The organism is Paludibaculum fermentans, assembly GCF_015277775.1.
GTDB classification, from domain to species: Bacteria; Acidobacteriota; Terriglobia; order Bryobacterales; family Bryobacteraceae; genus Paludibaculum; species Paludibaculum fermentans.
On sequence record NZ_CP063849.1, the window covers coordinates 7,286,097 to 7,401,439 of the forward strand.

The following is a 115,343-nucleotide window of genomic DNA, read 5'->3' on the forward strand; positions in this document are numbered from 1 at the left end:
TCCTTGTAGAGCTCCACCCCGCCAAACTCGCGGCGCGCCCGCAGCATCGCCTCGGCCGGACTCAAGCCCTGGCGTTCGAACCCTTCGGCGAGCGCCTCCAGGTGATACCGCACCTCGCGCTCGAGCTCCGATTCTTTTCTGTTCCAGGGCAGTTGCATGATGTTATGCCTCGAGGACCCACCGGATCGACTGTGCGTAGAGTTTCCATTGGTCGAGCTCCGCTTCCAGCTGCGTTCGCCCCAGCTTGGTCAGCGTGTAGAACTTGGCCATCCGGCCGTTCTCTGATTCGCGCCACTCGGCCTCCACCAGCCGCTTCCGCTCCAGCCGGTGCAGGGCCGGATAGAGCGACCCCTGCTGCACGTCCAGCGTCTCGCGCGAAGCCACCAGGATCCTCTGTGCGATGGCGTATCCGTGCAGCGGCCCGGAAGCGAGTGTCTTGAGAACAAGCAGGTCGAGCGTGCCCTGCAACAGGTCCGATTTCTTTGGTTCCATGCCTAGAATGTCTACATGCATAGAATCACGACATATGCAGAGTGTCAAGGTATGAATTGCGGTAAGGTGAGGAGACCCCTCCCCGTTGCAGTTTCGCTTCTAGGTCGCGATCGGCACTGAATGCCATAGTCAGCATAAAATGCCTATCTTGCCACAGAGGGCAAGTCGTGATAGCTTCGCTGTAGCTCCATGAGTCTTCAGCATTTGAACGAGGTGATCCCCGACGCGCCGGATGCGCTGCCCACCCTGCAGCTCCGCAAGCAGCAGTTTGTGCGGGATGCGATCTGGGATGCCGCCATCGACCTCTTTGCGGAAAAGGGTTTCGACGAGACCACTGTGGACGACATTGCACGGGCGGCGGGCGTCTCCCGGCGCTCCTTCTTCCGCTACTTTGCCTCGAAGAACGACCTGATGGCCCACGCCATGTTGAGCTACGGAACCATCCTCACAGCGGCCATCGATTCCTGCCCTCCTGGTTTCACGCTGCGGGAGGTCCTTCAGGCTACGGTGCTTGAGGTCGTAAAAGCCTCCGCGGCGCATCCTCGCACGCCGAAGATCATGGCCATCCTGGCGGAGCATCCCGGCGCCCAGGCGGCCGAGATGTCGAGGCTGCCGGAAGTGCAGCACCAGGTCGGCGAGGCTTTCGCCCGCCGCTGCCGTCTGTGCGGTGAGGACGGCCTGGCAGCGAGCCTCCTGGCCGGCCTGACGTTGCAGGTTGCCGGCGTCGCCGTCCGCTGCTGGTACGAGCAGGGCCAGGGCGATATCCCCCAGACAGTCGATCTGGTGTTGGGCAAGCTCAACCATCTACTCTGTACCGAGCCGGACAGCGGAACCCGGCGTCCCGCCAAATCGGGCGCGCCTGCTCGTACCCGGAAATGAGACTCGGGATGCAGGCCGCCGTCCGAAACGATCGTCATCTCTCACTCTCCGTCGATCCTTGACTCCCATGAAGTACTCCAGCGTTTTCCTTCCTCTGCTCTTCCTCGCCGCTGCGAACATCGAAGCGCAAACGGCGCCCTTGCCCCAGATCCGCCAGAACGGAGCCGTCCGGCAGTTCTTTGTCGACAACAAGCCCTACATCATGCTCGCGGGCGAGCTCCACAATTCCAGCGCCTCCAGTGCTACGTTCATGAAGCCCATCTGGGACAAGGTGGCCGCCATGCACCTCAACACGGTGATCGGCACCGCCAGTTGGGAACTGGTCGAGCCTGTCGAAGGCCAGTTCGACTTCACCCTGGTCGATGCCCAGCTCAAAGAGGCCCGGCAGCGCAATATGCGGCTCATCCTCATCTGGTTCGCCACTTGGAAGAACGCGGGTTCCAGCTATGTGCCTCATTGGGTCAAGGCCGATCGCAAGCGCTTCCCGCAGATGGTGCTGAACATCCGCCCGAACTCGGGGCTCTCCTCCTTTCTCGCCGCCGACATGGAGCAGAAGGGCACCGGACCGCTCAGCCCGCTGGGCGAAGAGACGCTCAAAGCGGACGCGAAAGCCTTCCGCGCCCTGATGCGCCACCTTCGTGAGGTCGACCCGCAGCACACCGTCATCATGATGCAGGTGGAGAATGAAGCCGGCTCGCTGGGTGACAGCCGCGACCGTTCGCCCCTCGCCGAAGCCGCCTGGGCCCGGCCCGTGCCCGCCGCGCTGATGGGCTACTTCACGAAGAACAAGGCAACCCTGTTGCCCGAGATGCTGGAAGTCTGGAAGCGCCAAGGCTACAGGACGAGCGGCTCCTGGGCCGAGGTCTTCGGCACGGATGAGTGGGCGGATGAAGTCTTCATGGCCTATCACGTGGGCCGCTACATCGGGGAAGTCGCCAAAGCCGGCAAGGCGGAGCTGAACATCCCCATGTACGCAAACGCCTGGCTGGGGCCCCAGCCCAAGCAGGACCTGCCCGGCCAATACCCCAGTGGCGGACCCGTAGCGCGCGTGATGGACGTCTACCGGGCCGCCGCCTCATCGCTCGACCTCCTCGCGCCCGACATCTACGTGCCCGACTTTAAAGGGACCTGCGCACTCTACGCCAGATCCGGCAACCCGCTCTTCATTCCCGAGGCGCGCGACCAGGTGGGCAACCTCTTCTGGGCCATGGGCCACCATGCCGCCTGGGCGTGGGCGCCGTTCGGTGTCGAGGATCTCAACCCGGACGGACAGGCTGCGCAAGCTTACAAGTTACTCTTTGAAATGCTGCCTCAACTCGCCGCCTGGCAGGCCGCGGGCAAAGTGAGGGCCATCCTGGTGGCCGAAGGCGAAAAGCCGGAGCCGGTTTCCCTGGGCGGGTACAAGATCAGCCTGCGCGGCGGTGGGCGCGCAGTGGCCTGGGACGGAACGCCCACGGGCGAACTCCCCGGAGCCGTCTCCACCTCCTCACGCGCCATGACGAACGACACCCGGCCCTTCGCCATCGTCGTCAACACGGCTGCCGACGAGTTCCTCTTCATCGGAGCCAACGCTGACCCCAGTTTTGCGGTCGACTCTCCTGGTCCCGCCCGGGTCGGCATGTCCTCCAAGGACGAAGGCCACTACGAGAAAGGCCAATGGGTGCCGGGCCGCCGCATCAATGGCGACGAGATCTACACACCCGCGCTGCCCGGCCCGAAGATCGGCATGCTGAAAGTGCGGCTGGTTCGCTTCGACTGACCCGTCTGCTTGCCAACGAGTATGCTGTCATCAGGCTCGCCGCCTTTTCAGGTGGCGGGCAATTCCGAGTCTTGCGCCGCGCGGAAGTAGCGCGCGGAGGAGGATCAGCCGATGCCCGATGAAGCAATGCGCCGCCGCAGGTTCCTGGGAGGAGTCGCCGCGGCGCCCCTGGCGTCAGCCGCCCAGCCGCGGCCCACTGAATCAAAGATGCCCCTGGCTATCGGCTGCGACCATGCCGGCTTCCCTTTGAAGGGGCCGGTGATCGCGCTCCTGAAGTCCTGGGGACACACGGTCAGGGATTGCGGCACCTTCAGCGAGGATCCTGTCGACTTCCCGGACATCGCGAAGAAAGTCTGCGACGAGGTGCTGGCCGGGCGGGCGCAACGCGGCATCCTCGTCTGTGGAACAGGCGTCGGAGCCTGCATCGCAGGCAACAAGGTTCGAGGCATCCGGGCCGCGCTATGCCATGACACCTATTCCGCCCATCAATGCGTGGAGCACGACGACGTGAACCTGCTCTGCATGGGCGCCTGGATCATCGGCCCCAAAGTGGCCGAAGAGGTGCTCAGCGCCTATCTGAATGCGAGGTTCAGCACCAGTGAGGAGTTCCGCCGCCGCGTCCGCAAATTGGGCGAGATGGAAAAGCAGTAGCCGCCTGTTCTGCCTGGACAACCGACTCAGCCCGGCACCCAACTCGAAACCCATCCCGAGACCCCGGCACCCAACCCGAGATCGAATCCGGCACACGACCCCGCAGGACGGCGGACCCCCTGGTCCGCAGCCAACCCCCTGGTTGGCTCTGCCTCCTGTTGCCCTATGTGATACCCTGCAAACCAATCGAGGGCGCCAATGCCGGGAAAACTTCGCATCTTCATCTCCAGCACCATGGAGGACCTCGAGAACGAGCGCGCCTCCATCGTCGAGCAGCTCCGGTCCATGAACTTCGAGCCCGTCAACGCGGAAGGCATCCTCCCGAACGGCGCCACCTCGTGGGATCGCATCTCCGAAGAGATCGAAACCTGCCACGCCATGATCCTGCTCGGCGGTATCCGTTATGGCTGGATCCCCACCTCCGGTCCGCTCGCACAGCAGAACGTCTCAGTCACGCACGGCGAGTACCTGGCCGCGCGCGCCCACGGCCTGGCCGTCCTGCCCTTCTTCAAAAACCTGAGCTACAAAGCCGACCGTACCAGCGAGGACGCCAAACGCCGCGACAGCTTCCGCTCCGAAATCGAGGAATGGGAAGGCGGGCAGTTCCGCAGCACCTTCACGAATGTGGTCGATCTCTCCGAGAAGGTACCCGCGGCCGTGGTCACGATGCTCTCTGACCACTATCAGCGCGACCTCATCGCGAAGCGCCGTACCCAGGTGGAAAGCGCACCCCCGCCGCCTCCTCCTCCGCCCGGGCAGGTCGAACCTCCGGTCCACCTTGCCCGTTCCGTCGCTGAGGGCAAGGCCATCCTCTGGGTCGGCTCCGGCATCTCACTGCGAGCCGGCATGCCTTCCACCGACGTCCTGACCTCGGAGCTCGTCCGGTCCATTCGCGAGAAGGCCGCCGGCTACATGCCGCCGCCCGTCGGCAGCGGCATCGCCTCAGTCACCAGCGACTTCGAGCTGCTGCATAGTCGCGACCAGTTGCTCGTGAAGCTGCGCGAACTCCTCGACCTGCCCGGCGGCGTCACCCCGGGCGAAGCTCATTGCCACGCAGTCCGCCTCTTCCCCCGTATCATCACCACAAACTACGACCATCTCCTTGAGGCGGCCGCCGCGAAAGAAACAACCGGACACACTCTGGTCGTCGGCCCCCACCTTCCCTCGCCGCCACCGGAGAAATACATCTGGAAGATCCACGGCGCGGTGGACTTCCCCGAAGCCTTGGTCATGAGCGAAAAGGACCTGGCCCGCTTCGGTGCGCCGGATACCGGTTTGGAGGCTGCCCTGACGGATCTCCTCAAAGACGCGCCGCTCCTGGTTGCCGGAACCTCTTTGCGCGACCCCAGCATATTGCGTCTCTTCCGGGCGCTGCGGCCCGTCCTGGATGGCTACTGGACCATCATCCCGGGCGACGTCCTGGGCAAGGCCCGAGCCGCCGACCTGCGGCTCCAGCCCGTGGAAGGTACGCTGGAAAGCCTGCTGGCCGCTCTGGCGCAGCCGCGGCCGTAGCCAGTCGCGCGCCAGGCCTCTGCCTGCGGGTGTCAGGCTCAACAGGACTCCGCCCACGGCAAAGGTCACGACAATCGGCGAATCAAACACGGGAGACTTCCCGAGGACCTGCCCGTACCACGCTTCGGCCGCCGGCAAATCAGGAACGCGATAGACAATTGGACGCAGGCTGGAAGGCATTTCCCTCCTCCGGAGAACCCCTTCCGCACATCAGCATATTGCCGCCCTCCCTCAGCGCGTAAGTTGGCCAAGGAACCAGCCCCGTCTCTCCGGCCCGCCAAACGGAGATGCGAACGTGAGTGAGCGGATAGCCACCGCAAGTCTCCACTCAATTCAGCAGCGCTACCCCTTGCCTGAGCATCTTCAACCGAGCAGGCCCACCCGTCGCGAACCGCGACTGGAAAGGAACGGGCCATGAATCCGCGCTAATCTACAGTCCAAGAGGATTCAAGATGCAGGACTCCGATTTTCTCCGCCACAACCTCGGAGCAGGGAACTGGCCCGTCTTCCGCTTGGGCCTGTCGGCCTCCTACCGCCCCGGAGAACGCACCGTCCGCTGCGCGCTCGACCACGGCATGAACTACCTGTTCGCCTACGCCATCGACACAAACATGACCGGCGTTGTGCGCGGAATGAACGCGGACCAGCGTGAAAAAGTCATCCTCGCAACGGGGAGCTACAACTGGATCATCGGCCACACCTCGCTCCGGAAGTCCCTCGAAAACGCACTGCGCAGGTACAAGACCGACTACATCGACGTGTTTCACTTCCTCGGCGTTCTGAAGCCGAAGGAGTTTCCGCCCCGGATCCAGGAGGAACTCGCCGCCCTGCGCGCGGATGGCAAGGTGAGGGCCACCGCGATCTCCTGCCACCATCGGAAGTTCGCCGGAGAACTGGCTGCACGCGGCACCGTGGACGCCCTGATGGTCCGCTACAACGCGGCGCATCCCGGCGCCGAGACGGAGGTCTTCCCCCACATCGCGGCGCACAAAACCGGAGTGATCAGCTACACGGCCACCCGCTGGCGCCGGTTATTGGCCAGGCCTCAAGGTTGGCCCGCAAACGAGCCTGTCGCCACAGCCGGCCAGTGCTACCGGTTCGTGCTCTCAAACCCCAACGTGGACGTGGCGCTCACCGCGCCCAGCAACGAACGTCAACTCTTGGAGAACCTTCGCGAAGTCGAGCGCGGCCCGCTCCCGGAAGACGAAATGGCCTATCTACGGCGCTTCGGAGCCTATGTGCACGATCACGCCGGCTGGTTCATGGGGCAGTGACCGGGCCTGGGCTCCGTCGTGCCCTCAATTCCAAGTCTGGCTGCTCTTCCGCTAGATCAAGTGGTGAGACGGGCGTCACCTCTTCTCCGGCCTCCCCCCGCACACATCCAGCACAAGACCCCGCATCCACCGGTGCGCCGGATCCGCCTCCATCCGCGGATGCCACATCAGGGAAATCATCACCTCCGGCGCCTCAAACGGCAGCGGAAAAGTGTACAGCCCGGATCGCAGTACCCCGGTCTGCCTCTCCGGTACGCTGGCAATCAAATCCGACGCCCGCACCAGCGCCAGCGCGCTCGCAAACGCCCCGACAATCGCCACGGTCTGTCTCTCCAGCCCGCTCGCGTGTAACGCGTCGTCGATCGGACCCTGCTCCCGGCCGCGCCTCGACACGCCGACGTGCTGCCCCGCCGCATACCGCGCGGCCGTGATCTTTCCCTTGCTCAGCACGTGCCCCTTCCGCACGACACCCACAAACCGGTCCCGGAACAACGCCTGAACGCGAATCTCCGGACCCGTCACCGTCCCCACCACGCCCGTCTCCAGATCCACGCTTCCGTCCCGCAGCCCCGTACTCTCCTTGTCCGGCTTCTGCACGAAGCACAGCCTCACCCCCGCAGCCTCCTTGCCCGCGCGGGCAACCAGCTTCGCTCCGAAGTTCTCCACAAAACCTTCGCGCGCCCGGATCGTAAACGTCCTCACCAGCCGCTTGAGGTCTAACTGTTCCGCCGGCCGCAGCACCGACTCCACTTCCTGCACCAACTGGCCCACCCGCTCTCGCAGTTCCAGCGCCCGCGGCGTCGGCACCAGCCCGCGACCCGCTCTCACCAGCAGCGGATCCCCGGTCGTCTCCCGCAGTCGCGCCAGCGCCCGGCTCATGGCCGAAGGGCTCAGCCGCAGCCGCCGCGCGGCGCGTGCCACACTGCCCTCCGCCAGCACGGCGTCGAGCGTAATCAGCAAATTGAAATCCGGGGGAGACGTTCCTTGATCGTAGCGCAGTCTGTTTCCGGCATGGCGTCTCGTGCACGCATACAGTGCAAACGGTGCGTCTTCCGCCATGTCACACGGAAAGGTATGGTTGGGACAGATCACCAGGAAAGAGCTGACAAAAGACGGAAACCGCCATGATGCCCATCACCGCGCAACAAGAGACCAGGGCGGCCGGAACCGCGCGCCGCGGTCCCTCTCTCCACTGGATCCAGGCCAGCCTCTCCCTGTCGATGCTGATGCCGTCGCTCGACACCAGCATCGCGAACGCAGGCTTGCCGGCCCTGGCCCAGGCGTTCGGAGCTTCGTTCCAGGCCGTACAGTGGATCGTCCTCGCTTACCTGCTCGCCATCACGACCCTCATCGTCAGCGCCGGCCGCTTCGGCGACCTCCTCGGCCGCCGCCGGTTCCTGCTGGCCGGCATCTCGCTGTTCACCGTGGCTTCAGTACTCTGCGGCGCCGCGCCCACCCTCTGGTTCCTGCTCGCCGCCCGCGCCGCCCAGGGGCTCGGAGCCGCCATCATGCTGGCCCTCACCCTCGCCTCCGTTGGTGAAACCATCCCCAAGGAGAAGACCGGCAGCACCATGGGCCTGCTGGGGACCATGTCCGCCATCGGCACCACTCTGGGCCCCTCGCTCGGCGGCCTGTTCATCGCCGGACCCGGCTGGCGCTGGATCTTCCTCATCAACCTGCCGCTGGGGCTCGTCAACCTCTACCTTGCGCAACGCTACCTGCCCGCCGGCCATCCGTGCACGGTTTGTTCCGTGGAGGACCGCCAGGAAGCGAAAGCGCGCTGGTCCGCCTTCGATGCCAAGGGCACCTTCCTGTTGGCGTTGACGCTCGCTGCCTATGCGCTGTCCATGACTCTGGGACACGGCCACTTCGGAATCCTCAACATGGCTCTGCTGGCGGCCGCCGCCGCCGGAACCGCGCTGTTCGTCCAAGTCGAAGCCCGCGCCGCCTCTCCGCTGATCCAGTTGGGGCTGTTCCGCAATCCCAAGCTCAGTGCGGGCCTGGCTATGAGCGCACTCGTCTCCACCGTGCTCATGGCGACTCTCGTGGTCGGCCCCTTCTACCTCGCCCGGGCGCTCGGCCTCAACGCCGCGCTGGTCGGACTCGTCCTGTCGGTAGGACCCCTGGTGGCCGCGGTTGCCGGAGTCCCGGCCGGCCGCATCGTCGACCGTCTGGGCGCGCAGCGCATGACCCTCGCTGGGCTCATAGGAATCGCTGCCGGCTGCGTGGTTCTCGGCCTGCTGCCCGCGACCCTCGGCATCGCCGGTTACTTGGCGCCCATCGTCTGCATCACCGCCAGCTATGCCCTGTTCCAGGCCGCCAACAATACGGCCGTCATCACCGGAATCCAACCGGACCAGCGCGGCCTCATCTCCGGTCTGCTCAGCCTGTCCCGCAATCTCGGCCTCATCACTGGGGCCTCCGCGATGGGTGCGATCTTTGCGCTGGCCTCCTCAACGGCCAGCATCACAACCGCGAGCCCCGCAGCCATCGCCGCCGGAATGAGAACCACCTTCGGCGTAGCGGCCCTGCTGATTGTCGCCGCCATCGCCATTGGTACCCACCGGCGGCCCAGGTAGCGGGCCTCAGGCGAATCTCGAATTGCCCAACGTCCTAACCGCGCCGTTTGGAAAAATCCGTACCGCTGATGATGAAGCCAGTCGCTGCGTAATTTGGATTGCCAGGCGAAGGGGTAGTCCCGTATTTGCGCTGTACGGGCTGTTGGGGCAGGGTGATTGCCACTTCGGCGTAGTCCGTCGACGCCGGATCACTCACGGCGAAGACAGGAAACTGGCTCCGGTTGCCGCATCGCCTATACGCAATCGTGATCTCATTAGCGGCATCGTCCCCCAGGATGGCCCTATAGTTGTCCCTGGCGTGGTTTCTGCATTCCGTGGGCGATTGGCCTTCCACTGTATTGTTCTTCGTCCCTCGCACGTACTTGACGCTGTCCTTCCCGGTCCGGGCGGAGGTGACGACAACATACTGCGTGCCCATGTCGAGGCTCGACGCCAATTGTGGTCTCGTAAATTCACTCGCCATGACGACGACTGCGTTCTGGAAGCTCGGACAGCCCCCGCCCTTGGATAGATCGCGGAGTTGATAGAACAACCGGACATCCTCCGGGAAGGGCAGCGGCATCAGAACGATCAGCACCGATTCCACATACTTCTTGAGGACGTATTTTGCCGGATTGAGCAGCGAAGCACTCAAGGCGTGCAGGCCCAATCGAAACTTGCTGGATTGAGGCGCTTCCGCCGTCCGCAGAAAATTCGTCGGGTCCATGCGCCGGACTATACCGGCACCCCCGGCATCCAGCCGCACCTGTGTCCTTCGTCCGCCGCCCAGCACCCAGACATTGTCCTCATTCCTGACAGCCGTGTTGGTAATCGGCTTCTGATGGCTGTCGTTGTTGATAATGCCCAGCATTTTCTCGCGTGCCGGGTCTTTCGTGGGGTTCTCTTTTGCGTAGTTATACTTCTTCTCGGGATGGCTCATCTGCCGGAACGTCAGCCGGCCATCCGCAAACGCATCTTCGAGACTGTCCAGATCCTGCCAGACCTTAATCTGCTGGTGCCAATACGTGATTCGGCGGCTGGCGTCCTCAGACATAATCATTTTTTCGGAAATGATCTCTGTAATCGCGGTTCGAGCATTCAGTAGCTCTTGTGTCGGCGGCGGCATCGGGCAGTCCTCCTGGAGAGTAGAAAGCGAACACAGTGTTTACCCTCGCCGCCAGCCGGCGAAAAAGCGCCGCGCAACGGTGCGGATGGCCTGGGTCTTCTCGGTGGCAGGCTTCTTCAAGCCGGGAGTAGCCCAGATTTTCTTTTGTATCCCAGTTTGCGGCTAGCGTAGCACATACCCAAAGGTCAGGTATTCATCCGCCCGTGTCCTCCCAGTACAGGCGGGAGGACGCGCTCGACAACAGGGAACTCCACCTGAACCCTGACGAGACGTAAAACGCCAGGGCCATCCCTGTGAAGGCCGAACACCCCCTCCCAGCCCGCCGCCACACAAGCAGGTCTGGCACAGGTTATGCTGCGAAGGAGGCGTCCAGCCTCAGGATACGCAGATGGAAATACCGGATATATTGCAAGCGATGGAAAGGTCCAGCGGCCCTTACGCGCGAGCCGCCGTCCAAGCCGCAGTGGAGCGCCGCGAAGAGATCACGCCGCAGTTGCTCCGAATCCTCGAAGAGACCACTGACCACGCGGTGGAACGCGATGCCGAAGGCGGCTACATGGCCCACCTCTACGCCATGTTCCTGTTGGCGCAGTTCCGCGAGCCGCGCGCCTATCCCCTCCTGGTGCGCTTCGCCTCCCTTCCCGGCGAACTGCTCGATTCCCTCTGTGGTGACTTCATCACGGAGAACCTCGGAAACGTGCTGGCTTCGGTCTGTGACGGTGACTTGCAGGGCATCCAGTCCCTGATCGAGAACGAAGACGCCGCCGAGTATGCGCGCGGCGCGGCTTTGTGTAGTCTTTTGACCCTGGTGGCCAGCGGGCAGAAGAGCCGGGATGAGATCGTAGCCTATTTCGCTGAGCTGTTTCGAGGCCGCTTGCAACGAACGGCGTCCCATGTGTGGGACCAGTTGGTCTCCTGCGCCTGCGACCTGTATCCTGCGGAACTCCTCGACGAAATCCAGCGCGCATTTGAAAACGAACTCGTCGACCCCGGCTACATTGGCCTCGATAGTATCAGCAGCGACCTGGCACTGGGCCGGCAGCGGGTTCTTGCGCGGCTCGCTGACGATCCCCACCACCGCTTGGTCGATGGCTCCATCGCGGCAATGGAGCGTTGGACCTGCCTGGAGGATGACGGCGCGGCCGCTATCTGGCCGCCGCCCGGTGCCGGTGCATTCACCCCAGCTACTCAGATCATCCGCGAAGGTCCCAAGACCGGCAGGAACGATCCGTGTCCCTGCGGGAGTGGCCGGAAATACAAAAAATGCTGCGGAGGCTAAGCCGCCGCGCCGGGCAGGCCCCTGCTGTTCTGAGGATTCCCGCCGAGGCACTCGGCCCGCTTCTCAGGACTCGTCAAGTCCCGTCCGTGTCCACCTCCGCACCCCATCCCAACGGCGCGGAAGAGGCCTCGCCACCCGCTCTCACCACGACAGCGTCGGCAGCGAAGCCTGCCGCGGCATCTTTGTGTGCTGGCCGAACGTGTGTTCGGCAATGTCTTCTCCGTCGCGAGTAGCCGTGCCGATCGTCGCCTGCGTGGTCGCCGGACTCGGGTAGCACGTCACCACCACCAGGTCGTTCAACAGCGAACACGCCAAAACCACCACGACGTGGTCGATGGCCTGCGTCGACTTGGTGAAGGTCCCCGTCAACTGCCGCCGGTTTAAGGGATTCGTATCGGACTTCCGGTCCAGCGTTTGGGCAGCGTCATACGCCACGTTTTTCTGGTTCGCGACATTCTGGAAATGCCGCGCTACCGCCAGCACGGCCGTCTTCGAGAAAATCCCGACGGTGGTGCCGCCGTTGTGCCCCCGCTCCTTCAAAGTCTTCAGCACGGCGAGCCCCGCCTCCGACAGCAAGGCAGCCGTCAGGTGCATCACCATCGACTCGGAATCTTCAAACATCGTGTGCGTCGATTTGGCCGGAACCATGGGCACCGCCGCCGTGAGCTGTGCGCCCCGCCCCTGGAAGATCTTAATCACGCCATGCTCACACACATAGTCCGCCGCATTCAGTGCCCCAATCGCCCCGGGACCGGCGATGTCCACATCGAGAGGCTTCCCTTTTCCACCCGGCGGGAACTTCTTGATGTAGTACCGGACGCCAAACGTAGGGTCGATCCCCGGCAGAATGCCCAACCCGGTCCGTTCGTTGTACTGGTTCGAGAGCGGCAGGCGGCTCGCATCCTGCATCACCTGACTCTTCCGCGTGTTGAGGTCGAGACCGTGATACGCCCCCGGCTGGTACCTCGTCAGTGCGTTGCCCGCCCCCGGAAAAAGGTGCGAGTCGTACGCCCACTCCCGTTCCTTCTGTTGCCGCAACTGATCCACGGGCAGCCCCAACACATTCACCGTGATCTTCGCAGGATCCAGTCGAAAGCCGTCGCAAGTATGCAGGTGCGCGTGCGACGTCTCAGCGGACGTGGGCTGTTCCATCAGCATGTCCAGCACCTGCGAACACTTGAGCGTCTTGCTCAGTACCTTCTGGTAGAAATAACTGACTTTGGTGGCCGCCATGCCCCTCCTTGAGAGTGCGCCCAGTATAACCTGCAGGTACTTTGGCGTACAGAATATCTTGCAGCGCCCGGCCCGCCGGAATCCGCACCCGGCCGGCCCGCCGGCAGAGCGTTGATCCCCATCACATGGACACATCGCTACCCCAAATCGCTACCATGGAAACACGGCTGCCCCTCGCCGTAGGACGGCGCCGGTTTCCGGCCGATTCGCCGGCTCAAGGGCAACGAATCTCGCGCCCGAACGTAGCTGTTTTAACACCGCGCGGGTCTTGGTTAGAGAGTGACTGCGCATAGCAGCCCGGCCCTGCCGGACGCGGACTGCGCCTGGCGCGTTGTCAGCCAGGGACCCTCCAGGGCGGTGCCAAGTCCCAGCGGAGAATTCCTCGTTCAACTGCGCTGAAGACCGGGCCAGTCCTCAGTCGGCTGCCGGCTGAATACGGGAATTGTGTGCGCATGATTGGATCTGGCGAAATGCTGGGCCATTCCGGTGGGTTGGTTCGGTTTATGACATCGTTTCTGCGGCGAAATTCGGTGACTCTGCTGGCTCTGCTGGCTGCTGCGTACTCAGTCCTGTGGATCTGGGGCGGCAGCCGGGAGGGCTTCACCCATGACGACCTGATGAATCTCAACTGGGCGATCGCCCAGCCCTGGCGCAAACTGCTGCTCGATTGTGTTCTCATCTGGCAGCCCGCCCAGCCCGTCCGCCCGTTGGGTGAGGCGGCCTACCGGCTACTCTGGGAGCTGTTTCACTTCGACCCCTTTCCCTTCCGCTGTGTGCCTTGCCCTCATCGCCATCAACACCGCGCTGTGCTTCCTGCTGGCCCGCTTCCTCATTGGGAACACCCTGTGGGCCTTGGCTGTGGCTTGGTTTCTGGCCTATCACGGCTCCTTTTGGGGGATGTACTGCAACACGGGCGTCATCTTCGACATCCTGGCGGTGACCTGCTACTCTCTCGCCCTGCTGACGGCCTCGTGGAAGCCCCGGACTCTCCCCGCAAACTGCGGCCGTCTGCTGCTGATCCTCCTGCTGGCCGCCGCCGCCCTCAACTCGAAAGAGATTGCCGTCAGCCTCCCCGCCGCGCTGGGCGTGCTGCTGCTGCTGGAGCACCGGTCAGCCGCGCCGGGCGTCGACCCCGGTTCCCGTCGCCTGTGGTGGAATCTCGCCAGCCTGTTGCTCGTGGCCGGCGTAACCGCCTTGTTCGTGTTTGGCCGGGTCCTTGCCCAAGGCGGCATTGAAGGCGTGCCCGGCTACCATCTGGCGCTCAGCGCCACCCAGTTCGGAGCGAATTGGAGCGGGTTCCTCTCCGCACTCTTCTACGACAAGGTGGCCTGGACCCCTCCGGCCGCGGTCGGAGTGTTCGTGGCCGCCCTCGCCGTGCTCGCCGCTCTGCGCTGGTTCCGCGAACTCCTGTTCCTCCTTCTCTCCGTGGTCAGCTTCCTGCCCATGGCGTTCATCCTCCCCCGCGGACTGGACGCATCGTTCCTATCCGTCTTCTGGCTGATGGTGGCCATCGGCTGCGCGTTCAACCGGACGCCTCATTCCCCCTCCTGGCTCAAGCCGCTGCCCTTCGCGCTCATTCTGGCCGTGACCGCCTCGCAGGCGACCCTCGGACGAATCAGCTTCCCGCAGTTCCAGCAAGAGTCCCGCGCCATTCAGCTTGCCTACAGCGGGATCAGAGCGGCGACGGGAGAAGTGCGCGATCGCAGCGCTCTCGCATTTGTGGAGGATCCCTTTGCGCCCCGCTTCCCCTGGGCCACCACCTTCATGGTCCTGCTGGCCACCCAGAAAGACGGTCTCAGCATCGTCCGGCCGGAAGACATCGCAGCCCGGCGGTCGGACGTTCCGCCCGGTCAGGCCTACGACCTCGTCCTGCTGGTGACCAAATCCTACGACGTGCTGCGCTGTACCGGGCTGGAAGGGCGTCCCCTCACCATGGAGGATCTTTCCGCGAAGAGCTACGTCTGCCCGGCGGCCGCCCCCTCCTCGAAGCGGGCATTTTAGAGTTCGACGGGCAGGGTTCGTTGGCCCAGTCCTGGGGCCGTCTAGACCCGCCGCTTGCAGCCCCTCCCCGCGACTTCTCGCCCATTTTTCCCTCCCCGCCGAAAGCAGTTCCGCCGTTCGAAAAATATCCTTCCTTTCGAATCAATCAGTTGCGGAAAAAGGCCCCAAAATCTTTGGGACTGTCTTGTATAACCTTGCCCCAGGAGAACAAGTATGCAGATTTTCAGTCAGACTACGGAAGACTTTGTACCGTCGCGCCGCTTGGCGAAGACGGCCGGCGCCGGCCCTCTCGCGGGCGACGCCTCGGACAACCTCATCACGTGCATCGAGGATCCGTCGCTCTATTCCTCACTGCGCGACGACGTCCACCAGCACTTCAACCCGACAACCCGCTTTGAGCAGCATTTGGCCGACGCCATCGCCGAGGAGCTCTGGCGCAAAGCCCGCTATTCCCTCGTCGAAACCACCGCTCTCACCGTGGCCATCGAGCGCGATTGGGAGACCGTCCAACAGTCCTGCCCCGACGCCGACCCCTCTTACCGCACCTACGTCGCCTTCCGGAACCTGGACGCCCGCGACACCGCCTGTGTCCGCGCCAGCCAGGACTCCGAGACCCGCGCCTGGCGCCGCAGCCGTGCCGATGTTGCCACCCTCCAGGCCCTCAGGAGCAAACCCCGCTGACCCCAGCCACCGGGAACCACCGCCATGACTAGACCCCCATGCCCCGCGCTCCGCCGCTGCCCGAGCCCCGCGGCCACCCCGCAAACCCTCCAGGCCAATGGAGTACTCCCATGGCGCTCATGAGATGGAATGACAAAACCGCCCGGCTGTTTCGCCTCTTGCCGCTCGGCAGCCAGGCCCCCGCCCCGTCCCGGGCGGCCGCGCCCCCTCTGCCCTCGCAATGGGTCCGCGACACCTTTCACTTCACGCCGGACCCCGCCCAAACCGCGGTCCTCGATACCCCCGCCCGCCGCGTCCTCCTCTGCTGCACGCGCCAGTGGGGCAAATCCACCGTCACGGTCCTCATGGCCCTCTATCACGCCTTCAACGCGCCGGAATCCCTCACGCTCTGCGTGAGCCCGGCTCTCCGCCAAAGCCGGATCTTCCTCCAGAAGGCCGCCCGCTTCCTTCGCCGCGCCGGTGTCCCTTACACCCGCGACCCTCGCGATCCGCTCTCGCTCCTCCTCCCCAACGGCTCCGCCCTCATCGGCCTTCCGGCCCGCGAAGGCAACATCCGCGGCTTCGACAACGTCTCGTTCCTCATCCTCGACGAGGCGGCCAAAATCCCGGACGAGGTCTATACCGCCGTCCGCCCCACGCGCGCCGTCTCCGACGGCCGCCTCTGGCTCCTCTCCACGCCCGCTGGCCAGTCCGGCTTCTTCTTCCGCGAATGGCACGACCCCGCCGCCGGCTGGGCCCGCTTCACCGTCAAGGCCACCGCCTGCCCGCGCATCCATCCGGACTTCCTCGCCGCCGAACGCCGCGCCCTCGGCGAACACGACTTCGCCCAGGAGTACCTCTGCGAATTCCGACCCTCCCAGCATCAGCTCATCCCGCGCGACCTCATCGATCACGCCGTCGTCCCGGGCGAGACCTGCTTCGACGAACACGACGGAGCCCTGCTGTCCGGCCCGGACCCCGATGCCGGTTCGGCCGCCTCGGAATGGGAGGAGCCCGCCGCCTGAAGCCCTCCCTTCAGGCACTCACCAGGGAATCCCTATGCGCAAACCAATCCCCCACTCCACCTATCATCTCGGGCTCGACCTCGGCTTCAGCCGCAACCCCTCCGCCCTGGCCTGTCTGGAAGACCTCACCCGGCCCACGGGCGAGTTCGATCACATCTACCGCGTGCAGAAGACGGAGACGGTGCTGGTCCTCCGCGCCATCTTCCGGCTGCCGCTGCGCACGCCCTATGCGGACATCCCGGCCTTCCTTGCGAACTACCTGGAGCGCCTGGACGCCCGCACGCCTCACTACCGGCCCGTGAAACATCTGGCCGTCGACGCCACGGGCGTGGGCATGCCCGTGGTGGAGCACCTCCAGCGCGCCGGCCTCCCCGTCCGCCTGGAGCCCATCGTGATCACCAGTGGCGAATCCGTGGGCCAACTCGCGCATGCGGTCTCGGTGCCCCGCAGCGCGCTGCTCCACAACCTGCGAGTCCAGTTGGAAACGCAGGCCCTGCGCATCCCGGCCGGCCTCCCCAACCTCCCGGACCTCTACACCGAACTGGGCGGCCTGGGCGATCCCAAAGCCGCAACCCCGGACGACATGGCCTTCGCCCTGGCCTTAGCCGCCTGGAGCGCCCGGCCACACCCCTACGTCGGAGAGAGGGACCACGCCCTGCCTGTCCACCTGGGAGGCCCCAAACCGAGGCTCTTTTGAAAAAGCCGCAGTACCCAAACTGCACGGGTGGATGGGGCCGGCTCCATCCGCATGTGGGGTGGGCTTCAGCCTTCAGCCCATTCCTTACTGCCCCTGCCCGGCAGCCGGGTAAGGCACGATCTCATCTTTCGCTTCTGGAGGGTCAAAGATGCGCTGATCCCGCACCACCACACTGGTCCGAAAGACCAGCGCTTTGCCCCCGGTCGCGCGGCTCCGGGCCGGGTCGAGGGTTTTGTAGAACCGCGCCCACGGGAAGCCCGAATTCACACTGTCATATCGGGTATCGACCCGGACCATGAGCCGCAGCGCCGGGCCGCTGAGGTCATAGACCCACAGGCTGCCCTCCGAAACCGCATTCGCGCCACCGGAGGCATCCACCAGCAACTCCGGTTGCCCATCGCCGGTGACGTCGACAAAGGTGCCCCGGTCGATCGTCAGGTTGGAGCCTTCCAGGTAAGCCACCGCCGCCTTCCATTGCCCGCGCTCCTGGGTCAACAGGGCGACTTTCCCCATGAATCCGCATTGATTGCAGTGGTCGATATCCGGAAAGGTATAGGTCAAAAGCAGGACGTATTGGGGACCGCCCGCCGGCCGGGCCCGCGTCACGGTTTCCACTTGCACGAACCGCCGGGAGCCGGGCGGTCCCTCGTCCAGCACCGAGGTGGCCACCGTCAACTCCTCGGCGACTGGCGGCGCGATGACCTGAAAACACGGCAGCAGCGGCCGGCTGGCACCGCCGCGGCTCGCTTCCACCGGCCGCGGTTCGCAGCGGCTCTCGGGCATGCTCCGGACACTCGCCCTGGGAAAACTCGCCTGGACCAGTTCCTCCAGCAGGTTGGGATTTAACTCATCCCCCGCCATCGCCGGCATCGCTAGAATTGCCGCGAGCCCGGCCGTCACCCATTTCAGTCGCATTGCTACAAATATCATCCGCCTTTGATTGCGGATAGTCGAGCAGGCGCATCCCTCATTTCACGGCCCGAATCTCCTCAGTCTGTCGGATGCCGCCACTATCCGCCGCGGGAGTTCCATCCGTTGCAGCGCCTCCCTGGGGGGAATGCCGCCTGCGCCGAGGCTGGTCCGCGATGATCCTCCTCCCTCGGCTCTCCGCCCTCGCGGGGCCTCTGGCTGTCGATGGTGATCGTGACATGCGTCGGGTCCGTCGATGCAGCGCCTCGCGTGGCAACTCCCAGCGAATGGAGAGATACGATACATCTCTTCAATGGCAATCCTCCGCTATTATGGGATCCCTAGATCAAAAAAAGATACGGAGCGCCGGGGAAAGACGCCGTGGGGGAGTTCTATACGACCGAGCGGCGATGGCGCGGAGAGCGCAACTTTCCACTCGGCGCGGCACTAGAATGAGGAAGTGCGGGTGGTCGGTCCCGGCCGCCCGGGAGATGGGGCCAGTCAGGGAGGCAGGCAATGCGCGTGATGGTACTCGTAAAGGCGACCGAGGAGAGCGAGAAGGGATTTCACCCCACGCCCGAGGCGATGCAGATGATGGAAGAGATGGGCAAGTTCAACGAGGAGTTGAGCCAGGCCGGCATCCTGCGAGCGGCCGACGGCCTCAAGCCCTCGGCCCACGGCAAGCGCGTTGCCTTCGATGGCACCCGCCGCGCGGTCACCGACGGCCCCTTCGCCGAAGCCCGCGAGTTGATCGCCGGCTACTGGCTCTGGGAGGTGAAGGACATGGACGAAGCGGTCGCCTGGGTCAAGCGCTGCCCGAATCCGATGCCGGGCCCCAGCGTCATCGAAATCCGGCCCCTCTACGAAATGGCGGACTGGGAGCAGGAATTTGGCTCCGCCGGTCCCGGTAATTCCTGACCGGGCACTCTCGCCGAAAACCCCACTGCGCCCATGCGCGGAGCAATTCCAGGGCAGTCCGCAAGGGAATCCCCATGCCCCCAAGGCCCGCCAAACCGGAGGAAGCCGCAAATTGAGCCGCGAATGTAAATGAGCGGATAGCCACCGAAAGGCTCCACTCAGGCAGTCTCGCGACCCTTTGCCAGCGTGTCTTCAAGGGAGTCCCCATGGCCCTGCGGGCCGCCAAAGCGGAGGAAGCCGCCCCCACATCCCCAGTCCCAGAGCGAAGCGACGGGCTACGCGGGCGTCCTCAGCGGAGGGGTGTGCCAACGGCCAGCCCGTATCCGGCCAAGATTCTACTGTCCCGGTCGGAACGCCGCGGTTTGGCGCAATGGGCCAGGCTTGCGGGAAATGGGACCGATGGGGAGCGACCCCAGCCCTGCAAGGCCGGTCAGCTTGCCCTGTCAGGAACGCAAAAGGGGATTGCCCGTTCGAAAAGGGTTTTTTACTGCGAGCGTTTCAATTCTTGCGCGTGACGGTCATTTTCAGTTACGGCCATCCTGAGGGGCCCCGCAATTCAGCTAGAATCGTCATTTGTTCATCTGATTCAACCGCGAACGGAGGTGGATATGCATGACCTCTCAGACCAGAAAGGCCCCCAGGTAGAGCTCTCTCGGATGCCCGTGTGGGGCGGCCTTGCCGGAGTACTTTTCGCCGCCGGTACCTCCATTCTCTTCGCTCGCCTGATCTGGGAGCAGACCGTTTGGACCTGGCGGCAGGGACCGCAAATGGTCGGGTTTTCCCTGGCCCACGGGTACGGTGCGATTCTTTTCGTGTTTCCGGTCCTGCTCGCCATCTGGACCGTCACAGTGATTCTGCTGACACTTTGGCAACTGTTCCGGAAAAGGCGGATTGCGCGGGCCCGGTGGATCGCACTGGGCCTGGTCCTTTCGCTCTTCGCATTGGGTAGCCTTCCGGAGGGCGTCTGGCAGCGAGTATTCATCGGCCGGATGGCGGCGTCCCCTCATGCTGCCTCCCTCGTACTCTACGCCGCCTATCGGGGCGACTTCGGCACGGTTCAGGGCCTTCTGTCGCGTGGAGTTCCAGTGAATGGAGTGGATCCCACCGATGGGCGCACTGCTCTCCACGGCGCTGCCGCTGCTGGGGATGTTCGAACCATTCGCTACCTGATGGGTATCAGTGCGAACATCAACGCCGTCGATCGCTTTGGGGACAGCCCCTTGGAGTTGGCGATCTCGAACCACAAGGACTCCGCAGCCAGAGTGCTGGTCGAACTGGGAGCCCGGAGAATCACTGGCAGCGAGGCGCAGAGAAACAAGGCAATCCACGATCAGGTGCGCGAGCAGATCGACAGACTCCAGCCGCGATAGGCCGCTCTGCCAGAGACTGGCGACCCGAGGATCACATCGCTAGTGGGGCACTGCGGGACGGGCGGGGCCCTCTTCCCCGCATGGCCCACCGCGTTCCACTCAATCCAACGCCGCAGATGGGACGCCGCGCAGTCTGCCTATTCGGGTAACTGGGCCACGGCCGTTAGCCTCGATTCCCTCGCGATCGAACAGGAAGACCTTCCGCCTGACCCATCCCACCGCTCGATCAAGTTCCGCTCGCCGAGGGGGCCGCCCGCCAGGGTCCATCCACTCACGGGGAGTCTCCATCAGCAGGGAGCTTCGCACTGTGGCCATAATAGGGACAGAAACGGATCCGAAAGGATGATGATTTCGCCAGTTAAGAATCTGCTCGTTTGCGCAATATTGGGCGCTTGCTCGACGATTCCGGCGCAAACTCCGCCGGGCTCCGGCCTCCTCGTTCCCTGCTCGGCGTGCCCGCAGACCGGGCAGACCCCTGCGCCGCCTTCCGGCGCGACGCCGCTGATGGAGTTCCTGGTCGCGCCTGAGCCCCTCTCCCTGGGACGCTTCCTGAACCAGGCGGGACCTGGCCCGCGCAAGCCGGCGGGGCCAGCCGAAAAGCCGCTGCGTTGGACTCAGGTTGTGCGCGTCGTGCGAACCAGTCCCCTGGTGGTGGAAGTTCTGGCGGTGCTGGATGGTCCCGCGCCACCGGGCCAAACGAACTCCTGCGGCCTGCAGACAATCGCATTGGCGGATGCGAGGCTCAAACCCGACCTGGCACGGTTGAAGTTCAACCAGATCGTGAAGGCCGAGCTGACTTATGGCGGAAATCACGAATTTCCCCATTCGCTTTACCTGTCCGGTCTGTCGCCTGCGGCTTCTGGAGCCGTCCCGGCCGCCGGTTGTCCGAACCGCAGCGGATTGTTGATCTCGTATCGCGGGGCCGTTGAGGTGGTGAACGTGTACAACGATGGCACGATCCTCTACCGCGACGAGAAGGGCGATGCCCATGGCGCGGAGCGGCTGGCCGGCGAGGAATTGGCCTCCCTGCTGAGGACGTTCGGTACCGTAGGCTTCGACCGGGTGGACGCCACGTTTCGGCCCATGGACCGGGCGCCGGATCGCGACTCGCTGACCCTGATCTGCGTGCGCGATCAATATGTCGCCCTTCCCGGAAAAGAGGTCGCGCTGGCGCCGCTGCTGGATCGCGTGCGATCGCTCAAGGATCGAGCCACGGCCCAGACCTCTTACCTGCTGAGGTTCGAAGACAAGGCACCCTTCACCATCCTGGAATGGCCCTATCCTCAACTGCCCCCTGACCGTCTTGGGCCGGGGCGCAGCTACGGCGAGGAACTGGCGAAGCAGAAATTGCCGCGGGAATTCCTCTCCCGGCTCAGCGTGGCGGGCCGGCAACCGAATTCGCCGGCGGTCAATGGCCGCGTGTTTTGGAGCAGCGCCGGGCAACTGTATCGTGTGTTCTGGGAGACGTGCCCCAACTGCGGAGAGGCTGATTCCTTCCAATTCCTGCGCTCCGAAGCGGTGTCGCCGCTGCAGGCGCTGTTGGCGGAGCGCGCCGGGAATCGCCACGGGGATTCGAGCGCAATGGTCCTGATCGCGCGCGGCGGAGTCCGTTGGCCCCTGGAGTGGACGCCGCGGCTGGCAGAGGTAGGCGCGGGTGGGTTGATCATTCCGCCGGAGGAGTTCTCGAGGCACGCTGCGTACTATTCCGAACTCGTGAAGCTGGGTAGCTCCGGATTGGGGATCGACGTCCTCGAGGAGGGCAACCTGTTTCGTGGTGTGCGGATCTGCCGCGTGGATCCGCGCGCTCCCAGGACGAGGTGCACGGAGGCGTATGCGGACAAACCGTAGTGGATGGATGGTCCTGGTGCTTGGCAGCGCGCTGTGCGCGCAGGACAAGCCGCCGGGCTGGCCGCTGGGCGCCCGGATCCCCGAGATCTCGGGCCAGGTGGTCGACGCCGTGACGGGCAAGGCGGTGCCGGGTGTCGATGTGACCCTGCTCGCGACGGCGGGCGTTGCTTCCTTTGGCGGGGGCGGCAGCAAGCCCTTGCGGTACGAGAACATCCGCACGGTCAGCCAGGGGCAGTTTGGCTTCCGCTCCACGCTGGAGACCCAGTTGGAGAATCCGATGATGGAGCTGGAATCCTACTGGCTCACGGTCAATCTTGCCTTCCTGACGCCGGCGCAGGGGCGGCAGCGCGAGCAGTCCGGCGAAGGCGGAGCGGTCCCGCTGGGAGAAGACCTTTCATTCGAAGTTTCGAATGCCCCCATGCACCAGGCGGCCTACCGGCGCCCGTTCGCTTCCGCGCCGGACCGGCCGTGGAACAACCGGGCCTACTTTCCACTCGCGGTGCAGTTCGTGCATCCGTGCAGGCAGTCGTGGAATGCGAACTGTGTCTATTTCGGAACGACGCGCGCGTTGCGCATTCCGTTGATTCCCGTGCTGGACGATCCACGCGGGTGCGAAGGCATCGGCGACGCTTCGCTCCGGCGGCAATGCCGTGAACTCAATCTCTATTGGGCCGCCTTTCGCCGTGCGGGCACTGTCGAGGAAGTCCAGGCCGGGAAGGAGTTGTGCCGGCAGATTGACAACGGCGCAGCCTCGGAAACCTGCTTGAAGAACCTGCGCATGCTGGATCCTGAACTATTCCAGGGGCAGTGGACCGCCCGGCATCAACGCGCGGCAGCCCTGGTCTTGACGCCGGTCGCGGAACTCGTGCCGATGGGCGAGTGCACGATCACCGAGAAAGGGATGCCCATGATGTACATGGTGCGCTACCTCCGCACCGCGCCCCACCGCGATGTCGAGGTGTCCCAGGCACGCGTTTGGGTGGGTGTGTCTGAGACTGAGCAGGGCAGCCTGGTGCGAGAAGTGCGGAGCTGGGTGCCGGAGGGAGTCGAGCGGAAGGGCGTGGTCGCGGGCCAGAACGTCGGAGTCATCGAGTCCGCCGGCCTCTATGTCGCGTACTGGCCGAGCGGCTCCAGTTTCGTGGCGCTGGAGTTCCCAAAGGCCTCCGGGACGCAGGTAGGTGGGGCCGATGCCGTAGCCGAGCAGGCCACTCCTCGAATGCGGCTGGAGTTGATCCAGCAGTATCTGGCCAGGCATCCTGCGCCGCGCTAGGCGGCAACTGCGTCTAAATCGGAACCAATAGAAAGGAGAGTCGGCAAATGAAACAGCGAGAGGCATTCGGGATGGCGGTGATGCTCATGCCTTTGTGCCTTTGTTCGGCGCTGAACGCGATGTCCAGGGAGGAGGCAACCGTGCGTGCCACGTACTCTTCCGTGGTCCTCGCGTCCCGAGTGAATTCCATTATGGAATCGGATGGCCAGTCTGCTGCGGCGGAATTGGAAATCCGTCTCAAAGACATACACCAGGGCTCAATCCCGGAGTTGCTGGATAAACTGATTTCCGGCGAGGTAACCGTACCACTCGAGGACGTGCTCCCCTGCGTTCCCGGGACGTGGAATTTCCGGACGGCGCCTCAGGTGACCCAGCATCTTGGCAGCACCGTCCACGTCGGTAGCTGGGTGCCCGCCGCCGCCGTGTATGGGAACTCCAGCCAAGACCGATCTCAGTGGAATACAACGTTTCGTCACGCTTTCCAGGAGCTCGGCTGGCAGCCAAAGTCCTGGGTCTCGGTTACCGTTCTGGTATCCGCGCATGGGCGCGAACGCGAATACAAGTCGATGTTCCTCTTCGAGCCGGACGCGGCGGACTCTTCTGCCCAGGTGCGGGTGATGGACTACGTTCTGGGCTCGTCACTGCTCAGCACGCTGATGCACGCACGGTTGGCTGAGGACATCCCGGCGCTACCGGCCCGGACGCAAGGACCCGGACCCGCACGGTTGCTCGAATCCGCCCGTGGCACGGATACCTGTGCAGTCGATGCTGTGACAGGATTGTGTTGTGATGCGGCCACCCTGCAATGTGGAGTAAAGCCGAAGCCCGATGCCCAGGCGCATTGAGGGGCGGCGGCGCGGGCCGGAGGAGGTCCTCACGCGGAACTACACTCACGATGTGCCGGCCAGGATCTCCACCGCGAACGAAGGCACCGGTAGTTGGAAGCGGGCCTACGGCTACGACAGCGCGGGGAACCGCTACGTTGACCCCGACACATCGAAGACGTCCGGCTACGCCATTTCCCCCTTCACTCCGACTACCTCGTCAAACTTCGATGCCCGGAACCGTCTCGGCGTGAACAATTCGACGTACGATCCGTCGGGCAACGGCAATCAGACCGCGATTGGCAGTTACACCTACAGCTATGACGCCGAGAACCGCATGATCACGGCGAAACTGGGCGGTGGCGGCACGGAGGTGTCGAGTACGGGCTATGTCTACGACGGTGAAGGCCAGCGGGTTCAGAAAATCACGTGCCCGGCGGGTACGCAGACCTGCACTGCCTCGGTGGCTGGGGCTACGTCGACGACCTACGTCTACGATGCGTTCGGAAATCTGGCTGCGGAATACTCCGGGGCGGGTAGCGCTCCGGTTGGATGTGGGACGCCAACCTGCTACGTCTCTGTCGACCAAATTGGTAGCACGCGCTTGGTGACTGACGCGAACGGGAACGCAGTTCGCCGCTACGACTACACGCCGTACGGGGAGGAACTGTGGGCCGGTACCGGGGGACGGACCACCGCGATGGGCTACCAGTCCGGGCCAGATGGCTTCAATCCGAAATTCACCGGCCAGCAGCGTGACACCGAAAACTTCCTCGACTATTTCCATGCACGGTACTATAGTCCACAGCAAGGACGGTTCGTGAGCGTGGACCCGGAGAACGCCGGAGCAGACCCGGCGAGTCCGCAGACCTGGAATGGGTACGCCTATGTCAGCAATAATCCGCTCTCCTACACGGACCCAACGGGAGAAGGCATCTTTGGCTTCCTCGGATCAATCATCGGCGGATTCTTCGGCGGGCCGCTGGGCGCGTGGATCGGTTCTTTGGCTGGAAACGGGGCGGACGCTGCGATCTGGGGACCTGAGGCAGGAGGAGCGTCCTTCTATAACCCAACCAATAACTTCGGGTTGGGTAATGCGAGTCCGTGGGGTAGCACGCCTGGGCTCGGTGGTGCTGGCGGTGACGTCTACGGTGGGGGCAGCACGGGAGGGATGATCTTCAGCTATGAAGGCCCTGTGCACCATCAACTCACTTATTTCGGCGCGATGATGGCTGGATTAGATCCATTGACGGCCTTGAGGCTCTCATACGGTGTGATGGCTGTTGACTGGCGTGGCGGACTGAAAACCTCGCAAGGAACAGATCCTACGCATGCGCATTGGCACGCCATGGCGGGCGTCACCGAAGGAGGACATGAGGGTTGTGGACAAGCCCACGGAGGCACTATCGACGCTCTCGGCGGCGCCACTCAGAGAGCGCTAGGCGGTGATCAAGCTGCTACGACATTGGCGTTACATATGATTCAGGACTCATACGCTTCGGGTCATCAGTACAAGTTCTGGCCGGGCGGTGCGCCATCGGTATCGCACATTGCCGGAGATCTTGCACCGAGTCCGACAGCACTCAACATGACCGCGCAGTATCTATTTGATCTGAAGGCGGGGAAGATGCGAAGTGCGTACTATTATCTCGCGAAGCCCCAAGCCTGTGGACCGGTTTGGTAAATCGACTATGGCCGGCACCGGTTTGCCCAGATTGACAACTCCGAACAGTACCAATCCGTCTCGGCTCGAAATATGGTGGTGGACCTCGGTTCCTTTTCTGCTCGTGTTTGCGGCCCTGGTGTTGATCCTCAAACCCACACCCGGCATCCTCGCTCATATTCTCTTTCCCCTTCTGATCAGCTTTTGGGCGGTTCTCTATTCGTCACTGGCATGGATCGTCGTAACCTGCTTCCAAATCCTTTGGCGCATGGTGTCTGTAATAAGGGGAGTGCCCGGCGGTGAGTCCTCACGTGTGACATTTGGTGGCCTACTAAGATTAATATTGGGCATCGCCGCATGCTTGCTCGGGGTATACCTGGAGTTTTTTTGGGCTGGGAACATGGGCGGATGAGATGTAAACTCCTCGAGTGGGGCGGCGCCGTCGCGCCGCTGGCCGCTCGCGGTGATCAGAGCCGCAGGCGAGGGGGACTGCCTGACGCGGCCCACCGCGATTGTGACCTCCGGGAATCATGACATCGCCGTACGACTCCGCGCGCAGCGAAGCAGAGCGCAAACCTCCTTATCCCGCCCATCAGCCGGCAGCCAAGGTCAACTCCTCCCCTGGATGGTCGCTGGCCACCGCGCCTGTCATCGGTTTGCGAGCCTGCTGCTGAAAGCGAATGCTCTCCAGAAATGACTCATCCCCAAGAGCTTGCCCGGCGTGTGTCGATTTTCGAAGGAGGCGATAGTCAGCTTCGGGCACCGGCATCCCGAGCAGTTGAAGCCAATTCTCGACTCCCCGTGACTGTCGGAAGAACTCCATATCGAGGAGCCGGCGACGGTCGTGGCCGCTGAGGTGCGCCTCCGCACTCGACCACTCGTAGTCCACTGGTTGTTCCGCCAGGCCTGCCCGCATGGGATTTGATTCGACATAACGGATTGCAGTCCAAAGATGCGCGGGCCGCATGGGACAGGAGTAGAAACGGTTCTGCCAGAGATGCCCGCAACGCGAGCGCCGGGCAGTGAAATACTGCGCGAACCGGCCATGGACACGCCGGAAGAGGACGGCCAGGGAGTCCTCTTCCGGAGGGACCGCAATCAGGTGTATATGGTTGGGCATTCAACAGTAAGCGAGAACCGAGACGGACGCAAAGCCCGCCTGCTCACGCAGGAGATCCAGACAAACCAGACGATCGGCTCGAGTAAGAAAAACGAGTTGGCGCGCGGTTCCGCGCTGGGTGATGTGGTGGACCGCGCCGGGCGCAACGCATCGGGCAATCCGGGGCATTCTGATGATAAAGTGCAGATGGACATGCCGAATTCTCAAGCAAAACTCGGTTGGGACGGGTCAGGCTGTTTGAATGAATAAGTAGGGGGCTTCCTGCGGCAAAATGCTGAGACCGGCGTGAAGCCGGCTCAGAAACCGAAACGAGGAGAACCCCCATGAATAGCTTGTACTATCTCGGCCTCGATGTGCACAAGAAGACCATCAGCTACTGCCTCAAACTTGTCGACGGCTCCATCGTCGCCGAGGGCACGGTGAGCACACAACGGAAATCCCTGGAGGCTTGGCTGCGCCAACTCCCCAAACCTTGGTGTGGGGCGATGGAGGCAACCTTGTTTACGGGCTGGATCTACGACTTCCTGCTGCCTCATGCCAAGTCGCTTCAGGTCGCGCACCCGGCCATGCTGAAGGCGATTTCTGCTTCCAAGAAGAAGAACGACAAAGTCGATGCCCGCATGCTGGCGGACCTGCTGCGATGCAACCTCCTGCCGGTATGCTACATGGCGCCACCGGAGTTGCGGGAACTGCGCCGTCTGCTCCGCTACCGGAGTTTGATGGTGCGCCAGGCGGTCCGCATGAAGAACAAGACGGCGGGCCTGCTGATGGAAGTGGGGGCCGAGTACAACAAAGAAAAGCTCCATCAAGCCGGCTATTTCCGAGACTTGCTGGAGACTGTCGAAGAAGTGCCCGATTCCGTGAAAGATCTGCTGAAGATCAGTCGCGGGGCTGCCGAGCTATTCGATGAGGCGCAACGGCGGCTGGTGCTGGGCCTTTTGCGCAATCCGCTTCTCAAGCAACGAGTCGAGCGGCTGAGGAGCATCCGCGGCGTCGGAGAGATTCTGGCATTGACCTGGGCGGTGGAGGTAGGGGAACCGAGCCGGTTCCCGACGGTGGGGCATGCTCTCAGTTACTGCGGGCTGACGAGCGCACAGATCAGCTCGGCCGGCAAAGAGCAGCGGGCTCCGATTTCGAAACAGCGCAACAAACATTTACAGACGATTTTGATTGAAGCCGCCAAGGTGGCCCCGCTGTGGAACCCGCAGCTCAAACTGGTGCACGAACGGGAAAAGAACCGGGGCAATCCCAACCGAGCCACGTTGGCCGTGGCTCGGAAGCTGGTGGCCTACCTGTTGGCGGTGGATCGCAGCGGCCAGCAATTCCAGCCGCGCGCGATCGCGGAGAAAGAAAGCAGATGCCTGGAGGAGCAGGTTGCAATGCCAGCGCAATAACAACCATTGAAGAACGAACAAAGAATCCACTGTTGATGAGAGCCAGCACCGGCCGTTCCTCCCGAAACTGGTGACTGCGCGAAGGGGCCGCAAGGTCCGGATGCGCCACACAGGCTGTTTGAGGCCGGCCGGTAGTCCAAACTCAATCTTCCGCGAAGGCCCGAGACGGGCACGGATGTGGCCAATGGATGTCTGGCCACGCCGGCATTCGGCGATGGTCCAACCTGAAGCTGGGGACGTCGACAGGGGAACGGGCAGGGCGAAGGAAGTTCCACCAACGGGAGCGCAGCGATTAGTGTGTTTTCCCTTGACAACTACTTATCATGGATGTCCCCTTTTCCAGGTGAATCTTGGCACGGTGAAGGTACAGAACTTCTGCTACAACAGCCGGCTCCAGATAACGGGCATCCGCGTGGGCAGTGCCGCCGATAGCTCATGCCAGAGCCTCAGCACTGCGGACGTGACTCTTGGCTTGGGGTACGGAACAGGCAACAATGGGAACGTCAAGAGCCAGTCGATTCAACTTGGCTCGACAGTGCTGGGGACGCAGGCCTACGAGTACGATGCCTTGAACCGGCTGAAGACGGCGGTGGAGACAAAGGGAGCAGGCGGCACGGCGTGGTCGCAGACTTTCGTGTACGACCGCTACGGGAACCGGGCGATGCTGGGGACAAGCAGTCCCTCGCCGGCGACTGGTGTGCCGCAAGTCGCCTTGGACGACCCCGGAGAGGTCACGGCATTGCTGGCAACCTACACTGATCCAGTGAGCGGCGCAACAGTGGTGAACAACAAGTGGCTGGGGTCGACGGTGGACGCGGCGGGTAACGTCAGCACTGCGGTGGCGGCCGCGTATCCTAGAAATCTATCCTATGACGGGGAGAACCGGTTGGTGAGTGCGCAGACTAGCGGATCCGGCACGATGACGGCGGAATACGACGGCGAAGGGCACCGCGTGAAGCGGACCGTGAACGGAGTCACGACGACGGTTTACGTATATGACGCGATGGGGCAGTTGGCGCAGGAGTACGGCGGCGAGGCGGTAACTACGTCAGGCCGGCAGTACCTGGTGGCGGACCACCTAGGCAGTACGCGGCTGGTGCTGGATGGCAACGGCGTTGTGCAGACCAGAAGCGATTACCTCCCGTTTGGGCAGGAGATTGAGCTGGGGCTTGGCGACCGGACGGTGGCGCAGGGTTACGAGAGCAAGGCGGTGGCCGATGCTGATCGGCAGAGGATGAGGTTTACCGGCAAAGAACGGGACGCCGAGACTGGCCTCGACTACTTTGGGGCGAGGTACTTCTCGGGAGCGCAGGGGAGGTTCACTAGCCCGGATCCCAAGAGTGCTGGAGCAGACCCTCAGAATCCACAGAGCTGGAATGGCTACAGCTACGCTTTGAACAGCCCTTTCGCCTATGTAGACCCCAACGGTCAGTGGCCATTCTTCGTACATAACCGCATGTACCAGGCGTTCAACAGCGATCTCTCCCCCCACCATCAGGCGCTTTTGGGTCAGGTGAGCTACAACCAGGACTTCGGACCAGGGGCTCAAGATCCAGGACAGTCTTATACGCACTCTATGTGCTTCTCTGGTCAAAGTGCTGGCGCTTGCGTAGCGATGATAAACCGCTTCATCGATCAAAATTTGGCACTTGCAAACGACCTATCTGGCGGCGGGCGCGATTTGAACGATGACGCGATTACGGCCTTTGCGAAGGCCGCACATGCCTTGACAGATATGAGTTCGCCTGCGCATGTGGGCGCCGATGGCATGCCTATTGGATGGAGCAATGGCAGGGCTGCTGGGCTTGCCCACGTTTACGCCGAACGAAATGCATCGGTCGATTGGTTTCGTGCTGGCCAGGGGATGAGGCTCGAAATCGCTGGGTATGCTAGGGCGTTTCCTTACCTTGCGAAGAAGCACGGCAACCAAGACGCTTGGGCGCAAAGGGAGATCGAGCATTTCGTCAGCAGCTACTTTGCGACTGAAGATCCGGCGGTGCGGAACCATGTGGCAGAGGATGCGGCGAGGCAATGCGCCCTGGGCAATCCGGCGGCTTGTGGGGGACAATGACAATGGTCATAGTCAAAGGGATCGTTATTGGTTTCGTGATAGTCTTAGCCCTGTTTGTGGGTATGACGGTACCTCTCGTTGGGAGAATCGCCGAATGGTTGCTTGCACCTGGCTATGCGCTCCCTGAGGCCTACTGGGGTGCTGCCCATGACCCAATTCAAATCCTTGCCGCGTTTCTTCTGAACGTTGTTTTCTACGCGGCTCTAGCCACATGCGTGATCCTGCTCCTGAAGCGAAAAGGCGCATTACAATAGATCGCCCGATGACGAGGGAGTTCACCGGCAAAGAACGGGACGCCGAGACTGGCCTCGACTACTTTGGGGCGAGGTACTTCTCGGGAGCGCAGGGGAGGTTCACTAGCCCGGACAATCCGAAGTTCTCGGAAAAGACTTCTCCTCAAACTTGGAACCTATATTCGTACACGGCGAACAATCCGCTTTCCGCTGTCGATATCACCGGCAACAACTGGTTCAAGATCAATGGCAATTGGAATTGGCACGACGGTTCAGATGTGGACGACAACGGTGATCCATGCAAGAAGGGATCCGAAGGTTGTAACCACAGCGACTACACGATGCTTCTGCGGATTCAGAAGACTGGGAAGTACGCGAAGGATGGAGCTGAGATTGAGAAGCTAACGCTACTGGGTGCGGGCGAGGATGACGTTCTTGCTACCGGGACTGGATACACAGGAAAGCTCGGCACCTATATGACAACACCCAACGGCGATTATGAGATAAACCTGAACAGGCGCGGAGGCCTTCAGTCTCAGTACTTCCTTCAGGTTCCTCAAGGGTACGTCCTTGGACCCTATCCGGGGATTCAGCGCGTAGGTCCCGTTACGATACGTGATCAGGTGTTTGATGCCAGGAACGATTGGGGCGAGTATAGAGCGGACCTCATCGGCCCTAAGGGCCCTACGGCCTTCTATCTACACGGCAAACAGGACTACTTCGATTACGGCCGAACCTACACCCACGGCTCACTGCTGTCCAAGACAGGACACACCTCTCGCATCTCGTGTTGAATTCAAAGGGTTCCTGACGGGTGGTTTCTGTTGTTTCTAGGGGTGGTCTCCGTTCTTGCGAGATTGATCCTGTCCAAGTCAGCACAAAGCAAGGGTCAACTGTTGCGGCGGCGGTGGCAGCGGCGGGGTTTCGAGCGGATGGTTGAGCCACTTGGTCAATTCGCGGTAGGTAAACAGGTTCAGCCGCAGCAGCGAGGCTAGGTTGGACAAGGACCAGTTGGCGCTGGAAAGGTGATGCAGCCACTTCAACAGCAGGAGAGCGATCAAGGCTGTCCAAATCTGGATGCGGAGGGTCTCGCTGCAGCGCATTCTCACTGGAACAATGCTCACACCGAGCTCTTCGGCCAGGACACGGGCAAAGCCTACCAGTAGTCAGGAAGTACGAGTTTCTCGACGAGGTCCACTTCGTCGTTCGCCGCCTCGATGGCAGGCCGCTCGCGGTGGCAGCCTGGATGACGCAGCCTGAGTCAGCCAGCCCACGGATCGTCTCTGCCGGGCGTCTGCCAATTCGGACTATGCTCGAGATGCTGCGCGTCACCGAGGCCTGTTTGTCCTCTCGTGTGCACAATGTGCTCGAGGAGGATCACGATGCTGCAGAATTGGGCAAGCCGCCAACGCCAACTCTTCGAAGAACAGCCGCCAGCTTTGGGCGTTCGCCTTCCGCCGGAAGTGCAGGAACAACTACGCCAAGCTGTGGTGCACTGGCTACGGGCGCTGGCCAAGGCGCTCCGCGAGGAGGAAAAAGGCGATGAGTAAAATCACCGCCGATCACCTGGCCCGGCGAGCCTGCATATACATTCGCCAGTCCACACCCGACCAGGTGCGGCACAACCTCGAGAGCCAGCGCCTGCAGTATTCTCTCGCCGACCGCGCGCGCGGCTTGGGCTGGCAGGACGTCGACGTTATCGACGAAGATCTCGGCATCTCAGGGGCGGGCACACGCCGTCCTGGATTTGAGCGCCTGCTTCGTGCTCTCTGCAATGGGCAAGTGGGCGCGGTGTTCAGCGTTGAGGCGTCGCGACTCGCGCGTAACGGCCGGGACTGGCACACCTTGCTCGAATTCTGCAGCATCGTCGGAGCGCTGTTGATCGATGCTGATACCACATACGACCCCAGGCTTACCAACGATCGATTGTTGTTGGGGATGAAGGGCACGATCAGCGAAATGGAAATCGCGACGTTTCGGGAGCGCGCGCAATCAGCCTTGCGGCAGAAGGCCGAGCGTGGCGCTTTGGTACGGCGCGTCCCAATTGGGTATGTCAAAGGCACCGACGATCAGATCGAGAAAGATCCCGACGTCAGGATCGCCTCCACGGTGGAATTGATCTTCCGCAAGTTCACCGAGTTGGGCAGTGCGAGGCAGGTCTTCTTCTGGTTGGACCGAAACCAGATTCAGATGCCCGTTGCTCGCGGGCCGGAGACTTCGCGAGAAGTAGTCTGGCAGCCGGCTCGATACCACGCGGTGCACAGCATACTGAAGAACCCTGTCTACGCCGGAGCGTACACCTATGGGCAAAGCAAAACGACAGTACGGTTGGAGGACGGCCAGAAGCGGGTCTGCCGGAGCAAACAACCCCGGCAAGAAGACTGGGCTGTATTGATCACGGAGCATCACGAGGGTTACATTGACTGGGATGCCTATCGGAGCAATCAGGCGGTGATTGCCGACAACGAAAATGCGAAAAGCGCGTCGGTGCGAGGATCAGTACGGCAAGGTGGAGCGATTCTTGCGGGACTGCTGCGTTGCGGCCATTGCGGCGCCAAGCTGCTCGCACAGTCTCCGCGGCCTGGCGTGATTCGCTACCAATGTTCGGGGTATGTTCTCAATCGCGATCATCCCTGTTGTGTCATGTTCGGCGGTCTGCGCGCCGACCGTCTGGTGTCGGAGCAACTGCTAGGATGCCTTGCGCCGCTCGGCACCGAAGCGGCCATAGAGGCAATGGAGTCGCTACAGGGAGGAAGCGACGAGCGGGTCAGGCAGAAAGCCCTGGCATTGGAGCAGGCACGCTACGATGTGACGCGTGCCCGGCGCCAATACGATGCGGTTGATCCGGCGAACCGCCTTGTGGCGGCGGAACTCGAACGGCGTTGGAATCTGGCGTTGGCTGAGGAAGCGCGGGTGGAGGCAGAACTTGCGGCCCTACAGCAACGCCGAGAGAGCCCCCTCACCGACGAGCAGAAACGAAAACTGCTGGACTTTGCACGAGATCTCCCCTCGCTGTGGGACGATGCGCTCACTTCGCCGGAGCATAAGAAGCGGCTCCTTCGAATTGCGCTAAAGGAGATCGTCGTTACCAGCGAGGGAGAGACGATTCGCTTTGTCCTGCATTGGCAAGGCGGCGATCATACGCAGACGGAGTTCTCCAAGATTCGCGCCGGTCGGCACAGGTATGTGACCGACGACGAGGTAGTGGAAACGGTCCGCGCATTGGCAAGGATCGAACCGGACGCCCGGATCGCGGCGCTACTCAACCGCAACCGAAAGCCGACGGCGCACGGTAAGACCTGGACGGCACGACATGTCTGCTCGTTGCGCTGCAATCACAAAATTGAGGTCTACCGCGAGGGAGAGCGGCAGAGCCGCGGCGAAGTATCGGTCAGCGAAACGGCAGACATTCTCGGCGTCACACAAACCACTGTCCTACGGCTGATCCGGCTGAAACGGCTGAAGGCCACGCAGATCTGTCCAAATGCCCCGTGGATTCTACGGCGGGTAGACGTGGAGCAATGGGTGGCTGATCGAAACGAGCCGACAACCCCACCAACGGAAACTTCAGGGCAGATGAGCCTTGAAATTCCTTAACATCCGAAGGAGTGCAACATGTCGAGCTTTCGAAAAACAATTCCAGTTTCCAGCGGTCCTTATAGATGGCGGCAATGGTCGTCGCGCCGAACTCCAGGTGGTTGGTGAGCAGCACGATGACATCCTCCTTTTCGGGGACCCAGACCACGACCCGGCGCAACAGATGCGGGCAGCCTGCGCGGCCCTTGTCCGAAGTGAGGCGGATGATCTGGTCGACGCAGATCGCGCTGTGCTGCGGCGTTGTCCGCTCCTCGACGATTTCAAACTGGGCATCGTCCTTCAGGCGGGTGACGAAGAAGACGCCGGCCTCCGTCCAGCGGCCGAAGAGGGAGTAGTCGTTGTAGCCGCGATCCATGGCGACGATGGAGCCGGGATTGAGTAGGAATGCGTCGGCCATTTTGACATCGCTCCGGCGGGCCTCAGTGAGCAGCACATAGGCCGGCAAGTAGTCGTCATGGTCGAGGAGCACATGCGCCTTCACTCCGCCTTTGGCGCGACGGTACTTCGCCCAGGGAAACAGGTTCAGGCACAGCGTAATGGTGGTCGAGTCCAGGCTGAGCAGCTTGTTTTTGAAACGGAACTTGTGTTTGCGCTGGCCGAGGGCCCCACTGTCGCGGAAGCGGGCCAGCGAGGTCCAGAAGAGATCCTCGAACAGGGCGGCAGGCCGGTGTTCGTTGGCATAGGAAAGGGTGGAACGGCATGGTGCTTTGGCGATGCCGAGGTGCACGAGTCTGCCGAGGCAGCAGCTGAGTCCATTGCAGATTTCGCGTAGGGAGTCGGCGCGGCCCAGTTGGCAGAAGAGCATGGAAACGAACTGGGTCCAGCAGGTGAAGCCCTTGGCGGAGCGTTCGGCGCCGTGCTTCTTGACGAGAGAGGCGAACTCGTTGCGGGGGAAGTGGTGCAGCAGTTGATTGAAGAGACTGGCGGCTTGTAGGATTGTCTTGCCCTCCTTGGGTGTGGTGTGCGGCGCGGTCCCGGTGAGAAAACGAAACTGCGCCAACGCCTAATTGTAGGAGGGCACCCCTCTCAGTCGTCCAGTCGGGCCGAATTCGGGGCTGGCGGATCTATCTTGGACAAGAGTGCCCACGGCTGCACAACGGAGCCGCTGCAGAATGTACTGAAAGCGGTATTCAGACTTGACCCAAACGGGGTCGGTGAGGGCGAGAAGAATGGCCGACTTCTGGTAAATGTGAGTGGGAAATGAGATCGCTAGCTGTTGCCGTGACAATGGGAATGGTACTGGCGGCGCTTTCTGGAATCGGCGCTGCGCAAACTCCCACTCAGCGGGCGCCGTCCGAGGATTTCAATCGTGGAGGGTGGCTCTCCTCGCTACCACCATCGCAGCGAGTGTCTTTCTCCAGTGCGTTCGAGACCCTGCTGTCCCTGTATAGGCAGGGCAAATGGTCTGACTTATACGATCTGACGAGAGAGGAGCAACCATCTTCCCGGTCGGCTTTTGTGAAGAAGATGGAGAGCCTGCGTCCGATGGTTGGGTTTCGCACGGCTTCTGTGACTTACAACCAGAGGTTCAAGTACTGGATGGTTCGCGGTTGCGGTCGATACCGGGAAGCCTCAGGAAAGGAGAGTGAAACGCCCTCACTGGTCAGAGCGTACCAGGCGGGCAGTGGCTGGTTGTTTGGGCAAATCATGATTGAGGCGTTCGAATCACCACCGATTGAGGACAACCCCTGCGCTCATAAGTAGCCACTTGTCCGCGTTGCTTCTGGCTGCTGGGGCGGCGCTGATACCGGAGCGCCGTCCAGTCGAAAGGCGACATCCATGATAAGTAGTTGTCAAGGGAAAACACACTAATCGCTGCGCTCCCGTTGGTGGAACTTCCTTCGCCCGGCCGATCTCCCTGTCGACGTCCCCAGCTTCAGGTTGGACCATCGCCGAATGCCGGCGTGGCCAGACATCCATTGGCCGCATCCGTGCCCGTCTCGGGCCTTCGCGGAAGATTGAGTTTGGACTACCGGCCGGCCTCAAACAGCCTGTGTGGCGCATCCGGACCTTGCGGGCCCTTTGCGCAGTCCCGAGTTTCGGGAGGAACGGCCGGTGCTGGCTCTCATCAACAGCAGATTCTTTGTTCGTTCTTCAATGCTTGTTATTGCGCTGGCATTGCAACCTGCTCCTCCAGGCATCCGGTTTCTTTCTCCGCGATCGCGCGCGGCTGGAATTCCTGGCCGCTGCGATCCACCGCCAACAGGTAGGCCACCAGCTTCCGAGCCACGGCCAACGTGGCTCGGTTGGGATTGCCCCGGTTCTTTTCCCGTTCGTGCACCAGTTTGAGCTGCGGGTTCCACAGCGGGGCCACCTTGGCGGCTTCAATCAAACATCGTGACCAACCCGGCCTAACCACCACGCGCACAAACTGCCTCGTGGAAACTGGTTAACCTGAGAGACAGTGACGAAACCACCGGGAGTCGCGAAGACCGGCGCATACCAGCCCCTGTTCGATGGCATTGTCGCGTTGCTCGAAGAGTCCCGGCGCGCGGCAGGGCGAGCCGTCAACTCCATCATCACCTCGGCCTACTGGGAGATCGGTCGACGCATCGTCGAGGAAGAACAATCCGGGCAACGCAAGGCGAACTACGGCGATCAACTGGTCGAGCAGTTGGCCATGGACCTCACGGCCCGATTCGGAAAGGGTTTTTCGAGAACCAACGTATTTCAGATGCGTCAGTTCTACCTCTCCTTCCAGGAGATTGTCCAGACACCGTCTGAACAATCTTCGGCGCTCACAACCGTCCAGACAGCGTCTGGACAATTGCCGCCGTTTCCGCTCTCCTGGTCCCACTATGTCCGGTTGCTCTCCGTCCAGGATCTATCGGCCAGGCGTTTCTACGAGAAGCAGGCTTTGAGCTCCGGATGGTCCGTTCGCCAGTTGGACCGCCAGATCGCTTCTCAATTCTACGAGCGTTCCAAAGCCGCGCGGCGGAATCTCGTAGCACGAAGGCAGCCGGGCGATGACCTCACACCCGACGAGCAAATCCGGGACCCTTTCGTACTCGAGTTTCTCGGCCTGAAAGACGAATACTCCGAACACGAACTCGAGGAGGCGTTGATCCAGCACCTGGAGCACTTTCTGTTGGAACTCGGAGACGACTTCGCCTTCATGGCCCGTCAGAAGCGTCTGCGGGTGGGCGATGAATGGTACCGGGTGGACTTGCTCTTCTTCCATCGCCGGCTGCGCAGCCTGATCCTCATCGATCTGAAACTCGGCCGCTTCTCCCACGCGGACGCCGGCCAGATGAATCTCTATCTGAACTATGCCCGCGAACACTGGATCCTGCCCGGCGAGAACCCGCCCGTTGGCTTGGTGCTCTGTTCGGAACGGAACGACGCGGTGGCGCACTACGCACTCGGAAACCTGAACAACCAAGTCTTAGCCCGGGAGTATAAGTTGAGCCTGCCAGAGGAGGGAGTCCTGGTGAGAGAAATCTCGGACACCCGCCGTGCCCTGCAGCTTCGAGCCCAATTCAAGCCAACCGTCGACCCATAAGAAAGGCGACAGCCAGACCCAAGAAAAGCGTCCCCACCCCGCCAGGGACCAACCCGCCGCCTCGAAACCACCCCCCGTCCGCTCGACTTCTCCCCCATTTCCGCCCCGCCGCCAACAGCAGTTCACGAGTTCGAAATTTATCGTCGCTTTCGAATCAATCGGTTACGCCGAAAAGCCCTCCAATTCATAGGATCGGCGTGTATAACGTTGCCCAAGGAGAACAACGATGCAGACTTTCAATACGAATACGGACGACATGGTACGCTCGAGCCGTTTCCTGGTAACCACCCACGACCGTGCGAACGCGCCTGTGCATCTGCGGCCACAGGCTGCTGGCCTCATCACCTGCATCGCGGACCAAGCCCTCCTGGCAGCGCTCCGCGACGACGTCCACCAGCAGATCGGCCCCGCTCCGCGTCTCAAGCCGCGCAGGACCGTTCCCAGGGCCGCCCTCCCGGCCTCGAGGAGCAACGCCCGCTGACCCCCAGCGCCGGGAACCGCCATGGCCAACCAACCCATCTCCGAGCGCCGCCTCGCCGCCAACCGCGCCAACGCCCAGAAATCGACCGGGCCCCGCACCGCCGAAGGCAAGCTCCGGGTCTCACAGAACGCCACCCGCCACAACCTCTACTCCGGCCCGCACCACCTGCCGGAAGACATCGAAGCGCGTCTCTACCATCAGGCGCTGCAGCAGACCGCGGACATCGCCAACCCAAAGTTCCGCTCGCTCTCAGTACACCGCCTGATCCTCCGGGGCCACGAGCGCCGCCTCTTCCAACTCGAAGGCAAGCTCTGGGCCGAAGCCCTCCGGGCCAACAACGAAGCCATCCCCCAAGCCGCGCTCTGGATCCGCGAGAACCAGGGCGAAGTCGTCCAGGCCCTGGGCCGCTATCACGCCTGGATCTGTGTGCGGATCCGGGCGATCCAGAAGTCCGCCTTCCCTTATCTGACGGGAGACGTGGCTCATCAGCAATCCATCCCCGCCCGAGTCCAGGCCCTCTTCGCCGCGGCCGCCGGTTCCACCCGGCCCATAGCGTTAACCGCGCAAGCCAGTGCAACCCCCACGAACTCAGTGACTGCGGAAGACCAGGCGCCTGCGTCAGGCAACAGCAATCTCGTTCCGCCGCCCCTCGGCCTCCAACTTCTAGCAAAGGTGCAAGGCGCCTGCCGCCCGGTCCGCCCGGTCCCAGCCCCGCAACCAGTGAAGGCCATCCGCCCACCCACGGCCCCCGGCCTAAGCCTCCGTTTTCTCAAGCACGCCCGCAAACCCGCCCCGTCAAACGAAGCCAACCAGGCCCGCGAAGCAAACAGAGCCGCCGCAAACGGAGCCGCTGCAAACGGAGCCGCGAGTGTCAACGAGCGGATAACCACCCAAAACTCCCCAACCAGCCACCCACCCGTGCCGCCCGTACCCACCGAGCCCCGCAACCCCGAACACCCCGACACCACGGCCGCCCCAGCGCCCACACCCGCGAACCGAGCCGCGAGTGTCAACGAGCGGGCAGCCACACGAAGCCCCCAACCATCTCTCCATCAAGGCCTCACGCCCAACCTCATCTCCTCCCCGGCCAGCACGGCCTCCACCCCGGAATCCACTCTCCCCGAGGCATCAAACCCAACCCCGAACCCCTCGCCGGTCCCAACCGCAGCCGCCACCCAGCCAATCCACCACCACATCCAATCGCGCGGCCCCCGTCCGGCCCCGCAATCCCGTCCGCCTGAGCGATCAAAGCCACCGCAACCCACTCAACCCCTCAACGCGGACCCATCATCAGGGGAAACGAAGCCACGATTGAGGCCCTCACCAGCCCTGCCACTGCCCGATTCCTAACGAAAAGCAATCCGCCCCCGCCGTTCGCTCGATCCCGGAGTACGGCCGAGCCTTCAATAGCAAGAGTCCAGCCGCAAGGCCACCACCACGGGCACCTACGCGCCCCAACTCTCCAGTCACTTGATCTTTGACAATTAAATCCGGAATCCATCAGGGGCGCGGCGCACCCCGGCCTCCGCGCCACCAACCACCAGGGAATCTGAGGAAACGAAGCCACCCCAACTGGGCCCAACGCCCCCCGGAAGCGATCTCCCCTTCCGGGTCCTGCCGGCCGGCACGGCCGCTACTCAGCCAATCAGGCGAATCAAACCCAACACGGCCTCCGCCTGCGTCAGCTCCGCCCCTCGCCGAACAGCCGCTCAAAATACTCTCGCGTCCGGCCCTGGATCTGCAGCAGCTCCAGCCCCAGCGGCTGGTCGCACAGATGCTCCGGCACCCACCGCCGCACCAGCTTGGTCAGCATCTGCAACTGCCACTCCGAGTTCGGCAGACTGCCCTCGGTATGCCCGGAGATCAGCCGCAGACCGTGGTCCACCGCCCGATAGAACGTCGCCGCGTTCTTTAGGAAATGCGCGTCATTCGGATCCAGGTGCCCCATCTGCTCCAGCACCTCGATACGGGCCGGCGTGTTCAACACCTTGAAGAACAGGCCCGCGCCCCGCAGCCGCAAATACATCAGCGAGAAGTCGATGTCGTAGTACCCGCCCACGGCCGTCTTCAGCGGATTGTCCTCGCTCAGTTCCTTCTCGATCCGCATCCGCATGTGGCGCAACTGCTGCTTCGACCGGCCGCTCTGTCCATACCGCCGCCAGTCCACCTTCTGCAGGTCGGCCAGGAACGAGGTGGCCCGTTCGACATCGCCCGCCACCGCCCTCGTCTTCATGTACGCGACGCCCTCCCACGCCTCCGCCGTCTTCGCGAAGTACTCGTGATAGGTGCTCTCGCTCTGCACCAGCGCGCCGCCCTTGCCGTTCGGGCACAGCCGCGTATCCACCGCGAACATCGTTCCATCGCCCGTATACGACGACAGGATGGTGACAATCTTCTCCGCTACCCGCGTCCAGAAGTGGAGCTCCGGCAGGTCCGCATCGGGGATGACGAACAGCAGGTCTGCGTCCGAGGCCAGGTCGAACTCCTGCATGCCCAGCCGCCCCAGCGCGATCACCATCATCTGCGATCCGGGCTCGTAGCCTGCCGTGGCCGGCGGATTGGCGCTGAACGCCTGCGCGACCGCCAGCCGGTAGACCGAGGCGATCGCCGCGTCCGCCAGGGCCGAAGTCCGCTCCAGCGTCTCGAAGATCGGCACCTGCAGGCAGATGCTCTCCACCTGCAGCCGGAACATCTGCCGCAGGAAGAAGCGCCGCATCTCCACGGCATCTTCCAGCAGCGGCATGATCTCCGCGAACGCCGAAGTCGACCGGCCTCGCAGCCGCATCGTGCGGATCTCTTCGAAGTATTCCGGTTGCCGCATCAACTGTTCGGCGAAGTACGGGCTGTGGGCGAACAGGTCCAGCAGATACCCGCTCAGCACCGCGTCGCCGTTCAGCGCCTCCAGCCAGTCGTCGCGCTTGATCACCCGCTCCAGGAAATGCTCGAACGCCGTCAGCGAACGGCCCAGCCGGGCCCGCGCCACGGAGCCGGCAAAGCCCGGCGCCTTCTGGTCCAGGAACCGGATCAGGTTGCTCGACGGGGCTGCATCCGGACCGTTCGGCTCCGGCAGGCTCTCCACGTTCAGCCCGCCGGGCGGCGGCTGCGCCGGCGTATGCGTGTAGTACATCGTCTGCTGCGCATGGATGACGCGCTCGTAGATCTCCTGCACATGTTCCAGGTGCGCGTTCAACGTCATCAGCAGCGCTTCCGGCGTAGTCTGGCCGCCCAGTAGCCCCGGCGGCATGCGGCGCGCCACCAGCGCCTGCTCTTCCAGCTTCTCCGGCAGTAGATGCGTCTGGCGGTCCGCCGCGAATTGCAGCCGGTGCTCCAGATGCCTCAGATACTGGTACGCCGAAGCCAGCCGCGAGTACTCTGAGTCCGACAGCAGGTCCTTGTCGCGCAACCGCACCAGCGCCAGCAGCGTCGACGAGTTGCGGATCCACGTCTCCCGGCCCCCGTGCAGCCGCTGCAGGCACTGCACCAGGAACTCGATGTCCCGGATCCCGCCCCGCGCCAGCTTCACGTCGATACCCGTCGCCCGCCGCCGCGAGCTCAGCTTCTCGTTCAACCGCTCCCGCGTCTCGGACATCGCTTCGATGTGCGAGAAGTCCAAGGTCGTCGAGTAGATCTTCGGCTGCACCCACTCCAGCAGTTGCCGGCCCGGCTCCTTGTCGCCGGCCGCCGTCCGCGCCTTGATCAGCATCTGCAACTCCCAGTCGCGGGCCCTGGTGTCGTAGTAGTTCTTCGCGGCGTCCATCGACAGGCACACCTCGCCCAGCCGCCCATCCGGCCTCAGCCGCAGGTCCACCCGGTAGATCATGCCCTCGGCCGTGTAGGTCCCCATCAGGTCTGTGAGCTGGTTCGAGATCTTCTTGAAGAACTCCTGGTTGCTGATCGCCTGCGCCCCGTCGGTGTTGCCCGGGCCCTCGTACACGAACATCAGGTCGATGTCCGAGCTGTAGTTCAGCTCCCGCCCGCCCAGTTTGCCCAGCGCCAGAATCGAGTAGCCGCACTCGCTTCCGTCCGCCAGTCTCGGCGAGCCATACTTCTGCGCCAGTTCCAGCCGGATCCGGCTATAGGCCGCGTCCAGCAGCGCGTCGGCCAGGTTGGAGAGCTCTTCCGTGATCTCCGGCAGGGCGCCAAACCCCAGCACATCCCTCAATAGGATCCGCAGGATCTGCTTCCGCCGGAACTCCGCCATGCGGAGGGCGGGCGAGGGCAGCGACCCGGATAGCAGCCAGTCGGCCAGCTCCGCATCGATCTCTTCCCGAGTCCGGCCGCGATGCAGCCAGCCCGCATGCAGCAACCCCAGCAGCCATACCGGATGCTGCAGCAGCTCTTCCGAAAGGAAGTCACTCGCGGAGAACACCGCCACCAGTGCCTGGAGGCCAAACGGGGAGTAGGCAATCTGTTGAAACTCGCTCGGATAGCGGGCACAAAACGTCTCCAGCCGGCGCACCGCCACCTGCGGGTCTGCCGATTGGCTCAACAGGATTTCTAGTCCTTGCCGCAAATCCGGAGGGATGTCGTGTTCAACCGCCAGTAGAGAATCGTGCAACGAGGCCGCCAGTCTGACCTAGACTTTTTGATCTACTAAAGCGATTATAGCCCCGGTACAGATTCGTCCCGGCTGCACCACGCTGGCATAAAACCCGCAGCGGGCCCACTTCGCTGAGCCGGGGATCCCGTCCTTCTGATAGACCGCCCGCTGGATCTTGCCGGGCTCGCCGCTGTTGTACACTTCCAGCGTTTTGCACGGCTGCCGCAACTGCGTCAGCTCCAGCACCGCGTCGCCGGCTCGAAAGCGTTGACCCTCGCGCAGTTGGCGAAAATCGATGCCCTGCACCGTCAGGTTCTCGCCCAGCGCGCCCGGAGATACCGCAAAGCCCTCGGCCTGCAGTCCTTCCAGGTCCTCCAGCGAGATCAGCAGAATCGCCTTGCGCGGCCCGCCGTGATACTTCAGGTTGCGCTGCACATCCCCGTCCAGGCCCAGCGGTCCGGCCCAGGCTTCCTGGATAGCGAGCTTAGGCACGCCGCCCTTCGAGATGCTGACTTGGATGATCTGGCCGGCCATGACTCCAGCCTGACACACAAAAGGCGCGAGCCGGAACTCGCGCCTCTCGATCTCAGGAAACCATCCGTCTAGATGTCGTAGTACAGCGCGAACTCGTACGGATGCGGGCGCAACCGGACCGCATCGGCCTCATTCTTCTGCTTGTACGTGATCCAGGTCTCCAGCAGTTCTTCCGTGAAGACGTCGTCCTTCAGGAGGAAGTTGTGGTCTTCTTCCAGGCACTGCAGGGCCTCGTCCAACGACGCAGGCATCGACGGGACGGCCTTCAGTTCCTCGGGCGACAGGTCGTAGATGTCCTTGTCCAGCGACTCGCCCGGATCGATCTTGTTGACGATCCCGTCCAGGCCGGCCATCAGCATGGCCGCGAACGCGAGGTACGGATTCGCCGACGGATCCGGCGGCCGGAACTCGACCCGCTTCGCCTTCGGGCTGGAGGAGTACATCGGAATGCGCACCGCGGCCGAGCGGTTGCGGCGCGAATAGGCAAGGTTCACCGGAGCTTCGTAGCCCGGCACCAGCCGCTTGTAGGAGTTGGTCGTCGGGGCGATGATCGCCGAGAGCGCCCGGGCGTGCTTCAGCAATCCGCCGATGTACCACAGCGCCATCTGGCTCAGCCCCGCATAGCCGTCGCCCGCGAACAGCGGTTGCCCGCCCTTCCACAGGCTCTGGTGGCAGTGCATGCCGCTGCCGTTGTCGCCGAAGAGCGGCTTCGGCATGAACGTGACCGTCTTGCCGTGACGGTAGGCCACGTTCCGGATGCAGTACTTGTACAGCATCATGTTGTCGGCCGACTTCACCATCGTGTCGAACCGCTGGTCGATCTCGCACTGCCCGGCCGTGGCGACTTCGTGATGGTGGCACTCGATGTCGAGCCCCACCTTCAACATCGTCTCCACCATCTCGGCGCGCAGGTTTTGATAATGGTCCGTCGGCGGCAGCGGGAAGTAGCCTTCCTTATAGCGCGGCCGGTAGCCGAGGTTGTTGGCCTCGCGCCCGGAGTTCCAGCGCCCTTCTTCCGCGTCGATGAAATAGTAGCCGCTATGCGGATTCTGATCAAACCGGATGTTGTCGAAAATGAAGAACTCAGCTTCCGCGCCGAAATAGATCGTATCCGCGACGCCGCTGTTCTTCAGGTACATCTCGGCCTTCTTGGCGATCCAGCGCGGATCGCGGTCGTACTTCTGCCGCGTGATCGGATCCTGGATGTCGCCGATCATGCACAGCGTCGGCGTCTCGAAGAACGGATCCATATAGGCCGTGTTCGGATCCGGGATCAGCAGCATGTCGCTCTCGTTGATCGCAGCCCAGCCGCGGATGCTCGATCCGTCGATGCCGAAGCCTTCCTCGAAGCTGTCCTCGGTCAACTGGCCGATGGGGTATGAAATGTGCTGGGCGAGGCCGGGCAGGTCTGTGAACCGCAAGTCGATCTGCCGTGCGCCCTGCTGTTTCGCGTACTCGATTACTTCATTGGGGGTCATCGTATGTAGGTCCTCTGGGGCCGTCGCAGTGTCGATTCTAACAGCGCAATGGGAAGGCAGGAAGCAGAATCCCCTGCGTCATAAGGTCAACTGATGCTGGTGGAGGCTGGCAGCGCTGTCCGAAAGAGCGTTGCGCGGCTTCGCAATTGGCCCCCAGGCGCGCCTGCCGTATCCTCTAAGTGACACTTGATGAGTGGGTTACGGTGCCCTCCGTTGCCTCATTAATTCCTCAAACCGAGCCCATAAAAAAATCCGATTACTAAAGAAGGCCAAACCCGTTGCTGGCACGGGGGGGCTGTGGCGGATAATCAATCTTTGGTTGTACTTGCCCGGTCGGATCCCGGCCGGGTGTGTCGTTGGGCCGGAGTCGACGCAGGTTGATGGTGCCCCTTCGATCACTTCGTTCACGGCTTTCCATCCAGGAGAGAATCTTAGATTCGTACGTCAGAGGAGATAGATGTCCAACCCACTGCAAGACTTTCTGAGCCTTTCTTACGCAGAGCTCGAAGACTTGAATCTGGCTGCCAAGGAGCAACGTAAGAATCGCGTTCCGGCCGATCAGATTCAGGAAGAGCGGCTGAAGTACCTTACCGATGAGAAGCGGATCAAGGCCGTCACTGTCCTGTTCAGCGACCTGGAAGGCCGCCTGCACATGCTCGACTATGACAAGAAGTTCCTTGTCAAGAGCTGGGACAACCTGACGTTCGATGGCTCCTCCATCCGCGGCTTTACGGCACAGCGCGAGAGCGATCTGCGCCTTGGCATGGACTGGAGCGCCTTCTACTGGGCTCCTTCCGACATCTTCGGCTCCGGCAAAGTGCTGGTGTTCGGTGAAGTCATCGACAAGGACGGCTCCGCCTACACCGGCGACATCCGTGGCGTCCTCAAGACCTTCTCCAACGCCCAGTTCCAGAAGAACGGCTACACCCTGAACGCCGCCAACGAAATCGAAGGCTTCCTGTTCAAGGGCGCCGACGCCGAGCGGAGCTACAACGAGACGGGTAAGTTCGAGTACGTGAACACCGGCGGCTACTACCACTCGCTGCCCGGCGATCCGCTGCGCCAGTTCATCGACACCTCCGCTGAAGTGCAGCGCGCGATGGGCTTCGAGAACGAGAAGGATCACCCCGAAGTCGCCCCGTCCCAGTTCGAAATCAACTATGGCTACGGCGAAGTGGTTGCCGCCGCTGACCAGATCCAGCTCTACAAGCTGATCTGCCGCCAGGTCGCCACCAAGATGGGCCTCACCGCCAGCTTCCTGCCCAAGCCGGTCGTCGGCGTCAACGGCAGCGGCATGCACACCAACGTGTCGATCAGCAAGGGCGGCAAGAACATCTTCTGGGATCCCAAGGGCGAAGAGAAGCTCAGCAAGTTCGGCTGGCAGTTCATCGACAGGATCCTCACCCACGGCAACGACATCTGCCTGGCCCTCAACGCCAGCGTCAACGCCTACCGCCGTCTCGACCCGCACTTCGAAGCCCCGAACCAGATCAAGGCTTCGGCCGTCGATCGCGGTTCGATGGTGCGTATCCCGATCGGCAACGAGCGCAGCTCGCGCGTCGAAGTCCGCTCCGTCGGTCCCGACGCCAATCCCTACCTCGTCCTCTACTCGGTCTTCAAGACCGGCCTCGACGGCGAGATCGCCAAGATCAAGAACCTGCGCCAGGCCGACCGCTATCTGCCGGACAACATCTACGACGCGCTGGCGAACTTCACCAGTGCCGAATGGACCAGCACGATGCTCGGCGCCGACGTCAAGGCTCGCTACGCGGAACTGAAGCAGGCCTCCGCCGACCGCTGCCCGCGCCTGCTGGGCACGTTCGTCAAGCCGCAGGAAGTTCAGTACCACCACGAAGTCTACAACCAGTTCCTCTGGAACCAGTTCTAGGCTGAACACAAACTCCAACCAGAACGCCCCGGCCCCCGCAGCCGGGGCGTTTTGCTGTCTGTGTGCCTATCTTCAGAGGGTTAGTCTCTGTTGCAAAGATCACATATAAATTTACGCAAATGACAGCCAGGAGACAAAAGTTGATTTGATCGCCGGCACAATCGATTTTAGTATCTAATTGGGGTAACTTATCCCTTCGCTTCAGGGATGTACATTTGAGGTCCCAATGAATAAAATCGTCAACGCCACAAGCTTCACTTTCCTTATGGCGGCTGCGTTGTTTGGCCAGGCCGCCACCTCCGTCAATGGCACGGTTACCGATCCCAGCGGGCTGCCGGTTCCGGACGTGAAGATCCAGCTCCGAGACCCGCAAACAGGCTCCAGCCGCGATACGACTTCCGATACCCAGGGCCGCTACGCGCTGCCGCAGGTCAAGCCCGGGCTCTACCAGATCACTGCAAAAGCCAAAGGCTTTAATGATCTGATCGTCAACGATGTCCGGCTACTTGTGAATACACCCGCAACCGTCAACTTAACATTTGAAAGTGTCGGCTCTGTATCCACAGTAGTTTCCGTCTCAGCCGAATCTACACAAATCAACACCACCGATGCCTCTGTTGGCAATGCGATCGGCGAGAAGCCGATCCTCGAACTCCCGCTGGAGGCTCGCAATGTTGTTGGCCTGCTCTCCATCCAGCCCGGCGTCACCTATCTGGGTGAACCGGAACCGGGCGTGCAGAGCGACTTCCGCAGCGGCTCGGTGAACGGCGGCAAGGCTGACCAGGCCAACGTGACGCTGGACGGCGTCGATGTGAACGACCAGCAGCAGCGCAGCGCCTTCACCAGCGTCCTGCGCGCCACACTCGACTCCGTGCAGGAGTTCCGCACCATCACCACCAACGCCGGGGCCGAGTTCGGCCGCACCAGCGGCGCCCAGGTGAGCCTGCTCACCCGCAGCGGCTCCAACGACATGCATGGCGCGCTCTATTACTTCCTGCGCAACACCGCCACCAGCGCCAACAGCTTCTTCAACAACTCGGCCGGCGTGCCGCGCGAGAAGCTGAACCGCAACCTGTTCGGCGGACGCCTGGGCGGCGCCGTCCAGAAGAACCGCCTGTTCTACTTCCTGAACTACGAAGGCCGGCGGGACAGCAGCGAGATCAACGCGGTCCGCGTGGTGCCCAACGCCGACTTCCGCAACGGCCTGTTCCACTACGTTCGCAAGGACGGCAGCATCGGATCCCTCGGGCCGGCCGATTTCAAGCGGCTCGATCCCCTGGGCATCGGCCAGAATCAGGCCGTGCTCGACCTGTTGAAGACCTACCCGATGCCGAACGATACGACCTCCGGCGACCTTCTGAACACCGCCGGTTTCCGGTTCAATGCGCGCGCGCCATTGAGCTGGAACACCTATATCGCCAAGATCGACTGGACCGCTGATTCCGCCGGCCGGCACGTGTTCTTCCTGCGCGGGAACCTGCAGAACGACGACTACACCAATTCACTCGGCGTGCCGCAGTTCCCGGATCAGCCGCCGCAACGTAAGTACCTCGACAACAGCAAGGGCTTGGCGGCCGGCTACACGGCGACCCTGACGCCCTCGCTGATCAGTAGCTTCCACTACGGCTTCACGCGGCAGGGCCTGGACAACCTCGGCTCGCTCACCGCTAACTTCGCGGACTTCCGCGATATCGATAACCGGTATGCGACCACCAGTTCGCTGTCGCGCATCACGAGTGTCCACCAGATCTCAGAGGATTTCTCGTGGAACCACGGCGCGCACAGCGTGGCCTTCGGCGGCGTGATGCGCTTCATCCGCAACAACCGCTATGACTTCGGCAATTCTTTCTCCAATGCGCTGAGCAACGCCAACTACCTGTTGGGCAGCGGACGGGAGTTTGAGGTGGCCGATGCGCAGGGCGGCACGGCCTACCGGCGGCAGTTCGTGAACCTGCTGGGCCTGATGACCCAGCTCACCGCGAACTATAACTACGACCTGAAGGGCAACCTGCTGCCGTTGGGGCAGGGCATCCGCCGCAGCTTCGCTTCGGAAGAGTATGAGATGTATGTGCAGGACACGTGGCGTGCCACCCGCAGCCTGACAATCACGGCCGGGATGCGCCTGTCGCTCATGCCGCCGGTCTACGAGCGCAACGGCTACCAGACGAATCCTGCCGTCCCCTTTGCGGATTGGTTCGTTCAGCGCCAAGCCCTGGCCGACTCCGGCCAGTCGCAGGCGGGCGTTGCTCCCGTGCAGTTCGACCTGGCTTCCAAGCTCGGCCGCGACCTGTACCCTTATCACAAGAACTGGTCGCCGCGCCTCGGCCTGGCCTACTCGCCGCAGGGCACCGACGGCTGGTCGAAGAAGCTGTTCGGCGGTCCGGGCAAGACCTCGATCCGCGCCGGCTTCGGGCTGTTCTACGACCTCTTCGGCCAGGGCATCATCACCAACTATTCCGGCAGTGCCCTGGGGCTGACAAGCCAACTGCAGCCGCCGCCGACGTACTCGGCGTCGGATGCTCCGCGCTTCACCGGCTTCTACAACTGGGATCCATCCATCCTGCCGCAGGCGCCGGCCGGCGGCTTTCCGCAGGTGCAGCCGGACAACTTCGCGATCTCGAACTCCATCGACGAGAAGCTGAAGGCGCCGTACACGATGAACACGAACTTCAGCATCTCGCGCGAGTTCGCCGGCGGCCTGATGGTGCAGGGCTCCTATGTGGGCCGGCTCTCCCGCCGTTCGCTGATCAACTTCGACCTGGCGATGCCGACCAACCTGAAGGACCCGGCATCCGGCCAGACGTACTTCCAGGCGGCCCAGCAACTCGCGCTGCTGGCTCGCAGCGGGACGGCCACTGCCGATGTGAAACCGATCCCGTTCTGGGAGAACATGTGGCCCGGGGCCGCCACCGGCACACGTTCCGCGACGCAGAGCATCTACAGGGTGTTTGCGGGTTCCTATCCCGACATGACATCCGCGCTGACGTCCATCGACCTGCCGGACGAGACCGGCGAGTGCTTCCCGTCGTGCAGCAAGCTGGGGCCGTACTCGATGTTCAACAGCCAGTTCTCATCGCTGGCCGCGGCGCGTTCGGTTGGTAAGGGCTACTATCACGCCATGCAATGGACCGTGCGGAAGCGCTTCTCCACCGTCCAACTGGACGTCAACTACACGTATGGCAAGTCGATTGACTACTCCTCCGCGCGCGAAGTGGCTTCGGCCACCGGCGGGCAGATCATCAACTCCTGGAACACCCGCCAGATGAAGGATGTCTCCGACTACGATGTCACCCACCTGGTGAGCGCCCTGGGGGTTTGGGAGCTGCCTGTGGGCAAGGGCAAGCGCTGGCTCAGCAGCCCATCGCGTGTCACGGACAACCTGTTGGGCGGCTGGCAGTTGAGCGGCATCTGGCGCCAATCCAGCGGCTTCCCCACGGGAGCGGTGGCCGGCGGTGTCTGGCCGACGAACTGGAACGTGCCCAGCTTCGCTTCGCAGACCGGGGTCGTGCCCAAGACCGGGACGGCCAAGAACGCGCCCGCGGCGATTGACGGGGCGGCCGGTGGACCGAACATGTTCGGCGACCCCGCGAACGCCCTCGCCGGCTACGACTACGCACTGCCCGGCGAGAGCGGACAGCGGAATGGCTTGCGCGGCGATGGGTTCTTCACCATCGACCTGGGCCTGTCCAAGCGCTTCACGTTGTTCACGCATCGTGATATGCCGCACACCCTGCAGTTCCGTGCCGAAGCGTTCAACGTGACAAACACGGTTCGCTTCGACGTGGCGACCTCGAACACGGATATCAATGATCCGGGTTCGTTCGGGAAGTACACCTCGCAATTCGGCAGCCCGCGCGTCTTCCAGTTCGCGCTGCGCTACGAGTTCTGAGTCTGCTTGGATCAGGGGCCGCCGGGTATCGCGGCCCCTGGGTCCTATGCTGATGCCAGTTCGAGTTCGACCGCGGACACGGAGCCGGCCGGGAAGGTCCACTTCGGCGCCGTACCGTCCGGGAGCCTGGTTTCCACAGGTTTGAAGGCCTCCGGCTGATCGAGGCCGACGTACTGGCGCAGATCCTCCGGTGCGATTGCCACCACCCGCCCCCCCTGAATCACCCTCCCCTTCACTGCAAACGACACCTGTATCGAGCCGCGGTAGTTCAGGTTGGCCACGTGCAGGTAGACGCGGTTCCCTGTGCGGCTGGCGGCGATGTCCAGGCCGGAGGGTGCATTCGATACGGCGACGCCCTGCTGGCCGTTGTGCCTCCTGAAAAGTCCGGCGATGGAGCCTACCGGCATCGGATAGGTGATGCCGCGCGGAGTCTGCAGGGTCAGGGCGTTCACCGTCCAGCGATTGCCCTGAAAGTCCGCGGCTGTGGCGATCTTGACCATGGCGCCGTGGCGCTGGTAGATGTTCAGCGACCGGGCGTGATATGCGGCGGTGAGCCACTCGGCCAGGATCGGGTTCGCATTGTGCGGCGGCAGGCTGAGGTGGCCCTCCGTGACGGCGATGCCCTTCTTCATGCCGGAGGCCGTGATCACGTCCTCGAGTTCCTTCACGCGGGTCTCCACGTTGTTGGAGAGCTCCAGCAGTTCCTCCCACGCGCGCTCCGGCTCCTTCTGATAGCGGAGGCCCTTCAGCACGGTATCCGGGCGTTTGGGGCTCTGGCCCATCAGGTGGATGGCGACCATGTCGATGTGTTCGCCGGCCTGCTTCAGGAGCTCTCCGGCCCACAGGTCCTCGGTCTTCTTGTGCCGATCGCCCCAGCCGATGAGCTGGATGGACGGGTCGCGCTGCCGCATGGCGCGGGCGAACTCGAGGGTGTGCTGAATGGACTGCTCGCGGGTGAAGGTCACGTCGCCATAGGACGTCTCGTTGCCGATCTGCCAGAGGCGGATGTTGAGGGGATCGGCCGCGCCGTTCTTCCTGCGCTCGGCATGGCCGGGGTCATTGGCGTAGGAGACCCACTCGGCGGCCTCGCGCGCATCGGCGGTGCGGTCGCCTTCCGGTGTGTGGTGGAAGCGCTGCTCGCCGTCGGCGAGGAAGTTGACGCAGTAGAGGGGCTCGGCGCCGACGCGCCGGCAGTAGCCGACAAACTCGTGGGTGCCGACTCGGTTGGTCTCCTTGCCGCCCCAGAAGTAGTTGCGGATGGCGGGGCGTTTGTCCGCCGGGCCGACGCCCTCGCGCCATTTGTAGTGGCGGGAGTAGAGGCCGCCGAAGCGGACCACATCGGGGGCGAGGTCGCGGGTTGCTTCGACGAAGTCCTGCCGCCAGTCGTCCTTGTCATAGTCCCAGGCGGCCTCGACGCTGCTGTCGGTGGCGCCCAGCGGCTCCATGAACTGCATGTAGAGCCAGGGCGAGATGTCGAAGAGCGGCGCCGGGTCGATCACCAGATCGCCCGCAGCGGCCTGGGCCGCGGCGGCAGCGCCCAAGGTGGGGAGGGCGCGAACAAAGGTTCTGCGATCGATAGCGTGACCGGACATGGGCAGCACCTCGGGGAGAGTTTCCGTCCCTATCCTACTGCACGGCTCACGGACGGGTTCCTAGCGCTGGATCTCGTCGAAGAACTGCTCCAGCGCGAGGCGCACCAACTGGCTGCGGGTGCGCACCTCGGTCTTCGCAAAGAGCTGCTGGAGCGAGGCCTTCACGGCGCTTTCCGAGATGAGCAGGTGGGTCGCGATCTCCTTATTGGACAGGCCTTCCAGCAGGCACCGCAGGATCTGCCTGTCGCGCTCTGTCAGGCGCGGCGCGGGTGACGGAGGTGCGGCGACGCCGGACTGGACGAGGGTCCGCAGGTACTCCTGTTCGATGAGAATCCGGCCCGCCGCCACTTCCCGGATGCAGCGATGGAGGGCCTCGGGCGACTGGTGCTTGTGAAAGATGCCGGACACGCCTTCACGAATGAGCAGCAGCGCTTCACTGTCGGGCAGGCCCGCTGTGACGAGCAGGGTCCGGCCCGAGAACTTGCGGAGCCGCAACTGTTCCAGCAGGTGGACGGCGGTGCTCTCGCCGAGGTCGTAGTCGAGGATCAGCACGTCTGGAGAGATTTCCGGGATTGACTGGAGGGCCGCTTCCGCCGAGCCGGCCGCGCCGGCGACCTGAAGAGTCTCGTCGGAGGCGAGCAGCCGGATGAGTCCTTCACGGAAGAGGGCATGGTCATCCACGATGAACAAGCGAATCGGCTGCTGCGGCCGCAAGGGGCGGGACTCCACCATCATTCGATCTCCTTACAGGCTTGAGAGTCAGGTCAAAGCGGCAGCCCGAAGACTGCGGGACGTGGATGAGGTCGCCCGAGAAGCTGCGGGCGAGGGCGCGCGAGATATAGAGGCCGAGCCCCGAACCATCGGAGTTGGAACGGAACGGGTGGAACAGGGTTTCCGGTTGGGATACGCCCGGGCCGGAGTCGTTGAAACTGATGCGGACCGAGTCGGCGGTGGCCTCCACCTCGATGGTGAGTTGCCTGACGGGGCCGCCATCGACCGCGCGCAAGGAGTTCTGGGCCAGGTTCAGGAAGATCTGGAGCAGCCCGTGTGAGTCGGCCTGCACCTCCGGCAACTGGGACGGCAGCAGCCATTCGAGCTGGCCGTCGATCTCGCGCCAATCGGTTTCCACGACGACGCGCAGGTTGTCGAGCACGGCGGCCAATGAGGCCGAGCGGGCCGTGGTGTTCTTGGCGAGTTCGAACGAGGCCAGTTTTGTGAGGCCGCCGACCAGTTGGTTGAGCGCCTGGAAGTCCGCGTCGGCCGCGACTTCGGGGCGCCGGCCCAAGTTGGAAGCCACCATGGACGCGGCGGAGCAGAGGTTCCGGATCTCGTGCGAGACGGCTCCGGCGAGCAGGCGATTGTAGCTGAGCACGTGGCGGAAGTTCTCCATCTCGCGGTCGCGCACCTCTTCGGAGACGTCGACCACGATGGCGGCCAGGTGATGGTCAGGCCCGTCGCCATAGGTGGAGAACCAGGTGGCGATGGGGAACATGGTGCCATCGGCGCGTTTGGCCCAGGTCCAGGCCGAAGTACGAACCTGGCGCTGTCCGGCGTGCAGCTTCACGGCGCTGCCGAGGGTGGGCACGAGGCCGCCGATGTCGCGGTCCATCAGGGTGTCCGGCGGAGTGATGCCGAAGATGTCGTGGGAGGCGCGGTTGGCCGCGATGACCTTGCCGTTGTGATCCAGGGTCAGGATGGCGGCAGGGCTGCTTTCGGCCAGGATCCGAAGCTGTTCCTCGGCGCGGCGGCGCAGTTCCTGTTCCAGCTTGAGGCGTGCGTAGTGGGCGATGACAATGCGCCGGTTGCGGCTCATCTCAAAGATCAGCAGGCCCATGCCTGAGTAGGCGAGGAGGGCCATGGTGTAGCGGAGCCCGAACTCGATACCGGTGTACTGCGGGGTAAACAGGCCTCGCAGGAAGGCGCAGGCCGCCGCCACCGCTATGATCTGCCAGCGATTCAAGGCGGTAGCCGCTACGGCTATGGGGAAGACATAGAAAATTCCCAGGGAGACATCGAGGTGCGAATACCACTCGAAGAGAACAAGAATGGCCACGAGAACCGCCGCCAATGGCACAACCGTACGTGGTCTAAGTACTGTTTCTGAAAGGGGAACTCCCAGAATTGACAGCCTCGTCGGCAAGTAGAATCTCCTTCCTGGCGCATGCTGTCGTTTCTAGTTCAGACGGACGAAACCCTACTTTAGATACCAATCTTACGATAGACAAGAGATAGCCTGGCGGCGCGTTTGATTCCCAACCGATATCTGGTTCGCACCGGATTCAGCGGGTAGTGTGGGGTCAGACACTATGATTGTTCGCGACCACCTTCCGCTGAAGCGAATCTGGCCGCAAGTATCGCAGCGGCTGCTACTGCTTCTCTTTTTCGACATCTCCATCAGCGTGCTCTACACGTTTGGGGGATTCACGTTTCTGGCGATCCCGTCCATTCCCCTGGCTCCGATGGCGGGGGCATTGAGTATCTTTCTGGCGTTCCGCACCAACTCGGCTTATGGCCGCTGGTGGGAGGCGCGCACGTTGTGGGGTGGGCTGGTGAACAGTTCGCGGACGTTCGCCCGGCAGGTGCTGACGCTGATTGACGGCACGGGTGGCGATATGGCCTGTGTGACGGATCTGCGCAATCAACTGGTGCGGCTGCAGATCAGTTTTGTACGTTCGCTGCGCTGCCACCTGCGGCGGCAAAATCCGTTCCCTGAACTTGAACGGCTGTTGCCGGAGGAGGTCACCAACCGGCTGCGGGCCCATACGAATGTGCCTTCGGCGATTCTGTTGGAATCGGCCTCGGTCCTGCGTAGGGCGAAGGAGGAGGGCCGGTTGGACTCCTTCCGCTGGATTGCGCTGGAGAACACACTGACGGAGCTGACGAATATCCTGGGCGGCTGCGAGCGGATCAAGAACACTCCGCTGCCGCGCCAGCACGACTACTTTCCGCGCATCCTCGTGATGGCCTTCTGCCTGATGCTGCCGTTTGCGCTGGTGGAGGGGCTGAGGATGCTGACGCCGATTGCCTCGACCCTGATCAGCTTCATCCTGGTCGCGCTCGATACGGTGGGGCGCGAGATTGAAGCTCCGTTCGACAACACGGTTCACGACACGCCGATGACGAGCCTGACGAGAACCATTGAGATCAACCTGTTTCAACAACTGGGCGAGCGCCGTGTGCCCGCCGAAGTCCACCCGGTGGACGGCTTCGTTTACTAGATCAATCGTTATCAGGAGAAACCCGATGAGGAACCAATTTGGGAGACGTCTGCTCTTTCCCACGAGCTTTTCCGATGCCTGTTTCCGCACGACGCCCGTGCTCTCTGAGTGGATGGACGACCCCGAGGCGCGGCTGACGCTGCTGCACGTTTACGACACGAAGAAGAGCAGCCGGCGGGAGATCGAGCGGCAACTGCATTCGTTTTTCGCCGAGGCCGACCAGTATGGCCGCTGCGAGCGGATCCTGCTGGCCGGCGATCCGAAGACCCAGATCCTGGAGCATTGCCGGAGGCACCGGTACGACCTGCTGTTCCTGCCGGCATCGGAGCCGACGGGTTTTCCACGGATCGGGCACCGGTCGTTGCGGGCGAGCCTGCTGCGGGAGGGGCACGTGCCGGTGTGGACGAACTCCGACTTTTCGCGCAGCGGCGCCAAGCGGCAGTCGCCGAAGAACGTGGCGTATGTGATGACGAACGAGCCGAATTGGAAGGAGCACTGCGTGGAAGCCGCGGCGGCGGCGGCGCGATGGAATGCGGTGTTCCACGTGATCTATGTCTTCCCGGTGCCCGATGTCGATGACGGGACGCTGGCCGGTGATTTGTTCACTGGCCGGGATGCGGGTCCGTTGGAGGCGCTGCGGGCGATCGTCTCGCAGCTATCGGTGACCTTCAAGGTTCACACCTCGACGGGCCACGAGCGGTTTGAGGTGCGGCGGCTGCTGAAGGAAGCCCAGGCCGATCTTGCCTTTATGAGCAGCTCGAAGGCGATGACGCGGGGCCTGTTCGGCCTGCGGATGAGTCCGGTGCTGAACTCCGTGCAATGCCAGTTTGTGTGTTTCCCAGACAATCCCAGACCGGAAGTGCTGGAGCAGCCCAGGTTGGTGGACCAGTTGGCCTTGCCGGACGCGGGCTAGCGTGCAGGAGACGCTGCGGGGGCGATGGCCGAGTGCGCGGAAGCCAGGGCGGCCTGGGCCGCGCCGGCCAGCAGCGTGTTATCGACCCCCAGGGCGATCATGGTGTAGCCGTCGCCCAGGGCTTGGCCGATGTTTTGGGGCGTGGGGTGCACCAGGTGCATCCCCGCCGCGATGCCGCGGCTGTTGCAGGACGAGCGGAAGGCGCTCAAGGCCTGCACCATCTCCGGGCAGTCGAGCTGGCCGGTCTTGCCGAAGGAGCCGCTGAGGTCGAGTGGTCCGATGAAGGCGCCGTCGACGCCCGGCACGTCGAGAATGCCGTCGAGGGCCTCAATGCCATCGCGATGCTCGATCTGCATCACGATGGCTATTTCCTTGTTCGCCTCCTGAATGTAGGGAGTGAAGTCGAGGCCGTGCGAGTTGGCGCGGCTGTAGCCATAGCCGCGGCGGCCCAGGGGCGGGTACTTGGCCTGGTCCATGGCGGCGCGCGCCTCGGCCTGGGAGTTCACCATGGGGATGATGAGGCCGCCGGCTCCGGCATCGAGGACGCGCTTGATCCAGATGGGGTCGTTGAAGGGCAGGCGGGCGACGGGCACCGCATCGTAGTGCTCAATGGCACGGAAGAGGCCGGCCGTGGATTCCAGGTCGATGACGCCGTGCTCGAGATCGACGGCGATCCAATCGAAACCCACGCGGCCGAGCACTTCGGCGATGGCGGGGTGGCCCATCTGGATCCAGGCTCCGAAGGTGGGCGTGCGGTCGAGCAGGGCTTTGCGGAAAGGGTTCTTCATGACTTTTTCCCGGGGTCACAGGCATCCAGCATGCCGTCGGTGATGTACTTGCCCAGCAGGTAGTGCTTGCGGTCGGGGTACCAGAGATAGCGCTTGCCGCGGGACTCGAAGTAGCTGGTGTAGGTGGCGATTTCGGTGCGTTTCTCGGTGCCGAGCGGTTCGGCGCGGTTGTCCACCAGGATGCGGGGCTTACCAAAGTGGATGGGCTGGATGGGATGGTTGGGCAGTTCGCGGCCGACGGTGTACCAGGCGGGCGTGCGGTTCTTCAGCCAGGCTCCGGGCCCCGAGGGGCCGCCATCGTTGTTGAAAAAGACCAGCAGGAAGCGGCCGTCGCCCACGCGGTAGAGCGGGCAGGGGGCGATGGGGTTCAGGATGGGCTCGCCTTCCGGTTCGTAGCAAAGCGGGCGCGGCGGGCCCCAGGTGCGTGCGCCGTCGGAGGAGAGCGCGAAGTAGACCTTGCCGGTATAGGTCCGCATGACGCAGAGCATGCGGCCGTCCTTCAGGGCATGCAGTGTCGGCTCCTGGATGATGCTCTTTTTCGGTTCGGGCTCGGCGTAGAGGCGGATGCCCGGGCCATTGGGGTAAGTGGTGACCTGGAGTTTGGCCGGGTCCTTCTCGCGCAGGATGTTGTCGAAGGACAGGAAGGCGACTTCGGTGTTGCGGCCCCAGTTGCGGGGATCGGGGTCGGCGGCTTTGCTGGCCCAGCGGGTGAAGCCGGCGATGACGCGGCCGTCGGCGGCGTAGAGCGGATTCTGGTAGACGATCCAGGTCTCGGGGATTTTGGGGTCGGGGTGGCTGAAGTCGGTGCGGCCGACGGGATAGTCGTGGAATTCGCGGCTCCAGGTCTGGCCGCCGTCTTCGGACCATTTGATGCGCAGGGCTCCGGTGTCGGCGGGGCGGACGTCCTGGATCCCGATGTTTTTGTTGTAGACGCAGTAGACGCGCTTCAGCTTGGGGGCGACGATGGGGAACGCCCAACTGGCTACGCCGACCATGCGCGCTTCGCCGGGTTGGGGGCCGTCGACCTCGAGGGGGGTGGACCAGGTGCGGCCGTGGTCTGTTGAGCGGCTGCTGACGATGCGGTGGTTGGGCGCGTTCTCGCCGGCGCCCTGGGTCCAGATGGCGAGGAATGCGCCGTCGGGGAGGGCCACTACCTGGAAGTGCTGATTCGTGTTGTCGGCGCCTCCGGGTTTCTCTGGAATGTAGACCTTGAGGTCAGGCTTGGAGACGGCCCAGGGCGGATCTTCGGCGCCCTGGAGGCAGGAGGCTAAGGGCAGGGTCAGGAAAGAACGGCGGTGGAGCATCGTGGTCACCTAGTGTTCGCTGCTGTGGCGCGGCAGGGATTGCAGAACTTCGGGATTGAGCAGGTTCATCTGGCCGTAGGCGCCCTGTTCCCCCAGGAGGACGTTGCGGAGCGCGTGCTGGGCCATGCGGGTGTTGGCGTCGGCGGTGTTGCTGCCGATGTGGGGGGTAAGCACCGTGTTGGGCAGGGTGCGGAGGTCCTTGGCCGGATGGACGGGGCCGTAGGGCTCGGTTTCAAAGACGTCGAGGGCCGCGCCGCCGATGGCGCCCTGGACGAGCGCGTCGTAGAGGGCGGCTTCGTCCACCACGGCACCACGGGCGGTATTGATGAGCCAGGCTCCGGGTGGGAGGAGCGCCAGGCGCTGCTGGTTCATGAAGTGGGCGTTGGCGGCGGTGGCTGGGATGTGGAGACTGACAAAGTCGGCTTGGGCGAGGGCGTGGGCGGGGTCGCTGGTGAGTTCGGTGAAGTAGCCTGGCTCGCGCGGCGGGGTGCGTTGGATAACGCCGATGACGCGCATGTCGAAGGCGGCGGTGGCGATGCGGGCTACAGCGGAGCCGATGGGGCCGCAACCGATGATGGCGAGGGTTTTGCCACGGAGTTCGCGTCCGCCGACGGGCGCCCAGGCGCCTTGGGTCATGGCGGCGGCGACTTTGGTGGTGTGGCGGGCGGCCGCGAGGAGCAGGGCGATGGCGTGTTCGGCTACGGATTCGTTCAGGACACCGGGGGTATTGGTGCAGAGGATGCGGGCTCGAGTGGCCTGGGTTTTGTCGATGCCGTCGTGGCCGACGCCGAAGCGGGCGAGAACGGCTCCGGGCTGCAACGTCTCATATAAGGAAGAGCGGTAAGGCTGGATGCCGACGATGGCGTGGCGGGCGCCATGTTGCTGGATGGCGGCGCAGAGGTCGGCTTCGGAGGCGGCGGAGGGGATGCAGGTGACGCCGGAGGCGTGGAAGATATGAGCGCCTTTGGTGAATTCGGGTTCGGAGATAATGATGGTCGGCACTATTGAGATATCAGAATACTTCAATAACTAACCGAAGACAAGCGCGTATTTTATGTTTTCTGATATCTCACTAGCTTGCCCATGGCACGGATCGGGCGTAAACTGGCTGCTGGTGATTCCATGAACTCCTTTGCCGGTAATCTGACCGAGCAGGTCTACACGACGATCCGCAACCGTATCCTGCGTGGGGAGCTGCGGTTTGGGACGGGGCTTTCGCGCCGTGTCCTGGCCGAAGAGCTCGGTGTGAGCATTGTTCCCGTGGGGGATGCGCTGCAGCGCCTGGAGAGCGACGGGCTGGTGGAGAGCCGGCCGCGGGTGGGTACGCGGGTGCGGATCCCGACGGCGCGGTCCATCCGCGGGCACTACATTCTGCGGGAGGCGTTGGAGACGCAGGCGGCCCGGATCTTCGCGGAAAAGGCGAGTCCGGAGGAGCGGGACGAGATCCAGCGCATGGCGCACCAACTGGATGCGCTGCATGTTTTGCAGATTCCGGAGGACGACTCAGGCCGGGACCGGCTGTTTGAAATCCACCGCTTCCACATGCGCTTCCACATGCGGATTGCCGAGTGCACGGGCTGTGACGAACTGTGCCAGGCCGTTGAAAAGAATCAGGTTCTGATCTTCAACTGGCTGTATGACACCGCTTTGGGGAATCAGCCGCCGCCGGCGGCGTGGCACTCGCAACTGGCGGAGGTGCTGGTCTCCGGCGGGCCGGAGCAGGCGGATGCGGCGATGCGGCGGCATACGCGGTACCGGATGGAGGAAGTGCTGGCCCAGATGGAGCCGTACTTCGGGTGGAACGAGTCGCATGTGCAGACGTTCTCGAAGCGGTCGCGCCGGCATGGGCAACCGCAGGCCGCGGCGGCTCCGGCTGCACCTGAAGGTGCGGAATGATGGGCTTGGGGGCGTCGTCAGCCGGCGGGGTGCAGACGAAGGTCCGGTTCCGGGTGCTGGCCATGCTCGTTCTGCTGGCAGGCATTACGTACCTGGACCGGGTTTGTATTTCGGTGACGGCTCCGCGGATGAGCGCGGATCTGGGGTTGAGCCGGATGCAGATGAGCTTCGTGTTCGGAGCGTTCACCCTCGCCTATGCCATCTTTGAGATTCCGACGGGGCTGTGGGGCGACAAGGTGGGAACGCGCCGGGTTCTGACGCGAATCGTGACCTGGTGGTCGTCCTTCACGATGCTGACGGCCGGGGTGTTTAGCTTCCCGTCGCTGCTGGGGACGCGGTTTCTGTTCGGCGCCGGCGAGGCCGGGGCGTGGCCGAACGTGGCGCGGACGCTGTCGCGCTGGTTCCCGCAACGGGAGCGCGGGACGGCGCAGGGTATCTTCTTTATGGGCGCGCACCTGGGCGGGGGTGTGACTCCGCTGCTGGTGACGGCCCTGCTGGTCCACTTCCACTGGCGGGCGCTGTTCCTGATCTTTGGCTCGATTGGGTTCCTTTGGGCGATTGCGTGGCGGTACTGGTTCCGGGACGAGCCGCATGAGCACTCCGCGGTGAGTCCGGGGGAGTGCGAGTACATTGAGACGGGCCGGGCGATCTCGGCGGGTCACTCGCTGGAGCGGGGCGGCTGGAAGCGGCTGCTGTTGAATCCAAGCGTGTTAGCGCTGTGCGCGATGTACTTCACACAGACGTACGGGTTCACGTTCTATGTGACCTGGCTGCCGACCTATCTGGAATCGTCGCGCGGTTTTTCGGCCGGGCTGTTGGGGATCTTTGCGGGACTGCCGCTGACCTTGAGTGTGCTGGCGGATCTGTTTGGCGGAATTACCACGGACCGGTTGACGGCGAAGTTGGGGCTCCGTGTGGGGCGGGCGGCGGTGGGTGGAGTGTCGCTGGCTTGTGCCGGCATGTTTCTGATTGCGGGGACGATGGCTCCGAATCCGCTGGTGGGGGCGACGTTCATTGCGCTGGCGGCGGCATCGTCGAACTTCCTGCTGGGTGCGAGTTGGGGCGCGGCGGTGGACATTGGGGGTCCGCACGCGGGGATGGTGTCGGCGGCGATGAACACCTCCGGCCAGATTGGCGGGTTTTTGAGCCCGATCATCCTGGCGTACGGGGTGGATCATTACGGCAGTTGGATGGGTCCGCTGTACCTGACAGGGGCGCTTTACCTGGCGGGAGCGGTGTGTTGGGTGTGGGTGGATGCGTCCCGTCCGATTGATTGATGTTTTCTGAGATATCACAATTGACAGAGACCAATTCCGGTGATAGAGTTCTGATATCTCAGAGTTGTAACCGGAAAGGGTCTCCATGTCGAAAGCTCACCAGCTCGTGCTCGCCCTCGTTGCGGCGACGGCCATCGCCCACGCTCAATCCAGTTCTGGAACCATCCTCGGAACGGTCCGTGACAGCCAGGACGCCGTCATTCCCGGAGCCGTTGTCACGGTCACCGACATTGCCAAGAAGACCGCGCGCACCTTCACGACGAGTGCGGCTGGGGAGTACGTGGTGACCTTCCTCGACCCCGGCCAATACGCGATCACCGTGGAAGCGACCGGCTTCAAGAAGTACAACCAGTCCGGCCTGACGGTGCGGGTGGCGGACCGGCTCACGATGGACTTCCACCTGGAGATCGGCCAGATGGTGGACCAGGTCACGGTGGAGGCGGTGACGCCGCTGGTGAACGCGGTGACGAACACCCTCGGCCAGGTGATTGAGAACCGGCGCATCATCGACCTGCCGCTCAACGGGCGCGAGCCGTTTGCATTGGCGACGCTGGCTCCGGGTGTGCTGCCGACGCCGAACAATACGGCGCAGCACCAGGGCGGGTCAGTGCCGAGCATCAGCGGAGCGGCGAACTTCACGAGTGAAGTGACGATTGACGGGATTCCGAATACGGCTCCGCGCAACCAGGGGCGGTTCAACTTCCTGATCTATACGCCGTCGGTGGATGCGGTGAGCGAGTTCAAGGTGCAGACCAACTCGATGAGCGCGGAGTATGGCCGCTTCAACGGCGGCGTGATCAGCGTGGTGACGAAGTCGGGCACGAACGAGCTGCACGGGACGGCGTATGAGTTTCACCGGAACTCGTATTTTGACGCCAACACGTTTTTCAACAACCGGGCGGGCATTCCGTTGGGCTCGCTGCGGCGGAACCAGGTGGGCGGCGCGATTGGTGGTCCGGTGGTGCTGCCGAAGATCTACAACGGCAAGGATCACACGTTCTTCTTCTTCGACTATGAGGCGTTCCGCGAGAGCACGGTGGCTTCAGCGAACTACACGGTGCCGACGGCGCTGGAGCGCGCGGGTGATTTTTCGAAGACGGTGAATGCCGCGGGCGCGGCGGTGCTCGTGTATGATCCGACAACGACGCGCGCCGGATCGGGCGGGACGCTGGTGCGCGATCCGTTCCCGGGTAATGTGATTCCCACCAACCGCATCAACACGGTGGGGAATAATCTGGTGAAGTTCTTCCCGCTGCCCACGAATGGGCGGCTGACGGCGAACCTGGACATCGGCGCGGCGCGCGTGAATCGCGACGATACGTTCGACATCCGCATTGACCACTACATTGGATCGAGCCACAAGATCTTCGGCCGCGTTTCGCGCCAGGAGCCGTTCACGGGTGAGCCGAACTACTTCAACAACATCGCGAATCCGGGTAATCCGTCGTTGACGCAGCACCGGCGGTCGGCCGCGCTGCAGGACATCTGGACGCTGACGCCGACGACGATTGTGAACTTCAATTACGGGCTGTCTCGGCAGTACGGCACGCGCACGGCGTGGGGTGACGGGTATGACATCACGCAGCTCGGGTTTCCGGCCAGTTTCCAGGCCAACCAGCAGGTGAGCGCGCTGCCGACGTTCTCGATCAGCGGCTATTCCGGCTTGGGGAACGGCAATCAGAACTACAGCTCGCAGATGGCGCACATCCTGCAGGCGACGGTGACGCGGATCCAGGGGTCGCACACTTTGAAGGCCGGCGCCGATTATCGCGTCTACCTGGACAACCAGTTGCAGAATCCTTCGGCGCAGGGCGCGCTTTCGATCAGCTCGGCCTGGACGCAGGGGCCGAATCCGAATCAGGCCAGCACCATTGCCGGCAACGGCATTGCTTCGCTGCTGCTGGGGATTCCCGGCGGCTCGCTGGTGAATCAGCCCGCCATTGCGTCGGCCAGCCGGTATTGGGCCGGGTTCATTCAGGACGACTGGCGGATGAACCGCAAGCTCACGTTGAATCTTGGATTCCGGTATGAGGTCAACGTCCCGCGCACGGAGCGCTTCGACCGCATCAGCATCTTCGATGTCGGCGCGGCGTCGCCCATCGCGGCGCAGGTGCCTTCGATTCCGGGGCTGCGCGGGGCGATGGCGTTCCGCGATTCGAGCAACCGCCAACTGATTCCGGCGGATAAGAACAACTGGGCTCCACGGTTTGGTTTCGCATATCAATTGACGAAAGACACGGTGATCCGCGGCGGGTACGGCATCTTCTTCGGGCTGTCGTCAACGGACGCGGCCGGCGCGGCGGGCGGCTTTGTCGATGGCTTCCAGGCGACCACCAGCATTGTGACGTCGCTGGATGGCACGACGCCGATCGCGAGCCTCTCGAACCCGTTCCCGAACGGCTTCAACCAGCCGCTGTCGCGCAGCCAGCTGACGGACCGCTCGCTGCTGGGTCAGTCGAACACCTCGGGCCTGCTCTCGCTGGCTACTCCTTACTTTCAACAGTGGAACTTCTCGGTGCAGCGTTCGCTGGGCCAGAACCTGATTGCGGAGATCGCGTACACGGCGAACAAGGGCACGCACGTGCCGTACACGAACTACAACCCGAACACCCTGACGCAGGCGCAGAACGCCCTGGGCACAGTGAACCAGCAACTGGTGCCGAATCCGTTTTACGGCATCATCACGGATCCGACGAGCTCGCTGTCGCTGGCGACGGTGCAGCGCGGGCAGCTGCTGCGGCCGTTTCCGCAGTACGGGTCGATCAACCTGGTGAGTCCTTCGATCGGCAATTCGAACTACCACTCGATGCAGGCGCGGGTGGAGAAGCGGTTCAGCAAGGGCTACACGCTGCTGGCGGCCTATACGTGGTCAAAGAACATCACGGACTTTTCGAATGCGGCGGTGGGCTCGACGACGGGCGTGATGGACCCGTTCAACCTGCGGTTGGAGCGGTCGCTGGATTCCCAGGATGTGCCGCACCGGCTGGTGTTGAGCGGCGTGTATGAACTGCCTTTCGGCCGCGGCCGCTGGATGGGTTCGCACTGGAATCGCGGCGTGGACATGCTGTTTGGCGGATGGCAGATGAACGGCATTGCCAGTTTCCAGAAGGGTGAGCCGCTGGTGATGAGCGCCATCACCGGAACGCGTCCGATCCGGTTGCAGCAGAGCGGTGAGTTGAGCGGCTCGACCCAGAGCCGGCTGCTGCGGTACTTCGATACCAACGCGTTTGCGGTGCCGGCTGCCTTCACATTGGGCAACAGCTCCAGGACGGCTCCGGACCTGCGCGGACCGGGCATTGCGAATTACGACCTGTCGTTGTTCAAGACGTTCGCGATCTATGAACGGCTGAGGGCGCAGTTCCGGTTCGAAACGTTCAACGCGATGAACCGGGTTTGGTTCGGCATGCCGAGCACGTCGATCGGTTCCACCAGTGCGGGTGTCATCAGCAGCCAGGCCAACTCGCCGCGGCAACTGCAACTGGCGCTGAAATTCCTGTTCTAATCGGATCAACCCACCATGACCAGACGAGACTTCTTCGCCACGAGCGCGATTCTAGGTGTTCCGGTTCACGCAGCGGAAGCCGGCCAGCCGGATTGGCGCAACGTCAAGAACGGATGGCAGATTCCACGGGAGGGCTACAGCGACCAGCCCTACGTGGTGGTGACGCGCGACGGCAATTGGCTGTGCGTGCTGACGACGGGGCGTGGTGTGGAGGGCGAGCCGGGCCAGCACATCATTTCGACGATCAGTACGGACCTGGGGCGGACGTGGTCGACGCCCATCGACATCGAGCCGGCGGACGGGCCGGAGGCGTCGTGGGTGATGCCGTTCATTGCTCCGGGCGGGCGGGTGTACGTGTTCTATACGTACAACTCGGAGAACCTGCGGCTGGACACGCGCAGCAACAATCCCAAGGTGGGGCGGCGTGTGGACACACTGGGCAAGTACGCGTACAAGTACTCGGACGATCACGGGCACAGCTGGTCGAAGGATCGCTACTTTATTCCCATGCGGCCAATGCGGATCGACCGCGAGAACGCGTGGGAAGGGAAGCTGATGTACTTCTGGGGGGTGGGCAAGCCCATCCTGACCAGCAAGAAAGAGATGATCTTCGGGTACGCCAAGGTGGGGAAATGGGGCGATCCAGGCGGCATGGTGACGTCGCAAGGCGTCTTTATGAAGAGCTCGAACATCGCCACGGAGAAGGACCCGGCGAAGCTGCATTGGGAGCTGCTGCCGGAGGGTGACGAGGGGCTGCGGGCGCCGAAGAATCCGGTGTCGGACGAAGCGAACCTGGTGGAGTTGAGCGACGGCAGCCTGTATTGCACGTATCGCAGCATCGACGGATACAACTGCGCGGCGTACAGCCGGAATGGCGGCAGGACCTGGACTCCGCCGGGCTATGCGACGTACACGCCGGGCGGCCGGCCGATCAAGCATCCGCGGGCGGCGAACTTCGTACGCAAGTTCAGCAACGGCAAATTCCTGCTGTGGTATCACAACCATGCGGGCGAGGCCGTGCACGCGCAGAAGTGGCCGTATTATACGGGCCGGAATCCGGGCTGGATCACCGGCGGGGTGGAGAAGAACGGGTTCATTCACTGGAGCCAGCCGGAGATCCTGCTGTATGACGACAACCCGGATACGCGGATCAGCTATCCGGATTTCGTGGAGGACAAGGGGCGCTACTACATCACCGAGACGGTGAAGACCTATGCGCGTGTGCACCCGATTGACCAGACGCTGCTGGATGGGATCTGGAATCAACTGGAGAACAAGTCCGTGGCGAAGCGCGGGCTGGTGGCGACGGCGGCCGGGCGGGCTGCTTCCGTAGCGCTGCCCAAGCTGGCGGAGCTTTCGTCGGGCGGCGGCTTCTCGCTGGAGTTCTGGGTCAGGCTGAGCGAGTTGTCGGAAGGGCAGGTGCTGTTCGATACGATGACCGCGTCCGGGCAGGGCGTGTCGGTGCGGACCAGCGACCGGTTCACGCTTGCGCTGACGATGAGCGACGGGCGGACACGTGCGTCGTGGGACAGCGATCCTGGGACGCATGCGGGTACGCTGCGCTCGGGTGTGTGGCAGCATGTCGTGTTCATCGTCGACGGCGGACCAAAGATCATCTCCGTGGTGATTGACGGGGTCTTAAACGATGGCGGGGCCGTGCGGGATTACGGGTGGGGGCGGTTTGCGGCTGAGCTCGGCGATGTGAACGGAGAGCCTGAGGGCAAAGTGGGCTCAAAGATCTTCGGCGAGATTCGCAAGCTGCGGGTGTACAGCCGGGCCCTGCGGACCTCTGAAGCGGTTGGTAATTGCCGCGCCGGTATCGACGCGTAACGTTAGTTCCTTCTTCTCTCGGGGATCGGCGAACGGGTCGTTGAGATTCGCCGATCCCCGATGGGCTGCCGTGTCACGGCGGCTTATCCCTGCCAGCCTGCAAAATGCGTTGACGCCTCCTCTGGCTGATGCTATCGTAAATCGACGATAGACTATGAAGAGGATACCTGAGCAGGAAGCGCTGTGCTGCCCGCCGTCCGAGCCGCAGGCCGACTCGCAGTTCGTGTCGCTGGAAGGGGCGGGTGCGGATGAGGAACTGGCGCGCCTGGCCAAGGCGTTGGGGCACCCCGCGCGGGTGCGGATCATCCGTATGCTGTCGCTGAAGGAAGCGCGTGTTTGCAGCCAGATTGTCGATGAATTGCCATTGGCCCAATCGACCGTTTCGGAGCATCTGCGGATTCTGAAGGAAGTTGGGCTGGTGCGGAGCAGCCAGGACGGTACGCGTATCGGGTATTGCATCAACTACAACACGCTGCGGAAGCTGAAAGCGCTCGTCGCGATCCTCTAGGCGCTTGTGTCTTTATCGTCATTCGACGAAGTGGGTGGGGAGTGAGTCCGGAAGTCGAGAAGTCAACGAACATGTCCACCGCAACAACATCGCGCTTGTCATTTCTGGATCGCTACCTAACCTTGTGGATCTTTACCGCCATGGCTGTTGGGGTAGGTCTTGGGTATGCGATGCCTGGGATCGTTCCATTGCTTGACCGGTTCAGCGTGGGCACCACGTCGATTCCGATTGCCATCGGCCTGATCCTGATGATGTATCCGCCGCTGGCCAAGGTGAAGTATGAGGAGATGGGTCGCGTGTTTCAGCACCGGCGGATCCTGGTGCTGTCGCTGATCCAGAACTGGGTGGCCGGGCCGATTCTGATGTTTACGCTGGCGGTGCTGCTGCTGCGCGACAAGCCGGAGTACATGACGGGACTGATCCTGATCGGGTTGGCGCGCTGTATTGCCATGGTGATCGTGTGGAACGACCTGGCCGGCGGCGATCGTGAGTATGCCGCGGGCCTGGTGGCGCTGAACTCGCTGTTCCAGGTTTTCTTCTTCTCGGTGTACTCGTATTTCTTCCTGGCCACCCTGCCGCGCTGGCTGGGGCTGCGGGCGGTGGAGGTGGATATCTCGATGGGCGAGATCGCCCAGAGCGTCTTCATCTATCTGGGCGTTCCGTTCCTGGCCGGGATGCTGACCCGTTATGTGCTGCTGAAGGTGAAGAGCCGTGAGTGGTATGAACAGCGGTTCATTCCGCGGATCAGTCCCCTGACGCTGATCTCACTGCTGTTCACTATCGTGGTGATGTTCAGCCTGAAGGGCAAGATGATTGTGCAGTTGCCCTTCGACGTGATTCGCGTGGCGATACCGCTCACGATTTACTTCGTCCTGATGTTCTTCTTCTCGTTCTGGATGAGCAGGAAGCTGGGGGCGAACTATGCCGAGTCCGCTACGCTGTCGTTCACTGCGTCGTCGAACAACTTCGAGCTGGCCATCGCGGTGGCGATCGCGACGTTTGGGATCCACCATGGGGCGGCGTTTGCCGCGGTGATTGGACCACTGGTGGAGGTGCCGGTACTCATTGGCCTGGTGAATGTGGCGTTGTGGATCAACCGGAAGTGGTTTGGCGGCGTGTTCGGGGCGGTGGAGACCTGCCGGCCCGGCCGTGCGTGAAGGAAGGAATCCCGATGAAAAGAATCCTGGTGCTTTGCACGGGCAATTCGGCCCGCAGCCAGATGGGCGAGGGCTTGTTCCGGCACGCCGGCGCGGGCGCCTACGAGGTGGAGAGCGCCGGTACGAAGCCGAGCCTGGTGCGGCCTGAGGCGATCGCGGTGATGCGGGAACTGGGGATCGACCTGTCGGGCTATCGCTCGAAATCCGTCAGCGAGTTCGAAGGGCAGGCGTTCGACTACGTGGTGACGGTTTGCGACAACGCGCGGGACAGTTGTCCCGTCTTCCCGGCGGGTACAGAGCGGATTCATTGGAGTTTCGAAGATCCGGCGGCGGTGGAGGGCAGCGAGGAGGAACGGCTGGCCGCCTTCCGCAGGATTCGCGACCAGATCCGGGCCCGCGTGGATGGCTTCGTCGCGGAGCACGCAGGCTGACCGGGTCCGGCTGAGCAGCATTTCATTTTTTACCGGCGATTCTGATACAACCTGAGTTGGCCGTCCGCGCCATCCATAGGGGTCTGTCTCAAATGCATCGAATCGCCGGGGCATCCAACCGCAGGGAAAGAAGACTGAGCGTGCGCCGCCTACCGGCGATGCTCCTGATCGTGCTGGCGCTGGCTGGAGCCGGGTTCGGACAGGCGCGAGCGGGTGCGGCCGGACCGTCGAAGCGGCCGAAGCAGGTGCTGTTTATCGGCGATGAGAAGGGTTTCCGGCACGAGGCGATCTCGCATGCAATGGCGACGGTGGAGCGGTTGGGCCGGGAGACCGGCTTGTGGGAGACCCACCTGAGAACCGACACGGAGCCGTTGACGAAGAAGAAGCTGGAATACAACGCCAAAAACCTGAACGATTTCGATGCGGTGATCTTCTATACGGGCGGTACGCTGCAGATGGACGAGCAGCAGAAGGCGGACCTGCTCTCGTTCGTGCACGAGGACGGGAAGGGCTTCCTGGGGGTGCACAGCGCCGCCATCACATTTGTCCAGTGGCCGGCCTATGGCGAGATGCTGGGCGGCTACTTTGACGAGCATCCGTGGGGTACGTTCGACGCGCCGATTGTGGTGGAGGATCCGAACTTCCCCGGTATGCAGAAGTGGGCCCCGGCGTTTCAGATGACCGATGAGATCTACCAGATCAAGAACTACTCGCGCGAGAAAACGCGAGTGCTGATGCGGCTGGATGCGTCGAAGGTGGATCTCACGAATAAGAAGGTGAAACGGGCGGATCGGGATTTTGCGGTCAGTTGGGTGAAGAACTATGGGAAGGGCCGCGTGTTCTATACAACGCTGGGGCATGTGCCGGCGAACTGGGACAGGCCCGATATGCAGGCGATGATGATGGGGGCGATCCAATGGGCCACGGGGCTGGTGGACGCCGACGTGACGCCGCGTCCGATGCCTGCGGGTCCGAGCAAGTAGAAGGAGTTTTTGGCATGACCTACACGCGGCGCGGCTTGGCTCAGGCCCTTTCCGCAGGCGCCCTATGCGTTCCGCTGATGGCGGGGCGGCGCCTGAAGATCGGCATCGGGGCGTACACCTACCACGCCATCTCGACCGACGCGATGATTGACCAGTTGCGGGCCCTGAAAGTGACCGAGATCGAGATGTCGCGCGGCGAGTTCATGAACTTCAACAAGCCGCCGGCCGAGTTGTTCGGGAGTTTCCGGAGCAAGATCGACGCGGCCGGGATCCGCTGTGTGTCGTACTATGCGCCCACGATCAAAGACAAGGCCGATCTCGATGGAGCGATCCGTTTTGCGCGGATCCTGGGTTGTTCCAACATCACGGGCGATCCGACCGGGGGTGTCCTGAAGTATGTCGATGAGCGGATGAGCGAGGAAGGCATGAGCTTCGGCATCCACAATCACTATTTCAAGAACCGGAAGTTCGACTACGAGAGTCCGGAGGATATTCTACGGGCTTTGGACGGGCTGTCGGAGACGGTGGGCTGCACGCTGGATGTCGGCCACATCGTTTCGTGCGGCCACGATACTGTGGATGCCGTACGGAAGCTGGGTCCACGTCTGAAGCTGGTACACCTGAAGGACATTCAGGCCCGGGGCGGGGAAGTGAACGTACCGCTGGGCCAGGGGTTGTGCCGGATTCCCGAGGTGATGAAGGAACTGCACCGGATCGGCTTCAAGGGGCTGATCGCGCTGGAATATGAGAAGGACGGCGACATCCTGGACGACGTGCGCCGGCAGATTGCGGCGGCCCGGAAGATGGCTTAGCCGCAGAGCCTTTCAGCAATCCTGCTTCTCGAAGATGAGTAACGCGGCGGTGGTGCAGAGGATGGCCATTGCGGCGCTGACTGCGAACTCCTGCCAGTGCCAGGATGGGCTGCCGTGCATCAGGTCGCGCAAGCCGAGACACATGCCGTAGAACCGCGGCAGGATGGCCGTGGCGGCGGGACTGAGGCTCGCACGAAGCAATGGTTCCGGGCTGGCGAGGAGGCTGGCGGCCAGCAGGGCGCATGCCGCGAAGCCGGCGAGGGCGGTGCTCCGCACTGTGATCACGACCAGGAGGGACGCAGACAGAAGCACGCCCGCCGCGAGGAGGGTGGCCGGGACTGCCCAGAGGAGCGACGGGATCCAAATGCCGGAGCCGAGGCCCAGCACGAGGCTCGAGCCGCCGAACACCAGGACGAAGTTCAGTGCGAGTACGCACAGGCAGCCGATGAGCCGCCCCAGCAGCAGACGCCAACGGGCCACGGGACGGGCCAGCAGGTACTCGATGCGGCCCCGCTGCAGGCAACTGCCCAGCAGCGGCGTCGTCAGCAGCGCGGCTGCGAAGAGTTGCCAGAAGTACAGGAAGAGAACGGAGCGGAGCAGTCCTTCCCGCAGCAGGGCCAAGGCCGCGGGCGGCTGCAGCGACAGGCCAGCAGAGCCGTGGGCCATCCAGGCCAGGGCTGCCACCGAGAGGGCAGATTGAGCGAAGAGCGCCACGACCAGCTTGCGGCCGCGGGCCTCGCGAAGGGTGTCGTTGACCAGCGCATAGAGCAGGTCGGGGGTCATTGGCTGCCTCCGCCGGCAACTGCGCTCAGGTAGATGCGCTCCAGGCTATGGGTCACGGGTTCGATGGTTTCAATGGAGGCTCCGGCGGCGCGGATCTGGTCGATCAGGGCGTTCAGGCCCGGGCGGTTGGGGCACTCGATCCAGCAGCGCTCGCCGTCGAGTCCGATCACGAAACCGCGGGCGGCGAGCTCCTCCTGTAGACGGTGCGGCAACGCCGCGACGACGATGCGGAAACCTTGGGTGGCGCGCAGGTCCTTCACGCGGCCGGAGGTTACGATGCGGCCCTGGTGGAGCACCGCTATCGAGTCGCAGAGCCACTCGATGTCCGGCAGATGATGTGAGTTCAGCAGCAGGGTGACGCCCTGCTGGGCGAGGTTGCGCAGTAACCGGAGCAGTTCCATGCGGCCAGCCGGATCAACGCCGTCGATGGGCTCATCCAGCACCAGCAACCGCGGTGCATGGAGCAAGGCCTGCGCGACGCCCAGGCGCTGCAGCATGCCCTTGGAGTAGTGAGGGAGGCGGCGATCGGCGACGTCGTGCAACGAGACCTGATGCAGCAGATCGGGGATGCGCCGGTTGCGTGTGTCCGGAGCCAGGCCGGACAGCCGGGCCATGAAATCGAGAAACGACCGGCCGGTGTGGTGAGCGGCGAGGTTGGGCGCTTCCGGCAGGTATCCGACCTGCGCGCGAAGGCCGGGGGAGGAGTGCGCCTGGCCGAACAGACGCACGATCCCCGCGTCGGGCCGCACCAACGAGAGGAGGATCTTCGTCAGTGTGGTCTTGCCTGCTCCGTTGGGGCCGAGCAGGCCGAACGCCTGGCCGCGCTCCACCGTGAGCGAAAGATCCCGCAGCGCCTGCACGGAGGGGCCGCGCCAGCCGCCGCGGTAGGTTTTGCAGAGCCCGGCCACTTCAACGGCAGGCGCCTGCACGGGCCCTCCTTGCCAGCGCCAGGGTGGTGAGGCTGAGGCAGAAAAGCAGGGCCGTGCGAGGCTCCGGCACGGAGGCGGGTGCGTCCTCGATGATTCCATCGGCGCCGTAGTAGTCGGCTGTGATGAGCCCGTAGCCGGAGTCATAGGCGGCCGCCGTGTCGAAGCCGATGGTGAAGGGGCCAGGGTTCAGCAGGAGGAAAGTGATTTTCACCAGCGAGTCCGAGCCGTTCAGGACCGCCGAGCCGATGAGGGCATCGTTGAGGAACGAGATGAGTCCGGCGGCATTGTCCAGGAAGTAGAAGACGCCGACTCCATCGGAGGCGAAGAGGCCATCGGAGTCGATGCTCTGGACGGCCATGTTTGTCGAGAACGTCAGGTCGAACTGATAGGCGACGAGATCGGATACGTTGGCCGCGTAGAGCGAGACCTGGAGCGTCTGGCCCACTTTCCTGGAGCCGATCTTTGGGTTGAGCGAAAAGATGGTGGCTGCCTGGGCGGTGGCGCAGAGCGTAAGCAGGAGGAGGATTCGTTTCATGAGGGGGCTCCGTTTCTACTGGCAGCGAGTGCCCTGGATGAGTTTGGTGCTGACGTAGGAGACGTCGCGGACATCGACGATGCCGTCGCCTGTCGGGTCAGCCAAGGGGTTGTAGGCCGGATTGCCGAGCCGGGTGCCCATGGCGGAGCGAACGACCGCGACGTCGGAGCAGTCGACACTGCCATCCGCATTGAGATCGCCCGGCTTGACGATGCGCAGGAAGAAGAGGTCCGGGATCGAACCGCCGACTCCGTTGTCGTAGCGGAAAAGTTGCTGATAGGTGCCGACCTCGGCCAGGGAGGGGGTGCCGGTGATCTCGGCCTTGCCCACCACCTTGCCCTCCGGACTCAACTCGCGAATGGAGAGGGAGGGCGGCAGGGCCACGGAGCCGAAGCTGCGCGCGATGCGCAGGCCGGTAGCGAGTTCGGGCACGTCCGGGAAGGGCGCCTTGGGGTACCCGTTCGGGTTGATGACCAGCTTGTTGGGGACACCGGCGAAGAAGTTCACATACTTGGAGGAAGTGGAGGTGGGGAAGGGGATGGTGCTGGCCGGTTTTTCGGTGACCAGCACGCGCAGTTCCTGTGTCGAACTGAGCGCGGGTACTGAAGCCGTGACGAAGACGCGGTATTCGCCCGGGATGACGGTATCTTCCACAGCGCCGGCGATGACATACCGGCCGCTGCCGATGAACTGGAAGATGAGGCCCTCCGGGAGGCCGCCCTGCATGGTGACGTAAGCGGTGGAGGTGTCGATGGTGCGGATGACGGACTTCGTGGAATCTCCCTTTCGGAAGACGACATAGTTTGGATCGACGAACTGCGGATAGTAGCCGATTTGCAGGCTGAGATTGCTGGCCGCGCAGTTCTGGGCGGGGTCGGGCGCGCCGTTCACGACGGGTTCGAAATGGAGCTTCAGCGGGTTGGCCAGGTTGGCGGGCGGGGTGCCGGAGAGGATGCCCATGCCGAGCCCGTTGGAGAAGGTGAGCCAGGGGGGCATGTTGGCGGTGCAGAGGTTGACCCAGTGGTAGTAGGGGCCGCCGGTGTGGCTGAGCCAGAACTGCTGGGCTTCGCCGGCGACCCAGGTGGCGGAGGTGGCGCTGGTGTTGGCGGCGGAGCCGGGCAGGATGTTGAACTTCAACTGCTGGAAGTCGGAGCTGTACTGGTTGTAGACGCGCACTCCGCACTTGCCGCCCGGGTTGTTCGGGTTGAAGGCGCAGCCGGTCTGCTTGGGCTCGAGGTTGGGGATGCCGGTGATGGTGGCCTGGGCGTCGGAGTCGATGTGGGCGGTCAGGCCCGAGGGCAGGACGTCGTCGATCTCCAGGGTCTTGCCGGAGCCGGTGGTGGAGATGCGGAAGTTCACCGGTTTGCCGATGGTCATGGTGATGGTGTCCGGCGAGGTGATCTTCACCGCCTCAAAGAGCGAGATGGTGTAGGTGTAGGGGATGGAGTCGGCCTCGTTGACCACACGGACATTCAAGGGGTAGACCCCGACGGCGCCTGTCCCGTCGTAGTAGATCTGGGCCTGGCTCTTGTCGTTGCCGATGGGGCCGCCGGGCGAGAGGACGGAGAAGCCGGCGGGCAAGGGCGAATCCAGCAGGAGGCGCGGCGCGGGGATGCCGGACATATTCAGGAAGAGGGACTTGGGGACGCCGTAGGTGACGCCGACGTAGGCACTCTCGTCCAGCGTGGGCAGGTCGCTCATGCGGATTGTCACCGGCAGGTTGTTGTGGTTGACCATCTGAATGGTGCGGGCGCTGTAGCTGATGCAATCCGTGGTGTCGCCGGAGTAGACGCCAGCACCTGTGGGTTCGCAGATCCTGCCGGTAGACGGTGCGTCGAGGTTTGTGATGGTGAAGACACCTCCGGATTGTGTGGCGACGCGGGACACGCCATTCCAGTCCTTGTAGCGAAGAGCGACGTTGAAGCGCGAGGTGCTCTGGCCGCCAGCGGTCAGGCCGGCTTCCGTGAACCAGCCGCCGTAGGTCTGGGCGCTCCATTTGGTACCGTCCTTGTCGAGGTACTGCAGGACGGGGGTAGTGAATTCAGTGCCCGACTGGGGCGCCACGACGAAGACCGGGTCGCCGGGCCGGTGTGAGGGCAGCGGAGCGGTGCTGACGGAGTCGGGCAGGGTCATCGAGAGCAGGACGAAGCGAATCTTGTCGTTGCCCTCCGCGGTGGTCAGGTACTGATTCAGGTCTGGTTTATTCCCCTGCACATAGGCATAGTCACGATCGAGGCCTTTCATAGCCTCGATCATCTTCTGCTGCTCCTGGTAGGCCAGGATGCTGCCGAGGATCAGGACGGCCGCCAGCACAATGATGAAGCCCACACCCAGGGCTCGCCCCAGTTTTGTGGATACGGTGAGCACGTCGCGCGCGGCGTTGATCGCCTTGGGAAAGACCGTCCTGAAGACTGAGCTGATGCTGAGGATGCCGGTGGAGGCGGCGAAGCCAGCCGCGGCTCCGGCGCCGAAGCCGCCGATCATGGCGTACTGGCCCTTGGTCAGGCCCTCCAGGGCGCGGCCGGATTCGGCGTATTTGGCCAGCGGCGCGGTGTAGCCCGTCTTCAAGCCCAGCGCCACGAAGTAGTCCTTCGTCGGCATCGGCGGCTTTCCGCCAAAGATGGGCGATCCGGCGTCATAGGCCTTGCCGCCACAGTAGCTGGAGAGATCGATCTGGAGGTCGAAGGCGTCCATCAGGTCCTGATCCGCCCTCCAGGCGCAGGGGTTGGAGAGGAACAGGTCGCGGTCTTCCACGGCGGTCTTGTACTGTTGCTTCTGGCGAGCCCACATCTCATTCCGGAACTTGTCGTAGTAGGCCTGGTCCGCAACGCTCCGCTGCGCCTCGGGAGTTTCGATGACGGTGATGAGTTTGGTCAGCAGAAGGGCGCGGATGTCATCGCGCAGGTCGGCGCGGCCGTACTGCTGCACCAGGTCGACGTCGGATTCGGGCAGTCCGAGGGCGGTGAGGTAACCGGCCACGACACCACGTTCCCAGGAACCTGGATCCACTGGCCAGGCGGCCTGGGCTTTGGGCACCAGGCTGAGTGGGGCGAGGAACGGCACCTTGGGCAGCATGAGCAATATGAGGAGCAGCGCCAGCGGAGCGCGGAGGACGCTGCGAACCATGCGGGAGACTGACAGTTCGGCGAGGTGGCCGGCCGAGGAATGAGTGGTGGCTTTCGTGGAATTCATGCCTTCCCTTGGGATAGGGCGAGCAGGATCCGCTTTCTAACGTGCCGAAAATACTTTCTTGTATACTTACGCAGTAGCATGTCGCACAGAACCCAGGTCAGTCTGGCGGATGCGGGGGCATTGATGCGCCGGTTCCGCGCGGGCGACCGTCAGGCGGCCGGGGCGCTGGTGGAGATGTTCTATCCGCAACTGCGGCGGCTGGCTTCCTCGCGGATGCGCCGCGAGGCGGCGGGTCATTCCTGGCACACGACGGTGCTGGTGAACGAGCTCTACCTGGAACTGGTCAAGATCCGCGCCCTGCGGGCCGGCGGCGAGGATAACGAGGTGGAGCGCGAGGAGTTTCTCCGTTTGGCTGCCCACCTGATGCGCCGGTTGCTGATCCATCATGTGAGGCCGTTGTCAAAGCGGGTGGAGCGGGTCGAACTGCCGCCGGACCTCCCGGGGACCGCGCCCGGGCTGGACCGCTTGCAGGAGATCGACGATGCGCTGGAGCGCCTGGCGGCTGTGAATCCCGTGCTGCGGACTGTGGTGGAGCTGAAGGTCTTTGAAGGGCTCAGCGGCGTAGAGATTGCCCAGCGGATGAGTTGTTCCGAGATGACCGTTTCGCGGCATTGGAATTTCGCGCGCAACTGGCTGGGCGAGGCTCTCGAACTTCCGGCAAAGGCATGACGGACGAGGAGTGGAAACAGACCTGGGCGGTATACGAAGCCGCGTGCCAGTTGCCCGCTCCGAAGCGTCCCGAGTTTGTTCGTGCGTCCCTCTCCGCAGGCGTGGCGCGGGACAAGGCGTTTGAGCTCCTGGCCGATCTTGATGCTGACGAAGCTCCTGCCGCACCGTTGGTGCAGCCCGCCGCGGAGATCGCCGGGCGGCGCGCAGGCAAGGCGTTGGGCCGATTCCAACTGCTCTCGCTGATTGGGCGCGGCGGCATGGGCGAGGTCTATCGGGCGTTCGATCCGGACCTGAACCGCTTTGTGGCGGTGAAATGCATGGCACCCACCAGCCTGGGCGCAGGGGCGGTGGAGAGTCTGATTCGTGAGGCCCGGGCGGCGTCCGCCTTGAATCACCCGGGGATTGTGACCGTCCATGAGGTGATCCGCACTGGCGATACCGTGGCCATTGTCATGGAACAGGTGGAGGGCCACGCGCTGCGGACGCTGTGCGGCCAACCGCAGCCGGTGGAGCGGGTGATGAGTTGGGGGCAGCAGATTGCGGCCGCGCTGGCCGGGTCGCATGCCGGCGGAATCGTCCACCGGGACATCAAGCCGGAGAACCTGATCCTCCGCAACGACGGCTTCGTCAAGGTGCTGGATTTCGGGCTTGCCGCGAGGCGAACCAACGCCGTGGCTTCCGACCAGGCGAGGCCTGCAGGCACCCTTCGATACATGTCTCCGGAGCAGGCACGCGGTGCGAGCATCACACCGGCGACGGACATCTTCTCGCTGGGCATCGTGCTCTATGAACTGTCTGCCGGAATACATCCCTTTGCGGCGGAAGCCTTGGCCAGCAACTCGACCCTTGCCGTGCCCGGTGCGATCGCGGCCGCCGAGTTTCGCGGCCCCATCGTAAATGGGCGGGCTCTTCCGGAGGAGTTCGAAGGACTACTGACAGCCATGCTGGAGGGGGAGCCGGCCGCCCGGCCTTCGGCTCTGGAAGTATCGACTCTCTTGAGCGCGATGATTGAAACGCGCAGGGCTGCTGCTTTGCCTACGAATCGCTTCCGGACCAGGAGGCTGGTGGTAACGGCGGCGGTTCTCCTGGGTTCGTTGGGCGCCGGCCTGTGGCTGTGGCAGTCCGTGCGAACCGCGATGAGGGTTAGCCCGCAACTGCGTGCCGTCCAGGGCACGCTGCTGACCGGCTCGGCGGGCCGGGAAGGCTCCGCCATATTCTCCCCCGATAGCCAAGCCATTGCCTATGCCTGGGATGGCGGCGAAGGCGGCAAACGGGACATCTATGTGAAGCGGCTTGCGGGCGGCGATCCGGTTCGGATCACGCATTCCCCCCAGGACGAATGGAACCCCTCGTGGTCGCCGGATGGCCGGCGGATCGTATTTCTCCGGCAGGGGGCTGGACTCTATCAGGTAGTAGTCGTGCCGGCGGTGGGAGGATCAGAGCAGGTTGCCGGCACTATCGAACAGTCGATGACCAATCTCAGCGACCGCCTGACCTGGCCCGGCGATGCCGATGAGGTGGTGGTTTCGGACGATGTCCGGGGGCTGCGGCTGGGCATGTGCCTGTTCGCGATCCAACTACGGACGGGCCAGCGGCGGCAGTTGTCGCAGACCGGGACCGACTCCGCCGACGTGGCTCCACGAGCCTCGCCGGACCGGCGATGGATCGCGTTCATCCGGGTGCGGCGCAGTGAGGACGAGATCCGCATTGTGCCGGCCGGCGGCGGAGACTCGCGCGTTGTGGCCAAAGGAGCGGGCATCCGGGCCTTTGCCTGGAAGGGGTCCGGAGCCATTCTGTACGGAACCGGATCCGCCGGCTTCAAAGAGCCCTGGATGGCGGATATCGTTTCCGGCGGAGCGGCGCGCACCGCGTATGCGTTGGAAACCGGTATTTCGGAGGTTGACATCAGCCCGGACGGGACGCGGCTGGCGTATGTGAAGAAGGTGCGGGACTCGAATATCTGGCAGGTGTTTGCAGGCGGTGCGCCCTCGCGAAGGGTTGCCATTTCCACGCGCGCCGATGAGGATGCCTCCTATTCGCCCGATGGGCAGAAGATCGCGTTTTCCTCTGACCGCTCCGGCCAGTTCGAGATTTGGACCGCTAGCGCGAAGGGCGCGAATCCCAGGCGGCTCACCGCCCTGGGCGGCTATTCGGCGAGCCCCGCGTGGTCGCCGGACAGCAGGCGGGTAGCCTTCGATTCGACGGCAGGCGGTTTGAGCCAGGTGTGGGTCGTGGGGGAAGACGAATCGCGGCCGGTGGCGCTGACGCGCGGCATGGAGGGGATCGTGCCCAGTTGGTCGCACGACGGACAGTGGATCTACTTCTCGTCCAGGACCACCGGCCGCAACGAGCTGTGGCGCGTGGCCGCGGCGGGCGGCACGCCGGTGCAGTTGAGCCGGGATGGCGGATTTGAATCGCGCGAATCCACAGACGGCCGGTATCTCTATCATTCGAAGCCTGGCACGAACGGCATCTGGAGGATGAGCCTGAGTGATCCGGGGACAAGCGCGAAGGTCGCTGACTTCGATGCCGCCGTGCAGTTCCGCTGTTGGGATGCCACCGCCGCGGGCTTGATCATCGCCTCTCCCGGCGACCGGCCTGTATTGCGGCTATTCCCACCCTCCGGCGGCCCAGGAACGGCGATTGCCAGGTTGACCCAGGAGCTGCCTCGATTCGGCCGCTGCCTGTCGGCGCATCCGGACGGCCGGTCGTTCCTCTACTCCGTGGATGACGTGGATCATCAGGAGATCTATCTGGCGGACACACCCTAGCGACGCGCCCCCGCGGTGGATCCCGTAGCTGCTCTACGCCGAGAGTGAGCATGCCGGCAAACAGTGGAACTGTCGTCGACACCAAACTCGTATGCTTCGGCCAACCGTCGCCGGCCGCCGAGGACTGACCACGCCAGGAAAACATCGCACAACGGAGGCGCCGGACCGACAAGCCTCGCGCCTCCGCTGAAAGCATCTGTCAAGGACTAGTCGGTGACAACGGCGCCGGTGGTTGCGTTCACGTAGGTGAAGTAGCCATCCTTCGTGCTGCCCCACATGATGTACCACACAGGAGCCGGGAACCGGGACGAGTTGCCGAGGGTCATCGTGTACTTCATGCCCGGATGGGTCTTCAGCCAACCAGCCGCTTTGTCGCTGGCGGTTTTGAAAGCGGCATCGGAATCGATCAGGAACTCACCATTGACGAAGGCCTTGCTGTTCGGTGTGGCGCCGCCCCAGGTCTGCTTGTCGCTGATGTTCATGCCCTTATGAATATCGGGCCCACTATCGGCCACAGCCCAACTAAACGTTCGTGCTTCCTTCTTGCTGGGGGATACGAAGACTGCCGTCCACAGGCCAGCTTTGCCGTCGTCATTCTTGATGTTCGCAATCTCGCCGCTCTTCAGGTTGAGCGTCAGCAGATCGGGCGCCCAGGTGCGGGCGACTTTGTACATCTCGAAGTAGGCCAAGCGGGCGGCGACGGCCCCGGCAGGCTTCGCGGCTTCCTTCTTGGCTTCGGTTTCGGCTTTGGTGCTTGGCGGCGGAGCCTCAGAGCAGCTCGACAAAAGAATCGCGGCAACAGTCACCGTTGCAGCAGAGAAGAGTTTCATACCCATTAGTCCATACCTCCGGACAGCACAATCATACACACTCGCATCGCCGAATACATCCCTCCCCTGCCGTGCCGCCAGACGGGTCTGGGGCTCGTTCCGGTTGAGGCCTTTCACGACGGTGACAAGGTGTCTGCGGCAACCAGCTTTCTCTGCATCTACTTAAAGGCGCTCGTCTGCGTTCCCTTGATGTTCGAATACTGGTAATTTAAGATCTGATTAAATAATATGCATACCACCTGAAGTTTCCTGAACCGCGCCAGGGTATGGCTCGTAGTTTGGAGAGAGCGCCGCGAACGCCTGGACGCGGCATTGCGCTCCCTGGAAAGACCATGAACCCATCGAATGTCCGCTACCACGCATTGGACAGCATGAGAGCGTCAATGATGCTGTTGGGGATCTATCTGCACGTCGTCGTCGGATACTCCGGCGATGGCCACTGGCCCTATATTGATCCCCATCCCAGCACGGCTCTCTCCTTCACTCTCGGCATCATTCACTCATTTCGCATGCCGGCCTTCTACGTGATGGCGGGTTTCTTTGGTGCTTTGCTTTGGAATGGACGCGGCCCCGCGTCGTTCATCAGTAATCGCGTGAAGCGGGTCCTGATCCCGTTTGCACTCTTCTGGGCGTTGTTGTTCCCCTTGATGGCGGCCATCGTCATCAGCCTGGAGAAGGGGACCCAGATGGTGGTTCCCGCCTTTCTCAGCGGCGCGCTCTTGAGCCGGCTGCACCCGCTTCATCTTTGGTTCCTGGAATACCTCCTTTTTCTCTACGCCATTGGCGGTGTGGTGGCCTGGTTGTCCTGCTGGTTCCCGGATGGCCTGATGGAGCGCATTCACGTCATCTATCGCTGGGCTTTGCAGCGGCCGTACGCGCCTGCGCTCTTCGCCTTGTTCTCCTGGCTGCAACTGGCCGCGATGCGAGGCAACCTGAAGGATTGCGACGGGTTCAGGCCGGAGTTGCCCATCCTGCTGGCATACATCCCTCCCTTTACCTTCGGCTGGCTCCTGTATACCAATCGTGATCTCCTCGACAGATTTAAGAGCCATATTGGGATCTACCTGGCGCTGGCCGTGCCGGCCTTTCTTGTCTATGGCCTCGTGCCTGGCGGAACTCATCCCTACATCAAGGCCGCGGGCAACGTCCTGCTCTGCTGGTTCAACATATTCATTTGCACGGGCCTGTTCCTGAAGCTGTGCAGCCAGCCCAGCCCGCGTTGGCGCTATATGTCGGACGCGTCCTACTGGCTCTTCATCATGCACATGCCGGTCGTCGTCGGCCTGCAGGTAGCCCTGCTGCCGCTGCCCTTGCCGGCCCTGGCGAAGGTCCCCATCGTCCTGGCGATCGCCGTGGCCATTCTGATCGTCTCCTACGACCTGATGGTCCGCTCCACCTGGATTGGTGTCCTGTTGAACGGACGCAGGTACCCGCGCCGTCTCCCCGTAGCCGCACCGCAGACGGCGCCCGCCATCGTCGATGCCCGACGGCCTGAGAGCGCTTGACGCCGGGTTCGGTTGGGTGTCCCGGTGCACAGTGTGCTGCGCGGGTCCGTGCGATAGTAAGTGCACATGAACAAGCCGAGGATCGCCCCGATCTTGCGAACTGCACTTGTGTTCCTGGCATGGATGGCAGTGGTTTGCGCGGTAGCCGCGTGGGGGCAAGCCGATCCCGCGGCGCTTAAACCATTGCGAACCGCGCCCGTCGAGAAGTTCGCCGTCAATGCGGGCTTCCGGGATTGGGGGCCATCCACTCTGGCTGGGACGACGATCCTGGCCGGTAGTCCCACCGGCGCGGGCGGGCTATTCGCGGTGGATACCGTCACGGGCAAGCTCAAGTGGTCGCACCGGCCGTCCTTCAGCACCGGGACGGGTTCCATTTCCACGCCACCGGCGGTCTCCGGAGGAACCGTGATCGTGCCTTATGCGGCGGCCTATCCCGGAGCGGTGGTTGCCGTTTCCCTGGCGACTGGGAAAGAGTTGTGGCGCGGACCGGACCCTGTCCAGGATGCGGCGGTTGCGACATACGGCGATCTCGCCTACATCCTCTCCAAGAACGGCGCATTTTATGCGTTGGACCTGGCTACGGGCCGGGAACGGTGGAAGGTTGTCCTCAACGCCTCCCGTCCTGGCTGTGCGTCCCGGCCGATCGTCATGGATGGCACGATCTACCTGACCTCCAGCGCCAGTGCCGTGGCTGGAGATGCGAAGAAACCGGCAGGCAACTACCTGCTCGCCCTCGATGCGAAAACCGGCCAGGAGCGTTGGCGGTACCGGGCCGAGGCGCCCTATGTGCACCAGGGCGTCTGCCTGGGCCAACCGGTCGTCACTGCCACCACAATTTATGGCTCGGGCGAATCGTACCTCTACGCGGTTGAGCGTGAGACGGGCCGGGACCGGTGGAAGGCGGTGGAGATTCGCCGAACAGTGGAAGGGCGCGACCGGCCAGTGTCTGTTTTTGGACTGGTGGATGCCGGCTCCGTTCTGGTTGGGATCACCATGGGGCACTTGATCGCCTTCGAGAAGGAATCCGGCAGGACCGCATGGGAGTTGGCCGGACAGTATACAGAGAGAGCGCCCTCCACGGCCGTTGCGGGACGCGTGCTCTATTTCCAGGGCAGCCCGGCAAATCAACCGGCGCCCGCTCCGCGCGGGACCCTCTACGCGCTAGATCTGGACACCCGCACGATTCTCTGGTCGTACTCGCGGAAGACCGCCGAGGCGAACTGGTCGTTCGGAGCGGTGACGCCCGTGGATGGCGGCCTGTGGGTCGACTCTTATCAGGCGCTCGTGAAACTGCAGTAGCAAGCCGGCCCAAACGAAACGAAGCCGCAACCCGGTGGGGCTGCGGCTTCGTTGTTTGCTGCGCGTGGCGCCGGATGGCTAGAACGTGATTCTCAGCCGCAGGCGGATGGCGCGGCGGCTGTCGACACCGTCCTGGGCATAGCTGGTCAGCAGCCGGCCGAAGTCAGGATTCGGTTGGACATCCTGGATCTCCGGCTTCAGGGTGGTGGGATTCACCTTCATCGTGAAGTTGCCCAGCGAGCCGATGTCGTAGTTGTCGGGCGACTTCAGCGGGTGGTTGAGGACGTTGTTGGCGTCGGCGCCCAATTCGGCCTTGATGCGCTCGCCAAACCGGAACGATTTGTGGACGCCCAGGTTCAGGCCATAGGTGCCGGGTCCGGTGAGCAGGTTGCGGACCGCGACCTTGGGATTGGTAAACAAGTCCGCGCCCAGCGGCATGAGTCCGAAAGCGTCGGGGTTCCAGATGCGGTCGCCGCTCTTGATGTTCGGATCGCCGGTTACCAGCGGCCGGAAGGCCGTTCCGTAGAAGCCGCCGGTGGCGTCCACTGAGCCGGAAGCAAGGTTGCCCGGGGTAATCGGGTCGCAGTTGTCGCACAGCCAGAACGGGGAGAAGCCCGTGCCGGTCTTGGCGAACGCCTGCCAGGATAGCTGCCAGCCGCCCGCGAACGTGTCGGCCAGCTTGGACATGCCGGAACCGTAGCGGGCATTTCGTCCAAATGGTACCTGGGCCACGCCGTAGGTGATGAAGCGGTGCCGGGACGTGAAGGCGTCCATGCCGTAATCCGCTTCCGGATTGAACTGGTTGTAGGACGTGCCGCCCAGGCTGGCGTTGCCCGTGTCGGGCGCTGTCGATTTCTGGTCGAGGAAGGTATAGGACGCGCTGAGGGTGAACCCGCCCGAGAACCGCCGGTTCACTTCGGTCTGGAACGCGTGGCTACGGCCATGGCCGAAGTTGCCGAAGCTGGTGAGATAGTTGCCCAGGTTCGGATAGGGCAGGCGCTTGCGATCGGAGTCGGAATAGTCGCAGTCCCCATCGTCGGGCGTGCAAGGCGTGACGCCGTCGCCAATCGTTGTGCCGAACGGCTGATCGCTGGGTTGGATCATGTTCGCATCGACACCGGAGATGAGGCGGCGCATCAGGGTGCCGAGGTAGGAGACGCGAATGCCGGTTTGCCAGCCGAGTTCACGCTCCAGGGTCACGTTGTACTGATGGAAGCGCGGCTGCTTGAGGTCGAAAGGAACCCAGTTGCCGGAGGTGATTCCGCTGAGGTTGTTCAGAGCGCCGCCGGACATCGGGCTGGTGCCATGCGTGGCGCCTGGCCAGCCGGAGAGCGGTGAATCCGCGGTGTTGGTCTTCGTCAGGCCCACCTGGAACGAGTTGGTCGCCAGGGGATCGCGAATGCCCTGCGCGGCCGAGGTGGGGTAGAAGAGGCCGTAGCCGCCGCGGAGTACGAACTTGTCGGTCACCCGCCAGGCCACTCCGATGCGCGGAGCGATGTTGCCATAGTCGGTCCGCACGAGAGAGCGGGGCAGGTCCAGTTTGTCGGCTGTCACGACGCCGTAGGCGATATAACGAGGGTCCACGTAGGCCAGCGTCTTTTGCGACGGCACGACGTACCGGCCGCGCTTGCCATTGCCCACGTAGTTCGGGTCGAAGTTCACCATCAGGTCGTTATTCTCAGTGAACGGGGTGACGATCTCATACCGCAGGCCCAGGTTCAGGGTCAGGCGGGGGTGGATCTTGAAGTCGTCCTGGACGAAGTAGCCCTGTTCCCAGTTGTGCACATCCATCGGGGGCCGGAACTGATTCACAAAGCTGACGGTGTTGGCCGGCAGGCCCATCAGGAACCGGGCCAGCGGATCGGTGCCGGCGCCGCTGTAGTTGATGAGACCGCGCGGGTTGCCGCGGCCGCTGGTGAAACCGTCCTTGGCGGCGTTGTAAACCGCGTCGGCGCCGGCCTTGATCGTGTGGCGGCCCTTGAGCCAGGTGATGGTGTCGCCGAAGGTCACGAGGTTCTGATCGAGGGGCCGGTAGGTGTTGCGGCCGCCATTGCCCAGCCCCTGGAAGTTCGTGCCCAGGTTGACGGCGGGGTGTCCGAAGGTGTCCAGCGCGGAAGGAGTGATCACGTCACCGTAGGCCTTGATGTCCGCATCATTGAAGCCGATGTTCTGGAGGAACTGGCGCAGCGTGTTGTTGGAGCGCCGCAGGTTCGGTACACGGTTGAATCCGCCGCGGGCTTCGTTGATCACCGTGGGCGCGAACATGTGGATCTCCGAAATGGAGAGTGTGTCGTTGCGGCGATCGTTCTGCGTCAGGCCCAGCGGGAGGAAGGGCGCAACCACCGCACTGTTGGCTGAAATTTGGCTCTGGGCGTTGTAGACCACGTAGACGCGGTCGGCTTCCCGGAAGTCGTGATCGACGCGGATCGTGCCCAGGTTGCGAACCGAGGTGCCGGGCACATTTGTCGAATACTCCACCAGGCGGCCGTTGGCGGGGTTGATCGGAGCGCTGGTGCTGATCTGCGGGAAGTAGCTCTGGATGAGCTTTGCCGTGGTGCTATTCAGCAGGCGCTGCGGAATGGTGGTGAACCGGACACCCGCGCCGTCCAGCGTATTCTGCGCAATTTCGGACGGGGTGAGTGTGATTCCAGCGGGCACCAAAGGCTTCACGGAATCAGCGATCTTGGTGAAGTCACCGGCGAGCAGGGAGGGGTGCGGCAGTTTCGTGTTGCGAATGTATACGGGGCTGTTCAGATACTGCCGTTCGTATGCCGCGAAGAAGTAGGTGTTCTTGATCTTCGGCAGCGGGCCGCCAAACGACCCTCCGAACTCGTTGAGGTTGAAATACGGATTCGGGTAGCTCGCCGTGGCTGGGGTTGGGACAAAGGCCGCCTGGCCGTTCTTGTCCCGGATGTCCCAGGCCGCCAGGGCGGAGTTCTTGTTATCCCAGAAGGCTGAGCCATGGTACTGCGCGTCGCCGCGCCGTGTGCTCACCCGGATGTTGGCGATGCCGGCGAACTCCGCTGTGAAGTTATTCGACAGGACGGTGACTTCGCCGACGGTTTCCAGCGACGGTTGGCTGGTGGTGGGGCCGCCGAAGACACCACCATTGGTGCGCTGGCCATCCACCGAAAAGCTCGCTCCGTAGCTCTGCGCGCCCAGGAACTTGAAACTTCCATTCGAGCTGCTCTGGGTGATGTTCGGGCTCAGGTACAGGAATGAGGTGTAGTCGCGGCTGTCGCGCGGCAGGGCGGTTACCTGCTCATTGTTCAACGATCCGCCAACCGTGGGGTTGTCGGTCTGAACCATGGGTGCCTCTTCCTTGATGACGACCACTTCGTTGGCGCGGCCGATTTCCAGGTGTCCATCCAGACGTGCGGTTTCACTGGTCCGCAACGTGACACCGCTGAACTCCAATGTGTTGAAACCTGTCGCCGTGAAGGAGACCTTGTAGCTCCCCGACTTCAGGCCCGTGAGCTCGTACTCACCCTCTGAGTTCGTTACCAGAGAACGTACAGACTGCGTGCCCTGATCCGTGATGGTCACCTTGGCATTAGGCACCCGGGCTCCGGAGATATCGGTGACCGTGCCGCGGATGCCGGCCAAGTCTGTTCCTTGTCCCCAGAGAGCCGCTGGCGCGACGCAGACAGCGACCGCAAGCATCAGGCTTGTGATCAAACGTCGATTGAGATGCAGCATAAAGCGCTCCTACCCCACAAGACTTCGCAGTCTGGCAACTTGCCCTGCGAGATGATACGAAAGTGATACCATGCGAGAAATCCAAACACAAGTCAAAAGGAAATCAAACGATAGAATTGGAAAACATTCATAGAGGCTACCGTATGAAAATGAAGGACTTGCGTGGAACACGTCCGTTGGGTGCCTGAGAAACTTTTCGTAGCCTTCCTGTTAAGTTGCGTACACTTAGCGCAACAGTAAGATTCCCGCGCATTCTGCCTGCCGGAATTTGCCTATATACACACACGTCAGGCTGATCTGAATTCCTGGAGAGAACAGCCCGCGCCGGGCGCCGCACACCGCTTCTGGTGACAAACATGGACGGCCTTCGTACAATGACCAAACAGTTTAGAATCTGCGGCGCTGCCGCGAGGAGAGGTGTTTGCAAATGAAGATCAGAATTGGCCTGCTGTTGGCGGTCTTTTCATTGGGCGCCCTGCTGGGTCAGGACGAGGCTCAGTTTCCGAGTTGGATGAAGACGGTTGGCGGCAATATGGGCGCGACCAAGAAGGCGATCGAAGCGAAGTCGGCCGACGCCGCGACGTCTGCCGCGAAAGTCGCTGACGCCTTCGATAAGGTGCACGGTTTCTACAAGTCGAAGGCGGTCGCGGACGCCGAACAGGCGGCGGCTACGGCCAAGGCTGCTGCCGCGGATGTTGCCAAGTTCGCGCAGGCCGGCGATTTCGAGAAGGCGTCGACTGCGTTTGCAACCCTGGGCGGTACCTGCAAGGGGTGTCACGAAGCTCATCGCGAGAAGGGTGCCGACGGTAGCTACAAGTTGAAATAGACCGGAATCGTGGTGGCACTCAGCCCGCCTGAGATGCCACCGCAGCCTGATGCGGCGGTACGGATGTCTCGGGCTCGCGCCAGCCGCCATCGTCCATCGTATGCGACCCTAATCCTACGGATGGAACAACTCAGCTTCGACTCCGCGCCCTCCGTCTTCACCGTCACTGAGGTCACTGCCGCCATCCATCGGCTGCTCACCCGCAGCTTCGATGACGTCCGCATCACCGGCGAAATCTCGGGCTACAAGGTTTGGACCTCCGGACATGCGTACTTCACGCTGAAAGACTCCGGCGCGCAGCTTCGTTGCGTCCTGTTCAAGAACACCCTCCGCTACCTGCGATTCAAACCCAACGACGGGCTCGCGGTGGTCGCGCGCGGTTCTATTGAAGTGCGGCAGGAGCGTGGAGAATACCAGCTCATCGTCTCCTCGCTGGAGCCCCAGGGGCTCGGAGCCCTGCAACTCGCCTTCGAGCAGCTCAAAGCGCGGCTGGCCGCGGAAGGACTCTTCGCGGCGGAAAGGAAACGTCCGCTCCCGGCCTTCCCGCGCCGCATCGGCATTGTGACCTCGCCGCGCGGAGCCGTCATCCGCGACATGCTGACGGTCCTGCGCCGCCGCTTTCCCGGTCTCCACATCCGGCTCTTCCCCACACCGGTTCAGGGCGAAGGCTCCATCGATGGCATCTGCGAAGGGTTGCTCTACTTCGCGGAATCCGGCTGGCCGGACGTCATCATCGTCGGTCGCGGTGGGGGTTCGATTGAGGATCTCTGGACGTTCAATGAAGAGGCCGTCGCGCGCTGCATCGTGGAGTGCCCGATGCCCGTAGTTTCCGCCGTTGGCCACGAAACCGACTTCACCATCGCCGACTTCGTCGCCGACCTGCGGGCGCCCACTCCATCGGCCGCCGCGGAGCTGATCGTTCGCAATCGCGCCGATATCCTGACGTCGCTCGAAACAACCACCCATCGCGTGGAACGGGCCATCCACTTCCGGCTGTCCCAAGCGGCCCGCCGGCTCCATGAGCAGGGTATTCAACACGCCGCCAGCCTGCTGCAACGCCGCATCGCCCGGCTTGGCCAGCGCCTCGACGACGTGGATCAACGGCTCCGCCAGCACGATCCTCGTACCCGCCTGGCGGCCGGCCGGCGGCGTCTGGACACTGCCGCACACGCGCTGGATGACCGCATGCGCCGGCGCGTGCTCGCCGTGGGCCAGCGTCTCCAGAACGCGGCACAGCCGCTGCCGGAGCTCATGCGCCGCCGCCTCGATTCGGCATCGCTGCGCTTGAATCCCCTCTCCGCGCAACTCCAGGCCCTGAGTCCGCTCGGGGTCCTGGACCGGGGCTACGCGATCGTCCAAACCGGTTCCGGCCAGATCGTGAAGTCGCCCGCCGATGCACCGCCGGGCACGGGTCTCGCCATCCGGCTGCGCTCCGGGCAGCTGCGCGCCACGGTCGATGACCGGGCTGCCGGTTCCGGGGAACTTCCGCCCGTTTAAGCAACGCCCACCGGAAACTCATCCCGGGCGGCAGCCCGAAATGATACGTGGCTCCCAATTGACGCGTGCTATATTGGCGCCAAGGGATGCTGGGTTCCACACACCTCAGTCGCTGGGGGCAACGTGTCGTTGCCGGAACACTGCTCGTCCTGTATTCGCTGCTGCTGCTTTTGCCGCTGGCGGCGGCCTCGCCCGAGCGCTCCATGTCCGGCATGGCCTGCTGCCGCACCGGCAAGAAGTGCTGCTGCCGCAAGACCAGCCCCGCCAACGCGATCCTCTCGAATAAGTCCTGTGGCGGCCAGTGCGGACAGACAGCCTCCGCCACCCGGCTCGCGGCGGAGTTGTTCCCCCCTGCGATTCCGGACGATTCCCAGGAATGGCCCGCCGCCGGCCTGATTGCCGGCCGCGCTGTTCGGACCGTTACCACTGCATCAGCCTTCAGCCTGCGGCAGCGCCCACCGCCCCTGACATCCGCCTGACACCCGCCAAAAATTCGACCGTACGGCCTAGGCGCCGTCATGTCAGGGAGATGTGTATGCAAGTACGCCCGATTTTTCTAATTTATTCGATCTCTATTTGCCTTTTATCCTCCGCCCAGGAAACAATCAGCCATGCCAGCGTCAGCGGACGTGTGACCGACCCGTCCGGACTGGTCGTCGAGAGTGCCGCTGTGCAGGCACGGCAGCTGGAAACCAACCAGGCGAGCAGCACCATCACCAGCCGCGAAGGCCGGTTCCGCTTCCCTTATTTGCGTCCCGGATCCTACGAAGTCTCCGTCAAGCAACCCGGCTTCGCCCCTGTCACGCAGCGCGTCGTGCTCACCGTCGGCGCGGCCTTCGAATTGCCGTTTGAGCTGCGGGTGAGCGGGGCGGAGACTGCCGTGGACGTCAGCTCCGAAGCCAGCCTGGTGGAAGCAGGCCGCAGTCAGGTGGCGGGCACCGTCCCCCAGGCCGAGGTAGCAAGCCTCCCCCTGAATGGCCGCAACTTCACCGACATCGCCCTGCTTGTGCCGGGCGTCTCGCCCACCAACACGGCCAGTACCCAGCTCTTTCCTGAGACCTCCGCCGTGCCTGGACAGGGCATTTCCATCGCCAGCCAGAGGAACTTCTCGAACAGCTTCATCGTCGACGGCCTCAGCGCCAACGACGACGCGGCCGGCCTGGGTGGCATGCTGTACAGCGTCGATGCCGTCAACAACTTCCAGGTGGTCACCTCCGGCGGGCAGGCGGAGTTCGGACGCGCACTCGGCGGCTATATCAACGTCATCACCAAAAGCGGAACCAACCAGATGCACGGGGATCTTTACGGCTACTTCCGCAACCAGCGCTTCAATGCCAGCAACGCACTTTCCGCCACGCGGCTGCCGCTCACCCAGGCGCAGTATGGAGCCAGCCTCGGCGGGCCCATCCTGGCCGACCGCACCTTCTACTTCGCGAACTTCGAGCAACGCAACCTGAACCAGTCCGGCCTGGTGACCATCTCGCCCGCCAATGTCGCGACCATCAATTCGCGCCTGGATGCCACGGGCTACCAGGGGCCGCGCCTCGCCACCGGCATCTACTCGAATCCCGTCCGCCTGACCAATGTCATCGGTAAAATCGATCACCAGTTCCGGCCGGCCGATCAATTCAGCCTGCGCTTCAGCCTCTACGACGTCAGCAGCAGCAACACCCGCGGAGCCGGTGGGCTGAGCGCCTCGACCGCCGCGGCCGGACTGGAGAATACCGACTACAACCTCGCTGCCAGCAACATTCTCACTCTCTCGCCCCGCCTGGTGAATGAGACTCGCGGCCAGTTCACCGCCAGCAGCCTCGCGGCCGAGCCCAATGACATCTACGGGCCCTCCGTCAGCATCGCGGGCGTCGCCACCTTCGGCCGTCTTGCCGGCTCACCCACGGGCCGCAAGAACAAGCTCGTCGAGCTGGTGGACAATGTCTCCTACCAGGCAGGAACCCACGCCCTTCGCGCCGGGGGCAACTTCCTCTACAACTCCACCACCATCACTTATCCCCGGACTCTCCGCGGAAGCTATTCGTTCTCGTCCCTCGCCAACTTCCTCAGCGGTGTCTACAACAACGCCGGCTTCACCCAGACCTTCGGCAATACGGTGAATTCGCAAACCAACCCGAACGCGGGCTTCTACCTCCAGGACGAGTGGAAAGTCGCGCCGCGCTTCACCCTGAACCTCGGCGTTCGCTACGACCTGCAGTTCCTCGAGTCCATCCACACCGACACCAACAACGTCTCTCCTCGCGGCGGCTTCGCCTGGTCCCCCTTCGCGGCGCGGCGCACCGTGGTTCGCGGCAGCTTCGGACTCTTCTACGATCGGGTGCCGCTACGCGCCCTCGCCAACGCCCTGCTTTCCAGCGGCAACTCCACCATCGTCACGCCCGCCAGCCAGATCAGCGTCAGCCTCAGCCCCACGCAGGCCGGCGCTCCGGTTTTCCCCAATGTCATCGGGGCCCTGCCCGCGTCGGTGCTGCCGAACTTCTCCACCATGGACGTGAACATGCAGAACGCCTACTCCACGCAAGGCAGTCTGGAAGTGGAGCAGCAGTTGGGCGCCCACGGCACCCTGAGCGTGGGTTACGAACATCTGCGCGGCCTGCACCTGATCGTGTCGCTCAATCGGAACGTGCCCACGTGCGTGGCTGCCGGCACGAACAACGGCTGCCGGCCGAATCCCAACTACGCGAATAACACCCAGTACGCCCCGCTGGCCGATTCCCGCTACGACGGACTGCATGTCTCCTTCGTCCAGCGGCCCTCGCGCTGGGGCAGTTACCGGATCTCCTATACCTACTCGAAGGCCCTCGCCAATGTGGGCGAGTTCTTCTTCAGTTCTCCGGTCGACCAGTACAACATCTGGCAGGACTGGGGCCGCTCCGACGACGACCAGCGCCACCGCGTTGTCTTCAACGGCACCATCCATTCCTCCATGAGCCCGGCGAAGACGGCATGGCAGCTCCTGAGTCACGGCTTCCAACTCGGCGGCATGCTGCAGTATTACTCGGCCCTGCCCTTCAACATCACGGCAGGCAGCAACACCGTGCAGGGCACGGCGGCGCGGCCCATGGTGAATGGCGCGTTCATTGAACGCAACGCCGGACAGGGCTTCGACCTCTTCAATCTGAACGCGCGCCTCAGCCGCGCCTTCCAGTTCACTGAACGCCTGCGGATGGAAGCCATCGCGGAGACATTTAACTCCTTGAACCGCGCAAACGGCGTTACCCTGAATGGAGTCTTCGGATCCGGCGCCTACCCCGCCAATCCCTCATCCACCTTCGGGCAGGTCACCTCCGTGGCCGATTCTCGCACGATGCAACTGGCCCTCCGCATCTCTTTCTAGACAGGAGACCATCATGTTCCTTTTCGCTTTCCTTCTGCTGATGAACTCAGATGGTCCGACCGCCCCAGTTGGGCCGATGCGGCAGCCGCAGGTGGCTGTCTCGAACGGCCAAGTGGGCATGACGTATGGCGGACCGGGCGCCATTTACTTTGCCGCTTCTCCTGATCAGGGCAGATCTTTCGGTGCGCCCGTCAAGGTGGCCGACACCGCCGTCCTCGCCTTGGGCCGCCATCGCGGACCCCGACTAGCCATCACTGATTCCGCATACGTCATCACCGCCGTGGCCGGCGCCGCAAAGGACACTGGCCCCCACGCGCATGGCCTGCCCGCGGACGGCAACCTGCTGGCCTGGCGTTCGACCGACAAGGGGAAGACCTGGAGTTATACGGGGCCGGTGAATGACGAACCTGGTTCGGCGCGGGAAGGGCTTCACGCCATGGCGGCCGGCCCTAATGGCAAGGTCTTCGCGGTGTGGCTCGACCTGCGGACGAAGGGCACGAAGCTCTACGGTTCCCAGTCCTCGGATGGCGGCAAGACCTGGTCGAAGAACGTGCTGGTCTACGAATCGCCCGGCGGCACCATCTGCCAGTGCTGCCACCCCTCGACGCACATCGACGCACAGGGCAATATCTGGGTGATGTGGCGGAACGCCCTGGATGGCTCGCGCGATCTCTACGTGGCGAAGTCCACCGATGGAGTACATTTCGAGGCTGCGGCCAAACAGGGCGAGGCGACCTGGAAGCTGGATGCCTGCCCCATGGACGGCGGCGGCTTCTATGTTGAGAATGGCAAAGTCACGTCGTCCTGGCGGCGGGAGTCCGACGTCTTCCTGTCGGAACCCGGCAAGCCGGAGCGGCGCATTGCCGCCGGCAAGGACAGTTCCATCGCCAAGGGCCGCAAGGGTGCTTACGTGGCCTGGACGCGTGGCACCAGCGGAGTCGAACTCCTCACCCCCGGCTCCAGCCAGCCGCGGGTTCTGTCTCCAGACGGCTCCTTCGTGAATCTCACTTCGCTGCCCGATGGCTCAGTGCTGGCCGCCTGGGAGACGCCCAGGGGCGTGGAATCCAAGCGGCTGGATTAGCTCTTCTTCGCGTGCCGGGCTTCCTTCATGATGGGCCCGTACACCAGCTTGTCGAAGGGCGGGCACCCCGCGGGGTACTGCCCCAGTTCATTGGATTTCTGCCGCATCAGGAAGGTGCAGTAAGTGAGCGTCTTGCACACCCGGATCTCGTCCAGTTCACCCTTCTCGATGACATCTTTCGCGAAGTCGGGATAGGACAGCACGCCCCGGCCCAGGCCGAGGAAGGCTATGTTGTCGTCTTCCACATTCGCCGCGCCCGCGTTGATAGCGTACTTCTGCAGCCAACTGTAGCCGGTGCCCACGATCGGCAGCTTCGGGAAGGTGCGCTGCAACTCGCCCGCAATGCGGAAGTGACGGTCCACTCCGTGGAACGGATGCTCCGGCTGCTCGTAGTTTCCGTCATCCGGCTTCTCAAAGGGACGCCCGATGTGCGGGTTGTAGTAAGGGCTGCCCAACGAGACGTTCAGCAGCTGGATGCCCCACTCCTGGAACCAGGTGATGGCCTGTTTCACTTCGGTGAGGTCTTCTTCCAGGGGATTATTGGGATTCACGCCCCAGCCCCAGGGATACGGGGTGGGGAAGGGCAGCGGCCGGCCCAGGCCTGTCGCTTCGTCGCGCACGAACGGCACGCTGTCGAAGCAGCCCAGCCGCATGCAGAGCAGCATCTTATCGCCGAACCGCGCGCGCATTTTGCCCAGGACATTCTTCAGGAACCGCGTACGGTTCTCCAGTGATCCGCCGTAGCGGCCTTCGCGCGTCTTGGCGCCCAGAAGTTCCGCCAGCAGGTAGCCGTGCGTCGCCTTCAGGTCGAGGGCCGTGAAGCCAGCGCGCTGCGCCAGCGCCGCCGTCTCGACGTAGGAATCCTCCAGCCGCTCCAGTTCGTCATCGGTGATGACGGGGTAATCGGCCGGCACGCCGTTTTTCTGGTCGATCAGAGGATTGTGATAAGCGATGGTGCGTGTCGGTACGGAGTAGCGGCCCGAGGACGTGAGCTGCATTGGGATCAGCAGGTCGTCCGTCGTACCCCACACTTCCGTATGCGACCGGATCATCATCTCGTACAGCCGCGCGAACGAATCGTAAGTGTTTTCGTTCAGCCAGATCTGCCGCGGATTGGCGCGTCCGCCTTCGTGCACGGCCGTGGCCTCAAACCAGATCAGCTTGCAGCCGCCGCGTGCAAAGCGCTCATACCGCCGCCAGGTCAGTTCATCCGGATGGCCTGCCAGCGTGCCGTCGCAGCCCTCCATGGGGTGGATCGCCATGGAATTGCCGGCCGTGCGGTCGCCCACCTGCACTTTGCGCAGCAAGGCCTGCTGCACCTTGGCCGGGTCGTGCTCAAAGCGGACGTGTTGTGTGCCGAGAGCCCGAGCGCCGGCTTCGAGCTCAGCAAGAGAACGGTAGATGAAATGACGCATCCGTAGCTACTAGTTTAGTTGGCCTGGCTGAACGACTTGTGACGGGGCAGCAGGGCGATCGCCAGCGCTCCGACAAATGCGACGCCCAGGACGACGCCCATGGCTCCTGAATACGAGCCCAATTCGCGGCGCAGCACGGACACAAAGAACGGGAACCATGTCTGGCCGATCGTGTTGACCGGCAAGATCACCGCCATCGCGCGGGCCAGGGAATTGACGCCAAACTGATCGGCTGCCATCAGCGGGATCATCATGTAGTCCGCACCCATGCCGAAGCCGAAGAGGATGGCGAAGGCGTAGAGGAAGAAGTCGGCGCCCGGCTTCACCTGCAGCAGCAACGGGATGGTCGCGGCCACGATGAAGTAGGTGGCGAACATCACCCACTTCTTCGAGAAGCGGTCAGAGAAGTAACCGATCGACAGGCGGCCGGCGATGGAGGACCACAGGATCAGGATCGAAGCGGTGCGCCACGCGCCATCCACCTCGCCGCCCTTGGTAAAACCCTCATCCAGGAAAACGAACTTCATGTGGAAGTTCACCGCGCCAATCGAACCGATGGAGCACAGGCTGCCGATCAGCAGCAGCCAGAACGCCTTGCTGGCGGCGAGTTCCTTGAAGGTCTTGGAGACAACAGCCGCTTCGGCGCCGGGCTGATCGTCGCCGTCCGGATTCTGTCCGATATCGGATGGACGGTCCTTCAGCACGAACAGAACGAGCGGCCACGACAGGAACAACATCCCGCCCAGGATCATCAGCGCCGTGTGGTAGCCGAACTTCTCCGTCAGCGGCTTCACCAGGTAGCTGCCCAGCGAACCCATCAGGCCGACGCCGACATACACAATCGCCATGGCCTTGCCGCGATTGCGGCGGAACCACTGGGAAACCATGATCTGGTGCGGCGGCGGGCCGGACAGGAAGTAACCGATGGTGTAGAGCACCCAGAAGCCGTAGTACATCCACAACACGCCGGGCATGTTGCCGAAGCCCATCAACGCGATACACGTTAAGGCCGTCCCGATCAGGATTAGTTTGCGCGGGCTGAAACGGTGGATCACCAGCGGCCCGATCCAGATCGTCAGCGCCGCGGCTAGCGGAAAGCCGAGAGTAATCTGCTCGCGGGTCCAGCCAAAGTCCCGGGCGATGTAGTCGTAGAAAAACCCGATGTTGTAGTACGGGATACCCGTGGAAAGGCCGAAGGTGAAGCAGGCGGCGGCGACAATCCACCAGCCGTAGAAGGATTTCTTCATTCGAGTGCGAGGCTCCTGGCGCACGGCCCGCCAGTGAGCGGGACGGCAGTGTGAAATGCCAGTTATATCACACGATAGGGTCCCGGCCCCGGATTGTTCCAGGCGGGTGGACGCAATCGGCTAGAGAATGCGCAGGTGGAACCCGCCGTCGGCGTTGATCACGGTGCCCGTGCCGTAGTCGATCAGGCCGTCCGCGATCGCCCGGATGGGCTTCGCGACATCCGCCGGATCGCCCAGCCGGTTCTGCGGCAGCAGGCCGTTCTTGGCCTTCTCCTCGTAGGCGTCCTTCACCTTCTCGATCATGTCGGTGCGGATGATGCCGGGCCGCACCTCGAACACCTGCACATTGTGCGGAGCCAGCCGGGCCGCCCAAAGCTGCACGGCCATGCTGAGCCCGGCCTTGGAGACACAGTATTCGCCGCGCATGATGGAGGCGGTGTAGGCCGAAATCGATGTGACGAAAACCACACGGCCCGAGCCTTGGGTAATCATCTGCCGGGCGGCCAGTTGCGTCAGGAAATACGGTCCCTTGAGGTTCGTATCCAGAACCTCGTCAAAGATCTCTTCGCTCGCCTCGAGAATGTCTTTCCGCTCCCGCGGAGCGATGCCCGCGTTGTTCACAAGCAGGTCGATGCGGCCATACTTGTCGACGGCGTACGCGATCAGCGCGGCACGATCGGCGGGGCTGCCAATGTCGCACTGCAGGATGTCTGCTCCGCACTCAGCCTGGAGCGACTCGGCTGCGTCGCGGCGCCCGCGATAGGTCCCGATGACGGTGTGTGTGCGCGCCAGTTCCAGCGCGATGCCGCGGCCGATGCCCCGTGAGGCGCCGGTCACAATGGCGACAGGTTTAATGCTCATTGAATTCCGTTTTCTTTCAAAGCGGCGTCGATCCCCTTGGAGATCTCTTCGGCGGTGAAGGTCTCAATGAAAGGGGCGCCATTGACCAGGGCAGTGGGCGTGTGGGCGATGCCGCGCGCCACGCCGTCCTCGAAATCTTTCTGGACAAGCGCTTCCAGTTTCGGATCCTGCAGCGCGGCCAGCGCCTGCCCCGCATCGACACCGTTGGCTTCGCAGAACCTGGTCAGCCACGCGTTGAAGTTCTCGGGTTTGATCTCGGTCTGCGACTTCATCGTCTCCTGGCGAAACTTCACAGCCTTGGCAAGATCTACGGTTTGGAGGTAGCGCGCGGCGAGGGCCGCCGGGCGGGCCCAGAGATGTTTGGCCAGCGGAAAGTCGCGGTGCTCGAAGGCCACTTTGCCGCCATACTTCGGCAGCAGTTTCTCGTCCAGCATGACCCGGAACACGGCGCAATCGGAGCACTGCAGATCCTCGAAGATCAGTACACGGACGGGACTATCGGCCTTCCCCTCCACCAGACGCTGTTGAGCAGACATAGAAATGGCGACTACGGCGGCCAGGACCAGCGGAATCATTTCCGGCGTACCTTGTCCAGCAGCCCGGCCGCGACGTCCTTGCCCTTGGCGAGGGCGGCGTCGTAAGCCTCTGACCGTTCCGCGCGGGTCAAGCCGTAACCGATGCGGTAGATACGCTCCAGCGAGAGCCCGACAACGTAGGTTCCAGCGTAAGCAATGGCGGCTTTCGGGATGATCCCGCCGCCAAAGGGAATCTTGCCGACAAGTTCCCGGGCGGCGGCGCGCCAGCCCCAGGCTCCGGCGACGATGGAGCCGATCTCGGAACGCTGCTCCCGGAAGCCCACCTCCCGGTCGCTGGCCGCGGCCAGCAGGAAGGCCATCCGAATCTGATTGGTGGTCAGAACGGCGGTATCCGACGCAAATTCGCCCACCATCCACGGCAACTCAGCCAGGCTGGGAATCACATTGGGCAGGGCCGTCAGGATGGAGAACAGCGCGTTCTCCTTCGAAACCGTGTGGATCGTCTTGTGAATGGCGGCCTGCCGGAACGGAGGGAACAACCGGGCCAGCGGCAGCGTGGCCTCGTCGAAGTTCTCTATCACGTTGTGAACCAACCGGTTCGGATGGGCCGGGTCGAAAATGAAGGCGTCTTTGTTCAGGTCCCAGCCCGCCGGAATGGTGGAGCCGGACTCGGCCACAATCAGGTGATAGCGGCCGTCGGGATCGGCGTCGCCGGCACGGCTGAGCGTGCGCGCGACCTCCATGCGTTTTTCCCGCGAAACGTCAGCCGGTGCCAGGAAGTCTTCCAATTGCGCGTAGAACGCGCTGGACGACCCCAGCATCAGGACCCGTACAGGCCGCTCAGCGGACTGCCGGATCTCGTTCGGATTGATGCGCGATATTGCAGTGCGCACCTGATCAAGGAAGCGGAGGGACATGATTTAGTAGTCCGTCTGATCCCACTCCGGGCTCCGCGCGCCAAGGGCGCGCAAAACGACGCGGGGTATCCTCTGCCATTCTACGCCAAGGCCGATTCTCTCTACCTGTATGTTAGAGGGGAAGAACTCCAGCAAGGTTTCGGTCGTAGGGTGGAACTGCAGGGCCGGCGCCACGAGAAGCAGCCGTGGCGGGCCGCAACTGATTGGCAGGCCAGGGAAATACCCGTTCACTCGAAAATCCCCCCGGGCCGCATGGTGGGCCACCCGGATCCAATAATCCAGTGCTTGTAAAGGGAGATTGGGGTCTTCCGAGGCCTTCAGTTCAATTACGGCTAGGCGTCCGCTGCGTTCAACCGCCAACAAGTCCAGGCACGACCGCTCGCAGCCGGTCAACGCCGGCACCTGACCGTACACTGGGGCCGGCAAGAGGCAGGCGTCCAGCATCGTGACATGGTTGCGAACCAGCGATTCCAGCCACGACTCCGGCTGCTGCAGGCGCCAGGGGTGGTCGGGTACCGGTCCGCCGGCCTGGCGGAACGTCGAGATCTCCTGGGCCAACTCTTCGACCGCGGCCAGATTCCGGGCCGGCTCTTTCCGGAAAACACCCGACCACAGCATCCCCGTCTCGTAGCGTGCGAATTCCAGGCCGTTGACGCGCAGGCTGCGCGCTCCTCCGGTGAGCTGCACACCCTGCACGTTGGGTTGGAGCTCCACCTGCCGCGCCCACGATTGCGCCTCGTTCAGCGGCTCCGGAGGACCGTCCTGCCAGGGTTCCAGCCTGGTGATCAGATTCCCGTGGTCGTCGGGATCGATGGGCGCCTCAAACCCGGTGTCGTCATAGCGGAACGGCCGGCAGACGACGTTCAAGTGGCGGAGTCGCAGCAGGGTTGTCGTTTCTGATCCGCAAGGCAGGAAGAGCGCGATCTCCTGGACCGGATGCCGGCGCCGCAGGTACGCCAACCAGAGCAACGCATGGGTGAGGGCGTCATCGGCGTGCTGCGGCGGCACAGCCAGCGCGGCCGCGCGCCGCTCGCCTTTCCTCAGACAGGCCCGGGGACAAGCGGGCGACAGCGTGTGCTCCAGATCGGCGCCCGAAGAGATGTTCTCCAGAGCCCATCCGGGAAACTGCCGGGCCAGCCAGCGGCGCAGCAGCTCCCTGAGCACTGAGCGTGTACTGTCCAGCAACGGCGCAGCCGACTGCGGCCGGGCCAGATCCGTGAACGTCAGCAGCCCCGGTTTGCCGCCAAACCGCGCGGTTTCGACCGTGAGCCGCGCCGTCCGCTGCTGTTGAATCGCCGTGATCCGCCGCATGAGAGTGCGCTGTTCGTCCCAGATTTCAAACTGCAGATGTTTCGGAAAGTCAGTGAAAGTGAACGCTGCGGGCGAAAGCGCAAACGGCGCTTCACCGGGTTCCAGGGCGGCGGGTTGGCGGCAGCCAGCGAGAAAACTCTCGATCTGCTCGCGCAGCGCGGGGACAGGCGTTGGGCGGGCCGCTTTCTTCTGAGCGGACACCATGGCCATTATAGAATGTCTGGAAGTGGCTGTAGGTATTACCCCACTCGTTCGTATGGGTGTAGGCTCAAGCAGTCCGGCAGGTTAGACAGGAATTCTAAAGGAGCGAGTTTGGAGACGCTGGCAGATCGGTTGACGGAAGTGGAAGGGCGGATCGAGGCTGCCTGCCAGGCGGCGGGGCGCGCCCGCGAGGAGGTCACGCTGCTGGCGGTGACGAAAGTCTTTCCCGCTCAGGTGCTTCTGGACGCCTACGCCGCGGGGCTGCGCGAGTTCGGAGAGAACTACGTGCAGGAGTTCGAGGGCAAGGCTCCTCAACTCGGACCTCTACCTGGCGCCCGCTTCCACCTCATCGGCCATCTGCAGTCTAACAAAAGCCGCAAGGCTGGCGAGCTCTTTCAGGTCATCCAGACCGTGGATTCGGCCAAACTGGCGCGCCGGCTCTCCGAAATGGAGAAGCCGCTCGAAGTCATGATCGAGGTGAAGCTCTCAGAGGAAGATTCCAAACACGGGTGCGCGCCGGAGGATCTGCCCGCGCTGGTGGACGCGATTCACGAGCTTCCGCACCTGACGCTGACCGGCCTCATGACCATGCCGCCCTGGTCAGAAAACGTTGAACTCTCCCGGCCCTACTTCCGCCGCCTGCGTGAGCTGGCTCAACAGTTCGGACTGCCGGGGCTCTCGATGGGCATGTCGCACGACCTGGAAGTGGCGATTCAGGAGGGCTCCACCATGGTGCGCGTGGGCACGGCCTTGTTCGGCAGGCGCAAGAAGGTCTAAGCTGCCATGCGCTGGTTCCTGATGTTGCTGTGGTTGGCCGGTTGCGCTGCTGAGCCGCTTCTGACCCTGCACGTCAAGATTCCAATGCGCGACGGCATCCGCTTGTGCACTAATGTGTTCCGGCCGGCGCCGACGGGCCGCTATCCCGTGGTGATCCAGCGCACACCGTACCGCAAAGTGTCGGAACTCACGCCGGGTCTGCAGGCCTTCCTGCGGCGCGGATACGCCGTCATCACCCAGGATGTCCGGGGCCGTTACGACAGCGATGGCGAGTTCAATCAGTACAACCAGGAGATGAATGACGGCGACGACACCATCTCGTGGGTCGCCCGCCAGTCGTGGAGCGACGGCCGCGTCGGGATGTTCGGCGGATCCTATGTGGGCTTATCGCAGTGGCGCACGGCCCTGAGTGGCAACCCGGCGTTGAAGGCGATCACCCCGGCCGTGGCTGGCGGCGACGAGTACACTGATCGCTACTACTCTCGCGGCGGCGCCTTCAAGCTGGGACACCGGCTGCGCTGGATCGCCGAGAACTACAAGCCGGCGGAGACACCGGTCGTCGACTTCCAGCGCATGGTGACCTACCTGCCGCTGCGGCGTGCGGACCGTCTCGTCAGCGGACGAATCCTGGAGTTCTTTCAAACCGTACTCAATCATCCGAGCTACGACGACTATTGGCGCAGGTTGAGCACGGTGGAGCACATGGACCAGCTTCACGTCCCGGCCTTCATCGAAGCGGGCTGGTATGACAACTACGCGCAGAGTGACATCGAAATGTGGAGCGGGCTGCGCGCGCTCGGCCGTCCGGCCCGGATCATTGTGGGACCGTGGGGCCACAACCTGAGCCCTGTCATGCCCGAGGCCCAATTTGGCGACATTGCCAACCAACCGCTCCGCCGAATGGAGATCGAGTGGTTCGATGCGTATGTGAAGCAGACCGCGCCCGCGCCGGTGGCGGCCGTACGCTACTTCCTGATGGGCGCCAATGAATGGAAAGAGAGCGAGTCCTGGCCGCCCAAGCCCTATGTCTGGACGTCACTCTACCTCTCCAGTAAGAAGGGCGCTAACTCATTGAATGGAGACGGGAAACTGTTGCCGAAGCAGCAGAAGAAAGGTGCGTCGGACTTCTACACGTACGATCCCCGCGTTGCCGTGCCGACGGTGGGCGGCGCGCTCTGCTGCAATAACAAGGTCCTCCCTTGGGGACCACTGGACCAGCGCCGCGTTGAGGGACGCCACGACGTGCTTGTCTACTCCAGCGAGCCGCTGAAGAAGGCGATGGAGGTCTCCGGCCCCATCAGAGTAGTGCTGCACGTGGTGAGCAGCGCGGAAGACACTGATTTCACAGCGAAATTCGTCGATGTGGCGCCGGACGGACGCGCGACCATCCTGTGCGATGGCATCCTGCGCCTGCGCTATCGCCAAGGTATTGAAAAGGCAGTGAAATACGTCCCCGGCGCGGTGGAACGCATCGAGATCGACGCCGGCGTGACCAGCAACCTGTTCAAGGTGGGGCACCGCATCCGGGTGGATGTCTCTTCCAGTAACTTTCCGAAATACGATCGCAACCTGAACTCGGGCGGGTCGCAGGCTGACGAGAAAAACATGCGCACGGCCAGGCAGGAGATTCGGCACGGCCAGGAGTGGGATTCGCACGTTCTGCTGCCCGTTGTACAGTGACAGACCGATCCGGGCTGTTACCATAAGAAGAAATCATGCTGCCTGAGTCTCTCACTGAAGGCCTCACGTTTGACGACGTATTGTTGAAACCGGCGCGTAGCGGATTGGTCCCCGCGGAAGCCGACACGAAAACGCAATTCACCAGAAACATTTCACTGAACATTCCCATCGTGAGTTCGGCCATGGATACGGTGACGGAGAGTCACCTCGCCATCGAGCTCGCGCGCCAGGGCGGCATCGGCATCGTTCATAAGAACATGTCGATCGACAAACAGGCGGAAGAAGTGGACCGCGTGAAACGGTCGGAAAGCGGGATGATCGTCGATCCCGTCACCGTGGATCCGGACCAGAAGATTTATGAAGCGCTGGACATCATGAAGCGCTTCCGCATCTCGGGCGTACCCGTGGTGAAGGATCAGAAGCTGGTGGGCATTCTCACCAACCGCGATCTCCGGTTTGAAAACCGCTACGACCTGCCCATTCGCGAGGTGATGACGCACGAGCCGCTATTCACGGTCTCCGTCGGCACTACCCTCGAACAGGCGCAGGAAGAGCTGCACAAACACCGCGTCGAAAAACTCCTGGTGGTGGATGAGAACTTCGCCTTGAAGGGCCTCATCACCGTCAAGGACATCCAGAAGAAGCGCAAGTACCCCAACGCGACGAAGGACGAAAAGGGCCGCCTCCGGGTGGGCGCCGCCATCGGCGCGACGGGCGACTTCCTGGAGCGCGCGCAGGAACTGGTCAGCAAGAAGGTGGACGTGCTGGTGATCGACACCGCGCACGGCCACTCCGAACGGGTCATGCAGGCCGTGGTTGCCATCAAGCGCAGCCTGCCGAATGTGGATGTCGTGGCCGGCAATGTGGCCACCTATGACGGTGCGCGCGACCTGATCGCCCTCGGTTTGGATGGCGTCAAGGTCGGCATCGGGCCGGGTTCCATCTGTACGACCCGCGTCGTCAGCGGCGCCGGTGTACCCCAGATCACCGCCATCGCGGAGTGCGCGCGGGCGTGCCGCGGTACCGGTGTTCCGATGATTGCGGACGGCGGTGTGAAGTATTCGGGCGACGTCACCAAGGCGATCGCGGCGGGCGCGGACTCCGTCATGATCGGCAGCCTGCTGGCCGGCACGGACGAGAGCCCGGGTGAGATGATCCTCTACCAGGGCCGCACATTCAAGGCCTACCGTGGCATGGGTTCGATTGGCGCCATGTCCCAGACACAAGGCAGTTCCGACCGCTACGCCCAGGAAGGCGGCGGCAAGCTGGTACCGGAGGGCATTGAAGGCCGCGTCCCGGCAAAGGGCCCCCTGGCCGACCTGGTGTTCCAGTTGGTAGGCGGCCTGCGGGCCGGCATGGGCTACTGCGGCTGCCGCACGATTCCTGAACTTCAGGAGCGCGCGGATTTCCTGCGCGTCTCCATTGCCGGTTTGAAGGAAAGCCACGTTCACGACGTGATCATCACGAAGGAAGCTCCGAACTATCGTCTGGAGTAGTCCTCCAGGCTGCAATTGAACTATCAGGGGGAGTGGCGCCGGCCCGGTTGGGCTTGCAGCCCGCTCCCCTTTTGTTTGCCCCGCGCGATGGCGCGTTGGATCGATTCAGCCTAAACTTGACGTCCATCCTCTGATAAACTCGTTCCAAAGCAGGAGGCTGGGATGGCTGTCCCCGATGACGTCGGTCGACCTCTGCGGATTCGTTTGCTCCCTGGATTGAGCAGCGCCCGCCACATTGTTGGACTGTTGGGCCTTGGCACGTTAGGTGTGTTTGTCCCTCTCCAGGCTGCGGAAGTGCCCGCCGCTCCGGCCGCCGCGATCCTCAAAAAGAACTGCTTCCTCTGCCATGGCCAGGCCAATCACATGGCCGGCATCAACCTGCAGGAGATGACCGCACAGCCCGATATCGGCGCCAGCTTTGAGAAGTGGGAGAAGGTTGCCACGGTGCTGGAGCAGAAGCGCATGCCGCCGGCCCGGATGCCGCAGCCCGAGGACGCGCAACGCTCCGACGTCATCAATTGGGTTCGTTCCAGCCTGAAGGACTACGCCAAAAAGCATGACGGCGACCCCGGCCGTGTCACGGTCCGGCGGCTCACCTCCGGCGAATACGGTTATACGATTCAGGACCTCACCGGGCTGGAACTCGACGTCCAGAGAAACCTCGTGAACGACGAGGTTGGTGGGGAAGGCTTCACCAACTTCGCGGATGTTCAGTTCACGCAGGATGCCAACATCGAGCGCTACCTCGAAGTGGCGAAGAGCGTGGCCGACCGGGCGGTGCTCGGCGCCGGCCCCCTCAGTTTCTACCAGGACCCCGGCAAGACCGGCTTCGAGATGTCGGCCATCCACCGCATCCAGAAGATCTACCAGGACAATGGATTCCGCACCGTCTCCGGCGAGGGCGGGCAGCCCTTTGGCCTGGAGCGCTACGGTAAGGCGCTGTTCGTAGCCTGGAATTACAAGCACCGGCTGGCGCTGGGCCAACCCACTGCGACGCTGGTCGCACTCGCGCAGAGGGAGGGCATTGCGCCTCGTTTCGCTGAGCATATCTGGACAGTGATGAACACGCCCGCCCTGATGCACCCCTCCTCCGATGTCGTCGAGCGCTGGCGCAACCTACCCGCTCCGATCGCCGGCAAACCGGCGGACATTGCTGCCGCGCGCAAGGGTTGTGAAGAGATCCAGAAGTACCTCACCACCTGGCCGAGCTGGCTGTTCGCGCGCGGTGATCTCGCCGCTGGCGGCGCGGGCGATGAGCGGCCGCTGATGTTCAACGACGAGTCGTTGAAGGCCGAGGTCCGGCAGAAGTTCAAGTTCGCCCGGCTGGGCCGGCGTGCTGGGCCGACCGGGCCGCCTCCGGTGACCGGCGGCATCGCGCGCATCTATCTCAACGTGGTGCTGGTCAATTCCTCGGGTGACGAGAAGCCTTCGATCGTGTGGCGGAATCCGACGGTTCAATTCCGGTCGGCGAGGATGGCGACTCCGCCGGCAACGCCCCCGGTTCCTCCCTCCAGCGAGTCGACTTCAAGCCAGGCCACCAGCGGTTCGCAGAAGCCGCCAGCGCCTGGAGTGACCGAACTGCAACTGGCGAACCCAAAGTTCGTTGGAGCGGACAAGCTGCCGCGGCACCCCCTGCAGAGCGTGATCACCGACGAGTTCGCCGCCAAACTGGGCTTCGGCAAGAGTCTGGATGGCACGGAAGTGGGGCCGGCGGATTTTGCGAGCCTGGGTTCGACCTTCTTTGACGTGAAAGTGCCGGATGGCATCTCCGTCTTCGAGCTTCAGGTAGAGGCCGAAATCGGCGGCAATCACGAACAGGTCCTCCGAGTAACTTTCTCCGATCGAGCCGATGGAAGCACGCGCGGCGTGCCCGTGTGGGGCCTGGTCGGCGACCCGAAGAGCAAGGGGTATCAAGCCTGGAAGGCTGGGGTACTCGAGTTCGCGCGCATCCTGCCGCCCAATTCCAACAGCGAGGCTGCGCCGGCCGACAAGGACCCTATTCCGGAGCCCTTCGACAACACCTATAACGTTCCGGAGCATGACGACTTCGTGATCAAGGTGAAGTACATCCGCGACGACCAATTCCTGGTGAATCATGTCCTGGACAAGGCGACCCGCACGCGGCTCGACCAGGCCTGGATGGACCTCTACGCCTCGTTCGACTATCACGACTCCTACATGCAGTTGCTGGCGGCCAAGTTCAAGTACGACCTCAAGGGCTTGACCATGACCAAAATGTCCAAGGCCGAGGTCGAGGCGATGCCGGACCCGCTCCGCAAATATGTCCGTCCCATCATTGCTCACTACGGCGTGGTGATGGCCGCGAAAACAGCGGGGCAGGCGGGACACCTGGACGACTGCCTGCGCTTCGCCAGCCGTGCCTGGCGCCGCCCGGTGACGGAATCAGAGAAGGCCGAACTGCGAGACTTCTACACCCGGCTGCGCCAGGAAGAGAACCTGGATCACCAGAAGGCGATCCGGGCCCTGCTCACACGGATTCTGGTGTCGCCCGCCTTCCTCTATCGCGTGGAGCAAGCGCCTCAACAAGCAGGACTGCGGCCCGTGAGCAATTGGGAGATGGCCAGCCGGTTGAGCTATTTCCTGTGGTCCTCAATGCCCGACGAGGAGCTCCGGCGGGCCGCCGCGACCGGCGAACTCTCGAATCCGCCCCTGCTGAACAGGCAGGTGAAGCGCATGCTGGCCGACGAGAAGGCGCGCCGCATGGCGACCGAATTCTTCGGGCAGTGGCTGGGTTTCTACCGTTTCGACCAGCATCGCGGCGTGGACACGACGCGCTTCCCCGAGTTCAGCGACGAAGTGAAATCGGCCATGTACGACGAGTCGATCTCCTTCTTCGAGCACATCATCCGCAAGGACCGGCCGGTGCGCGAGATCCTCCACGCCGACTACACCTTTCTGAACCAGCCCCTGGCCAAACACTACGGAATCCAGAAGGAGATCAAGTCGAAGGACGAGGTGGAACTGGTGGAAGGCGCCACGGCGCTCCAGCGCGGTGGCGCCTTGCGCCTGGGTACGATGCTGACGGTGACCTCCGCGCCGCTGCGGACCAGTCCCGTGAAGCGCGGCGATTGGGTACTGCGACGGATCCTCGGGACGCCCACCCCGCCGCCTCCGGCTGACGCGGGCTCGATTCCCGCAGACGAGAAGGCCTTCGGCGGCCTGACCTTGCGCGAGAAGCTGAAGGCCCATCAGCGGAACGCCTCCTGTGCCGGCTGCCATACGCGCATTGATCCCCTGGGCTTCCCCTTTGAGCGCTACGACGCGGTGGGCCGCGTCCGGACGAAGTACAACGACGGCAAACCCGTGGAAGACTCCAGCGCGACCGCCGACAATACACAGATCTCCGGCGTCGACGGCCTGCTGAAGTACCTCGACACGCAGCAGGATCTGGTGAACCGCACCATGGCCCGCAAGCTCATCGGCTACGCGCTGGGCCGCACCATCCTCGCTTCCGACCAGTCGCTGGTGGAACGCCTGAGCCACGAAGGACCCAACGCCACGTTCTCCCAGCTCGTGAACGAAGTGGTGGCCAGCAAACAGTTCCGCTACCGCCGCGGACCCGAACCCGCTCCGGCACGGCCGGCTGCAGCCGCCACGGCTTCGGCCGCAACGCTACCCCGCAACGATGTCCTGACCGCGAAAGCAGGTGCGCAATGAGAGGCACGATTATGAAAGCCGGACGCAGGCCGTCGCGGCGCAATTTTCTGCGTGGGGCCGGCGTCGCGCTATCCCTGCCGTGGCTCGAGTCACTACAGCTGAAGGGCGCGCAGGCGGCATCCGGGCCTCCGTTGCGCTTCGCGTGCCTGTACTACTCCAATGGCGTCGAGCCCATCCACTGGTGGGCCAAGGGCAGTGGCGCTTCCATGGAGTTGGGCCCGGTGCTGGAGTCGCTCAAGCCGCTGAAGGAAGACATCGTCTTCCTTCGTGGCCTCTTCAACCAGCAGGCGTTCAAATCCACCAGCCCGCACCTGGGCCGCATGCCCAACATGCTGTCCGGAGCGACGGTGAGCCTCGATCCGGCGGTCATCCGCGTTGGAACATCGATGGACCAGGTGTTGGCCCAACAGATCGGCCACCAGACCGCGCTCCCTAGCCTGGTGCTGGGTATTGAGCCGAACGAACTGCGGCTGGAAGACGGGCTGTCGATGATCTACGGGTCGTCGCTGTCCTGGACCTCGCCCTCCAAGCCGGCCACCAAGGAGATCTACCCGGCGCGCGTCTTCGATGCCCTGGTGGGCGACCCGCGCGGACGGCGCCTGGATCGCAGCATCCTCGACGCGGTGCTGAAGGACTCGCACGACCTGCAGCCGCGCATCAGCGGCGGCGACAAGCAGAAGCTGGGCGAGTATCTGGAGTCCATCCGCGATATCGAGAAACGCATCGACCGTGCCGCCAAGGACGAACGGCTGGAAGGCTGGCGCCCAACACTCAAAGAGCCGAACATGCCGCGGCCGGCCGATCAGTTGCCGCAGGATGTGCCGGATCACATGAAGCTGATGCTGGACCTGATCGTCCTCTCGTTCCAAATGGACAAGACCCGCATCGCTACCTGCATGCTGAACAACGACCTGTCGCAGATGAACTTCAAGTTCCTGAAAGGCGTGCAGGGTGCGTTGCACCTGGACCTCACGCACAACGGCAAGGCTCCGGCGGCCGAGGCGATGTACCTGAAGACGAACCAGTTCCACCTGGCCCAGTTCGCTTACCTAGTGAATCGCCTGAAGTCGATCGACGAAGGCGGGCAGTCGCTGCTGCAGAACTCCATCCTCCTGAGCGGATCGAACCTCTTCGATGGCGACACTCATGGCGCCGACCAGATGCCGCTGCTGCTCGCGGGTCAGGCCGGCGGAGCGCTGAAAACAGGCCGGATTCTCGATTTCCTGGGAGCCGGCGACGACAACCGTCGCGCGTGCAGCCTGTATCTGTCGCTGATGGACCGCATGGGCGTGAAGCTCGACCGGTTCGGTGATACGGATAAGCGCCTGCCGGACCTTTGGGCGCACGACGTATAGTTCAACGGCGGGCATGACGATGCGGTGACGCAGTTGATGGCCCGAGCTCAGCTCCTGCCACGCGCTCCAGGTGGGTTGTGGATTTGCACTGGATTCGACGTCGATGGCCGCCGTCAACCGCTGCCGTTCCCCGATCATCAGGGCGAAGAGCTTGCAGCGCAGGAATTCGCGGATCTTAAACGAGGCGGGAACGATGGCGTACTCGTCTTCCTGGCGGATCCTGTCCCGCTTCCACTCCGCTTCCAGCGTGCCGGTGCCACCGCGTAGCTGGCAGGCGATGCGGGCGTTCCTGTCCAGGGCCTCGATCTCCGCTGCCGGAAAGCGAACCTCGATCTCGAAGTCGGGCCGCACCCCTGGGCCGAAATCCTCCCGGAGTTCCGTGCCGGGCGAGAGGGCATACGTCAGGCCAATGGCGACGGCGATGAGTCCCGCCACCACCGCCAGCGCCACCGATCCCGCGCGAGCCGCGTCCTCCAGCGTGTTCCAGATGAGATAGCCACCACCCGCCAATCCGATGATCGCCGCCAGCGGGCCGGTCACGAAGGCGCCGGTCATGCTCTCCGATTCCTCGCGGGCTCCGCCGGACGTCCTCACCAGAAGCGAGGCCGACCAAAAGGCGAAGATGCTCCAGAAGGCGGCGGCCCAGGCCAGTGCGCCAACGCCCGTGAGTAGTATTCGTGCCATCCACAGATGAAAGCGCGGTGGCCCGGCGGAATCGATCACCGGCCGATCGATTTCTAAATTTCAGGCAAGTGCGCCGTGCGTTCCGGGATGCGGTAGAGATAGAGCGTGCGGCCCTCCACGATGACTTTCCGTTCCGGCGGCCAGTCGCGTAACGGGAAACTGTGTGACACGATGCGGGTCCCCGGAGCCAGGTCATGCAGGAAATGCCCCCGGAACTGCTCCAGAATGTTTGGCATCAGGAAGACCGTGATGACGCTCGCCTGGGAGATGTCGGCCTGAAAGAAGTTCTGCTGGAAAAAACGGGTGTGTCCCGCTACGCCCGCGGTGACAGCGTTCCGGCGCGCTTCGGCGATGCGCTCCGGATCGATGTCATAGCCAATTCCTTCCGCGCCGAATTCGCGCACGGCGGCGATGGCGATGCGGCCGTCCCCGCAGCCGAGGTCCATCACTACGTCTCCAGGATGGACCCCAGCCAAGCGCAACATGGCCGTAACGACGCCCGGGGCCGTTTGCACATAGGGGACATCCAAACCGGCGCCGAACTCGAGGGAAGGGCGGCTCTTGCAGGCAACGCCGGTCAGCAATGAGGCGGCCAGCACCAGGCAGGCGGACGGTCTCGAGTGAGGATGGACGGTGAACATGGCCGGCTCCGGGTAGACTGGGCGGCCCCATCTTCACGAAGGATTCAAAAAGGCAGGGTCTTCGGGTCTGTCCACTCTGTTTGACGCCAGCGGACAGGGGGCGGTTCCTGGCGCTCGAAACCGGGTGGCCGTCCACGGACGAACCACCCGGTCCTGACAGGCGTTAGCGGACGGCGAGATCGTCCTTGGCGGGCAGCTTCGGGAACGGATTGTGCGGCTCCATCTGATACCAGTAGCCGACGGAGGCGATGTCGTCCTTCAGCGGCAGGTAGCGGCCGTTCTCCTTCCAGCCCAGCGCCTGAATCGTCACGCGCAGGTCGTTCTCAAACCGTACCGGGTCTGTGATGTGCCAGCGATAAAGCCCGAACCGCTGCTGCGACTGATACAGCCCGTCGGGCTTGATCACCTGCGCCAGCCCGGTGTACGGTGTCGTGAACGGCTGGTACTGGTGCGTCTCCTGGTTCTCGAAGTTATACGAACCGCAGAAGTAATCTTCCGTACCCGTGCCGCTGATGGTCGGGAATGCCTTGTCTCCATCCATGTAGAACTTGATCTCGCCCTCGCCCCACCAGCCGTTGTTGTTGACACCCCACGCCATGTAAGTGCCCACATAGTGCCCGCGGCCTTTCACGTTGTCCAGGATGGTGTAGACCTCCTTGTACGGCAGCGGATTCGTGCGGCGGAACTGGGCGTGGAAGTAGGCGGCATCCGCCGGTACGGGCGCCTGCGTGTAGTCGATCTGGTAGTAGATCGTCATCGGCTTCTCGTCGATGTTCTCCAGCGTGAACTTGGCCTTTTTGCGGAACGGCATCGGCCAGTAGGAGTTGAAAGCGCTGCCCGGATTCACGCAGATCGCCTGGGAGGTCAGCGGCGCGTACTTCCCCCAGCCCATGGCGAAGAAATCGCCAACCGGCACTTCCACAGACGGTGCGGCCTCGTCGTCCCAATACATGCGCAGGATGGAGTAGCGCCAGTTGCCGGTGGGCGTCATCCAGATATGCTGGACGGCGCCGGAGCCGGTGACCTCGCCCAGAGTGAACGTTTGGCCAGGCGCGATCACGATGAACGGGTTGATCTTCCAGCCCTGCCCCAGCTCCGATGCCGCGCGCGACGCCGAGCCCTGGGACGCCATCGCGCCTTTCCCCTTCTCGCCCGTCAGGTTCTCGGGGCTGATGGAGAACGTCTTCGCGCTAGCGACCCTGTAGAGATTCTCCAGACTCGAAGTGAGGCCTGTAAAAGAGCCGTCCTGGGCGTGGGCCGGCTGCGCGAGCCAGCAGAGAGCTCCGATCAATGCAATCGTGGATGCCTGTTTCATGGGCTGCTTGTCCTTGTGTCGAGGTGAAGTGCTGGCCCGCTCCGGAAAGAGGAGCGAATCCTATTCGAAGTCAGGATGTCACAAGTGGGCAGCGCGGAGAATGACCTACGTTCCAACGGACGCTTTGCGCTCCAGCTTGCCCCAGCCGACGAGTCGGCCCTGGATGGCGTAGAGCACCGATTTCCCGATTACGTAGTTCATCAACTGGCGGTAAAACAGACGCTGCGGGAACAGCAGCAGCAGGTCGCGCGGGCTTTCGCCCTCCAGGTAATAGGCGAGGAATCCGGTCAGCAGTTCCACGCCGAAGAACGCGAAATAGTAAAGCAGGATCACGGGCCAGTTGCCGGCAAAGAGCGTGGCGATCATGGCCAGGTCGGCCAGCGGCGAGATGGCGCCCAGCAGCACCTGGAAGATCCAGATGCTGGGCAGAGCTACAAATCCCAGCGATCCATAGGAGTAGTTGAACAGCGCGTCGCGATGCTTCCAGGCGGCCTGCATGGTTCCGAACGACCAGCGGAAGCGCTGCTTGGCCAGGCTGCGGATATCCTCGGGCGCTTCCGTGTATGCCACGGCACTCTCTTCGTAACGGATCTCATAGCCGAGTTTGCGGATCGCCAGGGTCAGGTCTGTGTCTTCGGCCGAGGTGTCGTGACTAAATCCGCCGGCTTGCTGGACGAGCGATTTCCGCCACGCGCCGACGGCGCCGGGCACGACTGTGATGGCATTGACCAGGTCGAGCGCACGGCGGTCCAGGTTGAAGCCGTAGATGTACTCAATCGACTGGAAGCGCGTGAGCCAGTTGTGCCGGTTGCCCACTTTGGCGTTGCCGGAGACGGCGCCCACTTTCTCTGATGAGAAGTGCCGCACGAGGTGTGCGATGGTGCTGGCGCCGAAGATCGTATCCGCGTCGACGGCCACCAGGATCTCATGCCGGGCGGCGGCAATCGCGCGGTTCAGGGCGGCGGACTTTCCGCTGTTCTCCTGGCTCAACAGCGTCACGCGCGCATCGGCCCCGTACGCCTCTTTCAGCACCTGGAGAGTCGCATCGCGCGAGCCGTCATCCACCACCAGTACCTCGATATGGGGATAACCGTTGGCCAGCACGGATTCCACGGTGCGGCGGATCACCTTTTCCTCGTTGTAGGCCGCGATCAGCACGCTCACGGGTGGCAGGAAGGTCTCGTCGAAGACGCGGCGGCGCGTCTGCCTCTTCTCGATGACGGCCATGGTGGCGTAGGCGAGGCTCCGCAGCAGTGTCAGGAAGATTACCGAAAGGAAGGCCACGCCTAGCAGGTAGCCCATCAGGCCCTTGAAGTCGAGCGCCTGGCCTTCGATCAGCGCCCAGCTTCTCTCGTCGCCGGCCGGCTTCGGCATGATCTCATCCCGCGACTTGCCCAGCAGTTCGCCGATCGTGACGAAGCGATAGCCCTGGGCATGAAAGCTGTCGATGATGCGCGGCAGCGCCTCCAGCGTGGAGGTGCGGTCTCCACCCGCATCATGGAGCAGGATGACGCTGCCGTTATCCTTCTCCTCCATCACGTCCTGCAGGATGGCGTCGGCCGTGATGCCTTTCTGCCAGTCCCTGGGGTCGATGCGCTCGCCCACGGTGAGGTAACCCATCTCCTGCGCACGGCGCACCGGTTCGATCTCCTGCGGAGTCTGCGGTTCACTGTCTGCGTTATAGGGGGGACGGAACAGAATGGTCGATCGGCCGACGGCATGCTCGATGATGCGTTGCGTTGCGTCGAGCTCCAGCCTGGTTCGCTCCGCGGACGTCAGCGCAATGTTGGGGTGCGAATAGCTGTGATTGCCGATCTCGTGGCCTTCCGCATACATGCGCCGCAGCAGTGAGGGCTCGGCCTCCGCATTCGCACCGACGACAAAGAACGTAGCGTGGACCTTCTTTGCTTTGAGGATGTCCAGCACCGCTGGTGTGAAGCGGCTATCCGGGCCGTCGTCAAAGGTGATGCACAGCCGCTTGTCCTTCGCCTTGCCGTAGCTCTCCATGACGTAGTAGGTGGGCGCGGAGAGATACTGCTCGGCAAATGAGCCATCCTGGTCTTTCCAGATGCGCCGCTTGCCTTCGTGCGGCGTCTCGGCGATGCGAATGATCTCTCCCTCGCCATACTGGTTGACGCTCTGTTGCACGCCTAGGGTGTCCAGGATCGAGGTGTCGAACGTGTGTGCCGGCCAGTTGGCGTGCGAGAGAACATGCCACATGCCGGGATCCTCGCCGCCCAGGCGCCAGATGCCTACGCCGCGGAAGCCGCGGTCCGCCACTTCCACTGCATGGTTCAGGGCCGTGATGGCATCCAGGAACCAGACCTCATGCTGGGCTCCGGCAAGCGTGTAGCGCAGCACCGGGTTGTCGGTGTCGTCATCCCATTCGACGCTGGTCTTATTGGAGACCGAAGCGGCCATCACGTCGTTGAACGCCACCTCCGCGGCGCCGCGACCGCCGATCACCCAGTCGTAGCCGTAGTTCCCGACCCCGATCACCACCTTACTCGCCGGAGCCTGTGTCAGCAGGCGGTCCAACTGTTTCTCGAACCACTCCTGTGACGCCACCGGACCCGGCGGTCCGCTCTGGTAGTGCTCGTCGTACACCATCGGCACGATGAAGTTGCAGATCGAGGCCAGGCGCCGCAGATCGTAGGCATCGTCATCCGTCGGCACTGCCTGGGTGACCATCAGGCCGGCGGGCTTGAGCTTGTCACTCACCTGGGCGACGAAGTCGGCAAGCTTGGCCCGGTCCACCCGCTTCGCCATCTCCAGGTCGATCATCACTCCGGCGAACTTGTGCTCGACGACATTGCTGTAGATGTTGTCGGCCAGATTCTCGCGGGCCGCTTTGTTGTTCAGCAGCTTGTGCAGGTCGTCCGCGCGCCAGCCATCGCGGAAGTTGGTCAGCATCGCCAGCACCGGCAATTCCGCCTGCCGGGCGATCTCGATCACTGTGGGATCGGACTCGTCTTCGATGTCGCCGTGGGCGTTCTTCAACACCAGCCACTCCGGAGCCAGGTGCGTCAGATGCCGGGCGTTCAATCGCAGCGAGACCAGGCTGGCGCGATCCCAGTTCACGTAGTAACCGACGACGATCGGCTTGTCCTCCGCCACGCGAGCGGCGCGCACCGGCCGGGCCACCGGCGAGGCGCTGCGGACATACTTCAGGTCTTTCGCCGCCTTGCGCATCTTGAACGGGATGTTCTTTTCCGCTCGTTCGCCTCGAATGATGCTCGGCACTTCCCCGAAACTCGTGATGTGCTGCACAATCGGCAGGCCGAGAACCGGCAACTGCGGGCTGGAGAACGCAGCCAAACCCAGCAGGACAACCAGCATGGCAACGACGATCGCGGCGGTGCCCAGCGCTCGGCGGAA

The 115,343-nt window shown here is 63.2% G+C and carries 86 protein-coding genes and 1 pseudogene (2 of these 87 cut by a window edge); 53 read left to right on the forward strand and 34 right to left on the reverse strand.

Annotated elements, in window-relative coordinates; genetic code table 11:
- Both IRI77_RS28905 and IRI77_RS28910 read right to left on the reverse strand, forming a co-directional pair.
- Window positions 1-158, reverse strand: partial view of an ABC transporter permease gene (locus IRI77_RS28905; RefSeq protein ID WP_194448440.1) — the beginning only. It extends 2,506 nt beyond the left edge of the window; only the first 158 of its 2,664 coding nucleotides appear in the window; it begins with the start codon at window positions 156-158; its stop codon lies off the left edge, out of view.
- A 4-nt stretch (window positions 159-162) separates the two neighbouring features.
- On the reverse strand, window positions 163-492 hold the full coding sequence (locus IRI77_RS28910; protein WP_194448441.1) for a PadR family transcriptional regulator: 330 nt from the start codon (window positions 490-492) through the stop codon (window positions 163-165).
- Window positions 493-681: 189 nt separating this feature from the next.
- On the opposite strand from IRI77_RS28910, the gene IRI77_RS28915 reads away from it, so the two are divergent.
- From IRI77_RS28915 to IRI77_RS28935, 5 genes are all read left to right on the forward strand, one after another.
- Window positions 682-1,371: a TetR family transcriptional regulator gene (locus tag IRI77_RS28915; RefSeq protein ID WP_194448442.1), complete on the forward strand. Its 690-nt coding sequence runs from the start codon at window positions 682-684 to the stop codon at window positions 1,369-1,371.
- A gap of 67 nt (window positions 1,372-1,438) precedes the next feature.
- A complete protein-coding gene (locus IRI77_RS28920; RefSeq protein WP_194448443.1) occupies window positions 1,439-3,130 on the forward strand; it encodes a GH35 family beta-galactosidase in 1,692 nt (563 codons plus the stop codon).
- A 207-nt stretch (window positions 3,131-3,337) separates the two neighbouring features.
- Complete coding sequence (gene rpiB / locus IRI77_RS28925) at window positions 3,338-3,781, forward strand: ribose 5-phosphate isomerase B (RefSeq protein ID WP_194453832.1); 444 nt, start codon at window positions 3,338-3,340, stop codon at window positions 3,779-3,781.
- 198 nt (window positions 3,782-3,979) lie between these two features.
- Window positions 3,980-5,293 (forward strand): SIR2 family protein, encoded by a 1,314-nt coding sequence (locus tag IRI77_RS28930; protein WP_194448444.1) that lies wholly within the window; start codon window positions 3,980-3,982, stop codon window positions 5,291-5,293.
- A 452-nt stretch (window positions 5,294-5,745) separates the two neighbouring features.
- Window positions 5,746-6,567: an aldo/keto reductase gene (locus IRI77_RS28935; RefSeq protein ID WP_194448445.1), complete on the forward strand. Its 822-nt coding sequence runs from the start codon at window positions 5,746-5,748 to the stop codon at window positions 6,565-6,567.
- A 75-nt stretch (window positions 6,568-6,642) separates the two neighbouring features.
- Here IRI77_RS28935 and IRI77_RS28940 read toward each other — a convergent pair whose 3' ends face one another.
- Window positions 6,643-7,527 carry a LysR family transcriptional regulator gene (locus tag IRI77_RS28940; RefSeq protein ID WP_267239355.1) on the reverse strand — a complete coding sequence of 295 codons (885 nt, stop codon included), beginning with the start codon at window positions 7,525-7,527 and terminating at the stop codon, window positions 6,643-6,645.
- A gap of 164 nt (window positions 7,528-7,691) precedes the next feature.
- On the opposite strand from IRI77_RS28940, the gene IRI77_RS28945 reads away from it, so the two are divergent.
- Entirely contained in the window at window positions 7,692-9,146 is a 1,455-nt protein-coding gene (locus IRI77_RS28945; RefSeq protein ID WP_194448447.1) for an MFS transporter, read from the forward strand.
- Between the two features lie 34 nt (window positions 9,147-9,180).
- On the opposite strand, the gene IRI77_RS28950 is transcribed toward IRI77_RS28945, so the two are convergent.
- Complete coding sequence (locus IRI77_RS28950) at window positions 9,181-10,179, reverse strand: hypothetical protein (protein ID WP_194448448.1); 999 nt, start codon at window positions 10,177-10,179, stop codon at window positions 9,181-9,183.
- Window positions 10,180-10,639: 460 nt separating this feature from the next.
- Here IRI77_RS28950 and IRI77_RS28955 point away from each other — a divergent pair, with 460 nt between their 5' ends.
- Window positions 10,640-11,530: a DUF1186 domain-containing protein gene (locus tag IRI77_RS28955; RefSeq protein ID WP_228486372.1), complete on the forward strand. Its 891-nt coding sequence runs from the start codon at window positions 10,640-10,642 to the stop codon at window positions 11,528-11,530.
- A 141-nt stretch (window positions 11,531-11,671) separates the two neighbouring features.
- Here the strand turns inward: IRI77_RS28955 and IRI77_RS28960 are convergent, their stop codons facing one another.
- Entirely contained in the window at window positions 11,672-12,763 is a 1,092-nt protein-coding gene (locus IRI77_RS28960) for a hypothetical protein (RefSeq protein WP_194448450.1), read from the reverse strand.
- Between the two features lie 771 nt (window positions 12,764-13,534).
- On the opposite strand from IRI77_RS28960, the gene IRI77_RS28965 reads away from it, so the two are divergent.
- The 4 genes from IRI77_RS28965 (at window position 13,535) to IRI77_RS28980 (ending at window position 17,146) form a co-directional block, all read left to right on the forward strand.
- The gene (locus IRI77_RS28965; RefSeq protein WP_194448451.1) at window positions 13,535-14,764 is read left to right on the forward strand and encodes a hypothetical protein; all 1,230 of its coding nucleotides are present in this window, start codon (window positions 13,535-13,537) and stop codon (window positions 14,762-14,764) included.
- 213 nt (window positions 14,765-14,977) lie between these two features.
- Window positions 14,978-15,445: a hypothetical protein gene (locus tag IRI77_RS28970; RefSeq protein ID WP_194448452.1), complete on the forward strand. Its 468-nt coding sequence runs from the start codon at window positions 14,978-14,980 to the stop codon at window positions 15,443-15,445.
- Window positions 15,446-15,555: 110 nt separating this feature from the next.
- Window positions 15,556-16,449, forward strand: a complete 894-nt coding sequence (locus IRI77_RS28975) for a terminase large subunit domain-containing protein (RefSeq protein ID WP_194448453.1) — start codon at window positions 15,556-15,558, stop codon at window positions 16,447-16,449.
- Between the two features lie 34 nt (window positions 16,450-16,483).
- Window positions 16,484-17,146: a hypothetical protein gene (locus IRI77_RS28980; RefSeq protein ID WP_194448454.1), complete on the forward strand. Its 663-nt coding sequence runs from the start codon at window positions 16,484-16,486 to the stop codon at window positions 17,144-17,146.
- An 84-nt stretch (window positions 17,147-17,230) separates the two neighbouring features.
- On the opposite strand, the gene IRI77_RS28985 is transcribed toward IRI77_RS28980, so the two are convergent.
- Complete coding sequence (locus tag IRI77_RS28985) at window positions 17,231-18,061, reverse strand: hypothetical protein (RefSeq protein WP_194448455.1); 831 nt, start codon at window positions 18,059-18,061, stop codon at window positions 17,231-17,233.
- A 510-nt stretch (window positions 18,062-18,571) separates the two neighbouring features.
- Between IRI77_RS28985 and IRI77_RS28990 the strand changes: the two genes are divergently transcribed.
- The 6 genes from IRI77_RS28990 to IRI77_RS29015 all read left to right on the forward strand — a co-directional run bounded on the left by IRI77_RS28990 (window position 18,572) and on the right by IRI77_RS29015 (window position 25,969).
- Window positions 18,572-18,973, forward strand: coding sequence for a YciI family protein (locus IRI77_RS28990; protein WP_194448456.1), 402 nt, complete (start codon window positions 18,572-18,574; stop codon window positions 18,971-18,973).
- Between the two features lie 608 nt (window positions 18,974-19,581).
- Window positions 19,582-20,343: an ankyrin repeat domain-containing protein gene (locus tag IRI77_RS28995; protein ID WP_194448457.1), complete on the forward strand. Its 762-nt coding sequence runs from the start codon at window positions 19,582-19,584 to the stop codon at window positions 20,341-20,343.
- 342 nt (window positions 20,344-20,685) lie between these two features.
- On the forward strand, window positions 20,686-22,191 hold the full coding sequence (locus tag IRI77_RS29000; protein WP_194448458.1) for a hypothetical protein: 1,506 nt from the start codon (window positions 20,686-20,688) through the stop codon (window positions 22,189-22,191).
- 7 nt (window positions 22,192-22,198) lie between these two features.
- The gene (locus IRI77_RS29005) at window positions 22,199-23,461 is read left to right on the forward strand and encodes a hypothetical protein (RefSeq protein WP_194448459.1); all 1,263 of its coding nucleotides are present in this window, start codon (window positions 22,199-22,201) and stop codon (window positions 23,459-23,461) included.
- A 71-nt stretch (window positions 23,462-23,532) separates the two neighbouring features.
- Window positions 23,533-24,306, forward strand: coding sequence for a hypothetical protein (locus IRI77_RS29010; protein WP_194448460.1), 774 nt, complete (start codon window positions 23,533-23,535; stop codon window positions 24,304-24,306).
- Complete coding sequence (locus IRI77_RS29015; RefSeq protein WP_194448461.1) at window positions 24,290-25,969, forward strand: RHS repeat-associated core domain-containing protein; 1,680 nt, start codon at window positions 24,290-24,292, stop codon at window positions 25,967-25,969. The genes IRI77_RS29010 and IRI77_RS29015 overlap by 17 nt, the downstream gene beginning before the upstream one ends.
- 571 nt (window positions 25,970-26,540) lie before the next feature.
- On the opposite strand, the gene IRI77_RS38190 is transcribed toward IRI77_RS29015, so the two are convergent.
- Window positions 26,541-26,864: a hypothetical protein gene (locus tag IRI77_RS38190; protein ID WP_228486373.1), complete on the reverse strand. Its 324-nt coding sequence runs from the start codon at window positions 26,862-26,864 to the stop codon at window positions 26,541-26,543.
- 81 nt (window positions 26,865-26,945) lie between these two features.
- Here IRI77_RS38190 and IRI77_RS29025 point away from each other — a divergent pair, with 81 nt between their 5' ends.
- The 4 genes from IRI77_RS29025 to IRI77_RS29040 all read left to right on the forward strand — a co-directional run bounded on the left by IRI77_RS29025 (window position 26,946) and on the right by IRI77_RS29040 (window position 31,560).
- Window positions 26,946-27,317, forward strand: a complete 372-nt coding sequence (locus tag IRI77_RS29025) for a hypothetical protein (RefSeq protein ID WP_228486374.1) — start codon at window positions 26,946-26,948, stop codon at window positions 27,315-27,317.
- Window positions 27,318-27,391: 74 nt separating this feature from the next.
- The gene (locus tag IRI77_RS29030; RefSeq protein ID WP_194448464.1) at window positions 27,392-28,462 is read left to right on the forward strand and encodes an IS110 family RNA-guided transposase; all 1,071 of its coding nucleotides are present in this window, start codon (window positions 27,392-27,394) and stop codon (window positions 28,460-28,462) included.
- Between the two features lie 343 nt (window positions 28,463-28,805).
- Window positions 28,806-30,533: an RHS repeat domain-containing protein gene (locus IRI77_RS29035; RefSeq protein WP_194448465.1), complete on the forward strand. Its 1,728-nt coding sequence runs from the start codon at window positions 28,806-28,808 to the stop codon at window positions 30,531-30,533.
- A gap of 262 nt (window positions 30,534-30,795) precedes the next feature.
- Window positions 30,796-31,560 carry an RHS repeat-associated core domain-containing protein gene (locus IRI77_RS29040; RefSeq protein WP_194448466.1) on the forward strand — a complete coding sequence of 255 codons (765 nt, stop codon included), beginning with the start codon at window positions 30,796-30,798 and terminating at the stop codon, window positions 31,558-31,560.
- A gap of 78 nt (window positions 31,561-31,638) precedes the next feature.
- Here the strand turns inward: IRI77_RS29040 and IRI77_RS29045 are convergent, their stop codons facing one another.
- Window positions 31,639-31,890, reverse strand: coding sequence for a hypothetical protein (locus IRI77_RS29045; RefSeq protein ID WP_194448467.1), 252 nt, complete (start codon window positions 31,888-31,890; stop codon window positions 31,639-31,641).
- Window positions 31,891-32,148: 258 nt separating this feature from the next.
- On the opposite strand from IRI77_RS29045, the gene IRI77_RS29050 reads away from it, so the two are divergent.
- Complete coding sequence (locus IRI77_RS29050) at window positions 32,149-32,316, forward strand: hypothetical protein (protein WP_194448468.1); 168 nt, start codon at window positions 32,149-32,151, stop codon at window positions 32,314-32,316.
- A complete protein-coding gene (locus IRI77_RS29055) occupies window positions 32,309-34,363 on the forward strand; it encodes a recombinase family protein (RefSeq protein ID WP_194448469.1) in 2,055 nt (684 codons plus the stop codon). Before IRI77_RS29050 ends, IRI77_RS29055 begins: the two co-directional genes overlap by 8 nt.
- Before the next feature lie 40 nt (window positions 34,364-34,403).
- Here the strand turns inward: IRI77_RS29055 and IRI77_RS38195 are convergent.
- Both IRI77_RS38195 and IRI77_RS29060 read right to left on the reverse strand, forming a co-directional pair.
- Window positions 34,404-35,363, reverse strand: a pseudogene (locus IRI77_RS38195) (IS4 family transposase); the annotation flags it as partial.
- A gap of 1,104 nt (window positions 35,364-36,467) precedes the next feature.
- Window positions 36,468-36,695, reverse strand: coding sequence for a hypothetical protein (locus IRI77_RS29060; protein WP_194448470.1), 228 nt, complete (start codon window positions 36,693-36,695; stop codon window positions 36,468-36,470).
- Window positions 36,696-36,767: 72 nt separating this feature from the next.
- Between IRI77_RS29060 and IRI77_RS29065 the strand changes: the two genes are divergently transcribed.
- From IRI77_RS29065 to IRI77_RS29075, 3 genes are all read left to right on the forward strand, one after another.
- Window positions 36,768-37,865: a PDDEXK nuclease domain-containing protein gene (locus IRI77_RS29065; RefSeq protein WP_194448471.1), complete on the forward strand. Its 1,098-nt coding sequence runs from the start codon at window positions 36,768-36,770 to the stop codon at window positions 37,863-37,865.
- 226 nt (window positions 37,866-38,091) lie between these two features.
- The gene (locus tag IRI77_RS29070) at window positions 38,092-38,346 is read left to right on the forward strand and encodes a hypothetical protein (RefSeq protein WP_194448472.1); all 255 of its coding nucleotides are present in this window, start codon (window positions 38,092-38,094) and stop codon (window positions 38,344-38,346) included.
- Between the two features lie 21 nt (window positions 38,347-38,367).
- On the forward strand, window positions 38,368-39,696 hold the full coding sequence (locus IRI77_RS29075) for a hypothetical protein (protein ID WP_194448473.1): 1,329 nt from the start codon (window positions 38,368-38,370) through the stop codon (window positions 39,694-39,696).
- A 331-nt stretch (window positions 39,697-40,027) separates the two neighbouring features.
- Here the strand turns inward: IRI77_RS29075 and IRI77_RS29080 are convergent, their stop codons facing one another.
- From IRI77_RS29080 to glnA, 3 genes are all read right to left on the reverse strand, one after another.
- Entirely contained in the window at window positions 40,028-42,835 is a 2,808-nt protein-coding gene (locus IRI77_RS29080) for a [protein-PII] uridylyltransferase family protein (protein WP_194448474.1), read from the reverse strand.
- Window positions 42,836-42,922: 87 nt separating this feature from the next.
- Entirely contained in the window at window positions 42,923-43,420 is a 498-nt protein-coding gene (locus tag IRI77_RS29085) for an MOSC domain-containing protein (protein WP_194448475.1), read from the reverse strand.
- Window positions 43,421-43,488: 68 nt separating this feature from the next.
- Entirely contained in the window at window positions 43,489-44,898 is a 1,410-nt protein-coding gene (gene glnA, locus IRI77_RS29090) for a type I glutamate--ammonia ligase (protein ID WP_194448476.1), read from the reverse strand.
- A gap of 457 nt (window positions 44,899-45,355) precedes the next feature.
- Here glnA and IRI77_RS29095 point away from each other — a divergent pair, with 457 nt between their 5' ends.
- Together IRI77_RS29095 and IRI77_RS29100 are read left to right on the forward strand one after the other, a co-directional pair.
- Window positions 45,356-46,786 (forward strand): glutamine synthetase family protein, encoded by a 1,431-nt coding sequence (locus IRI77_RS29095; protein ID WP_194448477.1) that lies wholly within the window; start codon window positions 45,356-45,358, stop codon window positions 46,784-46,786.
- Between the two features lie 226 nt (window positions 46,787-47,012).
- Window positions 47,013-50,675 (forward strand): carboxypeptidase-like regulatory domain-containing protein, encoded by a 3,663-nt coding sequence (locus IRI77_RS29100; RefSeq protein WP_194448478.1) that lies wholly within the window; start codon window positions 47,013-47,015, stop codon window positions 50,673-50,675.
- A gap of 44 nt (window positions 50,676-50,719) precedes the next feature.
- On the opposite strand, the gene IRI77_RS29105 is transcribed toward IRI77_RS29100, so the two are convergent.
- The 3 genes from IRI77_RS29105 to IRI77_RS29115 are packed head-to-tail and all read right to left on the reverse strand — an operon-like array spanning window position 50,720 to window position 54,320.
- Window positions 50,720-52,267 (reverse strand): alpha-L-arabinofuranosidase, encoded by a 1,548-nt coding sequence (locus IRI77_RS29105; protein ID WP_194448479.1) that lies wholly within the window; start codon window positions 52,265-52,267, stop codon window positions 50,720-50,722.
- Window positions 52,268-52,327: 60 nt separating this feature from the next.
- Entirely contained in the window at window positions 52,328-53,002 is a 675-nt protein-coding gene (locus IRI77_RS29110; protein WP_228486375.1) for a LuxR C-terminal-related transcriptional regulator, read from the reverse strand.
- The gene (locus tag IRI77_RS29115) at window positions 52,941-54,320 is read right to left on the reverse strand and encodes an ATP-binding protein (RefSeq protein WP_194448480.1); all 1,380 of its coding nucleotides are present in this window, start codon (window positions 54,318-54,320) and stop codon (window positions 52,941-52,943) included. The genes IRI77_RS29110 and IRI77_RS29115 overlap by 62 nt, the downstream gene beginning before the upstream one ends.
- Before the next feature lie 253 nt (window positions 54,321-54,573).
- On the opposite strand from IRI77_RS29115, the gene IRI77_RS29120 reads away from it, so the two are divergent.
- On the forward strand, window positions 54,574-55,485 hold the full coding sequence (locus tag IRI77_RS29120; protein ID WP_194448481.1) for a bestrophin family protein: 912 nt from the start codon (window positions 54,574-54,576) through the stop codon (window positions 55,483-55,485).
- Window positions 55,486-55,510: 25 nt separating this feature from the next.
- Window positions 55,511-56,398 (forward strand): universal stress protein, encoded by an 888-nt coding sequence (locus tag IRI77_RS29125; protein WP_194448482.1) that lies wholly within the window; start codon window positions 55,511-55,513, stop codon window positions 56,396-56,398.
- On the opposite strand, the gene IRI77_RS29130 is transcribed toward IRI77_RS29125, so the two are convergent.
- From IRI77_RS29130 to IRI77_RS29140, 3 genes are read right to left on the reverse strand one after another with little or no spacing between them, the layout of a single operon-like run.
- A complete protein-coding gene (locus IRI77_RS29130) occupies window positions 56,395-57,186 on the reverse strand; it encodes an HpcH/HpaI aldolase family protein (protein ID WP_194448483.1) in 792 nt (263 codons plus the stop codon). The two genes, IRI77_RS29125 and IRI77_RS29130, sit on opposite strands and share 4 nt — an antisense overlap.
- Window positions 57,183-58,490 carry a sialidase family protein gene (locus IRI77_RS29135; protein ID WP_194448484.1) on the reverse strand — a complete coding sequence of 436 codons (1,308 nt, stop codon included), beginning with the start codon at window positions 58,488-58,490 and terminating at the stop codon, window positions 57,183-57,185. The genes IRI77_RS29130 and IRI77_RS29135 overlap by 4 nt, the downstream gene beginning before the upstream one ends.
- Before the next feature lie 9 nt (window positions 58,491-58,499).
- Window positions 58,500-59,492, reverse strand: coding sequence for an NAD(P)-dependent oxidoreductase (locus tag IRI77_RS29140; RefSeq protein WP_194448485.1), 993 nt, complete (start codon window positions 59,490-59,492; stop codon window positions 58,500-58,502).
- A gap of 120 nt (window positions 59,493-59,612) precedes the next feature.
- Here IRI77_RS29140 and IRI77_RS29145 point away from each other — a divergent pair, with 120 nt between their 5' ends.
- From IRI77_RS29145 to IRI77_RS29185, 9 genes are all read left to right on the forward strand, one after another.
- On the forward strand, window positions 59,613-60,386 hold the full coding sequence (locus IRI77_RS29145; protein WP_194448486.1) for a GntR family transcriptional regulator: 774 nt from the start codon (window positions 59,613-59,615) through the stop codon (window positions 60,384-60,386).
- A complete protein-coding gene (locus tag IRI77_RS29150) occupies window positions 60,383-61,663 on the forward strand; it encodes an MFS transporter (protein ID WP_228486376.1) in 1,281 nt (426 codons plus the stop codon). The genes IRI77_RS29145 and IRI77_RS29150 overlap by 4 nt, the downstream gene beginning before the upstream one ends.
- Before the next feature lie 85 nt (window positions 61,664-61,748).
- Window positions 61,749-65,165, forward strand: a complete 3,417-nt coding sequence (locus tag IRI77_RS29155; RefSeq protein WP_194448487.1) for a TonB-dependent receptor — start codon at window positions 61,749-61,751, stop codon at window positions 65,163-65,165.
- 15 nt (window positions 65,166-65,180) lie between these two features.
- Complete coding sequence (locus tag IRI77_RS29160; RefSeq protein WP_194448488.1) at window positions 65,181-66,995, forward strand: LamG-like jellyroll fold domain-containing protein; 1,815 nt, start codon at window positions 65,181-65,183, stop codon at window positions 66,993-66,995.
- Between the two features lie 154 nt (window positions 66,996-67,149).
- A complete protein-coding gene (locus IRI77_RS29165; protein WP_194448489.1) occupies window positions 67,150-67,503 on the forward strand; it encodes an ArsR/SmtB family transcription factor in 354 nt (117 codons plus the stop codon).
- A 71-nt stretch (window positions 67,504-67,574) separates the two neighbouring features.
- Window positions 67,575-68,660, forward strand: coding sequence for an ACR3 family arsenite efflux transporter (gene arsB, locus IRI77_RS29170; RefSeq protein ID WP_194448490.1), 1,086 nt, complete (start codon window positions 67,575-67,577; stop codon window positions 68,658-68,660).
- A 14-nt stretch (window positions 68,661-68,674) separates the two neighbouring features.
- Window positions 68,675-69,091, forward strand: coding sequence for an arsenate reductase ArsC (locus IRI77_RS29175; protein ID WP_194448491.1), 417 nt, complete (start codon window positions 68,675-68,677; stop codon window positions 69,089-69,091).
- A 140-nt stretch (window positions 69,092-69,231) separates the two neighbouring features.
- Complete coding sequence (locus tag IRI77_RS29180) at window positions 69,232-70,074, forward strand: ThuA domain-containing protein (protein WP_228486377.1); 843 nt, start codon at window positions 69,232-69,234, stop codon at window positions 70,072-70,074.
- Between the two features lie 14 nt (window positions 70,075-70,088).
- Window positions 70,089-70,886 (forward strand): sugar phosphate isomerase/epimerase family protein, encoded by a 798-nt coding sequence (locus IRI77_RS29185; RefSeq protein WP_194448492.1) that lies wholly within the window; start codon window positions 70,089-70,091, stop codon window positions 70,884-70,886.
- Between the two features lie 12 nt (window positions 70,887-70,898).
- Here IRI77_RS29185 and IRI77_RS29190 read toward each other — a convergent pair whose 3' ends face one another.
- The 4 genes from IRI77_RS29190 to IRI77_RS29205 are packed head-to-tail and all read right to left on the reverse strand — an operon-like array spanning window position 70,899 to window position 76,325.
- On the reverse strand, window positions 70,899-71,669 hold the full coding sequence (locus tag IRI77_RS29190) for an ABC transporter permease (RefSeq protein ID WP_194448493.1): 771 nt from the start codon (window positions 71,667-71,669) through the stop codon (window positions 70,899-70,901).
- On the reverse strand, window positions 71,666-72,598 hold the full coding sequence (locus tag IRI77_RS29195; RefSeq protein ID WP_194448494.1) for an ABC transporter ATP-binding protein: 933 nt from the start codon (window positions 72,596-72,598) through the stop codon (window positions 71,666-71,668). The genes IRI77_RS29190 and IRI77_RS29195 overlap by 4 nt, the downstream gene beginning before the upstream one ends.
- Window positions 72,579-73,133 carry a cohesin domain-containing protein gene (locus IRI77_RS29200; RefSeq protein WP_194448495.1) on the reverse strand — a complete coding sequence of 185 codons (555 nt, stop codon included), beginning with the start codon at window positions 73,131-73,133 and terminating at the stop codon, window positions 72,579-72,581. The genes IRI77_RS29195 and IRI77_RS29200 overlap by 20 nt, the downstream gene beginning before the upstream one ends.
- A 15-nt stretch (window positions 73,134-73,148) precedes the next feature.
- The gene (locus IRI77_RS29205) at window positions 73,149-76,325 is read right to left on the reverse strand and encodes a dockerin type I domain-containing protein (RefSeq protein ID WP_194448496.1); all 3,177 of its coding nucleotides are present in this window, start codon (window positions 76,323-76,325) and stop codon (window positions 73,149-73,151) included.
- A gap of 78 nt (window positions 76,326-76,403) precedes the next feature.
- Here IRI77_RS29205 and IRI77_RS29210 point away from each other — a divergent pair, with 78 nt between their 5' ends.
- Together IRI77_RS29210 and IRI77_RS29215 are read left to right on the forward strand one after the other, a co-directional pair.
- Complete coding sequence (locus IRI77_RS29210) at window positions 76,404-76,994, forward strand: ECF-type sigma factor (RefSeq protein WP_194448497.1); 591 nt, start codon at window positions 76,404-76,406, stop codon at window positions 76,992-76,994.
- On the forward strand, window positions 76,991-79,765 hold the full coding sequence (locus tag IRI77_RS29215) for a protein kinase domain-containing protein (RefSeq protein ID WP_194448498.1): 2,775 nt from the start codon (window positions 76,991-76,993) through the stop codon (window positions 79,763-79,765). The genes IRI77_RS29210 and IRI77_RS29215 overlap by 4 nt, the downstream gene beginning before the upstream one ends.
- A 206-nt stretch (window positions 79,766-79,971) precedes the next feature.
- Here the strand turns inward: IRI77_RS29215 and IRI77_RS29220 are convergent, their stop codons facing one another.
- Complete coding sequence (locus IRI77_RS29220) at window positions 79,972-80,595, reverse strand: hypothetical protein (RefSeq protein WP_194448499.1); 624 nt, start codon at window positions 80,593-80,595, stop codon at window positions 79,972-79,974.
- Between the two features lie 332 nt (window positions 80,596-80,927).
- Here IRI77_RS29220 and IRI77_RS29225 point away from each other — a divergent pair, with 332 nt between their 5' ends.
- Window positions 80,928-82,100, forward strand: coding sequence for an acyltransferase family protein (locus IRI77_RS29225; protein ID WP_194448500.1), 1,173 nt, complete (start codon window positions 80,928-80,930; stop codon window positions 82,098-82,100).
- A 93-nt stretch (window positions 82,101-82,193) separates the two neighbouring features.
- Complete coding sequence (locus tag IRI77_RS29230) at window positions 82,194-83,399, forward strand: outer membrane protein assembly factor BamB family protein (RefSeq protein ID WP_194448501.1); 1,206 nt, start codon at window positions 82,194-82,196, stop codon at window positions 83,397-83,399.
- A gap of 78 nt (window positions 83,400-83,477) precedes the next feature.
- On the opposite strand, the gene IRI77_RS29235 is transcribed toward IRI77_RS29230, so the two are convergent.
- Window positions 83,478-87,005, reverse strand: a complete 3,528-nt coding sequence (locus IRI77_RS29235) for a carboxypeptidase-like regulatory domain-containing protein (protein WP_228486378.1) — start codon at window positions 87,003-87,005, stop codon at window positions 83,478-83,480.
- A gap of 520 nt (window positions 87,006-87,525) precedes the next feature.
- On the opposite strand from IRI77_RS29235, the gene IRI77_RS29240 reads away from it, so the two are divergent.
- The 5 genes from IRI77_RS29240 to IRI77_RS29260 all read left to right on the forward strand — a co-directional run bounded on the left by IRI77_RS29240 (window position 87,526) and on the right by IRI77_RS29260 (window position 93,851).
- Window positions 87,526-87,924 carry a cytochrome c gene (locus tag IRI77_RS29240; RefSeq protein ID WP_194448502.1) on the forward strand — a complete coding sequence of 133 codons (399 nt, stop codon included), beginning with the start codon at window positions 87,526-87,528 and terminating at the stop codon, window positions 87,922-87,924.
- 120 nt (window positions 87,925-88,044) lie between these two features.
- Window positions 88,045-89,421: an exodeoxyribonuclease VII large subunit gene (xseA, locus tag IRI77_RS29245; protein ID WP_194448503.1), complete on the forward strand. Its 1,377-nt coding sequence runs from the start codon at window positions 88,045-88,047 to the stop codon at window positions 89,419-89,421.
- An 86-nt stretch (window positions 89,422-89,507) separates the two neighbouring features.
- Window positions 89,508-89,900 (forward strand): hypothetical protein, encoded by a 393-nt coding sequence (locus IRI77_RS29250; RefSeq protein WP_194448504.1) that lies wholly within the window; start codon window positions 89,508-89,510, stop codon window positions 89,898-89,900.
- A gap of 56 nt (window positions 89,901-89,956) precedes the next feature.
- The gene (locus IRI77_RS29255; RefSeq protein WP_194448505.1) at window positions 89,957-92,770 is read left to right on the forward strand and encodes a TonB-dependent receptor; all 2,814 of its coding nucleotides are present in this window, start codon (window positions 89,957-89,959) and stop codon (window positions 92,768-92,770) included.
- Between the two features lie 13 nt (window positions 92,771-92,783).
- The gene (locus IRI77_RS29260; protein WP_194448506.1) at window positions 92,784-93,851 is read left to right on the forward strand and encodes a sialidase family protein; all 1,068 of its coding nucleotides are present in this window, start codon (window positions 92,784-92,786) and stop codon (window positions 93,849-93,851) included.
- Here IRI77_RS29260 and IRI77_RS29265 read toward each other — a convergent pair.
- The 6 genes from IRI77_RS29265 to IRI77_RS29290 form a co-directional block, all read right to left on the reverse strand.
- Window positions 93,848-95,266 carry an oxidoreductase gene (locus IRI77_RS29265; protein ID WP_194448507.1) on the reverse strand — a complete coding sequence of 473 codons (1,419 nt, stop codon included), beginning with the start codon at window positions 95,264-95,266 and terminating at the stop codon, window positions 93,848-93,850. The two genes, IRI77_RS29260 and IRI77_RS29265, sit on opposite strands and share 4 nt — an antisense overlap.
- A 14-nt stretch (window positions 95,267-95,280) precedes the next feature.
- Window positions 95,281-96,513, reverse strand: a complete 1,233-nt coding sequence (locus tag IRI77_RS29270; protein ID WP_194448508.1) for an MFS transporter — start codon at window positions 96,511-96,513, stop codon at window positions 95,281-95,283.
- 120 nt (window positions 96,514-96,633) lie between these two features.
- On the reverse strand, window positions 96,634-97,374 hold the full coding sequence (locus tag IRI77_RS29275) for a 3-ketoacyl-ACP reductase (RefSeq protein ID WP_194448509.1): 741 nt from the start codon (window positions 97,372-97,374) through the stop codon (window positions 96,634-96,636).
- Window positions 97,371-97,949, reverse strand: coding sequence for a thioredoxin domain-containing protein (locus tag IRI77_RS29280; protein WP_194448510.1), 579 nt, complete (start codon window positions 97,947-97,949; stop codon window positions 97,371-97,373). Before IRI77_RS29280 ends, IRI77_RS29275 begins: the two co-directional genes overlap by 4 nt.
- Complete coding sequence (locus IRI77_RS29285; protein WP_194448511.1) at window positions 97,946-98,827, reverse strand: hypothetical protein; 882 nt, start codon at window positions 98,825-98,827, stop codon at window positions 97,946-97,948. The genes IRI77_RS29280 and IRI77_RS29285 overlap by 4 nt, the downstream gene beginning before the upstream one ends.
- Window positions 98,828-98,830: 3 nt before the next feature.
- Window positions 98,831-100,342, reverse strand: a complete 1,512-nt coding sequence (locus tag IRI77_RS29290) for a hypothetical protein (protein WP_194448512.1) — start codon at window positions 100,340-100,342, stop codon at window positions 98,831-98,833.
- Window positions 100,343-100,450: 108 nt separating this feature from the next.
- Here IRI77_RS29290 and IRI77_RS29295 point away from each other — a divergent pair, with 108 nt between their 5' ends.
- The 5 genes from IRI77_RS29295 (at window position 100,451) to IRI77_RS29315 (ending at window position 109,325) form a co-directional block, all read left to right on the forward strand.
- Window positions 100,451-101,116, forward strand: a complete 666-nt coding sequence (locus IRI77_RS29295; protein WP_194448513.1) for a YggS family pyridoxal phosphate-dependent enzyme — start codon at window positions 100,451-100,453, stop codon at window positions 101,114-101,116.
- 6 nt (window positions 101,117-101,122) lie between these two features.
- Entirely contained in the window at window positions 101,123-102,796 is a 1,674-nt protein-coding gene (locus tag IRI77_RS29300; protein WP_194448514.1) for a CocE/NonD family hydrolase, read from the forward strand.
- A gap of 35 nt (window positions 102,797-102,831) precedes the next feature.
- Window positions 102,832-104,292: an IMP dehydrogenase gene (guaB, locus tag IRI77_RS29305; protein ID WP_194448515.1), complete on the forward strand. Its 1,461-nt coding sequence runs from the start codon at window positions 102,832-102,834 to the stop codon at window positions 104,290-104,292.
- A 162-nt stretch (window positions 104,293-104,454) separates the two neighbouring features.
- Window positions 104,455-107,970: a DUF1592 domain-containing protein gene (locus tag IRI77_RS29310; protein ID WP_194448516.1), complete on the forward strand. Its 3,516-nt coding sequence runs from the start codon at window positions 104,455-104,457 to the stop codon at window positions 107,968-107,970.
- Window positions 107,967-109,325, forward strand: coding sequence for a DUF1552 domain-containing protein (locus IRI77_RS29315; protein WP_194448517.1), 1,359 nt, complete (start codon window positions 107,967-107,969; stop codon window positions 109,323-109,325). The genes IRI77_RS29310 and IRI77_RS29315 overlap by 4 nt, the downstream gene beginning before the upstream one ends.
- Window positions 109,326-110,062: 737 nt before the next feature.
- On the opposite strand, the gene IRI77_RS29320 is transcribed toward IRI77_RS29315, so the two are convergent.
- The 3 genes from IRI77_RS29320 to IRI77_RS29330 form a co-directional block, all read right to left on the reverse strand.
- Window positions 110,063-110,650, reverse strand: coding sequence for an SAM-dependent methyltransferase (locus IRI77_RS29320; protein WP_194448518.1), 588 nt, complete (start codon window positions 110,648-110,650; stop codon window positions 110,063-110,065).
- 163 nt (window positions 110,651-110,813) lie between these two features.
- Entirely contained in the window at window positions 110,814-111,965 is a 1,152-nt protein-coding gene (locus IRI77_RS29325; RefSeq protein ID WP_194448519.1) for a glycoside hydrolase family 172 protein, read from the reverse strand.
- Between the two features lie 105 nt (window positions 111,966-112,070).
- Window positions 112,071-115,343 carry the 3' portion of a glycosyltransferase gene (locus IRI77_RS29330; RefSeq protein ID WP_194448520.1) on the reverse strand. 51 nt of this gene lie beyond the right edge of the window, so the window shows 3,273 of its 3,324 coding nt (coding positions 52-3,324); its start codon lies off the right edge, out of view; the stop codon is at window positions 112,071-112,073.

Excerpts from the sequence above, each read along its gene's own strand:
- IRI77_RS29215 (WP_194448498.1), top strand. The coding sequence starts at position 76,991 with ATGACGGACGAGGAGTGGAAACAGACCTGGGCGGTATACGAAGCCGCG.
- IRI77_RS29120 (WP_194448481.1), top strand. The coding sequence starts at position 54,574 with ATGATTGTTCGCGACCACCTTCCGCTGAAGCGAATCTGGCCGCAAGTA.
- IRI77_RS29155 (WP_194448487.1), top strand. The coding sequence starts at position 61,749 with ATGTCGAAAGCTCACCAGCTCGTGCTCGCCCTCGTTGCGGCGACGGCC.
- xseA (WP_194448503.1), top strand. The coding sequence starts at position 88,045 with ATGGAACAACTCAGCTTCGACTCCGCGCCCTCCGTCTTCACCGTCACT.
- IRI77_RS29095 (WP_194448477.1), top strand. The coding sequence starts at position 45,356 with ATGTCCAACCCACTGCAAGACTTTCTGAGCCTTTCTTACGCAGAGCTC.
- IRI77_RS29055 (WP_194448469.1), top strand. The coding sequence starts at position 32,309 with ATGAGTAAAATCACCGCCGATCACCTGGCCCGGCGAGCCTGCATATAC.
- IRI77_RS29225 (WP_194448500.1), top strand. The coding sequence starts at position 80,928 with ATGAACCCATCGAATGTCCGCTACCACGCATTGGACAGCATGAGAGCG.
- IRI77_RS38190 (WP_228486373.1), bottom strand. The coding sequence starts at position 26,864 with ATGCGGGCAGGCCTGGCGGAACAACCAGTGGACTACGAGTGGTCGAGT.
- IRI77_RS29000 (WP_194448458.1), top strand. The coding sequence starts at position 20,686 with ATGATGATTTCGCCAGTTAAGAATCTGCTCGTTTGCGCAATATTGGGC.
- IRI77_RS28980 (WP_194448454.1), top strand. The coding sequence starts at position 16,484 with ATGCGCAAACCAATCCCCCACTCCACCTATCATCTCGGGCTCGACCTC.
- IRI77_RS28985 (WP_194448455.1), bottom strand. The coding sequence starts at position 18,061 with ATGCGACTGAAATGGGTGACGGCCGGGCTCGCGGCAATTCTAGCGATG.
- IRI77_RS29015 (WP_194448461.1), top strand. The coding sequence starts at position 24,290 with ATGCCCAGGCGCATTGAGGGGCGGCGGCGCGGGCCGGAGGAGGTCCTC.
- IRI77_RS28945 (WP_194448447.1), top strand. The coding sequence starts at position 7,692 with ATGATGCCCATCACCGCGCAACAAGAGACCAGGGCGGCCGGAACCGCG.
- IRI77_RS28950 (WP_194448448.1), bottom strand. The coding sequence starts at position 10,179 with ATGTCTGAGGACGCCAGCCGCCGAATCACGTATTGGCACCAGCAGATT.
- IRI77_RS29030 (WP_194448464.1), top strand. The coding sequence starts at position 27,392 with ATGAATAGCTTGTACTATCTCGGCCTCGATGTGCACAAGAAGACCATC.
- IRI77_RS29205 (WP_194448496.1), bottom strand. The coding sequence starts at position 76,325 with ATGAATTCCACGAAAGCCACCACTCATTCCTCGGCCGGCCACCTCGCC.
- IRI77_RS29160 (WP_194448488.1), top strand. The coding sequence starts at position 65,181 with ATGACCAGACGAGACTTCTTCGCCACGAGCGCGATTCTAGGTGTTCCG.
- IRI77_RS29265 (WP_194448507.1), bottom strand. The coding sequence starts at position 95,266 with ATGCGTCATTTCATCTACCGTTCTCTTGCTGAGCTCGAAGCCGGCGCT.
- IRI77_RS29220 (WP_194448499.1), bottom strand. The coding sequence starts at position 80,595 with ATGAAACTCTTCTCTGCTGCAACGGTGACTGTTGCCGCGATTCTTTTG.
- IRI77_RS29325 (WP_194448519.1), bottom strand. The coding sequence starts at position 111,965 with ATGAAACAGGCATCCACGATTGCATTGATCGGAGCTCTCTGCTGGCTC.
- IRI77_RS29175 (WP_194448491.1), top strand. The coding sequence starts at position 68,675 with ATGAAAAGAATCCTGGTGCTTTGCACGGGCAATTCGGCCCGCAGCCAG.
- IRI77_RS29185 (WP_194448492.1), top strand. The coding sequence starts at position 70,089 with ATGACCTACACGCGGCGCGGCTTGGCTCAGGCCCTTTCCGCAGGCGCC.
- IRI77_RS29075 (WP_194448473.1), top strand. The coding sequence starts at position 38,368 with ATGGCCAACCAACCCATCTCCGAGCGCCGCCTCGCCGCCAACCGCGCC.
- IRI77_RS28960 (WP_194448450.1), bottom strand. The coding sequence starts at position 12,763 with ATGGCGGCCACCAAAGTCAGTTATTTCTACCAGAAGGTACTGAGCAAG.
- IRI77_RS29315 (WP_194448517.1), top strand. The coding sequence starts at position 107,967 with ATGAGAGGCACGATTATGAAAGCCGGACGCAGGCCGTCGCGGCGCAAT.
- IRI77_RS29050 (WP_194448468.1), top strand. The coding sequence starts at position 32,149 with ATGCTGCAGAATTGGGCAAGCCGCCAACGCCAACTCTTCGAAGAACAG.
- rpiB (WP_194453832.1), top strand. The coding sequence starts at position 3,338 with ATGCCCCTGGCTATCGGCTGCGACCATGCCGGCTTCCCTTTGAAGGGG.
- IRI77_RS29210 (WP_194448497.1), top strand. The coding sequence starts at position 76,404 with ATGTCGCACAGAACCCAGGTCAGTCTGGCGGATGCGGGGGCATTGATG.
- IRI77_RS29085 (WP_194448475.1), bottom strand. The coding sequence starts at position 43,420 with ATGGCCGGCCAGATCATCCAAGTCAGCATCTCGAAGGGCGGCGTGCCT.
- IRI77_RS29300 (WP_194448514.1), top strand. The coding sequence starts at position 101,123 with ATGCGCTGGTTCCTGATGTTGCTGTGGTTGGCCGGTTGCGCTGCTGAG.
- IRI77_RS28910 (WP_194448441.1), bottom strand. The coding sequence starts at position 492 with ATGGAACCAAAGAAATCGGACCTGTTGCAGGGCACGCTCGACCTGCTT.
- arsB (WP_194448490.1), top strand. The coding sequence starts at position 67,575 with ATGTCCACCGCAACAACATCGCGCTTGTCATTTCTGGATCGCTACCTA.
- IRI77_RS28990 (WP_194448456.1), top strand. The coding sequence starts at position 18,572 with ATGCGCGTGATGGTACTCGTAAAGGCGACCGAGGAGAGCGAGAAGGGA.
- IRI77_RS29275 (WP_194448509.1), bottom strand. The coding sequence starts at position 97,374 with ATGAGCATTAAACCTGTCGCCATTGTGACCGGCGCCTCACGGGGCATC.
- IRI77_RS28920 (WP_194448443.1), top strand. The coding sequence starts at position 1,439 with ATGAAGTACTCCAGCGTTTTCCTTCCTCTGCTCTTCCTCGCCGCTGCG.
- IRI77_RS29100 (WP_194448478.1), top strand. The coding sequence starts at position 47,013 with ATGAATAAAATCGTCAACGCCACAAGCTTCACTTTCCTTATGGCGGCT.
- IRI77_RS29165 (WP_194448489.1), top strand. The coding sequence starts at position 67,150 with ATGAAGAGGATACCTGAGCAGGAAGCGCTGTGCTGCCCGCCGTCCGAG.
- IRI77_RS28955 (WP_228486372.1), top strand. The coding sequence starts at position 10,640 with ATGGAAATACCGGATATATTGCAAGCGATGGAAAGGTCCAGCGGCCCT.
- IRI77_RS29280 (WP_194448510.1), bottom strand. The coding sequence starts at position 97,949 with ATGATTCCGCTGGTCCTGGCCGCCGTAGTCGCCATTTCTATGTCTGCT.
- IRI77_RS29260 (WP_194448506.1), top strand. The coding sequence starts at position 92,784 with ATGTTCCTTTTCGCTTTCCTTCTGCTGATGAACTCAGATGGTCCGACC.
- IRI77_RS29150 (WP_228486376.1), top strand. The coding sequence starts at position 60,383 with ATGATGGGCTTGGGGGCGTCGTCAGCCGGCGGGGTGCAGACGAAGGTC.
- IRI77_RS29110 (WP_228486375.1), bottom strand. The coding sequence starts at position 53,002 with ATGATGGTGGAGTCCCGCCCCTTGCGGCCGCAGCAGCCGATTCGCTTG.
- IRI77_RS29310 (WP_194448516.1), top strand. The coding sequence starts at position 104,455 with ATGGCTGTCCCCGATGACGTCGGTCGACCTCTGCGGATTCGTTTGCTC.
- IRI77_RS29125 (WP_194448482.1), top strand. The coding sequence starts at position 55,511 with ATGAGGAACCAATTTGGGAGACGTCTGCTCTTTCCCACGAGCTTTTCC.
- IRI77_RS29025 (WP_228486374.1), top strand. The coding sequence starts at position 26,946 with ATGCCCGCAACGCGAGCGCCGGGCAGTGAAATACTGCGCGAACCGGCC.
- IRI77_RS29240 (WP_194448502.1), top strand. The coding sequence starts at position 87,526 with ATGAAGATCAGAATTGGCCTGCTGTTGGCGGTCTTTTCATTGGGCGCC.
- IRI77_RS29005 (WP_194448459.1), top strand. The coding sequence starts at position 22,199 with ATGGTCCTGGTGCTTGGCAGCGCGCTGTGCGCGCAGGACAAGCCGCCG.
- IRI77_RS29290 (WP_194448512.1), bottom strand. The coding sequence starts at position 100,342 with ATGGTGTCCGCTCAGAAGAAAGCGGCCCGCCCAACGCCTGTCCCCGCG.
- IRI77_RS29135 (WP_194448484.1), bottom strand. The coding sequence starts at position 58,490 with ATGCTCCACCGCCGTTCTTTCCTGACCCTGCCCTTAGCCTCCTGCCTC.
- IRI77_RS29250 (WP_194448504.1), top strand. The coding sequence starts at position 89,508 with ATGCTGGGTTCCACACACCTCAGTCGCTGGGGGCAACGTGTCGTTGCC.
- IRI77_RS29200 (WP_194448495.1), bottom strand. The coding sequence starts at position 73,133 with ATGAAACGAATCCTCCTCCTGCTTACGCTCTGCGCCACCGCCCAGGCA.
- IRI77_RS28915 (WP_194448442.1), top strand. The coding sequence starts at position 682 with ATGAGTCTTCAGCATTTGAACGAGGTGATCCCCGACGCGCCGGATGCG.
- IRI77_RS29320 (WP_194448518.1), bottom strand. The coding sequence starts at position 110,650 with ATGTTCACCGTCCATCCTCACTCGAGACCGTCCGCCTGCCTGGTGCTG.
- IRI77_RS29070 (WP_194448472.1), top strand. The coding sequence starts at position 38,092 with ATGCAGACTTTCAATACGAATACGGACGACATGGTACGCTCGAGCCGT.
- IRI77_RS28930 (WP_194448444.1), top strand. The coding sequence starts at position 3,980 with ATGCCGGGAAAACTTCGCATCTTCATCTCCAGCACCATGGAGGACCTC.
- IRI77_RS29130 (WP_194448483.1), bottom strand. The coding sequence starts at position 57,186 with ATGAAGAACCCTTTCCGCAAAGCCCTGCTCGACCGCACGCCCACCTTC.
- IRI77_RS29255 (WP_194448505.1), top strand. The coding sequence starts at position 89,957 with ATGCAAGTACGCCCGATTTTTCTAATTTATTCGATCTCTATTTGCCTT.
- IRI77_RS29105 (WP_194448479.1), bottom strand. The coding sequence starts at position 52,267 with ATGTCCGGTCACGCTATCGATCGCAGAACCTTTGTTCGCGCCCTCCCC.
- glnA (WP_194448476.1), bottom strand. The coding sequence starts at position 44,898 with ATGACCCCCAATGAAGTAATCGAGTACGCGAAACAGCAGGGCGCACGG.
- IRI77_RS28935 (WP_194448445.1), top strand. The coding sequence starts at position 5,746 with ATGCAGGACTCCGATTTTCTCCGCCACAACCTCGGAGCAGGGAACTGG.
- guaB (WP_194448515.1), top strand. The coding sequence starts at position 102,832 with ATGCTGCCTGAGTCTCTCACTGAAGGCCTCACGTTTGACGACGTATTG.
- IRI77_RS29190 (WP_194448493.1), bottom strand. The coding sequence starts at position 71,669 with ATGACCCCCGACCTGCTCTATGCGCTGGTCAACGACACCCTTCGCGAG.
- IRI77_RS29145 (WP_194448486.1), top strand. The coding sequence starts at position 59,613 with ATGAACTCCTTTGCCGGTAATCTGACCGAGCAGGTCTACACGACGATC.
- IRI77_RS29270 (WP_194448508.1), bottom strand. The coding sequence starts at position 96,513 with ATGAAGAAATCCTTCTACGGCTGGTGGATTGTCGCCGCCGCCTGCTTC.
- IRI77_RS28970 (WP_194448452.1), top strand. The coding sequence starts at position 14,978 with ATGCAGATTTTCAGTCAGACTACGGAAGACTTTGTACCGTCGCGCCGC.
- IRI77_RS28975 (WP_194448453.1), top strand. The coding sequence starts at position 15,556 with ATGGCGCTCATGAGATGGAATGACAAAACCGCCCGGCTGTTTCGCCTC.
- IRI77_RS28995 (WP_194448457.1), top strand. The coding sequence starts at position 19,582 with ATGCATGACCTCTCAGACCAGAAAGGCCCCCAGGTAGAGCTCTCTCGG.
- IRI77_RS29040 (WP_194448466.1), top strand. The coding sequence starts at position 30,796 with ATGACGAGGGAGTTCACCGGCAAAGAACGGGACGCCGAGACTGGCCTC.
- IRI77_RS29285 (WP_194448511.1), bottom strand. The coding sequence starts at position 98,827 with ATGTCCCTCCGCTTCCTTGATCAGGTGCGCACTGCAATATCGCGCATC.
- IRI77_RS29010 (WP_194448460.1), top strand. The coding sequence starts at position 23,533 with ATGGCGGTGATGCTCATGCCTTTGTGCCTTTGTTCGGCGCTGAACGCG.